The 115,343-nt window shown below is 36.7% G+C and carries 98 protein-coding genes, 3 pseudogenes and 2 riboswitches; of the genes and pseudogenes, 43 read left to right on the forward strand and 58 right to left on the reverse strand.

What is annotated here, in order from left to right; genetic code table 11:
* Positions 1–102: 102 nt before the first annotated feature.
* From ACFSCX_RS10185 to ACFSCX_RS10200, 4 genes and pseudogenes are all read right to left on the reverse strand, one after another.
* Positions 103–288: pseudogene (locus ACFSCX_RS10185) on the reverse strand (IS21-like element ISCbo2 family helper ATPase IstB); the annotation flags it as partial.
* Positions 281–1,572 (reverse strand): annotated as a pseudogene (istA, locus tag ACFSCX_RS10190) (IS21 family transposase). The pseudogenes istA and ACFSCX_RS10185, both read right to left, overlap by 8 nt.
* A gap of 811 nt (positions 1,573–2,383) precedes the next feature.
* Positions 2,384–4,951, reverse strand: a complete 2,568-nt coding sequence (locus tag ACFSCX_RS10195; protein WP_377928121.1) for a ThiF family adenylyltransferase — start codon at positions 4,949–4,951, stop codon at positions 2,384–2,386.
* Positions 4,952–5,446: 495 nt separating this feature from the next.
* The gene (locus tag ACFSCX_RS10200) at positions 5,447–6,730 is read right to left on the reverse strand and encodes an MFS transporter (protein WP_377928122.1); all 1,284 of its coding nucleotides are present in this window, start codon (positions 6,728–6,730) and stop codon (positions 5,447–5,449) included.
* Positions 6,731–6,850: 120 nt separating this feature from the next.
* On the opposite strand from ACFSCX_RS10200, the gene ACFSCX_RS10205 reads away from it, so the two are divergent.
* From ACFSCX_RS10205 to ACFSCX_RS10215, 3 genes are read left to right on the forward strand one after another with little or no spacing between them, the layout of a single operon-like run.
* Positions 6,851–7,384, forward strand: a complete 534-nt coding sequence (locus tag ACFSCX_RS10205; protein WP_377928123.1) for a winged helix-turn-helix domain-containing protein — start codon at positions 6,851–6,853, stop codon at positions 7,382–7,384.
* 38 nt (positions 7,385–7,422) lie between these two features.
* Positions 7,423–8,685, forward strand: a complete 1,263-nt coding sequence (locus ACFSCX_RS10210) for a helix-turn-helix domain-containing protein (RefSeq protein WP_377928124.1) — start codon at positions 7,423–7,425, stop codon at positions 8,683–8,685.
* A 12-nt stretch (positions 8,686–8,697) separates the two neighbouring features.
* Positions 8,698–8,856 carry a hypothetical protein gene (locus tag ACFSCX_RS10215; RefSeq protein WP_377928125.1) on the forward strand — a complete coding sequence of 53 codons (159 nt, stop codon included), beginning with the start codon at positions 8,698–8,700 and terminating at the stop codon, positions 8,854–8,856.
* A gap of 625 nt (positions 8,857–9,481) precedes the next feature.
* On the opposite strand, the gene ACFSCX_RS10220 is transcribed toward ACFSCX_RS10215, so the two are convergent.
* Positions 9,482–9,997, reverse strand: a complete 516-nt coding sequence (locus ACFSCX_RS10220) for a hypothetical protein (RefSeq protein WP_377928126.1) — start codon at positions 9,995–9,997, stop codon at positions 9,482–9,484.
* A 184-nt stretch (positions 9,998–10,181) separates the two neighbouring features.
* Here ACFSCX_RS10220 and ACFSCX_RS10225 point away from each other — a divergent pair, with 184 nt between their 5' ends.
* Positions 10,182–10,592, forward strand: coding sequence for a hypothetical protein (locus tag ACFSCX_RS10225; RefSeq protein ID WP_377928127.1), 411 nt, complete (start codon positions 10,182–10,184; stop codon positions 10,590–10,592).
* A 679-nt stretch (positions 10,593–11,271) separates the two neighbouring features.
* On the opposite strand, the gene ACFSCX_RS10230 is transcribed toward ACFSCX_RS10225, so the two are convergent.
* The 5 genes from ACFSCX_RS10230 to ACFSCX_RS10250 all read right to left on the reverse strand — a co-directional run bounded on the left by ACFSCX_RS10230 (position 11,272) and on the right by ACFSCX_RS10250 (position 15,752).
* Positions 11,272–11,706, reverse strand: a complete 435-nt coding sequence (locus tag ACFSCX_RS10230; protein ID WP_377928128.1) for a hypothetical protein — start codon at positions 11,704–11,706, stop codon at positions 11,272–11,274.
* A gap of 156 nt (positions 11,707–11,862) precedes the next feature.
* The gene (locus ACFSCX_RS10235) at positions 11,863–12,108 is read right to left on the reverse strand and encodes a hypothetical protein (protein ID WP_377928129.1); all 246 of its coding nucleotides are present in this window, start codon (positions 12,106–12,108) and stop codon (positions 11,863–11,865) included.
* Between the two features lie 167 nt (positions 12,109–12,275).
* Positions 12,276–13,619 carry a hypothetical protein gene (locus ACFSCX_RS10240; RefSeq protein WP_377928130.1) on the reverse strand — a complete coding sequence of 448 codons (1,344 nt, stop codon included), beginning with the start codon at positions 13,617–13,619 and terminating at the stop codon, positions 12,276–12,278.
* Between the two features lie 32 nt (positions 13,620–13,651).
* The gene (locus ACFSCX_RS10245; RefSeq protein WP_377928132.1) at positions 13,652–14,995 is read right to left on the reverse strand and encodes a hypothetical protein; all 1,344 of its coding nucleotides are present in this window, start codon (positions 14,993–14,995) and stop codon (positions 13,652–13,654) included.
* 148 nt (positions 14,996–15,143) lie between these two features.
* Positions 15,144–15,752 (reverse strand): hypothetical protein, encoded by a 609-nt coding sequence (locus ACFSCX_RS10250; RefSeq protein ID WP_377928133.1) that lies wholly within the window; start codon positions 15,750–15,752, stop codon positions 15,144–15,146.
* 128 nt (positions 15,753–15,880) lie between these two features.
* Between ACFSCX_RS10250 and ACFSCX_RS10255 the strand changes: the two genes are divergently transcribed.
* The gene (locus tag ACFSCX_RS10255; protein ID WP_377928134.1) at positions 15,881–16,027 is read left to right on the forward strand and encodes a hypothetical protein; all 147 of its coding nucleotides are present in this window, start codon (positions 15,881–15,883) and stop codon (positions 16,025–16,027) included.
* A 51-nt stretch (positions 16,028–16,078) separates the two neighbouring features.
* Here ACFSCX_RS10255 and ACFSCX_RS10260 read toward each other — a convergent pair whose 3' ends face one another.
* The 3 genes from ACFSCX_RS10260 to ACFSCX_RS10270 all read right to left on the reverse strand — a co-directional run bounded on the left by ACFSCX_RS10260 (position 16,079) and on the right by ACFSCX_RS10270 (position 24,125).
* Complete coding sequence (locus ACFSCX_RS10260; protein WP_377928135.1) at positions 16,079–17,353, reverse strand: recombinase family protein; 1,275 nt, start codon at positions 17,351–17,353, stop codon at positions 16,079–16,081.
* A complete protein-coding gene (locus tag ACFSCX_RS10265) occupies positions 17,331–18,794 on the reverse strand; it encodes a recombinase family protein (protein ID WP_377928136.1) in 1,464 nt (487 codons plus the stop codon). The genes ACFSCX_RS10260 and ACFSCX_RS10265 overlap by 23 nt, the downstream gene beginning before the upstream one ends.
* A 783-nt stretch (positions 18,795–19,577) precedes the next feature.
* A complete protein-coding gene (locus ACFSCX_RS10270) occupies positions 19,578–24,125 on the reverse strand; it encodes an S-layer homology domain-containing protein (RefSeq protein ID WP_377928137.1) in 4,548 nt (1,515 codons plus the stop codon).
* Positions 24,126–24,568: 443 nt separating this feature from the next.
* On the opposite strand from ACFSCX_RS10270, the gene ACFSCX_RS10275 reads away from it, so the two are divergent.
* Positions 24,569–25,570 carry a C40 family peptidase gene (locus ACFSCX_RS10275; protein WP_377928138.1) on the forward strand — a complete coding sequence of 334 codons (1,002 nt, stop codon included), beginning with the start codon at positions 24,569–24,571 and terminating at the stop codon, positions 25,568–25,570.
* A gap of 157 nt (positions 25,571–25,727) precedes the next feature.
* Here the strand turns inward: ACFSCX_RS10275 and ACFSCX_RS10280 are convergent, their stop codons facing one another.
* Both ACFSCX_RS10280 and ACFSCX_RS10285 read right to left on the reverse strand, forming a co-directional pair.
* On the reverse strand, positions 25,728–28,190 hold the full coding sequence (locus ACFSCX_RS10280) for an S-layer homology domain-containing protein (RefSeq protein ID WP_377928139.1): 2,463 nt from the start codon (positions 28,188–28,190) through the stop codon (positions 25,728–25,730).
* A gap of 133 nt (positions 28,191–28,323) precedes the next feature.
* Positions 28,324–31,848 carry a S8 family serine peptidase gene (locus ACFSCX_RS10285; protein ID WP_377928140.1) on the reverse strand — a complete coding sequence of 1,175 codons (3,525 nt, stop codon included), beginning with the start codon at positions 31,846–31,848 and terminating at the stop codon, positions 28,324–28,326.
* A gap of 335 nt (positions 31,849–32,183) precedes the next feature.
* On the opposite strand from ACFSCX_RS10285, the gene secA2 reads away from it, so the two are divergent.
* The 5 genes from secA2 (at position 32,184) to ACFSCX_RS10310 (ending at position 38,263) form a co-directional block, all read left to right on the forward strand.
* A complete protein-coding gene (gene secA2, locus ACFSCX_RS10290) occupies positions 32,184–34,526 on the forward strand; it encodes an accessory Sec system translocase SecA2 (RefSeq protein WP_377928141.1) in 2,343 nt (780 codons plus the stop codon).
* A 73-nt stretch (positions 34,527–34,599) separates the two neighbouring features.
* Entirely contained in the window at positions 34,600–35,496 is an 897-nt protein-coding gene (locus tag ACFSCX_RS10295; protein ID WP_377928142.1) for an accessory Sec system S-layer assembly protein, read from the forward strand.
* 756 nt (positions 35,497–36,252) lie between these two features.
* Complete coding sequence (locus ACFSCX_RS10300) at positions 36,253–37,239, forward strand: Ig-like domain-containing domain (RefSeq protein ID WP_377928144.1); 987 nt, start codon at positions 36,253–36,255, stop codon at positions 37,237–37,239.
* A gap of 2 nt (positions 37,240–37,241) precedes the next feature.
* Complete coding sequence (locus tag ACFSCX_RS10305; RefSeq protein ID WP_377928145.1) at positions 37,242–37,955, forward strand: Ig-like domain-containing protein; 714 nt, start codon at positions 37,242–37,244, stop codon at positions 37,953–37,955.
* 29 nt (positions 37,956–37,984) lie between these two features.
* Positions 37,985–38,263: a hypothetical protein gene (locus ACFSCX_RS10310; RefSeq protein ID WP_377928146.1), complete on the forward strand. Its 279-nt coding sequence runs from the start codon at positions 37,985–37,987 to the stop codon at positions 38,261–38,263.
* A 362-nt stretch (positions 38,264–38,625) separates the two neighbouring features.
* Here the strand turns inward: ACFSCX_RS10310 and ACFSCX_RS10315 are convergent, their stop codons facing one another.
* Together ACFSCX_RS10315 and galU are read right to left on the reverse strand one after the other, a co-directional pair.
* Complete coding sequence (locus ACFSCX_RS10315) at positions 38,626–39,936, reverse strand: UDP-glucose dehydrogenase family protein (RefSeq protein ID WP_377928147.1); 1,311 nt, start codon at positions 39,934–39,936, stop codon at positions 38,626–38,628.
* A 13-nt stretch (positions 39,937–39,949) separates the two neighbouring features.
* Positions 39,950–40,828 carry a UTP--glucose-1-phosphate uridylyltransferase GalU gene (gene galU, locus ACFSCX_RS10320; protein ID WP_377928148.1) on the reverse strand — a complete coding sequence of 293 codons (879 nt, stop codon included), beginning with the start codon at positions 40,826–40,828 and terminating at the stop codon, positions 39,950–39,952.
* A 260-nt stretch (positions 40,829–41,088) separates the two neighbouring features.
* Here galU and ACFSCX_RS10325 point away from each other — a divergent pair, with 260 nt between their 5' ends.
* Positions 41,089–42,735, forward strand: a complete 1,647-nt coding sequence (locus tag ACFSCX_RS10325; RefSeq protein WP_377928149.1) for an SWIM zinc finger family protein — start codon at positions 41,089–41,091, stop codon at positions 42,733–42,735.
* Positions 42,728–45,502 (forward strand): DEAD/DEAH box helicase, encoded by a 2,775-nt coding sequence (locus ACFSCX_RS10330; protein ID WP_377928150.1) that lies wholly within the window; start codon positions 42,728–42,730, stop codon positions 45,500–45,502. Before ACFSCX_RS10325 ends, ACFSCX_RS10330 begins: the two co-directional genes overlap by 8 nt.
* A gap of 135 nt (positions 45,503–45,637) precedes the next feature.
* Here ACFSCX_RS10330 and ACFSCX_RS10335 read toward each other — a convergent pair whose 3' ends face one another.
* The 4 genes from ACFSCX_RS10335 to ACFSCX_RS10350 form a co-directional block, all read right to left on the reverse strand.
* Positions 45,638–46,168, reverse strand: coding sequence for a VanZ family protein (locus ACFSCX_RS10335; protein ID WP_377928151.1), 531 nt, complete (start codon positions 46,166–46,168; stop codon positions 45,638–45,640).
* A gap of 573 nt (positions 46,169–46,741) precedes the next feature.
* Entirely contained in the window at positions 46,742–47,083 is a 342-nt protein-coding gene (gene ssb, locus ACFSCX_RS10340; protein WP_377928152.1) for a single-stranded DNA-binding protein, read from the reverse strand.
* Positions 47,084–47,239: 156 nt separating this feature from the next.
* A complete protein-coding gene (locus ACFSCX_RS10345; protein WP_377928153.1) occupies positions 47,240–47,512 on the reverse strand; it encodes a hypothetical protein in 273 nt (90 codons plus the stop codon).
* 233 nt (positions 47,513–47,745) lie between these two features.
* Entirely contained in the window at positions 47,746–47,874 is a 129-nt protein-coding gene (locus ACFSCX_RS10350; protein ID WP_377928154.1) for a hypothetical protein, read from the reverse strand.
* A gap of 169 nt (positions 47,875–48,043) precedes the next feature.
* Between ACFSCX_RS10350 and ACFSCX_RS10355 the strand changes: the two genes are divergently transcribed.
* The gene (locus ACFSCX_RS10355) at positions 48,044–48,952 is read left to right on the forward strand and encodes a helix-turn-helix domain-containing protein (protein ID WP_377928155.1); all 909 of its coding nucleotides are present in this window, start codon (positions 48,044–48,046) and stop codon (positions 48,950–48,952) included.
* A gap of 9 nt (positions 48,953–48,961) precedes the next feature.
* Here the strand turns inward: ACFSCX_RS10355 and mug are convergent, their stop codons facing one another.
* The 3 genes from mug to ACFSCX_RS10370 all read right to left on the reverse strand — a co-directional run bounded on the left by mug (position 48,962) and on the right by ACFSCX_RS10370 (position 52,152).
* Complete coding sequence (gene mug / locus ACFSCX_RS10360) at positions 48,962–49,462, reverse strand: G/U mismatch-specific DNA glycosylase (protein WP_377928156.1); 501 nt, start codon at positions 49,460–49,462, stop codon at positions 48,962–48,964.
* Between the two features lie 337 nt (positions 49,463–49,799).
* A complete protein-coding gene (locus tag ACFSCX_RS10365; RefSeq protein WP_377928157.1) occupies positions 49,800–49,967 on the reverse strand; it encodes a hypothetical protein in 168 nt (55 codons plus the stop codon).
* A gap of 433 nt (positions 49,968–50,400) precedes the next feature.
* A complete protein-coding gene (locus ACFSCX_RS10370; protein WP_377928158.1) occupies positions 50,401–52,152 on the reverse strand; it encodes an S-layer homology domain-containing protein in 1,752 nt (583 codons plus the stop codon).
* An 89-nt stretch (positions 52,153–52,241) separates the two neighbouring features.
* A riboswitch (cyclic di-GMP riboswitch) is annotated at positions 52,242–52,324 on the reverse strand.
* Between the two features lie 170 nt (positions 52,325–52,494).
* On the opposite strand from ACFSCX_RS10370, the gene ACFSCX_RS10375 reads away from it, so the two are divergent.
* On the forward strand, positions 52,495–52,932 hold the full coding sequence (locus ACFSCX_RS10375; RefSeq protein WP_377928159.1) for a YwpF-like family protein: 438 nt from the start codon (positions 52,495–52,497) through the stop codon (positions 52,930–52,932).
* 295 nt (positions 52,933–53,227) lie between these two features.
* On the opposite strand, the gene ACFSCX_RS10380 is transcribed toward ACFSCX_RS10375, so the two are convergent.
* The 4 genes from ACFSCX_RS10380 to ACFSCX_RS10395 form a co-directional block, all read right to left on the reverse strand.
* Positions 53,228–53,575, reverse strand: coding sequence for an SHOCT domain-containing protein (locus tag ACFSCX_RS10380; protein WP_377928160.1), 348 nt, complete (start codon positions 53,573–53,575; stop codon positions 53,228–53,230).
* A 140-nt stretch (positions 53,576–53,715) separates the two neighbouring features.
* On the reverse strand, positions 53,716–54,444 hold the full coding sequence (locus ACFSCX_RS10385; protein ID WP_377928161.1) for an amino acid ABC transporter ATP-binding protein: 729 nt from the start codon (positions 54,442–54,444) through the stop codon (positions 53,716–53,718).
* Positions 54,441–55,892 carry an amino acid ABC transporter substrate-binding protein/permease gene (locus ACFSCX_RS10390; protein ID WP_377928162.1) on the reverse strand — a complete coding sequence of 484 codons (1,452 nt, stop codon included), beginning with the start codon at positions 55,890–55,892 and terminating at the stop codon, positions 54,441–54,443. Before ACFSCX_RS10390 ends, ACFSCX_RS10385 begins: the two co-directional genes overlap by 4 nt.
* Before the next feature lie 409 nt (positions 55,893–56,301).
* Entirely contained in the window at positions 56,302–57,282 is a 981-nt protein-coding gene (locus ACFSCX_RS10395; protein WP_377928163.1) for a 2-hydroxyacid dehydrogenase, read from the reverse strand.
* Between the two features lie 143 nt (positions 57,283–57,425).
* Here ACFSCX_RS10395 and ACFSCX_RS10400 point away from each other — a divergent pair, with 143 nt between their 5' ends.
* The 3 genes from ACFSCX_RS10400 to ACFSCX_RS10410 all read left to right on the forward strand — a co-directional run bounded on the left by ACFSCX_RS10400 (position 57,426) and on the right by ACFSCX_RS10410 (position 61,371).
* A complete protein-coding gene (locus tag ACFSCX_RS10400) occupies positions 57,426–57,764 on the forward strand; it encodes a DsrE family protein (protein ID WP_377928164.1) in 339 nt (112 codons plus the stop codon).
* Between the two features lie 251 nt (positions 57,765–58,015).
* Positions 58,016–58,588, forward strand: coding sequence for a DUF5317 domain-containing protein (locus ACFSCX_RS10405; RefSeq protein ID WP_377928165.1), 573 nt, complete (start codon positions 58,016–58,018; stop codon positions 58,586–58,588).
* A 935-nt stretch (positions 58,589–59,523) separates the two neighbouring features.
* Entirely contained in the window at positions 59,524–61,371 is a 1,848-nt protein-coding gene (locus ACFSCX_RS10410; RefSeq protein WP_377928166.1) for a bifunctional diguanylate cyclase/phosphohydrolase, read from the forward strand.
* Between the two features lie 736 nt (positions 61,372–62,107).
* On the opposite strand, the gene ACFSCX_RS10415 is transcribed toward ACFSCX_RS10410, so the two are convergent.
* From ACFSCX_RS10415 to ACFSCX_RS10435, 5 genes are all read right to left on the reverse strand, one after another.
* Positions 62,108–62,635 (reverse strand): chromate transporter, encoded by a 528-nt coding sequence (locus tag ACFSCX_RS10415; RefSeq protein WP_377928167.1) that lies wholly within the window; start codon positions 62,633–62,635, stop codon positions 62,108–62,110.
* Entirely contained in the window at positions 62,632–63,207 is a 576-nt protein-coding gene (locus ACFSCX_RS10420) for a chromate transporter (RefSeq protein WP_377928168.1), read from the reverse strand. Before ACFSCX_RS10420 ends, ACFSCX_RS10415 begins: the two co-directional genes overlap by 4 nt.
* A 52-nt stretch (positions 63,208–63,259) precedes the next feature.
* Complete coding sequence (ggt, locus tag ACFSCX_RS10425; protein WP_377928169.1) at positions 63,260–64,870, reverse strand: gamma-glutamyltransferase; 1,611 nt, start codon at positions 64,868–64,870, stop codon at positions 63,260–63,262.
* A gap of 189 nt (positions 64,871–65,059) precedes the next feature.
* Positions 65,060–66,658, reverse strand: coding sequence for a glutathione ABC transporter substrate-binding protein (locus ACFSCX_RS10430; protein ID WP_377928170.1), 1,599 nt, complete (start codon positions 66,656–66,658; stop codon positions 65,060–65,062).
* Between the two features lie 35 nt (positions 66,659–66,693).
* Complete coding sequence (locus tag ACFSCX_RS10435; protein ID WP_377928171.1) at positions 66,694–67,770, reverse strand: M24 family metallopeptidase; 1,077 nt, start codon at positions 67,768–67,770, stop codon at positions 66,694–66,696.
* Between the two features lie 189 nt (positions 67,771–67,959).
* Between ACFSCX_RS10435 and nikC the strand changes: the two genes are divergently transcribed.
* The 7 genes from nikC to ACFSCX_RS10470 all read left to right on the forward strand — a co-directional run bounded on the left by nikC (position 67,960) and on the right by ACFSCX_RS10470 (position 74,958).
* Complete coding sequence (nikC, locus tag ACFSCX_RS10440) at positions 67,960–68,862, forward strand: nickel transporter permease (protein WP_377928172.1); 903 nt, start codon at positions 67,960–67,962, stop codon at positions 68,860–68,862.
* Between the two features lie 172 nt (positions 68,863–69,034).
* Positions 69,035–69,955 carry an ABC transporter permease gene (locus ACFSCX_RS10445; protein WP_377928173.1) on the forward strand — a complete coding sequence of 307 codons (921 nt, stop codon included), beginning with the start codon at positions 69,035–69,037 and terminating at the stop codon, positions 69,953–69,955.
* A gap of 15 nt (positions 69,956–69,970) precedes the next feature.
* A complete protein-coding gene (locus ACFSCX_RS10450; protein WP_377928174.1) occupies positions 69,971–71,008 on the forward strand; it encodes an ABC transporter ATP-binding protein in 1,038 nt (345 codons plus the stop codon).
* Entirely contained in the window at positions 70,995–71,981 is a 987-nt protein-coding gene (locus tag ACFSCX_RS10455) for an ABC transporter ATP-binding protein (protein ID WP_377928175.1), read from the forward strand. Before ACFSCX_RS10450 ends, ACFSCX_RS10455 begins: the two co-directional genes overlap by 14 nt.
* A 205-nt stretch (positions 71,982–72,186) precedes the next feature.
* Positions 72,187–72,933 carry a sensor histidine kinase gene (locus ACFSCX_RS10460; RefSeq protein ID WP_377928176.1) on the forward strand — a complete coding sequence of 249 codons (747 nt, stop codon included), beginning with the start codon at positions 72,187–72,189 and terminating at the stop codon, positions 72,931–72,933.
* 71 nt (positions 72,934–73,004) lie between these two features.
* On the forward strand, positions 73,005–73,700 hold the full coding sequence (locus ACFSCX_RS10465) for a response regulator transcription factor (protein WP_377928177.1): 696 nt from the start codon (positions 73,005–73,007) through the stop codon (positions 73,698–73,700).
* 4 nt (positions 73,701–73,704) lie between these two features.
* Positions 73,705–74,958: an SLC5/6 family protein gene (locus ACFSCX_RS10470; protein WP_377928178.1), complete on the forward strand. Its 1,254-nt coding sequence runs from the start codon at positions 73,705–73,707 to the stop codon at positions 74,956–74,958.
* A 42-nt stretch (positions 74,959–75,000) separates the two neighbouring features.
* Here ACFSCX_RS10470 and ACFSCX_RS10475 read toward each other — a convergent pair whose 3' ends face one another.
* Positions 75,001–76,233: an aminopeptidase gene (locus ACFSCX_RS10475; RefSeq protein WP_377928179.1), complete on the reverse strand. Its 1,233-nt coding sequence runs from the start codon at positions 76,231–76,233 to the stop codon at positions 75,001–75,003.
* Between the two features lie 250 nt (positions 76,234–76,483).
* Between ACFSCX_RS10475 and ACFSCX_RS10480 the strand changes: the two genes are divergently transcribed.
* On the forward strand, positions 76,484–77,254 hold the full coding sequence (locus ACFSCX_RS10480) for an SDR family oxidoreductase (RefSeq protein WP_377928180.1): 771 nt from the start codon (positions 76,484–76,486) through the stop codon (positions 77,252–77,254).
* Between the two features lie 120 nt (positions 77,255–77,374).
* Positions 77,375–78,754 (forward strand): Glu/Leu/Phe/Val family dehydrogenase, encoded by a 1,380-nt coding sequence (locus tag ACFSCX_RS10485; protein ID WP_377928181.1) that lies wholly within the window; start codon positions 77,375–77,377, stop codon positions 78,752–78,754.
* A gap of 129 nt (positions 78,755–78,883) precedes the next feature.
* Here the strand turns inward: ACFSCX_RS10485 and ACFSCX_RS10490 are convergent, their stop codons facing one another.
* Positions 78,884–79,081: a hypothetical protein gene (locus ACFSCX_RS10490; protein WP_377928182.1), complete on the reverse strand. Its 198-nt coding sequence runs from the start codon at positions 79,079–79,081 to the stop codon at positions 78,884–78,886.
* 333 nt (positions 79,082–79,414) lie between these two features.
* Here ACFSCX_RS10490 and ACFSCX_RS10495 point away from each other — a divergent pair, with 333 nt between their 5' ends.
* From ACFSCX_RS10495 to ACFSCX_RS10525, 7 genes and pseudogenes are all read left to right on the forward strand, one after another.
* Positions 79,415–80,347, forward strand: coding sequence for a DMT family transporter (locus tag ACFSCX_RS10495; RefSeq protein WP_377928183.1), 933 nt, complete (start codon positions 79,415–79,417; stop codon positions 80,345–80,347).
* A 185-nt stretch (positions 80,348–80,532) separates the two neighbouring features.
* Positions 80,533–80,733: a hypothetical protein gene (locus ACFSCX_RS10500; RefSeq protein WP_377928184.1), complete on the forward strand. Its 201-nt coding sequence runs from the start codon at positions 80,533–80,535 to the stop codon at positions 80,731–80,733.
* Between the two features lie 33 nt (positions 80,734–80,766).
* Positions 80,767–80,964, forward strand: a pseudogene (locus tag ACFSCX_RS10505) (GAF domain-containing protein); the annotation flags it as partial.
* A complete protein-coding gene (locus ACFSCX_RS10510) occupies positions 80,950–82,056 on the forward strand; it encodes an ATP-binding protein (RefSeq protein WP_377928228.1) in 1,107 nt (368 codons plus the stop codon). The pseudogene ACFSCX_RS10505 and the gene ACFSCX_RS10510, both read left to right, overlap by 15 nt.
* A gap of 268 nt (positions 82,057–82,324) precedes the next feature.
* On the forward strand, positions 82,325–83,419 hold the full coding sequence (locus ACFSCX_RS10515; protein WP_377928185.1) for an AimR family lysis-lysogeny pheromone receptor: 1,095 nt from the start codon (positions 82,325–82,327) through the stop codon (positions 83,417–83,419).
* A 50-nt stretch (positions 83,420–83,469) separates the two neighbouring features.
* Positions 83,470–83,622 (forward strand): hypothetical protein, encoded by a 153-nt coding sequence (locus ACFSCX_RS10520; protein WP_377928186.1) that lies wholly within the window; start codon positions 83,470–83,472, stop codon positions 83,620–83,622.
* 435 nt (positions 83,623–84,057) lie between these two features.
* Positions 84,058–84,375 carry a hypothetical protein gene (locus tag ACFSCX_RS10525; RefSeq protein ID WP_377928188.1) on the forward strand — a complete coding sequence of 106 codons (318 nt, stop codon included), beginning with the start codon at positions 84,058–84,060 and terminating at the stop codon, positions 84,373–84,375.
* Between the two features lie 264 nt (positions 84,376–84,639).
* Here the strand turns inward: ACFSCX_RS10525 and ACFSCX_RS10530 are convergent, their stop codons facing one another.
* From ACFSCX_RS10530 to ACFSCX_RS10545, 4 genes are read right to left on the reverse strand one after another with little or no spacing between them, the layout of a single operon-like run.
* On the reverse strand, positions 84,640–84,954 hold the full coding sequence (locus tag ACFSCX_RS10530; RefSeq protein WP_377928189.1) for a ferredoxin family protein: 315 nt from the start codon (positions 84,952–84,954) through the stop codon (positions 84,640–84,642).
* Complete coding sequence (locus tag ACFSCX_RS10535; RefSeq protein WP_377928190.1) at positions 84,936–86,231, reverse strand: FAD-dependent oxidoreductase; 1,296 nt, start codon at positions 86,229–86,231, stop codon at positions 84,936–84,938. The genes ACFSCX_RS10530 and ACFSCX_RS10535 overlap by 19 nt, the downstream gene beginning before the upstream one ends.
* Complete coding sequence (locus ACFSCX_RS10540) at positions 86,215–87,249, reverse strand: electron transfer flavoprotein subunit alpha/FixB family protein (protein ID WP_377928191.1); 1,035 nt, start codon at positions 87,247–87,249, stop codon at positions 86,215–86,217. The genes ACFSCX_RS10535 and ACFSCX_RS10540 overlap by 17 nt, the downstream gene beginning before the upstream one ends.
* Before the next feature lie 12 nt (positions 87,250–87,261).
* On the reverse strand, positions 87,262–88,077 hold the full coding sequence (locus ACFSCX_RS10545) for an electron transfer flavoprotein subunit beta/FixA family protein (RefSeq protein ID WP_377928192.1): 816 nt from the start codon (positions 88,075–88,077) through the stop codon (positions 87,262–87,264).
* Positions 88,078–88,189: 112 nt separating this feature from the next.
* Here ACFSCX_RS10545 and ACFSCX_RS10550 point away from each other — a divergent pair, with 112 nt between their 5' ends.
* A complete protein-coding gene (locus tag ACFSCX_RS10550; protein ID WP_377928193.1) occupies positions 88,190–88,336 on the forward strand; it encodes a hypothetical protein in 147 nt (48 codons plus the stop codon).
* 415 nt (positions 88,337–88,751) lie between these two features.
* Here ACFSCX_RS10550 and ACFSCX_RS10555 read toward each other — a convergent pair whose 3' ends face one another.
* The 3 genes from ACFSCX_RS10555 to ACFSCX_RS10565 form a co-directional block, all read right to left on the reverse strand.
* Positions 88,752–88,898 (reverse strand): hypothetical protein, encoded by a 147-nt coding sequence (locus ACFSCX_RS10555; protein ID WP_377928194.1) that lies wholly within the window; start codon positions 88,896–88,898, stop codon positions 88,752–88,754.
* Positions 88,899–89,032: 134 nt separating this feature from the next.
* The gene (locus ACFSCX_RS10560) at positions 89,033–89,467 is read right to left on the reverse strand and encodes an SRPBCC family protein (protein WP_377928195.1); all 435 of its coding nucleotides are present in this window, start codon (positions 89,465–89,467) and stop codon (positions 89,033–89,035) included.
* 30 nt (positions 89,468–89,497) lie between these two features.
* A complete protein-coding gene (locus ACFSCX_RS10565) occupies positions 89,498–89,908 on the reverse strand; it encodes a VOC family protein (protein WP_377928196.1) in 411 nt (136 codons plus the stop codon).
* Positions 89,909–90,096: 188 nt separating this feature from the next.
* Between ACFSCX_RS10565 and ACFSCX_RS10570 the strand changes: the two genes are divergently transcribed.
* The 5 genes from ACFSCX_RS10570 (at position 90,097) to ACFSCX_RS10590 (ending at position 93,320) form a co-directional block, all read left to right on the forward strand.
* Positions 90,097–90,531, forward strand: coding sequence for a GNAT family N-acetyltransferase (locus tag ACFSCX_RS10570; protein WP_377928198.1), 435 nt, complete (start codon positions 90,097–90,099; stop codon positions 90,529–90,531).
* Positions 90,532–90,576: 45 nt separating this feature from the next.
* Positions 90,577–90,945: a YunG family protein gene (locus tag ACFSCX_RS10575; RefSeq protein WP_377928230.1), complete on the forward strand. Its 369-nt coding sequence runs from the start codon at positions 90,577–90,579 to the stop codon at positions 90,943–90,945.
* Positions 90,926–91,471: a 5' nucleotidase, NT5C type gene (locus ACFSCX_RS10580; RefSeq protein WP_377928199.1), complete on the forward strand. Its 546-nt coding sequence runs from the start codon at positions 90,926–90,928 to the stop codon at positions 91,469–91,471. The genes ACFSCX_RS10575 and ACFSCX_RS10580 overlap by 20 nt, the downstream gene beginning before the upstream one ends.
* Positions 91,472–91,476: 5 nt before the next feature.
* Positions 91,477–92,067: a hypothetical protein gene (locus ACFSCX_RS10585; RefSeq protein ID WP_377928200.1), complete on the forward strand. Its 591-nt coding sequence runs from the start codon at positions 91,477–91,479 to the stop codon at positions 92,065–92,067.
* A gap of 272 nt (positions 92,068–92,339) precedes the next feature.
* Positions 92,340–93,320, forward strand: coding sequence for a hypothetical protein (locus ACFSCX_RS10590; RefSeq protein WP_377928201.1), 981 nt, complete (start codon positions 92,340–92,342; stop codon positions 93,318–93,320).
* A gap of 224 nt (positions 93,321–93,544) precedes the next feature.
* Here the strand turns inward: ACFSCX_RS10590 and ACFSCX_RS10595 are convergent, their stop codons facing one another.
* Both ACFSCX_RS10595 and ACFSCX_RS10600 read right to left on the reverse strand, forming a co-directional pair.
* The gene (locus ACFSCX_RS10595; protein WP_377928202.1) at positions 93,545–94,771 is read right to left on the reverse strand and encodes an MFS transporter; all 1,227 of its coding nucleotides are present in this window, start codon (positions 94,769–94,771) and stop codon (positions 93,545–93,547) included.
* A 188-nt stretch (positions 94,772–94,959) separates the two neighbouring features.
* Entirely contained in the window at positions 94,960–95,940 is a 981-nt protein-coding gene (locus tag ACFSCX_RS10600) for a S41 family peptidase (RefSeq protein ID WP_377928203.1), read from the reverse strand.
* 257 nt (positions 95,941–96,197) lie between these two features.
* Positions 96,198–96,281, forward strand: a riboswitch (cyclic di-GMP riboswitch).
* 53 nt (positions 96,282–96,334) lie between these two features.
* Between ACFSCX_RS10600 and ACFSCX_RS10605 the strand changes: the two genes are divergently transcribed.
* Entirely contained in the window at positions 96,335–96,694 is a 360-nt protein-coding gene (locus ACFSCX_RS10605; protein ID WP_377928204.1) for a hypothetical protein, read from the forward strand.
* An 81-nt stretch (positions 96,695–96,775) separates the two neighbouring features.
* Here the strand turns inward: ACFSCX_RS10605 and ACFSCX_RS10610 are convergent, their stop codons facing one another.
* A complete protein-coding gene (locus tag ACFSCX_RS10610) occupies positions 96,776–97,822 on the reverse strand; it encodes an oxidoreductase (protein ID WP_377928205.1) in 1,047 nt (348 codons plus the stop codon).
* Positions 97,823–98,221: 399 nt separating this feature from the next.
* Here ACFSCX_RS10610 and ACFSCX_RS10615 point away from each other — a divergent pair, with 399 nt between their 5' ends.
* Positions 98,222–99,289: an aromatic acid exporter family protein gene (locus tag ACFSCX_RS10615; protein WP_377928206.1), complete on the forward strand. Its 1,068-nt coding sequence runs from the start codon at positions 98,222–98,224 to the stop codon at positions 99,287–99,289.
* A 287-nt stretch (positions 99,290–99,576) separates the two neighbouring features.
* On the opposite strand, the gene ACFSCX_RS10620 is transcribed toward ACFSCX_RS10615, so the two are convergent.
* The 9 genes from ACFSCX_RS10620 to spoIIID all read right to left on the reverse strand — a co-directional run bounded on the left by ACFSCX_RS10620 (position 99,577) and on the right by spoIIID (position 110,751).
* A complete protein-coding gene (locus ACFSCX_RS10620) occupies positions 99,577–99,969 on the reverse strand; it encodes a hypothetical protein (RefSeq protein ID WP_377928208.1) in 393 nt (130 codons plus the stop codon).
* 265 nt (positions 99,970–100,234) lie between these two features.
* Positions 100,235–105,514 carry a DUF6359 domain-containing protein gene (locus ACFSCX_RS10625; RefSeq protein WP_377928209.1) on the reverse strand — a complete coding sequence of 1,760 codons (5,280 nt, stop codon included), beginning with the start codon at positions 105,512–105,514 and terminating at the stop codon, positions 100,235–100,237.
* A 525-nt stretch (positions 105,515–106,039) separates the two neighbouring features.
* Positions 106,040–106,378 (reverse strand): hypothetical protein, encoded by a 339-nt coding sequence (locus tag ACFSCX_RS10630; RefSeq protein ID WP_377928210.1) that lies wholly within the window; start codon positions 106,376–106,378, stop codon positions 106,040–106,042.
* A 156-nt stretch (positions 106,379–106,534) separates the two neighbouring features.
* A complete protein-coding gene (gene fabZ / locus ACFSCX_RS10635) occupies positions 106,535–106,966 on the reverse strand; it encodes a 3-hydroxyacyl-ACP dehydratase FabZ (protein ID WP_377928212.1) in 432 nt (143 codons plus the stop codon).
* Positions 106,967–107,270: 304 nt separating this feature from the next.
* The gene (locus ACFSCX_RS10640; RefSeq protein WP_377928213.1) at positions 107,271–107,567 is read right to left on the reverse strand and encodes a DNA-directed RNA polymerase subunit beta; all 297 of its coding nucleotides are present in this window, start codon (positions 107,565–107,567) and stop codon (positions 107,271–107,273) included.
* An 18-nt stretch (positions 107,568–107,585) separates the two neighbouring features.
* On the reverse strand, positions 107,586–108,413 hold the full coding sequence (locus ACFSCX_RS10645; protein WP_377928214.1) for a flagellar hook-basal body protein: 828 nt from the start codon (positions 108,411–108,413) through the stop codon (positions 107,586–107,588).
* A gap of 21 nt (positions 108,414–108,434) precedes the next feature.
* A complete protein-coding gene (locus ACFSCX_RS10650) occupies positions 108,435–109,265 on the reverse strand; it encodes a flagellar hook-basal body protein (protein WP_377928216.1) in 831 nt (276 codons plus the stop codon).
* 74 nt (positions 109,266–109,339) lie between these two features.
* The gene (gene mreB / locus ACFSCX_RS10655; protein WP_377928217.1) at positions 109,340–110,341 is read right to left on the reverse strand and encodes a rod shape-determining protein; all 1,002 of its coding nucleotides are present in this window, start codon (positions 110,339–110,341) and stop codon (positions 109,340–109,342) included.
* 143 nt (positions 110,342–110,484) lie between these two features.
* Positions 110,485–110,751 carry a sporulation transcriptional regulator SpoIIID gene (spoIIID, locus tag ACFSCX_RS10660; RefSeq protein WP_377928218.1) on the reverse strand — a complete coding sequence of 89 codons (267 nt, stop codon included), beginning with the start codon at positions 110,749–110,751 and terminating at the stop codon, positions 110,485–110,487.
* Between the two features lie 340 nt (positions 110,752–111,091).
* On the opposite strand from spoIIID, the gene ACFSCX_RS10665 reads away from it, so the two are divergent.
* Positions 111,092–112,048 (forward strand): BsuPI-related putative proteinase inhibitor, encoded by a 957-nt coding sequence (locus ACFSCX_RS10665; protein ID WP_377928219.1) that lies wholly within the window; start codon positions 111,092–111,094, stop codon positions 112,046–112,048.
* A 428-nt stretch (positions 112,049–112,476) separates the two neighbouring features.
* On the opposite strand, the gene ACFSCX_RS10670 is transcribed toward ACFSCX_RS10665, so the two are convergent.
* From ACFSCX_RS10670 to ACFSCX_RS10685, 4 genes are all read right to left on the reverse strand, one after another.
* Positions 112,477–112,617, reverse strand: a complete 141-nt coding sequence (locus ACFSCX_RS10670) for a hypothetical protein (protein WP_377928220.1) — start codon at positions 112,615–112,617, stop codon at positions 112,477–112,479.
* 272 nt (positions 112,618–112,889) lie between these two features.
* The gene (locus ACFSCX_RS10675) at positions 112,890–113,684 is read right to left on the reverse strand and encodes a thermonuclease family protein (protein WP_377928222.1); all 795 of its coding nucleotides are present in this window, start codon (positions 113,682–113,684) and stop codon (positions 112,890–112,892) included.
* Positions 113,685–113,797: 113 nt separating this feature from the next.
* Entirely contained in the window at positions 113,798–114,640 is an 843-nt protein-coding gene (locus ACFSCX_RS10680) for a DUF1028 domain-containing protein (protein ID WP_377928223.1), read from the reverse strand.
* Between the two features lie 13 nt (positions 114,641–114,653).
* Entirely contained in the window at positions 114,654–115,256 is a 603-nt protein-coding gene (locus ACFSCX_RS10685) for a pyroglutamyl-peptidase I (RefSeq protein WP_377928224.1), read from the reverse strand.
* Between the last annotated feature and the right edge of the window lie 87 nt (positions 115,257–115,343).

Here is a 115,343-nt window from a genome sequence, read left to right on the forward strand (position 1 = left end):
TAAATGAAGATAGTTGGAGAATGAAACATAGATCAACGATATTTGAGCAGCAAAGTGTTTCAAATTAATGAGCAGAAATTGTGTCATTCTACTTGACGGTCACACCATAGAGTTAATCATGTTTTTTTCTCTCATATCAATTTCATAATTGGTTAGTTTTATTAGAGTATCAACGAAAGATAGTTGATTACTCATACTGACATCAATAGTCTCGCTTAGATGGTGGACCATTTGTTTTAATTTTAGATACTCAAGGTTCTGTACTAACTGTTGGTATGTATTATTCATTTTTATACACCTCATGAATCGCTCTCAGATTATTTTTAGCTAGTTCATCGATATCTGGATAATGAGGAAGGCCTCTAGATAGCGCTTCCGAGTAATGCTCTTCCTTATAATTAAGCTTTAGTGAACTTATCCGGTGTTTAGCGATTAACAGTGTGTGTTATAATAAATATAGATTTGTTGGTCGTATACTTGTAAACCGACGGTTTTCCCTTTGTATTCAGCTGGAACTGAATACTGATTTGATTTATATGTAATCATGTTAGATGGATTATCCTTTACAAGTGTGTGATTAATCTTATAAGAGTCTCTTATTTGTTTCCGTGGTAGGGGCAATAAGAGACTTTTTTCTTGTCCGAATGCAAGAATGGGAATTTTTCCAGTACCTTGATGAAAACTATGATTAATACGTTCACAAAGCGATTGGACAAACTCACTTAGTTCTTCATAGTCAAATTTCCCTTGATATGCATGGATCTCATCAAGTAATTTCATGGGTGTCTCAACTTTTCCTTTTGTATACGGTCTACCAGCTATACAAGGTCTAATTTCAAATCCTAAATCTTTCGCAAATTGACTAAACCTCTCGTTGACAATTCCTTTAGAATACTCAGTACGAGGCTCGTCCATAATTGTTTTCATATTATCAGTCAATATTGTTTTTGGAACACCGCCCACCGCTTCAAAACTTTCCATTAAAAAAGAAATCATTACCGCCTGTGATTTTGAAACAGTTAAATGAAAGGTCCGAAATCTCGAATATGATAATAAGAAGACACCTACATTTACACTTAGAATTTCCCCATCCTTTGTGACATACCTGATACTTTCCTTCCAATCAAATTGAGCTTGTTCACCAGGATGTGTTTCAAAACGAAGTACAGACTGAACTGATTTTGTTCGTTTACCATCAGTAAAGTATGCTTGGAACTCTGGTTTACGTGAAATGTAAGCTCTAAAAGAAGACTGCGAACAATTCAATCCATGATTATCTTTTAGGTACTGCCATAAAATTCGCTTATAGTAAAAAACTTGCTTAGACTCTTCTGACAGTAATAATGTAATTACTCCGTAATAGTCATCAATTAGGGAACGACGATCTCGTGTTTTTTGAGGAATGTAACCACTTAAGTACTTATCAATTGTTCTTCGATCTACACCTAATTCCCGTGCTAGTTTACTCTTATTTATTTTCATTTTTAGATTCTCCATAAGAATTTTTAGTTTTGGCAAGTCTGAAAGACTTGAGATCTTGATTTCTGTTGATACATCTAACTTCACATGCATACTATTCATCTCAAGAACAGTATGAAAGATGAAATCAAAACTGTACATTCTTATTCAATCAATTTTGTACATTATTAAACTAGCATTTATACACAATCCATTTATTTAAAAGAATTAAATAAAAGTAATATTTATTTTATAGAACTTCCAAGAGTACAATATGTTTTCAACTCTTTTAAAGGAAAACAAGAGGATGTATCACAGTTTTTGAAAGATTTATAATTACTTTTAACATTCATAAATCAGTACCTACGAAAAATTTCGTTACCTTTCGTTGGTTTAACTATCTTTAGCGAAGTTGAACTATGAGGAAAATAGCTAAGCTTAAAACAACATATTCTTTCATTTAGTCCCACCAATGGAAACTAAATTATACAAATACATTGAGATGTGCCTGATGTCATGAACAAAAAATGAACAAGAGGTTTAAAATAACTATCGCCTAAAAAACATGAATTTTTCAAACCCTGGATTTTATAATATTTTTTTATAGGTATTTTGATTGAAGAAGCTCAAAAAGTAGATTGATGTTTGATTTGCTTTATATGCAAGGCATTATACTACAATCAATTTATTGGTAATATTCAATAAAATTCCCGAAGGCTAGGGCTGGCTACAAAAAAACAGATTTTAAATGCAAGAATTCCGAAGAATAGAATGGGCAGTAAGAGAGTAGTTGTTATTTACCGTAAATCACCGACAAATCAAAAAGAAAAAACAATAAAAGAATATAAGTTAGTTTTAACCATGGATATAATATACAACCTCAGTCTGACTGAGGTTGTATATTATAGTCTTTAGTTTATATGGATCACTTATTTAGGACTAATTCTGTACTAGTTAATTTAATATCATTTAATTTATTTATTAATAATCTGAAGTTATCAAGCATCTCATTAATGAACTCTTCAGAAAGTTCCCTATTTAATATCTCCCTACAAAAACTAGTCATGTCAATTTCCGTAGAATTTACTAGAAAGCTTTTCAGTTTATATTCCATCAACATAGGATTTGATTGATACTTTTTGTATAGATATGAAGCAATTAAAAGGGCAATGGGATCTACAATGTAATCTTTAAAATTAAAAATAAAGTAAGGATACAGTAAAATGTTTAAATAATTATTCTTTGCATTTTTTAAAGGTATATCTTCAAAAAGCACATTATCTACTTGTTCCTGCATATTTAAAAAATCTTGAAGAGTTAATTTAAATTCGTTATTATTAAGAATTTGCTCGATTACCTTACTTTCTAAATAATTTATAGCAAAATTAGAAAGTAAGAGTTTACTTATTCGTTCGATATACTCCCCAATCATTAACTCTTTACTATAAGTTGACCTAATACTTTGGTTGTCGAGTATTCCAAAAATGGTTTTAATCTCAAAAAATAGTGCTAATACTTCATTAATAGTTCGATTACTTTTATTAAAGTAATCAGATCCATAGTACTGGTTATAGTAAGAGTGCCCAAATTCATGAATATATGTAAATAAGGAATTATAGGTGTTGTCATAGGTTAGAACTATACGATTTTGTTTCTTTAGAGGAAAAAATACAGTTTTATTTACATTCTTTTGTATTGCAGGGTCTACTACTTTTATATAATTCTTAGAGTGAATTTCATTTAAATAAGATTCTAGATGGTGTTTGTCATAACTTCCATCAAATGAATGTTGTAAAATTTCCATTGCATCATTAATATCACCAAAAATAATATCTTCTTCGTCTATGTGTGCCAAAAAGTCAAATGAACCATCTTTTTCTTGAGGATAGAATAATTTATAGAAATTAAGAAATAGATCGGCATAGTTTTCTAGTAGTGTTTTTTCAAATATAGATATATCACTCTTATTTAATCCTAAAACCTCTTTTAGATTTACCTCATTATAAATATTAATCTGGCTAGTTTTAGCTGATTTTAATAAATTTAATAGAGTTCCACTTTTTCTACTGATGGCATCAAAGATTCGTTTTTGACTATTAACTCGGATCTGATAGTTATCATACGTTCTTAGTTTACTAGTTAAAGTATATAAATTTACTTCCTCTGCATTCTCTATTTGATCAATGGTTTCATGATAAACTTTATACAAATTTTCTTCATTGTTGTCAGAAGTTTCATCTATTTCATTTAAAAAGCTCATGAAAGAAGAGTAAGTTTCTTCAAGGTTGAGATCTTTAAGCGAGTCTAATTCAAGCAAAATTTCGAAGAAATTAAATAGAGATACTATTTCTGCTTCAGCTAAAGTATGATCCTCTTCTGCAACATTGCATTGTTCAATTATCTGTTTTAGATTTCTTATTTCTTTTGTTAATTCAGTATTTTCTATTGGATATAATTCCTTAAGTGAAGTGATAAAATGATCATTATTAGATTTATCATTAAGAGGTTCTTCTTTATCAATTGTAAAAGAGTTAAGGTCAAACTGAAGATAATTTGCCTTATCAACATTTTCATTGTTAAGAAGAGTAGATATGAAAAGCTTTATTCCCATTAATGTACCTGCGATACATTGAAAAACCGTACCTCTATTTACACTTATAACTAATTCTTCATTAAATTCTTTAAAACTTTCCTCTATTAATTTATTTCCATTTTTTAATCCTAATTGATAAGCAATAATTGAATCGTAATGGTAGCCCATAAGAATATAGTTAATATTTAATTTGCTTGTAAATGCAACGATGTCTTTGTGTAGAGTTTCAGTTGCGGTGTCAAAGCAGTTGAATAAAAAATCTATTTTATGAATGTTATGTATAATGCTTAAATCTTCAACTGTTTTAATTTCAATCTCTAAAGTTTCAACCTGATGTTCCGGGAAGGTAGTTATGATTCTGTTTTTAATAACATCTACCTTTTTTTGTCCTACATCATTTTTAGTAAATATTAATTGTGCAGGTATATTTTTCAACTCCACAATATCAGGATCTATCAGTATTATTTTTTTAACTCCTAAATTAGCAAGAGCTACTGCAAGAGTTGCACCTATGGTACCGATCCCAACTATCATAATTGTTGAAGAGGAGATTTTGTCTAAAATATTATGTGCACTTTCTGATTTATCAAATGCGCTAAAATAATTAAAGTTTCTTGTGTGCAAATCATCCGAAAATTTATCATTTGGTTTATAAAGCAATCCATTGTAATTTAGAAATTGTATTATTTTTCTAAGTTCTTTATTTCCATATCCATATTTATTTTTCCAATTTCTAATTTCATGACTGTTCTCTGAATACTCTTTTATACTTAAAATTTTTAATAAGTCCCAAAATCCATCTAAATCATCAACATATAGTTCCTTTTCTTCTCCATCGTGAAAAGATACAGTAGATTTTTCCGGATGTGCTCTAAAATTTAGACTTGATTTCAGCTTCACTCTTATCACCTCAAAGTTTTAAAAGAAATACCCTGAATTGTAAACAATCCAGGGACAGGAAATACTATTAGCATTTAGTGATACAAATACTAATTTTAAGGTTTTGAGCAGCTTTCTTTGCTTTTAAAGAGATTTTCATCCTATTCACCTCCGAGGAAACTATTAACGTTAAAAAATGCACTTTTTACAATAATTAGTATATTACTAATCTATCTATCAAATCAAACTTTTCTGATAACTTGTACCCAGTCCTTTCATCCTACCCTATAATTAAAATGTAAGTTTTTTATTAGATTTTCTGTTACAGAGGAAAATTTAAACAAAATAATACGTTTAGTCCTATTTTTAAAATAAAATTTCCCAATACGTAATTTAAATATAATCTCAATAATTTAGATCAAATTCACTAATATTGGAGTTGATTAAGTATAAAAAAAGAGTAGATAGCTAATTTGCTCTCTACTCTTTCTTTATTTCTATGATTAACTAAATCACCTAAGCTTGTAAGTCTTTTCCAGTATGGAAGCCATACTCCTTTGGATTTATTTTTGTCGGTGAAGGTATTCTTCTTAAAAGAGGATAAAACATCCAGTATAAAGAGATAATTAATAATCCTAAACCACCAAGACCATATATGTTTGCTACCTCAGTCATGCTTGAAGCAACCCCTCCAACAAATGAACCTAATGGTACGAATAGAGCGGCAATACTAGAATACCATGCAAAAACTCTTCCAAGTAAATTTTCTGGGATAATTCCCTGTAATGTTGAGACTATTAGTACGTTTATTAAACTTATAGGAATAAAAGCTAAACCGAATAACATTAATGACAATACAGGAGTTTTTATTAAAAATGAACCAAACCAAAAAACTGAGGCTAAAAAGAAAGATGAAATTGTCATAATTCCTAGTGGTTTCTCAGAAAAAAGGTTTGCTAGTAACGTACCAAGAAGCATGGCAACAGACATTATTGCTAAAAAATATCCATAATACAATTCTCCACCAACATTAAAAGAATGCTCCGGCATTATTGCAGTTATCATTCCGAAAATAAAATTGACCACAGTAATCGGAATAAGAATTTTGGGAATAATTGAATTTATTACATAGTTTTTTCCTTCGTTTAATTCAGAAAGATAAGACTTAAAGCTATTCTTTATAATTTTCTCTGTTCCTAGTTCAGTATTATCTCTTTCATCTTGAGTATTAGTTTGAAACTTAATAAGTCTGAATATAATAGTGGCTGCTAAAAATGTAAAAACATCGATTATGTATACATTTATAACCCCAATTAAACTAATAATTAATCCTGAAAGACCAATAAATACAAGATCAGTACCTTGATAAGCAAATGTCATTAAAGAATTTCCGGCTACAAGTTCCTCTTTATCCAAAATTTTTGGTAATGCTGCATTTTGTGCCGGATAAACAAATTGTTCGATGCAAGTTACTAGAAACATGACTACTATTACTAACCATACATTTAAAAAATCTAAAAAATATCCAATTGGTATGATTGATATTAACAATGCTTGGGATATTTGGGTATTAACTAAGATTGATTTTAATTTCCACCGATCCACTAAAGGCCCTACTAAAAATTCGAAAATGGACGGTAGTAAAATTAATGCTCCTGCAATTCCTGTATAAAAAGAGCTCTTGGTTAGTTCATATACTAACCACATTGCAGCTACACTATAAATACTATCACCTAGGTTAGTAATAAATCTTCCACTGAATAGACAAAGAAAATCTCTGTTTTTAAATAATTTAAACATTTAAAACTCCTCCTATCATTAAAATTTTTTTTAATGTTAGTAAAGATTTTAAGCATTTGATTTTTTTTTGTCAATAAGTTAATATTTAATATAAATCCTTTTAGTTATGGAGGAATTAAAGTGGGTTACGATACAGCTGATTTTGCAAAGATTATTTTTGATAAAAAGGTAATAAAAATTCTTGGTATTTTAAGCGATAGATCATTATCTATAAAAGAAATTGCGCATGAAATAAATGAACAGCCAGTTAAGCTTTATTACCATATTGGAAAATTATTAGAGTTAGGATTAATAAGAGTAACTAAAGAAGAAAAGATAAAAAACTTCTCTGAAAAATACTATACAAGTACTCGTCTAGTACAGGATAATCTTATTTCACTAGAAGGTGATTTCATAAAGTCTCATTATGAAACACTTGTTAAAGCAGTAATGTTGGAGGTTAATAGATCTCTTCTTCAACTTAAAATTGACTTAGAGCAATCAGAAAAAAATATAAAGCAAGAATCAACTTCAGAATTTAGTATTCTTGAAAAGAAAATTAGTTATGATGATTGGAAGAAATGTAATCAGATGATTAGGGAATATCTAGATCAGGTAGATGAGGACCAAAATGAAGGAAGTTATAAGTTCTTGATTGCTAGTTATAAGGATTAATTTATAGTCCAACTATTCCTCTTAAAATGGTGATTTTAATGAAATACGGTAGTAAGATAAAGTTTTTAAGAAAGAACCTTAACTTATCTCAAAAACAACTAGCAAATGGGATATGTTCTGTCTCATATTTAAGTAAAATCGAAAAAGATACTACTATTCCTAGTACAGAAATTATTGAATTATTATGCAAACGTTTAAATATTCCTAATGACCAGCTAAAGAGTCGAGACAGTTTACTCATGAATCTTTATTTAGATTTAGATGAATTAGGGGGATTGATAAATACAGGTGATGCAGTAAAGTCAATAAACAAGTACAATCTAATTGTTAATAAATATCTTAACGATACAGATCCTGAAGTCCTGCTTATAATAAACCTCTTTGGGCTACGGACTGCAATTTTACAAGGTTATAAAGAGAAAGCAAAAGAATATTATTTTATTGTTTTAAACTTAAAAGAATATTTAAGTACTCCAATTAGAACTTACTACTTTAAATTCTGTGGTTTATATAATTACTTATACGGCTGTCTTAGTGAGGCTCTAAAGAATTATAAAAAAGCTGAAAATCTAATTTGTAAAAAGAACACACTTGAAGATGTATATTATCAATTATCGTTGATTTATCACAAAATAAATCAACCTTTTATGTCCATAGATTATATTAAAAAAGCTGAAGAACTATATGTAAAAAAAATGGATTATAAGTCATGTATAGACTGCAATTTATTACTTGCAATCAATTATAGAAAATTAGGGGAATATGGAATGTCTCGGAAAATATACGAAAGTATCTTAGAGACAAATTTAGAAGATGATAATAAGAAATTATTCGCCTCAATTTATCATAATATAGGTTTAACTTTCTCCAGTGAAACTCAGTCTAGTAAAGCAATAGACTATTTTTTAAAAAGTGTGGATATTAAACTTAGCGAGGGATACGAAGTAATAAATACAATTTATCTCCTTACTAAGGAATATTGGTTAAATAGTAATAAGAATAATGCTCTCAATTGGCTTACAAGAGGAATTGATATTTATAATAAAAAACCTCATGATGAATCCTATTATATTAAGCTATGTTTTTTAGAATATATTATCAATAATAAAGACGAAACAGATCAATATTATAATTATTTAACAAAGACAGTTATTCCTTATTTTGATTCACGAAATGATTTGGTTTCTTTAATTGAATTTTTACATTACCTAGCAAAATACTTTAAGAAGAAAAAAATGTATAAGAGTGCTTATCAAACATTAGAAAGAATAATTTCTCTACAAGAATTCAAAATACATTAGGAGTGTTTTTACATGAAAAGAATGAAGAAAATACTAATTTTAATAATAATGATAGGGTTAATTGGTGTAGGTAAATCAAATATAGTAAAAGCTGATGATGAACTACCAGGACCAAAAGGTATTCTTCCAATTGATTTAACTGTAGAAGTTGATGTACAACTGCTGCCTTAGAACGAATAGTCACCACACAAAACAGCAAATAAAAGAAAGATAAATATAATACTGTTAAAAGCCAAGCAAAAAAAGTCACCTGGAGGTGGCTTTTTTTATAAAGTAATGTTGTTTACATTAAGGTCAGGGCTAAACTTTAAGGTCATGCAAGACAATAAATCTACCTGCATTTCTGTATACCTGTATTTCTGTATTCGCAGTATTACAGGAAATGTAAACTCTTTGAAGTTAATATTTCAACTACTCAGTTTTAATCTCTGGAAAAGCCCATTCTTATACTATAACCCAATTCCCCTTGCGGCGTTATCATCAAACAGATCTACCTTCTTTATATATCGCTGAAGGGAATCTGATCGTTTATGTCTCATTTGTTTCATTATTTGATGTTCAGCCTTTCCAGCTTCGCAGCCGAACTACACAATCCACTTCTCAAGCTATGTGCCCCGTAATTATCCGGATCTAATCCCACTTTTTCACAACTGTTCTTCACAATCAAGCGTATGGACTGAGGTGTTAATCCTCTAAGAATGTTACCATGACATTCTTTCTTAAAAGAATAAACTTCCGATTCACTACGACAAAAAAACGGTTGGATTTTCAACCGTTTTTTTATTCTATTCCATTTCTATAAAGAAGAAATTAAAATTTCCTTGATTTTTAAAATGGCTAGTCTTTTTCTTTCTTTGGTTTCAACGTCTGGTGCCATTTTCTCCATCAAAATTAAGGTTTCAAATGCCTTGATTGCTTTTTCATCGGTAAAGTTTTTTAATTTATCACTATCCAAGTTATTTGTTGTAAAGTCTATTGCTCCAGATCCAATCCTTAACGGCTCTCCTATTAGACGAAACAGTTTATTATTATCAGATGAAAACTTCCAATCCTTCTCGTTATATAAGTACTGGCTAAAGTTCAATAAATCTCTCCCTGTAACTTTTTCCTTATCTACAAAAAGACGAAGTTTGACTGTTAATCGATTATATCCCTTTTTTAAAATCTCTAATTCCTTTTTCCCAGCCATATTATTATTAAAATATACGACTGCATCATCTAAGTCTTTTGAATTTTTATCACTTGAAAAATCCAAATCAATATTGTCTTTAGGATTAGCAATTCCCAAAACCATTTCATAATTAGAACTCATTCTACAAACCTCCGATCACAAACATAATAAACACAAGATAATTTTATCTTAATTATAACAAAAACAAAATAAAATTAAAAATTTTTTATTTTGTTTAAAACTTGTTGACTCTTGTTTATACTCTGTGATAATATTTATTTAACAAGATGGTTTTGTTAAATAAAATAACTGGAGGAATGAAACGATGAAACGATTAAATGATACTTACGAATTTATTGGTATTAAACAGAAAATCGCTATTGAGGACCTTATAAGAGCAGGTTACAATCCAGACACAATCATTCGAGACAAAACAGCATCTAAACATCAAGAATGTATGGAGTTTATTAATCAATCTCAAAATAAGTTTGAAATTATTGAATTAGATTATGAAATTGATGAGAAATTGAGAGAAAACATAACTTTAAAATTTAACATCATTGCCGATATTACTCCGTTAGGTGTAAAAAAGGAATTTGGTAAATACTATAAAGAATTCAATAAACTCCCCTTACCTAGTAGCAAATGGTTAAGATTTGAAGAATGCACTTCTGATCCAAAACAAATAATTACGACATTAAATGAAAATGGAATTGATAGTTTTCTTGAATTCTAAAATCCAAAAACAACGAATAATGTCCTGTATTAAAACAAATAAAGCTACCTAATTACTAGGTAGCTTTAAATTTCTATATCTCATAATATTTTTATGAAACCAAAACCCAATTTTCAGAGGGGGTAGTGAGAATTTTAACCGAAATCCATAATAAATCTTATTTTACAAAGGCAGAGGTTGAAAGACTACTCTTAATTAAAAATGCCCCTAATAAAGCAAGGAATGTATATGTGAAAGACAAAAGACATAACCAAAAATTTATGGATAAATACCTAATTATTATATAGTTATTATCGCTTTGGTTAATCACTATCTTCTTAATAAGGCCTTACGTATAACATTACCTGTATTTCTGTAAATACAGGTAATGGGTATTATAGACTAAGAACATTTAACGTATTGCTAGTAAGTCAATTGAATTGCTTGCTGTAAGTGAAGAGGAAAGGATTCCTGTAAACCTGTATTTATGTAAATACAGGTTTACATGTTATACCGCAAACGATTTCTGTATAGAAATTCCTTTTTGTACTGAGAAACATAGGCAAACCGATATGATTTTTTAACATTAGGCTTTTGTAGTTTTTATCAATTTATTCCTCATAAAGAGATAATATGAAATTCTAACTGTTTGTTCCTGTAAATACAGAAATACAGGGGCTATTAAGAACATTATCCAGAGTTAATTGAATTGGTCTATTTTTTTTTGAATTTCTGAAATCAACAAATTAATTTTTTCAGCTACTTCTAAATCTTTGGGTTTTACATTTAGAATATTGATACTATTAGCTTCAGTATAAAGATTATCTATGGTTCTTTGTAATATAATTATTACTTTTTCATTCAATGTAGGTTCTATCTCGACATATTCGTTATCGATGTAAATAGAATCTTTTTCTCTAATGTAAATACCACGGCTGATATTACTATAACCTGTTTCCTTTGCTAATAGATCTCTGAGTGCACCTGAGTAGGTTCCGTCTGTAAATTCTTTACCGGTTTGTTCTTGTACATACTTCTTAATTTCTTGAATGCTATGTTCTTGATAATCAGATAATAGCTTTTTAGTATAGTATCTAATTTCTTCGGCATTAGATCTAAATTTATTTTTATCCATTAAAACTTCCTCCATACTAATGCATACTTGTAAATTGCAATTGTAAAGCATAGAAACACCTTACAACCTCGTTGGAAAGATTGTATCTTCTGATTTAACACAAGTAAATTCTTAAAAATTGAAATAATTCGGACAAATTTACCACTAATTCATTTCTCAATATTCTGTAATCGATATGGAATTTGGTCTATTTTTAAAAATAGTGAGCCGTAATCGACTTGAATCCATCACATTAACATGTGTAATTAATTGTTGTGCAAACTCTAAAATTTGTTCTCTACTCATTTTAATTACGTATGTCGCGTTAGTATCACAGAACTCTTGTAGAGCTACTGTTGTCTTCATACCATTACCGCTATAAATTCTGTCCTTCATAGCTGTATTAATCGTTTTACATCCCATCTTTAACCACCTCTAATTTAATTTGTTTGTTTGTTTGTTTGTTTGTTTGTTTGTTTGTTCGTTATATATTATATTATATAGTATATATTTTTAAAAGCAAGGATTTTTTTGAAAATCTAAAGAACAATAAAAGAAGATGCCCCTAAGAGCACCTTCATTTCATTTATTTAATTATTATCCCTGGTAACAGTTCCATCCTTGTTAATGCTATCACCATTTGTTGGACTAATCTTCACATAACCATTCGCCATGCTTGCTTTGAAATTTGCTTTTTCAAACGTTGAACCAGATAATCGGAACCAAGAACCACTAACTTCAACAAAAACAGTAGCATGATTATTACCTGCAATTATAGCTGTGTTGTACCCCATCGCATCAAATACTGCAGAATAGATGTTAGCATCGGTATCACAATCAGCTTGCTTCCTAAACAATGCATCGTAGGCTGAATCTGGTAAACCATCTCCAGGATCTTGTGCTCCTGTATTAGCAAGTACACTATGAGCAATTAAAGCTGTTCTATAAGCTCTTTCCATTTCATCACTTAGAACACCAGCATCAGATAAAGCACCTAATCTCGCACCTGCTGATGCTAAACCTCGATCTTGTGGTTCAATTGCGTCTCTTATGTTACCAGCATATCTTTCACCATTAAAATATTCTGCAAAATACTCATGATAATCGGAATGAAGTTCAACTTCATAAATATTTTTAATTGCTTCATTTACGATACTGATTACCGCATCAAATTCCTGTTGATTTAAACTTCCATAAGTATGCCTACCATAATCAACGGCAATCCCAATCACAACTTCCTTTTTAGGAGTCAAATTCTTGCCAGTAGCTAAGAAATCATGATACTTCTTAATAAACGTAACAATCTGAGCACGATTTAACACTTTTTCGGGACTGTATGAATGAAAGGTTTTTGGATAGTTACCCGTACTATCGGCATATCCATTCGATAAGCCTGCGTCATACATAAATTGTACAGCTTGATGTATCGTGACAGGTCTTTCAAAATATAAGGTTGCTAGTATTCTAGCCATTGTCCCTCTGGTCGTTTCTGCTGAAGCTGGAGCTGTGTTTTCCAAAGATCCAATGGTTGGTAGACTATACCTCTTCGCAATTTGGTAAGGAACAGAAGCCCAAAAGTTGGGGTTTGTAGCTTCCGTCGTTTCCAATTCCTCTTTCTTCGCATAACGGAATAACATCGTAAGTAACTGTGCTTCGGTTAAAGAACCATAAGGATTTAACCAGTTTCCTAGTTGACCAGTAGTTGGGTGCTTTGCGTTAATATAGCCACTTATAATCCCTTTATCGATGGCCCAAAGCATATCCTCCGACCAATATTGTCCTGTTTGGTAATCGTCGTAAACTATGGTTTGCTCGCTAGATGAAGTAAATTCATGCTTCATCGTATTTGCATAGATACTGCTTGTTCCACTAATTAGAAAACATACTAATATGGGGATAACTAGTAAACTCTTTTTATTTAGCGTTCCTTTCATCCGTTCAACCTCCCCATTCCAGTTTAAAGTTCTTAATCATTGTTTCTAGTGATTGTTCCATCTTTATTAATGGTATCACCGTTTGTTGGTTTAATGTATACATAACCATTTGACATACTAGCTTTGAAATTAGCTTTTTCAAAAACTGTACCACTCAAGCGGAACCAATTCCCTTCAACTTCCACAAAAAAATCAGCGTGATTATTTCCGGCAAGAATCGCTGTATTATAACCCATTGCATCAAATACTGCAGAATAAATATTCGCATCAGTATCACAATCCATTAATTCTCGAAATAATGCATCGTATGCTGAATCAGGAGAACCATCCTTTGGATCACGTGCGCCAGTATTAACCTTCACATCCTGTGCAATTAAAGCTGTTCTATAAGCTCTTTCCATTTCATCACTTAGAACACCAGCGTCAGATAAAGCACCTAATCTCGCACCTGCCGATGCTAAACCTCGATCTCTCGGTTCAATTGCGTCTCTTATGTTACCAGTATATCTTTCACTATTAAAGTATTCTGCAAAATACTCAGGGTAATCGGAATGAAGTTCAACTTCATAAATATTTTTAATTGCTTCATTTACTATCCCCATTACCGCATCATATTCCTGTTGATTTAAACTTCCATAAGTATGCCTACCATAATCAACGGTAATCCCATTCACAACCTCTTTTTTAGGTGTCAAATTCTTGCCAGTAGCTAAGAAATCATGATACTTCTTGATGAACGTCACAATTTGGGCTCGGTTCAACACCTTTTCAGGACTGTATGAATGAAAGGTTTTTGGATAATTGCCTTTAGAATCGGCATATCCATTGGACAAGCCTGCGTCATACATAAACTGTACAGATTGATGTATCGTGACAGGTCTTTCAAAATATAAGGTTGCTAGTATTCTAGCCATTGTACCTCTTGTCGTTTCTGCTGAAGCTGGAGCTGTGTTTTCTAATGACCCAATGCTTGGTAGACTATACCTCTTGGCAATTTGGTAAGGAACTGAAGCCCAAAAGTTAGGGTTTGTAGCTTTAGTCGTTTCCAATTCTTCTTTCTTGGCATAACGGAATAACATCGTAAGTAACTGTGCTTCAGTTAAAGAACCATATGGATTAAGCCAGTTTCCTTGTTTACTAGTAGTCGGGTGTTTCGCATTGATATACCCGCTAATAATACCTTTATCGATGGCCCAAAGCATATCTTCCGACCAATATTGTCCTGTTTGATAGTCGTCATAAACTATGGTTTGCTCACTAGATGCAATAAATTCATGGTTTATTGTACTTGCATAAGCGCTGCTTGTTCCACCAATTAGAGAACAAAGTAATATTGGGATAACTTGTAATCTCATTTTAGTTTGTGTTCTTTTCATCCTTTAAACCTCCATTCGATTCTGGATTATTTCTCCATTCCATCTGTTTTCTCTCTTCTCCTAATAATATTTAGACTACATTCACCAAAATACAGATCAATTTGCTATTTGGACATATTTTAAATTATAGAAATTTCAGTTATGGTTGTTAAAACTGCTTCAGTGCTAAATCATGTGCATGTTTTTGTCGAAGATCCAAACATAATTTATAAGCTTCTTGATTTTGTTTAGATTCATATATTTTCATACCTATTTTAATGAAACTGTAGGTAGCTCTTAGTGCAATTAAAATCCCTGTTGGATCTGGAATGAATGCATCTGCGACAAGACCGCCTAGTGTATCGAGTCCGATGTCTAAACCTATACCAATGACACTGAAGGCAACGAGTTCAGCTGTTGCTGTTACAATCGTATCTTTATATTTTCTTTTTGCTTCATCCATTGTCCCGCCATTTTTTCGATTCTTAATGAATTGAATAGTAGCAAATACAATAGTCATGACAAAGATGGTTCCATTGATTGCACACATTTCTATTAACATATCTGATGCACCAACAAGTGATAAATTAGATAAGCAAGCTGTTAAAGTCTCAGTAGTTACATAACTAACTGCACCTAAGCCAAGACCCATTATGGTGTTCACCTTTGCGGAGAGAATTGCATCAGATCTTTTTTGTGCCCCTGGACGAGGATCTTTTTTGAGACGATATAAATCGATGACTTCATTTATTGCTAAATACACGATTGCTGAAGACACGATTGATGCCGCTCCTGCTTCCCAGAAATTCAGCGTAATTAAGTCTTCGTTATACCAAACTCCCCATTTTTTTATGCATTTTTTTAAAAATATTGTTCAAAATAACCATATACAGGAGGTGGTGGTATATGGAGGAAATTCCAATTGAAAAATGGAAGGTAAAATTCTTGAATCTGCCTTGTGATGAACAAATATATTTTGCACATAAAACTGCACTCGATGAATCATTACATAATGAATATGTTGAATGGTTAAAAGAACAACAAGATAGTTAACTGCAGTAACAAAAAGGTGTGATGTAGCAACCATCACACCTTTTAACTAAACTATTCAATCATTGTAAAATCAAATGTTTTTTTATCAAGTTTGTTTACACCGATTTTCAATCCGCGATTTTCCATCGCTTCCTTTAGTTCTGTTAATTGATTATTCTTAATCAATTCTTTATAGTTTCCAAGCTTAAATGCCTCTTTCATATATATCTCATAGGCCATATGCATTTGTTCATCCAGTAGAAAAAGCCGCTCATTTAAACGGTCCAAGGAAATCTTTGAAATCGCAAAGTCCTCCTCTTGTTTTTTCTGTTGCTTCTGAATTGCACTAATTTTTCTTTTATACTTTTCCTTTATCTTCGTTTCATCTTCACCAATGGTTAAGAGATAGTTTAGTAAACTAGGCTCAATTTGTTTTTTTAGTATGTTGGTTTTACAATCTTTGTTTCTACACACATACTTATCGACACTTCCACTCAACTGATCACCACAATTCATGCACACCAGAATACCAGAGAACAGATGAAAGTAATTCTTAGCCTTTTGTCTCTTCATAGTTCCTAACAGGGTTTGTACTCTCTCAAATGTCTCTTCTTCAACGATAGCCTCATGTGAATTCGGTGAATAGAGTGTTTGAACCATTTCACCTGATTCATTTTTTTCATTCATGTATAAGTTACCCAGGTATACTTTATTCGATAATATATTCCAAATATTACTATTTGAAATACTTTGGTTGTTCCACTGATCGTTATCCTTAAGATGTTTAACGACATCTGATACATTTTTAAATTTCAAAAACAAATCGAAAACCAACCGAATAAACTCAGCGTCTTGATTTGGTATTAGTTTTCGTTCCTCATTCTTGTCATAACCTAAAGGAACTCTACTATGAGTATATTCTCCTTTCTTTAGAGAGCTTTTCTGCGATGCTTTTAAACGACTGGTTCTATTTCTGTTCTCCTCATCGGCATAGATGGATTCTTGAACAATATCTCGTTCACTCATTTGGGATAATTTCTTATCCTGTCCGACACTAATGCATTCAATCCCTTTTTGCTTCAATTTCATCAAAAACATAGACATTTGAATACTGTTTCTTCCTAATCGATCAAAATAGGCAACAATAATGACATCTACTAGATTTTCTTCTACTAGTTGCAATAATTTTTGAAATCCTGGTCTATTTTGATTCGTCCCGGTTTTCATCTCGTCTACTACATAGTCTGTGATTTCTATCCCATGTCGTTTAGCATATCTTTCAACCATTCGTTTCTGGGCAGGAATGCTGTCAACCGGATTTAGTCTATTTGATGTTCTCCCATACATGATTCTCCTTAGTAAGTATTTGTAATGAGAAAGGGTCATTGTTCTTCACCTCTTCAAATATTGACTCATGGTACTTCACATAAAGTGTGGCCTCCTGGAAATCAACCAACACACAATAGGGCATTACAATGACTGGTTCAGTAGGGGATAAATCCTTAATACTCATAGACGCATAGGGACCGAATAATGACTGATAAAATGCTACACCGAGTTTTAAGTCCTTTTGTACTTCCTTCTGTTGTATAAGATTTAATTCTAATAGTCTATCTTGCTTCTCCTTAGAATCCCGGAATTCTACTAACACTTCTTCTTCTCGATCTTTAAGTGTTTGTAACTTCTCTTGTAACCTATAAAGTTGAATACTCATTTGTTTTTGTTTTTCATTTAGAAGTTGCCGATAGTTACGCTTTAATTGTTGCCCATTTAATAAATGGGTGAATTCTTGTCTAATAAGTTCAATATAGGTATCGATGCTAATGCTTGCCTGACATTCAACACATTGAAATTGGTTATTCATATAATCTAAAGGCTTAAAACATTTTAGGCATAAAGAAATTTCCGGAAACATATTACTCCTCTTAGGTTTATTACCTGGTTTTTCTGCTTCTAACTTTAATTGAATATAGTGATAAAGAGGCAAGCTAATAAGAGGTTCAATGGACTTTACTGGACCAATAAGACCCTCCTCATCAAAAATACCTGATAGCATTCCTGCATATACCGGATTTTTTAAGATTTCTCTTACAGCAGTGTGATCCCAATGCTTTCCTCTCTTTGTTAAACCGAAATATTCATTCAGTTTACTTGCTATTTGTCTAAGGTTCATTCTTGATAAGTAAGATAGAAAGATGTATTGAATGATGGTAAAGTCATTATTCAACTTCAAATCAGTTGAATTAGTTGAAGTAGCCAAAACAAGATCATGTTTTTTCTTTTGCAGATAACCAAGTGGTTTATAAGTGGAGCGATACAAGTTACTCTCCGTAACCTTAACATTTCGTCCCCATTGTAATCTGGCTTTTAAAAGTCTTCTTTCCTCTGCGTATTGTGCTGCTTTTACCAAAAACGACTCAATAAATTTAATACCAGTTTTACGCTCGTTTTCAACAGCAAAAATAATCTCATCTACATAATCCATAATCTCTAACATGAGCTCAATACTTGTACTTAAATCACGAACTAATCTATCTTGACTGTATAAAATAAGAGCCTTAACTTTCTCTTCATTATTTTTTATGAGAGAGAGCATTCGGTTTAACTCCGGTCTACTTTTTAAAACACCACTATATCCAATGTCACTAAAAAATTCTATTAACTCAAATTCGTTTTCCTCTGCATATTCTTGTATCCGGGTTAACTGGTACTGTACACCTTCACGTTCACTCTCATATCCTCTTACATAGATAGATTTTCTTGCATATCCAATTACTTTTTCCTTCATAGTTAACCAAACCCTTGTAAATTTTTAGTTTACTTAAGTATGAAATGAACTCAAAAGTTAACTAGTTTAGAATGTAACTATTTTCGATGATTGATTGGGTAAAGGGTAAATAGTTACATAAATATTTTGTTAAACACCTCCTGATTAACTAGAAAAGTAAACTAGAAAACTTAACTAGTATATAGTTAATTGAATTTTACATAAATATTGGATTAAAACTTAAAAGCATACCCATTCCTAAAAATTCGCATGGATATGCTTAGAGTATTTTTGGTAATCAGAATATTTATACTGGTAATATTGACCACAAATTTCTAATATATGTTTGGAGAAAATATTAAGTTTTATTACGGCTATAAATATATTTATTATCGGTAAGAGAAACAATTTTAAATTAAATGTGAAATCTATCCTCCTCTGCATTGCTGTAAACCTATAAGAGGGGAATGGGGAACTTGTATTTTATCCTTCTGTATCAATTCACTATGAACAGTTATTGATCAAGCACAAAAACTGTGCTTGTTCTTCTTTCATACATACACAATAAAAGAAACCAAGTTGAGATTTCTCTCGACTTGGTTTCTTTTATTTGCCACCCTACGAGGCAGACAAGGAACCTGTCCCCTTGTCTTCAATTTTAACTTGTCGCATAAGACACGATGCCTGTCCCCCTGTCTTTTATGAAAAAAGCATTGAGGAGATTTTCTCCTCAATGCTTTTTGAAAATGTCTGGGTAAAGATTGAAATATGATATCAGTTTCAATCCCCATTTATTTCTAAATCTTAGTTATCAGTAGTTGCCCAGCTTCCAGTAGTAACAGATTTGTTACCAGTTGAAGAAACAACAGTTACTGAACCATTATCAACAGCTGTTAAAGCAGCATCAAATGCAGCAGCAGTTCCAGTAGTACCACTATAAGCAACACCAGTAGTAGTTGTACCTACAGTAATTGTAATATTAGTAGACCCTTTAAGCTTAGCCATATCTCCAGATTGTAGAGTATATGTTAAAGTTTCAGTTCCAAAAGTGATAACAATCTTGTCACCATCTTGTAACTTAGAATCTGCCCACTTAGTATTAGATGCAGTTGTATCAGATGTTAATACAATAGTATCTCCAGTAGCTGCATCTGAAGTAGCAGTGTTATCTGAAATAACAATGTTACCTGCAACCACGTTGTCAACTAATTGACCATCAGCAACCCAAGCAGATACGTTGTTAGCTTGATCTACATAACGGTAGTAAACAGTATCTCCAGCGTCTGAAGTATCAGTTACAGCAGTTAATGCAGCACCAGTAGCAGCAGTTAATGCAGCACCAGTTAAATCATAAGTGTACTCAGCAACAGTTGCAGCAGTAGGTGCAGTTGTACCTACATATACTTCTAATGTCTTGAATGCATTTTGAGCTACACCAGTAGTACTTGTAACTTCCTCAGTTGCAAGATTGCTGAATGCGAAATCAGATACATCAGGAGTAGTTGCAGCAGTAGCAATACCACCAAATGTTACGAATACATCAGTTGTTGCAGACTTCTTAATTGCGTCTACTCCAAACTTATCAGTAATAGTTAAGCCATTTGGCATCTTCACTTTATATGTTGTACCAGCTAGGAACTTACCTCCAGATAACTCAACAGTGTACACTCTCTTTGCACCATTGCTTACATCTGTAAATGCTCCTAATTGTCCGTGAGCGATTTGAGTCGTACCATTATAGAATTCAATTGCAGTTCCAGCTGTTGCATCAGTAGTAGGGTCAACTGATAATGACTCACTGAAAGTTATTTGAACTACTGTATCGGATAAAGGAATTACAGAAAGTAATTCTGGTCCTTTGTTTTCAGCAGCATTGTAACCAAATACAGCTTTAGCATCGTTTGTTACTGAAGCATCAAGTCCAACACCGTCTAGAGTAGTGAATAATGCATCACCAGCAGCATTGTCAGTGATTACAACATCATACAGGCTACCTTCAGAGAAGTTTGAACCAGGAGTGAAGTAAACACGTACTTTGTTAGATGCAGTCTTCTCAGCATACTTAAGGTCATAGCCAACTACTTTAGCTCCACCATTAACCTTTAATTGTAAGAAGTTGTCATCTGTACCAGCACCAGGGTTAGTTAGTGCAGCACCACTGTTGAATAGGATATCTTGGTTGAACTCAAGTTCAATAGTTTGCTCATCAATTGCTACTGCAGATGATAACTTTAATCCAGTTGCAGCATAATCAACTGTCCCGAAGCTTACTTCATAGTTTGTTGCACCAGATGGAGCAACCATTGAGAAGTTTCCAGTTACATCATTAACATCATCAAATCCATCTGCATGGAATACTAACTTAGCAACTTGGTTTCCTTCAATTGCATCAGCAAATAGAAAGCGAACTTTGTGAGCATCCGTGCTATCAACTGTATATGAAGATGTTGTAGCTAGGTTACGAGTTACAGTTGTACCATCAGACTTAGTATAAGTCACATATACCTCACCAACAGCACCAAAAGTAGTAACATTTACCTTGTCTTCAAATGTAACTTCTAATGTCTTTTGTGAAACTTGAGTTACAGTTGATACTTTAGGTGTAGCTGGGTTAGAGTCAACTCCACCAAATGAAACTACTGATTTAGCAGTATCAGTTGTAGATAATGCTGTACCACCAAGGTCCTTAATTTCACTATCTACTTGTAGTGTGTAAATATCAGTTGTTAATGCATTAGCAGTAGGTAGAGTAATAATGTAAGTTTTTCCATCAACTCTATCTAGATCTGCTCCTACCATTGTGTTGATATCAACATAAGCATCAGAACCCTTCTTTAAGTTGAAGTCTGATTTAGCTACAGTTCCATTATCAACATCTTTGTTGAATGTAACTTGGATTTGACGCTTGTTTAGAGCAACAACGCTTTCAAGCTTTAGAGCATCTAGAGAAGATCCTACACCAGCAAATGAAACTTTAGTGTCAGCTGTAATAGCGTTTCCTGCTTCATCAACGATGTTGTTGATCTTAACTTCATATACCTTACCGTTTGATTGGTTAGCAGTAGTTAAAGTTACTGTTCTAGTGCTAGCGCTGTATACAGCTGAAGTTGGGTAACCAAGGTCACCATTGATTACATAGTTTGTTAACGTTTCAGCTGACGCTTCAGTTACATCTTCAGTAAATTTGATTTCTACTTTGTTTCCAGCTTTACCAATGGTGCTTTCAACACCAGGCTTAACTGTATCTGCACCTTTACCAGCAAACTTGAACTTGTAAGTTTGGCTAGTTGTGATTGCATTTCCTAGCTCATCCTTTACATTTGAAACAACTACTTCGTAAACTTTACCAGCAGTTTGTGCTGAAGTTGTTAAAGTTACCTTTCTTAGGTAAGTTCCACTTGTAGTGCTTTCATCAAAAGATGCACCAGTAATTTCTAATCCGTCAATGCTGTAATTTGCAATTGCAATAGCATCTTCTTTAGTAAGTTCTTCGTGGAATACTACTTCTACTTTAGTGTTTGACTTAGCAGTTGCACTTGTAACATTAGGACCTGTTGTATCTAGTGCTGTTCCAGCAAAGTTAACTGTTAGATCAGTTGAAGGTACGTTTCCATATACATCAGCAAGGTTGTCAACTGTTAACTTATAAACCTTACCTGCAGTTTGTGTAGATGTAGTTAATTTTACAGTTTTTGTATTGTTCTCGATAGAGTTGCTGATAACTTCTACCTTTTCAACAGTTAGTTCATTGTTGATAGAGTAGTTTGCAACGTTAGATAATGCAGCAGCATCTAATTGGCTTGCATCAGAGAAAGTTACAGTAACAAACTTACCACTTCTCGCAGTTGCAGTTGATACTGTTGGAGCAGTCTTATCTTCTGCTTTACCAGCAAACTGTAATTTAGTTTCAGTAATAACGTTACCTGAGTAATCTTCTACACCATTAACAGTTAAAGTGTAAACCTTACCTGCTGATTGTGGAGAAGTAGTTAGGTATAATTCATTTGTTTTTGAGCTGCTTACGAATGCTACTGACTCAACAGTTACATCGTTGTTGATTACGTAGTTAGCAGGGTCAAGGATTGACTCATCAGTTGCATCTGTAGAATCAAATACAACTTTAACTAGTGTGTTAGAAATAGCAGTAACCGTAGAAGCAACTGGCTTTGTTGAGTCAGCAGGCTTAGCAACTACAGTGTGTGCTACGTCTGAGTTTTGTACATTAGCCACTTTTAAAGTGAAAGCTAATCCAGGAGTCATTTCGTTCTTAGCAGTTAAAATAACAGTCTTACCGTCATTTTGTAATACTGCACTTTCTAATTCGATAGCTTTGCCATCTTTATCTGTAATAGTAAAGCCGTCAACACTTAATTCAGTAGACGCTGCATTGAATCCAGCTGCAACGAAAGAATCAGAGAAAACAACTTTAATACGTTTATTGTCAATCGCACTTACAGAATCAACTGATACAGAAGATACTGTGTAGTCGAAATCAACGTCTAAACCGTTAACTGTTAATGTACCAGCAGTACCAGCTAGGTCAGCGTGAGTTAATGTGTAAACAGATCCGTCTTCGTTAGCTTCAACTGTTACTTCAACAGCTTCGCCATCAACTTCTACTACGAAGTCTTCAGCAGTTAACTCAAGGTTAGCTTCAGCTAAAGTTACTTCTAAAGTAGTTGAGTTTACAGAAACAGCGTCAGTAAGTTCTACTCCAACTACTGCTTCACCAGCTAAACGGTAAAGTACTAGAGCGAAACCAGAACGGTTCATTTGTCCGTAAGGGTTGAATTTGTCAGCATCTTTGAATAGTCCGTTTTGAGCAGCGATAGCTACTTTTTCACGATCTTCTGCACTTGTAATTAGGTCAAGGTCAGTGTAAGATACTTCATCTTCAGTAGCAGTTAATCCGAAAGCGTTAACTAGGATTTTTGCTAATCCTGCACGGTTGATTGGGTTGTTAACACCGAAAGAACCGTCAGCATATCCATTTAGGTATCCAGCTTCTTGTAGTGCTTCTGCATATGCAGCAAACTCATGAGTTGCTGGAAGGTCAGAGAAAGTTCCTTGTGCTTCTGAAACTTCAAGACCTAAGAACTTAACTAACATTTTAGCAACTTGACCACGTGTTACATTGTTGTATGGTCCGAAGTTACCATCAGCGTAACCATTGATTACACCTAGGTCAGCTAAAGCATAGATTGCAGCTTTTGTTTCAGCATCCTGGATGTTTTCTACATCTGGGAATGTCTTTACTTCTGCTGCTACTGCTGGAGTCACGATTGAAGCTACTAGAGCTGCAGATACTGATCCAGCTAAAAACTTACGATAAGATTTTGGTTGGTAAGCCATTCTGTTATTTCCTCCCTTAATATGTTTACTATTAAAATTGAACCAAATCTAAGAGAATCATTGCTTATGTATTTCTGCTACTCTCTTAAACTTAGTTGTAAACAATTTCTAGTATAGAAGTTTACGAGAAAGTTGTCAACGAATTCGGAGAAAATGGAATTTCCAATTTTTCCATATCATCTAAACCTCTTTTCCCTTCTCTACTATTACTATTTTTACAGGAAACGTCAACAAATGCAATACTTTTTTGTCAATTCTTGTTGATTTGACTGATTTTTACTAGTTTTGTTTACAACACCATCTATATATATGCTACGTTTTTTACAATATTCCAATTACATTGTTACAAAAATGTAAAATTACAAAAACTTTCCTTATGGTACACTAGTAAACAAGAATTCTGTCAAAATATCTGCAAATTTTTTATTGAGGTGATTTCCTACATGATTAGACGTTTCATCTTTCCATTAGTTTCACTTTTTTTAATTTTTTTCTTCAATAATATCTCTGTACAGGCTGAAGAGAAGAAAGTGAACTATGATAAGCTATTACCGACAGCTAAACAATACATCGGTGTTCCTTATAAATATGGAGGAACTACAGATAAAGGATTTGATTGCTCTGGCTTCTTGCAAGCCGTATACGAGCAATTAAGTATCACACTTCCACGTACAGCAGCTGATCAATATCAAAAGGGTGAAAAGATTTCTAAAGACGATCTTAGACCTGGAGACCTTGTATTTTTCGAAACATACAAGCCAGGAGCTTCACATGCGGGTATTTATATAGGAAATGATCAGTTTATCCACTCTTCTTCTTCAAAAGGAGTATCCATCAGTTCCATAAATGATCCTTATTATTGGAGTAAGCGTTATTTAGGAGCTAGACGATACCTTTCCTTTGAATTGGATCTTGGAAAATTCAATGACATTGAAAGTGATCATTTTGCTAAGGAAGCGATTGAAGAACTAAGTAAGGATCATTTACTTATTGGATATAATGACAGCTATTTTTACCCAGACGATTCAATTAGTCGTGAACAAATTGCCATGATTTTATCTGTAGCACTTGAATTAGATTTAACAGATCGTAAAAATTCATATAATGATATTAATGACGATTATTGGGGACTTGGTGCCGTTAATGCTGTATCAAAGGCTGACGTTTTAAAAGCTGATAATGAAGGAAAATGGAATCCATCTTCCACCTTAACAAGAGAAAAACTAGCTGCAGTATTAGTAAAGGCATTTGAATTAGGGAAAGCAAATAACCCAGCTCAGTTTTCCGATGTACCTACCTCACACCCAAATTATGATGCCATACAGCGTTTAGCAGCATCAGGAATTACAACTGGATTTTCAGATGGTACATTTAGACCAAATGATGAAGTAACACGCGCACAATTTGTAGTATTTTTATATCGTGCACTAGAATTAAAAAAATAATACATATCGAAACCCCATCCAATGTGGATGGGGTTTTCTATCAATTATATAGTACAGAGACTTGTAAGAGCCAGTTACTGTTTAAAGAGAAAACATGTATATATCCTTTTTCATTTCTTCTCTAACACTAAGATACACTTCTTGGTGTACCAGGCACCTAATTACTCTTCTTTAGATCAAGAGTTCTCTTTAAAAATAGTGCAAACTGTCCTCGTGTTGTAGGATCACTCGGTTTAAACGATTCCACAATGGTAATGTTATTGTAAGCTAGTGTATTAATATCATCGTAATTCCAAAAGCTTGTTGGGACATCATTAAATACTTTCTGTGTAGTTGGTGATTGGTAGATGCCTTCGTATGAGCGGACAAGGATAGCCGCCATTTGTGCTCTTGTTAAATATTCATTTGGGCGAAGCTTTCCGTCCTGCCCCATCATCCCGTGTGCCTCTGCAATCATCATTTCTTCATAGCCCAAATCAGTTGGTTTTATATCACTTGCTTTTAATTGATAATTTTCCGGTAGCTTTAACTCTAGTTCTTTCACTAGAATACTTGCCGCATGACGACGTAAAAGCCTATCGTTGGGTCTAAATGTTCCATCTTGATATCCATTAATGATTTTGTTTAGATTCAAATAGCCAACAGCCGTTACCATTTCAGGATCAACAATATCTGTAAACAGAGTCATATTACCTTGTTGTATATCGGAAGATGCAATATAGCCATCAATCCCAATCCCTTTTACTTGATAAAACACATAATGATTTTCTGGATTTTTTTCCGTTTCATAAGGTCCAGAGATTACTTCTAAAGGTGTGTAATTGAGGATTCTTTTTATAATCCCACCATCTATTCCATTTCTTATATGAGCGTATCCAACTTCACTCGTAATATAAACTGTATCCCCATTCAATAAGGATTGCGTTGATTTCGTATGAAGTGCTGGCCAGTTATATTGAAGCTGATCTTGAGGGAAGCTCATACTATCTGGATGCAATGGATCCTTATATTCCACTATAAATACTGGAATCTCACTGATATTGATAAAACTACGATTTCTAATAATATCAAATATTCTGTCTTGGTAAGGCTTTTTTTCTTGTACAATGTTTGGATCGTTTCTTTTTGAAAGACCATTATATGCCATCATCGCAAAATACCAATGTTCGATTATTTGTGGGTTATGGTCATTTATACGTGGTATAAAGTCGTCATTCCATTTTTCTTTTAGTATTTGTGCGCCCACTTCTATATTGTACCGAGTATCTGTCTTTAATTTAAATGAATCTATGCCTTTTTTCTTCATTTCCTCTTCCGTCAATGTAACCTGCATAATTCCAATCCCGCCATCAGCGGTAACAATTGTTGTACCATTTTTATCAAATTGTTTCATTCCCGTCTCGACATAGGCAATAGCCTTTAATAACTCTGGTGGAATGTTGTACTTAAGTGCAACCTCATGAAGTAGCTTTTTTGTTTCAAAGATCGATAGGGCCTTAGACAAATTCATTTCCTGTTGTGTGGTTTTGATGTCATTAATTGACTTGTAGTTTACCCTAAGTGTCTTGGAACCTAAATTAAAGCCTTTATCCGTATATTGAATGGCATGAAAATGTACGTTTGGATTTGTATAACTATCAAGAAGCCAAGCTTGCTCAGGTGTAATGGAAAAGGGATTAAGCCATTCTTCAAATGACGTTACACCTGCTTTTGTACTTACATTGATTGGCGCATAAAATCCCCTAGCTACCTGTCCAATAATATGGGTAGGTTTGTTGCTGAGGTTATAACTAAAAATTTTCAATTGATACAAGGACGGATCTTGTGTACTTCTTTTGTAATCTGTTAGAAAAAATGGTAAAGGTTCTGTAACTCTATAATCTGGTAATTCAAGAGTATTTGACCAGTACGTTTGTGCATGTTCATTGTCGAATGGTGTATTAATATGATAATTCATATGAGCATGTTCTTTAATTGCTAGATCTGATCCAAATAATTGGACATAGTCTTCTGCAAATATCTCTGGAAAATACCATATATACTCCCCGCTCCCATCAGTATGGGAATTATCATTTTTATCTATTCCTCTAACCATAGCGTAAGCTGAAGATTTCCATTTAGTAGGGGCTAATCCTTCCTTTTCTATTAAATAATGAAAGGTAAAATGATGACCATATTCATGAGAGAGAGTCGCTGCAATCTCCTCTATGGATGTAAACTGATCCCCGCCATATAAATGAATGACCCTCCCAGGTAATAAATCCCCCTTACCATTTGAAAATCGGTAGTTTGCAAAATATTGCCCAAGCACCTCTTTTCCCGCGGGATAATCTGGAAAGATGATTATTTCCGCTAACTCCTTCAATTCTTCACCATGTTTATTTTTTAAAAGCTCACTTTCAATACTTTGTAATCTTGCATCTTGCTTCCACTTCGTGGAATAGCTCTTTACCACAATACCACTTTGGCCATTATAGCTACCTTGGAGTGTATAGTAACCCTCATAATCAAACTGTGCTTGCTTCGTTACCGTTTCGTCGAATACGTGTGCCGATGCTTTCTGTAACGGTAAGGTCAGTATACCTACTAATAAAAATACACCTAAAACGAACTTCTTCATTATATATGGTCCCTCCACATACTAAAAACTAATTATCTAATAGTTTATCATATACCTCCCTTTCTTCCGATTGGAAAATATCCCAGAAAAAAGAGACTATAAGGATAGTATCCTTATAGTCTCTTTCACTCTCTTAGTTACTCCACTGAACGTTTAACGTATATGGGTTGCTACTTGAACGGTTCTCGAAATCACGTACCTCGATAATGTACGTACCCTTTTCAAGGGATAGAATACCGATTTCATCGTCACCATTTAAATAGTATTGATTAAATGTCTTAATTAGTTTTCCATTACTATCGTAAACAGAAATAACACCGTTTAATTCATCAGATAGATCAAGTGTGATTTGTACATCACCTTTGGCTGCTACATCTAGCTTGTAGTAGTCTTGATCACCATAATCAAGTCCAGCATTTAAATAGCCCGTTGCATTCCACTGATTCTCGCCTTCTGCTTTAAGTGATAATGGTTTTGTCGGTACACCATTTTTCAATACAGAATCAGCATCCTCATCTTTGCGGTCTAGCTTATTAATTACTAAATCATAATCTGCAATTGGCACTCCGCCCCAGAAATAGTTATCAAGGACAATAAAGTAACCTACATCCTTCTTCGCTTTAAACGATCCTGCTTCTGGTTCATTATCCCAGCCGCGATCCATGTAAATATTTTTTACCGTTTCCTCAGGGTCAATCGCCATGTTTCCGTTTGTATCCTCAACAAGAATGACAATTGGATCTATTGGAGTTTGTAGTGATTTAGGAAGCGTCTTCTTTTGCTCATCCGTCAGCTCATGTGGCTTTACGTTGTATCCGAATAACGCATCTTCCTCACGATGTTTATAGTAGTAAATGTCAATATCGTTTGGTAAAGCATAGTTACCAGTCTTTGCTGCTCCTGGTGTTAAGATTGTTGCTTTAATTTCTGTATTATTGTCTTCATTCACATCTTTAGGAGCATCCATCAACTTGTCGAACTTAAGTGTATACTGATCAAATGAAGTTCCCCACCAGTTAACAAGATTGAAGTAGTACTGCTTACCTTCTTCTAGAATTGTAGAAGTCTTTGTGTCCTCATTCATATTCATTGGATCGTAGATAATATATCCACCACCATTTACTGAATATAGTTGATTATCCTTTTCATCGTATTCAAAGATTTCAACCATTGGACGCATTGTTTCAGTATTATTCACTGTAAATTCATATGCAGCTGTTGCATCTGCTGTAAATGAGAACCAATCCTCATCATAGCCTCTTTGGAAGTATCCTTGTTGAGACTCCCCTGCATTTAATGGACGAGCTGAGTTAAGAATCTGATCAACCATTTCTTTTTCAAAATAGCTATATCGCTGTTGTTCAAACATACTGCTATTAACGTTATAGATGTTTTTATACTCTTTATAAGACATACCATCAGAAATTACTTCTTCTACCATTTTCTCACCATACATAGGGTAATCCATCATCGGATAGTTATCCTCATCAGCTGGTATCTCTTTTGTTTCCATTGTTAATTGATAAGGTAAGTTTGAAGCCTCAACCACTTTTTCTTCTGTTGTTACTGGCATGATTGGTCCGTAATAGTAATAATAGTCATTTGTTCTAGCATTACCAGAAACCTCTAGAATCATATCCATACCTGGCATTACTTCGAATGTTAATGTTTCGCCCTCACCATAACCATTTGCGTTTGCTTCATACATCGGCCATGGCCAGAATTCTCTCTCATACTCACTTACCCAATCAGGAATTGGCTCATTGAACATATAAGAGTCATAGATTTTAAGAGATGTATTTAAGCCTGGCAATGCTGATAAATCGATTTGAACCATTGTTGGCTCTTCGAACGAAAGCGTGAAATAGTCTTTATCTGTTTCTTTCTCATTAGCAAGATAGAAGGGACCTTCTTCTAACTCATTACTGTCAAATGGAAGTGTTGTAATCTCAACCATATTTTTCTTTGTAAGTGTATCTTCCATTAATGAATCAAAACGTTGTAATGATAGTTCATAAGTAGATTTTCCATCAAGGCTGTAGTTCTTGTTATCATCTTTCACACCAACGACTAACGTACCTTTTGATTCAGCCTTATATAGATAACCCTCTTGAGAGCCTTGCTGTACTTTATTAACGATAATTGGTTTTTCAGAAGTAGTTTTCCCTTCTGGGTAGAAACGAAGCTCTAAAGCATAGTCAAATAATTCAGAACCTGTTAAAGCTGTTTGAATATATTCTCCTTCTTCTACTTCAAACTTCACATAATCAACTTCTCCACTCGTAATAAGACTACCAGAACGCGTGCTCATATCAGATCCAACTGAATAAGGTACAGCGTCCGTTAAGATGTTCTCATCGGTTGGTTTTTCAAAGCTTGGTAGTTTACTAATATCAAAGTTTAAAGCCGCAACTGGATCAACTATTCCATAGCCAAACGTAAGGTCAAAGCCTTTATCACCAAGATCCTTTGCTGTTTGTTCTAAAATATATTCTACTTGGTACGTATTTAAATCAGGGTGCTTTGTTTTAATTAATGATGCTACTGCAGCTGCTATAGGACCTGACATTGAAGTACCACTTAAGTAATCGTAAGTAGACCCAACTGAATAATCAGTTAATGTAGCGTATACATCCTCACCAGGAGCTACCACGTCAATTTGTGGCCCAATTGTTGAGAATTCTGCGATTTCGTTTTTATCATTTGTAGCACCAACGGTAATGACACCATCGTATTGTGCCGGATAATTGTATTGAATTCTTCCATCGTTACCAGCAGAAGCGATAATTACAACACCTTTATCAGCCGCTACCTTTAACGCTTCTTCTACTAGAGGCATTTTGAATGGTGCCCCAACACTCATGTTAATAACATCTGCTCCATTATTAGCTGCATATAAGATTCCTTCAGCTAGAGCGTAGTCAAAGGATGCTCCACCATCAAAAATGTTAACCGGAAGAATTTTCGCGTTCGGATTTACCCCGTAACCACCAGAACCATTTCCTTTTTCAGCTGCAATGATACCTGCAACGTGAGTACCGTGATATTGTCCAACACCAGGATCAGCTGGGTTTGCTACTGTGTATGGAGGCAATACATTGTTCTTTAAATCATCATGTTTTGTATCAACACCCATATCGATAACCGCAACCGTAACCTCATGTTCTCCAGCTAGTTTTAATGCCTCTTCTACCTTTAAAAGCTCAAGGTGATACATTTGAGAAGCCTTTGGATCTGAAAAGCCACCGTAGTGGTTGACTACAACACTTGGCTGTACGTGCTGAACAGCGTTCATTTTAGAGTAGGCATTCATAACGTCTTCTAGCTTCTTACCTTTTTGAATACGAACGACATCATAGCCTAACTCAGGATATGTACGAACTACATAAGCTCCTGCTGCTCGATGATTTTTAGTTGAGAGCTTTTGGTTATACTTTACAACAAGAGTATTATCACTAAATATCTCCTGTTTCTTTTCTCGCTCTTTAAATGCGAGTTCACTTTTTTCTTTAGCTGTTAGGTTTAGACGGTCTAGTACATTATAAGGCTGTTTTTCTTTGCTATAAGGGCTATCGAGCGTGGTAGCCGAAGCAAAGCTAGGTACTAGTAGAGACGCAGACATACCTAAAGCTAATGACATTTTATGCCATTTCTTCATTCCTTGTTTCCCCCTTTTATTTTGGATAGAAAAACCTTCCTCTTAATTGGACGAATGAAACAGGAAAAAGTTTCATTAATTTCCAAAAAACTTGGAAAAGATATTAAAACATTTTGTTTTTCGGAAAATTAACCCAATTAACTATAACTGTACCACGAATTCTATTATTTGGAAAACAGGAGGTTTGACCTAAAATACTAGTAGTGACAAAAGATGAATCAGTACGAAAGGATGATAACCATTTTTTCCTAATAGATGAAATGAAAAAACTACAGTGATATACTATAATTTAGAATTAAATGAAAAGAAATCTATCCTTATAAGGAGCGAACTACATGATAGGTTTAATTAAAAAGCTAACTGACGAACAACAACGTCGCATAAAAAAATATCAAAAACTCGTCACTGAAATAAATGCGCTAGAGGCCGCATTAGAGAAATTATCTGATCAAGAACTAAAGGATAAAACGGCACAGTTTAAACAACAGCTTCAAAATGGACAATCCGTACATGATATTAAAGTAGAAGCATTTGCCGTTGTTCGTGAGGCAGCAAAACGTGTATTAGGTATGAGACCTTTTGATGTTCAGCTTATTGGTGGACTCGTATTAATGGAAGGGAATATCGCAGAAATGCCAACCGGAGAAGGAAAAACACTCGTTGCTTCATTGCCGAGTTATCTTCGTGCTTTAGAAGGAAAAGGTGTCCATGTTATCACGGTTAATGAGTATTTAGCACGACGTGATCGTGAACAAATTGGACAAATTCATGAATTTCTCGGATTAACAGTTGGGCTAAATTTACCACAAATGATGCCAGAACAAAAAATGGTAGCCTACAAATCAGATATTACATATGGGGTTGGAAACGAGTTTGGATTTGATCACTTGCGTGACAACATGGTGTACCACGTAAATCAACGTGTGCAACGACCATACCATTACGCGATTATTGATGAAGTGGACAGCGTCCTAATCGATGAGGCGAAAACACCATTAATCATTGCTGGGAAAACGGTTGTAAGTGCGGAGCTTCATTATTTATGTGCGAAAATCGTTCAGACGTTTATTCGTGACGAAGATTACATTTACGATGAAGAAACAAAAACAACGAACTTAACTGAAGAAGGAATCACCAAGATTGAAAAAGGCTTTGGTGTTGAAAACATGTACGAGCTCGAACACCAAACTCTATATCACTATGTAATCCAAGCACTTCGTGCAAGAGTCATGTTTACAAGAGATGTGGACTATATCGTAAAAGAAGGAAAGATCCTGTTAGTTGATATGTTTACAGGGCGTACAATGGAAGGTCGTTCTCTAAGTAACGGTTTACACCAAGCTATTGAAGCAAAGGAAGGTTTAGAAATTACCGAGGAAAACAAAATTCAAGCCTCCATTACGATACAAAACTACTTCCGTCAATACCCTATCCTATCTGGTATGACAGGTACAGCAAAAACGGAAGAGAAAGAATTCCAAGAACTATACGGGATGGATGTTATTCAAATCCCAACAAATAAACCAATTATTCGCCAAGACCTTCAAGATCAAGTGTATCTAACTATCGAACAAAAATATGAAGCAATGGTGAAGAAGGTTCAGGATATTCATTCAACGGGGCAACCAATCTTAATTGGAACAACGTCTATTTTACAATCTGAGAAAGTTGCAGATTATTTGCGAAATGCTGGGCTAACGTTTGAATTACTAAACGCCAAAAGTGTGGAGCAAGAAGTTCGCCTAATCTCTCTAGCTGGACAAAAAAATAACATCACAATTGCAACGAATATGGCAGGTCGAGGGACGGACATTTCGCTTGGCGATGGGGTAAAAGAGCTAGGCGGTTTATTTGTTCTAGGAACAGAACGTCACGAAAGCCGCAGAATTGATAATCAATTAAAGGGGAGGTCAGGTCGTCAAGGTGATCCTGGAACTTCTCAATTCTATATCTCGATTGAGGATGAAATGTTTAGACGTTTTGCAAAGGAAGAAGTGGAAAAGCTGTCTAAAGCGATTACCGCTGATGAATCAGGACTACTCACACATAAGAAGGTTCATGAGTTTGTAGAACGTACCCAGCGTATTGTAGAAGGAAGTAACTATGCAATCCGTGAGTATAATTTAAAATTAGATAACATTATTAATGAACAGCGAAATATCGTGTACCAGCTTCGTAATAATGTGCTTGAGACCGATAATGCCATAACACCAGTTCTTCCAATGCTTACATCTTATGCTCATAAAGAGATAGAAGAGGTTTGTATTGAAGAGCTACTTGCAGAGGAATGGGATTTCAGCAGATTAAATGTGAATTTGAAAGCTGTTCTTCCAACAGTGCAAGAGGATTTTACACCAGAGATGGATTCAGCTGCGGCGATTATGAAGCTTGTTGATGAAAAAATTGAGGAGTACCGTGAGCAGTTAGCTCCACTTGGGGATAACCCAGAGTTCCAGGCCACAGCAAAACAGCTTGTCGTCCGATCCATTGATCATCATTGGCTCAATCACATTGAAAGCATGGAGCGGCTAAAAGAAGGTGTTGGACTTAGACACTATAGTCAAGAAGATCCAATACGCCAATACCAAAATGAAGCATTGGAGCTATTTTCGATTATGTTCCATAAACTCGAAAGAGAAGCTTGCTTTCAACTTAAGCAAATTGTACCAAAACAATAGGATGAGATAATCATTTCCAAGTGCCCAATGCCCGGGTACTTGGATGTGCTTTTATAGAAGGAGTGAAAATAGGATGTTATCATTTTTTAAAAAGAAGGATAAAAAAATCGAACGTTCTGGTGAAGATAGTACAGTTAGCTCAAATGAGTTACTTGAAAATGGTGCAGATGCATCAAGTTCAAAAGAGGTAGACACAAAACTATCCTACCATCCAAGCTGGAATTTAAAAGAGGAAGAAAAGTATGTGTATCAGTTTTTACACAATCAGCTTCCAAAACTAGTGGAAAACCAAATCTCTATATCTGGAATTGAAATTAAAGTAGTAGATAATAAGTTAATGGTATCTGCTTTTGTACGAAACACATTGAGTCGACCTGTAAAGTTTCAAGAGATGCCATTGCTCTTATTAGGTGCAAACGGTGAACTGATCGGAAGAAAGATATTCGATTTATCAGTATTAGGAGAATTACCACCGACATCAAGCCGTCCATGGCATTTCTTCTTTGAGAAGAATGAAGTGACGACATTGGACATTCCAGCGTCTGGTTGGAAACTAGCATTTGAGTTAAAAAAGAAGCATTCATTAGACTTAGCAGAAAGCTGGGAAAATTCCCTGTCTGATACAGATAAAGAAAAGCTGCAGCAGCTTATAAATACGGTTGAGCCTCCAAAGCCAGGTGAAGTAAACTTCATGGGCTTACAAGCTAAGCAGTCTGAGGATGGAAACCTACATGTCACAATGCTAATCCGTAACGGAAGTACAAAAAATATTAATCTACAGCAGATTCCATTAGTGATTGAAGATGCATCAGGTGACATTGTCGCAAAAGGCGGGTTCCAATTAACAGATTTCGAGGTAAAGGCTAATACGAGCAAGCCATGGACCTTTATTTTCCCGAAAGAGTTGATTGTAAAAGAAGATATAGATTTGAGTAAGTGGAAGGCTTATCCGCCCCAGGAGCAGAAATAACATACTTCTTAGTTGTTGATTAATGCATGGAAGTTGACGATAAAAGGTTGAAACTTGCTGATAATTCATTGGAAGTCGATGACAAAGCGAAGTGTTGCTGGTAAATGGCGATACTCTCTTGCTGAAAACTTTTATACTTTCTAAATAATTTAAACAAAAAAGGTATAGGTCTGAGGTGACCTATACCTTTTATCTATGCAAATAAACACTATTGATCATCAGTAACTGTTCTCCTATTTAAGGTAATAAAAGAAAATAATGGAAAACAAATATGAGATGAAAAAACACCTATCGTTTGACAGGCGTTCTTTCATCTGGGCTACCAACCGAGAATATTTAAAGCAGAAGGAAATAAGAAATCTTTCTTAACTATATATTACCATTGACGAACGTTAATCACAAATAGTTTTTTTGAAAACACATGTAATTTTTGAAATCTTTTCACCTATTGGAATATGTTTCTATTATATGGAGATTATTCATAAATTTATTGAATTAGTGTGCATCATTTTCTCTAGAACTTAATTAAATTGTACAGTCTTCTGATAGCCAAACACTGACTGCCAAAGGACAAAGTTTATTGAATTAGTCTCTGTTCTTCAGTTAGCATTCTTCTACAAGTCATTTATTTTTCAAGAGTATATTACCGATTATCTGCCACTTAAACCAAATATATGGATGTTTTTATGGAACATTCTTACTTACAGGTGTAAAATAGAAGATAGAGATATTCGTGAAAGTTTAGGAGGAATTACTATGTTTAAACGGGGATTACATATAGCGTTATCTATAACACTACTTTTTGTATCTCTTTTTAGTTTAATGTCAACCAATGAAGTTATTGCTGCAACAAATCCGAAGCTTGAAGAGTTAAATCCTGCTAGGAACGCAAAGCATGTACCAGTTGTAACAGATATCACCTTTCGATTTAATGAGAAGGTAAAAAGACAACCACATGCTGAGAAATTCAAATTCTATAAAAAACATACAAACGGTGCCTACTACTCTGAACCTATTAAAGAAATCAAGTTTTCAGAGGATGTTGTAACGGTTATACCTGAAAACCGTTTAGAATTTAATCGTGAGTATAAAATCGAAGTAGGAACGTATGCTATTGAGTTGGAAAATGGTTATTATCCATCAGCTATTACAAATATTTTTGAAACAAATTTCATGGAATTTTATGAGCTTATGGTTTTAGATGAAGCTAAGTTGCAAGGGTTACTACAGGATTATACACCAAGAGAAATTGTCATTTCAGCTCCAAAACGTTATATAGAAAATGTCGAGGTTGTTCATAAAAATAAAGGTAAAGTTGCGAATGATGCTAGTCAGGCAGTCACTGAATCACTTACGAACATTGACGTGAAAATATTTGAGAATGAAAAGGTAAGTCAAGTAAAGGTTGAAATCATCCAAAACGGTAAGGTCATTAGAAGTACGGTTGCTGAAAAAGCTTCAAAAGCATCTGATAAACAGGAAATCTACACAAAAGGGTTCGGAAACCTTCCTGTAAACTTTGATGTAAGGATTACCGTTTATGACTCTACTTTCCGTTCTATAGATCAGAAGGTAGCAAAGTTAATATCAGCTGACGCGATGTTCTCAAATGTTAACGAAAAGTATCAATATAAAACAGCTAATAAATCATTCACCCTTTATGACCTGTTGAAAAAGCCTGAAGACTTTAACACGCTTTTACTTGAAAATGACATGAAAAAACTCATGGTTCAGGTTAAGTAACTATGAAAGCCAAATGGATTCTTTTCTTTGTAATCACCCTTGTAATAGGCAGCTTAGGTACGACACCAATTAAAGCAAACGATGATTCTGAAATATGGTCAACGAAAACGACTAATTCAGCAAAAAAAACGTGGACGATTAGCTTTAATCAGCCAGTTCATACAAAAAGTGCAACGAGTAAAACCATATTTGTTGTGAATGAACACAATCAGGTACATGCGACAACCTTGTCCATCTCAGAGGATGGACTGCAAGTTACTGTTTCACCAAATGCAACCTATCAGCTGAATCATGAGTATCGATTGATTATTGACAGAACGGTTCGTTCAACATCTAGTAAGGATTTAAAGAAAAATTTAATTATGCCGTTTAAGGTTGTTCCTAAATCATCTTCATCCACTGCTGGTTCAGATTCGACCTCTCCATCCGGTTCAGCAACGAATCCTTCTGGAGACGGGCAATCTAGTTCGAATCATGATGATACAGAATCACTTTTACAAATCACCGTTTCACGAAATGACTATGTTGCGGATGTGACAGTAAAAGGCGATGATACCATCACTCAAGTCCTTATTGGGCGAAATAAAATGCATTACGCCGGGAATAACTCCTTTAACCTGGGAGTTGCGGGAGTAGAAAGTGGCGATACGCTTGTTATCAAAGCTTACAACCATGAACAGAAACTCGTTGCTCAAGAGCGATATAAAGTCGAATAAGGCACATCTTTGAAAGGTTTGGTAACTGCATGGTTAAAAAGTCTTTATTGAGTACATTTATCTTTACATTAGTCGTTGTGAATTTATTACTATGGCCGTATTTATATAAACAAGCTACTTCATCTGGAGATTCATCACCTCGTTCTGAAGAAGTGAGTCAGGAAGTTGAAACACCCATTGATTCATCTGAAATGGATGACCCAGAAACAAGCGTCGAGGATCAAGCTGGATCAGAAACAAGTGAGGATTTAGAGGAAGAAGAAGCAAACGAGACTTCAAACGAGTTTAAGGTTATTGATATTAAGTAAGGTTGTACACCAAATCCGGTTAGGGTTTGGTGTATTTTTATCCTTCTTGGAAGTTATTGTCAAAAAGTTGAAATAAACAGGTTTTTGGTTGAAATCCTTATGAAAAAGGTTGAAATAACGACTTTTCGAGGTGAAATCATCAGTAAAAAAGATGAAATAATCACATTTTCAGTTGAAATCATTAGTATAGAATATAAAATAAACAATTTTTCAGTTGAATTCATTAGTAGGAATGGTGAAATAACATTTTCCAGTAAAAAATCATCATGATTTTCGGCGTAACCATCAAAATGTATGCCGTATTCCCACCAATAGGTATGAAAAAACCGCATAGACAAAAGTCTATGCGGTTTCGCAAACAATTATTGTGTAATTACACTTGGACGCCCCATCGAAACGTATGTAACGCCTTGTTGCTCTGCTTCTTCAACAGAGTAACAATTACGTCCATCTAAAATTACTGGCGTTTTCATTAACTCTTTAAAGATGGAGAACGAAATTTCCTTTACCTCTTTCCACTCTGTCACGATAAAGACAATGTCTGCACCGTTTAGTGCATCTTGAATGGATTCTGTATACTCAATTTCATCACCTAAAATGTGCTTTGTGTTGCTCACTGCAATCGGGTCATAGCCAATGACAGATGCACCCTCTTCAGTAAGCTTCTTCGCGATAACAAGGGATGCTGCTTCGCGAACATCATCTGTGTTTGGCTTAAAGGCTAATCCTAGTATGGCAGCACGCTTTCCTTGTAATGAACCCACTATTTCTTTTGCTTTAGCTACTAAAAGCGCTTGCTGATTGTTGTTCACTTTAATGACCGATTCAAGTAGCTCGAACTTATGCTCAACATCCCCAGCAATTTGTACGAGTGCTTTCGTATCTTTAGGGAAGCAAGATCCACCATATCCGATACCCGCCTGTAAAAACTGGCTCCCGATTCGTTTATCCAAACCAATTCCAGTCGCCACATCATCGATATTGGCTCCAAGCTTTTCGCAAATATTGGAGATTTCGTTAATAAAGCTGATCTTCGTCGCTAAAAATGCATTCGATGCATACTTTATCATTTCTGCACTATGAATATCCGTTTTCATAATCGGAATTCCGTATGGGCGGTTTAGCTCTTCGATAACTGCTGCTGCTTGTTCACTTTCAGCACCGATCACAATCCGGTCACCATTGAATGTATCATGTATCGCTGAGCCTTCACGTAAAAACTCTGGATTTGAGACGATATCCACTTTCACGTTCGCTACTTTATTAGATTCCACTATATTTTTAATACGATCATTTGTCCCAACTGGAACGGTACTTTTCGTCACAACGATAACATTTTTCCGAATGGTTTTTCCAATCGCCTCTGCCACCCTATCAATATACGTTAAGTTGGCTGAACCGTCTTTGTTTTCTGGGGTCCCTACTGCGATATAAATAATATCCGCGTCAGCATATGCTTCTTCTACACTTGTTGTAAAATGAAGTCGACCTCGTTCAATGTTTTGCTTCATAAGCTCGTCTAATCCAGGCTCATAAATCGGTGAAATTCCGGCCTTCATCTTTTCTACCTTTGCCTCATCAATATCAAAGCAAAGTACATTGTGACCAATTTCTGATAAACAAACACCTGTCACGAGACCTACATAACCTGTTCCGGCTACTGAAATCTTCAAATCTAACACCTCTCTATTGTTCGTTCTTAATCACTTTTTCGAGATAAGCAAACACATCATCTCGCAGGTCTTCTCTCTTTAACGCAAAATCAATTGTCGCTTTAACAAATCCGAACTTATCACCAACGTCATAGCGAATTCCATCGAAGTTATACGCTAATACCGCTTGATATTCATTTAATTTCTTGATCGCATCGGTTAATTGAATTTCCCCGCCAGCTCCTGGTGGTAGATCTCCTAAAATATCAAAAATCTCATGACGCAACACATAGCGTCCCATAATGGCAAAATTCGATGGTGCATCCTGTAATGCTGGCTTTTCAACAAGCGTTTCAACGTTTAATACTTGATGTCCTAGCTCTTGTCCTTTATGACCAATGATTCCATACTTGGAAACGTCCTCATCGGCCACCTCTTGAACACCGACTACACTTGTTTGGAAACGATTGAATACATCGATTAATTGACCAAGACATGGGTTTTCTGACTGTACAATGTCGTCTCCGAGCATAACCGCAAACGGTTCATTTCCGATGAAACGACGTGCACAATAAATCGCATGTCCAAGTCCTTTTGGTTCCTTTTGACGGATATAATGAATATTTGCTAAGTCTGAAATACTTTGAACTTCTTCAAGTTTATCCCATTTTTCTTTTTTCGCTAATGTCTCTTCAAGTTCATAAGATTTATCGAAATGATCCTCAATAGCACGCTTTCCGCGGCCACTTACAATAATAATATCCTCAATGCCAGAGGCTACAGCTTCTTCTACAATATATTGAATCGTTGGCTTATCAACAATTGGTAACATTTCTTTTGGCTGTGCTTTCGTTGCAGGTAAAAACCGTGTTCCTAAACCTGCTGCTGGAATGATGGCTTTCCGAACTTTCATTCTCTTACCCCCATTTCTCTATCGTTTGATAGAGTCCTTAAAAATTTCCTTCTCATTATATTATAACAGCATCCATCTGTAAATTTTGTGTCAATGCACGTAAGAAATCACAAATATTTTGTAAAGGGTACTTTGATATGTGCTAGATTTACCGGCTTACGATATAATAAGGAGATAGACATTTTTTGGGTATATTAACTTGCAAGCACTTATAACCTTGAAGCCGAATTCGGCTTAACTAGAAAAAAGTGGTGAATGAAATGTTACAACGCGAAATGACAAAGGAACAGCTCCAATATTGTGCGGATGAAATTAAACGCGAGCTCAGTCCTGATATTGACTATGACAGAGAGAAAATGAAAAAAGGGTTGAATTTATTTAGGCAAGGCAGTGTATTTAATGCGAGCTTAGAGGATCGTTATATCGAAGCAAAGGTTCAAGATGGTTCCCCGTTTCAGGTTATGCTTGACTTAGATGTTTTCGTGCTAAGCACTTGCACCTGCTCGACTGGTGGAATTTGTCGTCACAAGCTTGCCGTCTTCTTTTATGCGTATGCAATGGTTGATCGAGTTGGCGTCTTTTTTCAAGAATGGAAAGATAAGAAGAAGCCACCTTCTCTTCCCCTATCCTTAAAACAGATGAAAAAAGAAGATAGAACAGTGGAAACATTGGAAACTGTTCGTGATTGGTATACGCTTTTTAAAAGACAGCACCATTTATTTAAACAAAAACAAGAAAACAACCGTCTCTCGTTTAATCAGCTTTTTAGCTTCGAATCGTTATATAAAACTTACTTTCACAGCTTAAAAGCACATGCTCCGCAAACTCCTTTTACAAAAGAGTTGTTTATGATTCACGCTGCTGTTTTTACGATGGAAAAGCTAGTTGAGCAATCTGAAAGCTCTCGACTGTCATTAAGTAGTAAGGATTCTTATGTGTATCCTTATGTAAATGAACTATTAACGGTTATTCACGACCGTCTAAATGATATAAAAAGTATGGCCTTCCCTTTAGGAGCAGATCCTTTATTAATTGAAACGAAAGAAGAGCTAACCAATCTATTAGTTGTAGGGAATGAATATCAGTACGAACGGTTAATGGCGTACTTTATAATTTGGAAAACTCTATTAAACCGCCCTGCGTGGATTAAAGAAGAAATTGATCTTTTAAAGGTTAAACAGCAAGACTTTTTGAGAGCGAAGAAATCTTATGCTGTTGATTGTCAATTTGCCTTAGCTCATCATGCATGGCTTGAAAAATGCGACGATACAGCCATAGATTTACTAGAGAAAATTCAAGGAAATATTTTAAACTATTGTTATTATTGGACAGGGAATCTTCAGCTTTCAAAGGAGTGGGATCGTGAGGAAAAATGGCTCACCTTCTCCCTTACCCTTTTAAAGGATTACAACCAAAGCCTTATCGACTATCATAGTAAAAGAAACATAACACGACAGTTTATGAAGTTGTATGAACACTTTTCACAATTATCAGGTACTCAAAATTCCTTATTACAATCCGCTTTAAAAGAACTCTTACCATATAGCTATGTTGAATTTAATGATTATTTACTAGAGCAAGAGAATTATCACACTTGGATCGAACTTCAAATGGCAGTAGGATTTGATATTAGTGAGCTTGAGAAGGAAACGTTAAAGCAAATTGAACAGTTTGATCGATCACTACTCCTTCCTCTGTACCATAAAGCCATTAACGATGCGATTCGTCAAAGATCTAGACCTGCTTATAAGCTAGCCGTTCGGTATTTAAAAAAGCTACGTACTCAATACCGTCAGCTGAAACAACTGCACATATGGTCAGACTATATCGAAAGGTTGGCAAGTGAACATAAACGCTTGAGAGCTTTTCAAGAGGAATTAGAAAGAGGGAAACTAATTCATGATTGAGATCAAAACCATGATTGGAAAAACTGAATGGATACCATCTAAGGGGATGTTCCTTTGGGTAGAAAATGAATCAGGTCGCCTTCTAAGTGTGGAAGAATGGAAGGACACCGCTTTTGCTTGGCACAAAGCCTCCTTTTATGGAACATTTTTAAAGAAATCAGAATGGAAACGTCATGAAGGTATTCTTCTTTCTCCTTGGACGGCACTGGATTTTTTTGCATCGTCTCCTTCTAATTCTCTATCAAGACTGACATGGGAAGGTTCTGCCAATCAATTTCGTTCAATTGCCAAGTCGCTAAAGGATAGCTTAGAACACGGTGACTTTATGCCTGATTTCGAAGCATGGCAAAACGGAAAAACAGGTTGGAAGCATGTTTCTCTTGTGTTAATGGATACTGAAAAAGAATGGTTTTCATTAGCTGTGCAAGAGTTAGTAGAGGCAAATGAAGAACTTCAACAAATGTGGAAACAAATTCAATCACGCTATCCGCTTCTCAAAAAATCTAGTATTGTCGCAGATGAAGAAGATTGGCTACAAAAGATTGGCTGGAAAGAGGATCAATCACCGTTTCGAGTTGGCCTACAGCTTGAAGAACCGTTAGAAGATGGTTTAGATTGGGAGCTTTCGATTTTTCTAAGAGAAAAAGAAAACCCTGATGACGTCATCCCAGTTCATAACCTTCATAATATGAGTGAGGAAAACGCCAGCTTTGTATACCGAGAAATCGATAAGTGGACCACTCTTGTTCCTTGGTTGAAGCAGGAGGACAAAATCAAGCAATCCATAAATGAATTGGAAGCCTTTGAGTTTTTAACAGAGGCTAGCTCTACACTGACAGGTGCTGGAGTTGAAATATTATTGCCTTCCTGGTGGCAAGCCCTAAGGGATACTCAGCCTGCACTAAAAGCAAAGGTGAAAAATTCACCTACGTCTTCAAGACAATCCTTCGTTGGGATGAATGCCATTATTCAATATGATTGGCGTTTATCGACAAATGGAATTGATATTTCTGAAGAGGATTTCCTTCGCATGGTCGATGAGAAAAGAAGGCTTATTAACATCCGTGGCAGGTGGATTAGGCTAGATCCAGGCTTTATCAAACAAGTACAAACAATCATGCAAAAGGCTAATAAGGAAGGTTTACGGTTCTGGGACGTGCTTGAACATGAGCTGAATGAAGGAAAGCGTGATACAGCCCTTACCGATCTCGATACTTCTCAGCTTTTCCGGCAGATCCAAATCGAAATCAATGATCAGCTTTCAGATATGATTCGAAAATTAACAGAGGCTAAAGAGCTTCCAAAGGTGAAGATACCCAAATCTTTTCAAGGCTCGCTTAGACCGTATCAAACACACGGTGTACAATGGCTCGCATTCCTTCGCAGCTTTGGATTTGGCGCTTGTCTTGCTGATGATATGGGTCTTGGTAAAACGGTCCAGATGATTACGTATTTTCTGCATGTAAAAGAAAAAGAGAAGCCTGCAACCCCAGCTCTTATCATTGCCCCAACATCTGTACTTGGGAACTGGCAGAAGGAATTGGAGAAATTTTCACCGTCATTACGTGTTTATTTGCATTACGGTTCCAATCGAAAAAAAGATGAAGATTTTATATCGGCTATAAAGAACGCAGACATCGTTTTAACCTCCTATGGACTTGCCCATTTGGATTTAGAAGAGTTAGAAAACGTGAAATGGAGCACCATCTGTATCGATGAGGCGCAAAACATTAAAAATGCGGACACGAAACAGTCTCGCTCTGTTCGGAGTTTAACCGGTCACCATCATATCGCCCTAACAGGAACTCCTATGGAAAATCGATTATCCGAACTATGGGCGATCTATGACTTTATCAATCACGGTTATTTAGGAAGTCTTCATCAATTTCATAAACGGTTTGTTATTCCTATTGAACGTGATCAAGACACAGCAAAAATCCGTCAATTACAAAAGATGATCCGTCCATTCTTGCTCCGTCGTACGAAAAAGGATGAAGAAGTAGCACTGAACTTACCAGATAAGCAGGAGCAAAAGGAGTATTGTTCTCTTTCTGTTGAGCAAGCTTCTCTGTATGAACAGCTAGTACAGGATACCTTCTCACAGATTGAGAAGCTTACAGGCTTCCAGCGTAAAGGACTAGTGTTAAAGATGTTAAGTAAACTCAAGCAAGTGTGTAATCATCCTAGTCTATATTTAAAAGAGGAAAAGCCAAGGGACCTCGTCAATCGCTCGAACAAAATGAAAAAGCTAGCTGAAATTGCCGGACAAATCCAAGAGCAAGGTGAAAGCTGTATTATTTTCACTCAGTACATTGAGATGGGGAATATGATTCGTTCTTATTTGGAAGCAGAATATAAAGAAACAGTACGTTTTCTTCATGGCGGTACCTCGAAGGTTGAACGGGACCGAATCATCGAAGATTTTCAAGCAGAAAAGCAAAAGTTCCTGATTCTCTCATTGAAAGCAGGGGGAACTGGTTTAAATTTAACCGCCGCCAACCATGTTATCCATTATGATCGTTGGTGGAACCCCGCTGTTGAAAATCAGGCGACCGACCGTGCTTATCGAATCGGACAAACTAAATTTGTTCATGTTCATAAGCTCATCACTTCTGGAACCCTTGAAGAAAAAATCGATGAGATGCTCGAAAAGAAACAACAATTGAACGAAGAAATCATCCAAAGTGAAGGCTGGGTTACAGAGCTATCCACTAGGGATTTACACGAGCTATTTGCACTACGCTCAAATTGGAGTGAGGAATCATGAAAAATGAGAACAACAATGTCCAGACTGTAGATAAAAAACATGAGGCTAAAGCGAAGGAATGGCAGGATTTTTATAAAGCCATTTCTGAAAAGGTTAAAAATTCATAATAAATTCCATTCAAATCTAAAGCCTATATCATTTTCGATATAGGCTTTTTTCTATCTGCAAAGAATTACTTCTTTTAATAAGACGGTACAATGAAAACGCCGTAATTCCAAGCATACCTCCAACAGAATCTAACATAACATCATTTATCAGTGGGGTTCGATCACCTGTGAAATGCTGGTGAATTTCATCCATAGTGGCATATAAAATGATAAATAGAGCCGTAGTCACTAGGCTAGGAACAATCTTTTTTCTAGAAAACGTAAAATACATGGCCCGGCATGTAAAGAAACCTAATATGAAGAACACCCCAACATGCGCTCCCTTTCGGATAAAAAACTCGACAAATGTCATCGGAGTCAAGTTTCGGACACTAATTTCTCTCCCGGCGTAGGTGAATTCAACCCATGAGAATTTTTGAACAATCCACTCCTTACTTACATATTCCCCAAGTAGTGGTCGTACGTCTTGATGTTGATAAGGCTGTGATGAAAACCAAAATATCGTTCCCGCAATGATCAACATCGGCAGCCAATACAAACTCATTCGAAGTAATTTCATTTTTCCAGCACCTTTTTCTTTTTGTCTTCCTCCATTGTAGCGAAATTAAACCAAAAATGTACGGCACTTTTTTCCAATGAGTATATTTAACCATTTTCACGGCAAATTCTAAAAGTACTTCCCACTCTTGCGCCAACTGATAATTGTGGGAAAATAGTCATTTATTCTAAAACAGAAGGGGCATGCGCCCCGTTTAGCCTAAGGCAGAGAAAATGTTTCTGTCATGGAAAAAGGGTGGTTTTTCCCTTATACTCATGACAGGTTATTTGACCGAGGAAAAAGTGATTTTTCTTTTTCCCTCGAGTAGGATGAAATGGCAAAAATCGCCGCCATTTCATCTTGGCTATGCGCTTGAGCTGGATTTAGCCGTAACATTGTATAAACTAAACACAAAAACTTTCTTAACTTATTAAAAAAACTAGCCGATCGGCTAGTAAAGTGAGGAGCTATCAAAAGATAGCAAGAGAGGTGTTCCATTGATTCTTTATACGAGGTGTCAGAGGATATCTTCTATGGATGTGGGCTATTTACGATGGTTTTATTGACTTACACTTTCTTCTGTTAGTAGATTTTTTATACAGCTGCTACTTCTTTTTTCTGTGTACTTAAAAATTTTACACCTTCTGCCACAACCTCTGTGACATATACTCTTGTTCCCTCCTTGTTTTCATAGGATCTAGATTGAATTCTCCCTGTTACGCCAATGACTGAACCCTTTCTACAATAGTTAGCGGTGTTTTCAGCATTTTTCTTCCAAAGAGTACAATTTAAAAAATCAGTTTCATACTCCCCTTGAGAATTTTTAAAATTACGATTGACTGCTAGATTAATGGTCGCAACTGCATTTCCATCCTCTAAATACTTCAAATCTGGATCTCTAGTTAATCTCCCAACTAAAATGACTTTATTTATCATTTATTTTCCCTCCTTTGTGCTATCTTACTTTAACCTTTTTTCTGCGTAAAATGAGCAAATGAGTATTTTAGTATAGAGAAGATGTGTAAAAACATACTTTCTTTTAAGTAATTTTTTATTTTTTCGAATGCTTCCTCCTAGAAAATTCAATTTTCATTAAACTTTTGATTTTTTTTCGACATTTGAGATCGTAAAAAATGAGTAACGATTTTGGTAGCCAATGCAAAGACGTTTTAAAATATCAGGCAAGGCTAGTTCCTTATTAGCAGGTGGTGTTTCACTTGATGATTTTTCATAACAAATGACAGATGGACCAGACTGATGAAATAAAATAGTCATTCCTACCCCGTGGGAATCGTCCTTGGAAAGATAGAGTAAGTCAATAGAAGGAGGTGTTGCTTGAGGATAATGCGCTGCCTTCTCTCTCACAAATGGAGCCTCCTGCCTTGCAAGGACTCGAGCGGATTGAAAAACAGCATCTGCAAACCGGTGTCGCATTTCATTTTCTTGATCTAACGGAAAATGAAGATGAATAGGATGAAACCGATCACACCTTGAACGGGCTAAACCCTGAATTCGTATGTCAGACAAATAAAAATCTGAAATCGTTGTTCCCTCCTTAGGGGGACTGGGGTCCCAGTCCCTAGGTTATTTTTTTGGTGTTAGTGTTCTGAAGGTAACTCGTTTGTATCAACTAGAGTAAATGCTGTGTTGTCAACGGAGTAGTTTTGGAATCCACATAAAAGAAGTACTGCTGTAAGAATACATAAACCTGCGAACCATTTTTTCATCGATAATGTCCCTCCTTTCTGTAAATTAATGTTAAAATATTTCAAAAATTCTTTCAGAAGCGATTTAAACAGTTTACAATATGATTATCTACAATTTTCTCATGTTTTCTCGTTATTACTTCTCTGACAATAACAGTAGGAATATATCAAATTAATTGGAGGATACCTTATGTTGGAATGGGATGTTAAGAGAGTTGGAAGAGAGATTAAGAGACTTAGACTTCAAGCAGGCTTATCACAAAAAGAACTAAGCAATGGAACAGTTACACAAGCAAGAATAAGTAAGATAGAAGCTGGTAAAGACAATATTTCTCCACTAGCTGTTACACTATTCGAGATCTCTGAAATATTAGGAGTAAGTATCGACCATTTTTATAGAGTCGGGGCTCACACTGAGATTGATCATGCTGATACAGTTAAGAAACAAATAAGAAAATTTATCAGGCAAGAAAATTATGATATTGCATATGGAATAATCAAAAAAGAAAAGAGAAATCCAGTATTTTTTAAAAACAAAAGAAACTGGCAATTTTTATTGTGGCAAGAAGGCATCGTCATTTTCTATCTAAATAAATCCTTACATGATTCATTACATAAATTAGAAGAAGCATTAGACTATATGAACCGTTCCCCAAAGATATTTTCCGAAAGAGAAATTGAGATACTTAATAGCATTGGAATAATCTATTTTGATAGTAATAACCAAGATAGAGCTATTACTACATATAATCATGCATTAAATAAACTTTCCAAAATCCCTTCAATTCAGGATCCAACTATTGAAGCTAGACTTACATATAACCTCTCAATGTCACTGACTAGAAAAAAGAATTTCCATAAATCCATTGAGCTTTGCAAAAATGGTATAAAAAAGATGATAGTAAACCACAAGTTATCCCTACTAGGAAAACTACATTATCAAATAGGTTATAATTATAGGCTTTTGAAAGATTATAGCCAGTCAAAAATGTACTATTTAAAAGCAAAATTTATTTTTGAGTTAGAAGGTGATACAGGTAGCTTAGCAAAGGTAAATGAAAAGATTACAGAAATTGATTTTTTAGAGAGGCAAAAATAAGCAGATGCATCAAAGTATCTGCTTCATCCCCTTATAAATCGCCACTATCTCTTCTATTCTCATTCGCACAAGTCCACTTGAGGAAGGAGCCACAAAGTCGTGTACGCCAGCAACGACTGATTCGGGTTGAAAGCCCCAAGCGACTTTTCGTTTTGTTGAAAATTGTTGATAGACTCCCTTGCCTACATAACAAGCAATTCGTGGTTTATACTTACTTAATTTCGCTTTGAGAATTTCACGACCTTCTTCATATTCTTCCTTTGTGATGTCAGCCGCTTCTTTCGTAGGACGTTCAACGATGTTAGTTAAGCCATAGCCAATATCAAGTAGGTCCTTGTCTTCTTCAGTTGTGTATAGTCTTGGTGTTAGACCCGCCTCGTGGAGGATTTTCCAAAAGCGGTTATTTGGATTTGCAAAATGATGGCCAGTTTCACCAGATCGAATACTAGGATTGAAGCCAATAAAGACAATATCAAGATTTTGTTTTAAATGGTCAGGAATTGGATTCATGATTTCTCCTTTCTATGAATGATTCCAAATCTCTTAAAACTTTAAGATTATATACTCGGTCTTTGTACATTCCTAATATAGGGTAGGTTTAGTGAGGTTAGCGTTTTTTTATAATTGAAGAGGATTGGATTTGTAGAAAATCCCTTGCCTGCTTATTAGATATGAACTGGGAAAATAAGTAAGGAATAGTCACTTAGCGAGTAGACTGGTGCATCTTTTGACTGATGTGAGCATTCTTTGCATATTCCTACTCCCCTAGCTATAGTCATAGGAATACAATTACATCTTGGACATCTAACTCCTTTCATAAGTTCAGTATTGTCAACTTTTAATTGTTTTAAGACATCAGATTCTTGCGGAGTATGATTTTTCCACGATAACCAGCAGTCAACTTAGCTATTTCCTCTTCTACTTTAGGTAATACTGGATGTTTGTTCGATAATCTAGTGTCCAATACTTCCAATGGCCTAAGTAATAATGGCTTTTTTCTCTCTTTTTTATTCAAACTATCACTCCTTTATCTTAATTGTTGTACTTATTCTTCAAAAATAGCTAGAATTCTGTTCACTTAAAGTGTGATCGGATAAAGTGAAACTTCAATCAGTGGGGGTTTTCCTCATCCCCCACTGATTGTTAGCCCCGGCCCACACTGTGGGTCACACAGACGTTACCAGAGGTGGCGACTATAGTCTGTGTTCCTATACAGGGTTCTTACTGGCGCTTATCCCCCACTTAAACTTCTCGATTCATCTAAAGTTTTGAAGTGAGGGACTTAGCGCAAGTTGGTACGGGATAAATTACCGGCCGAAAACAGGAGTTTACCGGCTTAAAAGAATATATGTAAAATACGGCCAACCACAGACTGCCCCACCTAGATAACCACCACAATCACTAACAACAAAAAGCCTACCACATCAGTGATAGACTCTTCAAAATAATTAATTTCTGTTTCCCTTACCTTTACCTCTTTCGCTTTCTTCTTCCTCACCAAGCTCGTACTCGATTTCCGAACCACCTGAGAATTCAACAATGGCTTTTAATTCTTCAAGCTCTGCTTCATCAAGGTTAAACACTGTGTAAATTGCTGAAATAAAGTCTTGCTCAGTAAAACCGTCTGTAAGAGCTAAAGCATCCAGATATTCCTCGATGGAAGCTTGTGCTTCTTCACCTTCTAAATCATCTTCTCCGATTGTTAGCACAGCTTCTACCTTACCATCTTCGTGCTTGTAAGATACTTTTTGTTCTTCTCCGTCAACTAGCTTGAATGTTAGAGTAAATACTTTTACCCCATTATAGCTAGACTCCTCATCCGATTCCTCTTCGTTCTTTCCTTTTTTCCCTTTTTCTTCTCGATCTGCTTTTTCTTTACTCTCTATGGTTAGCTTTGTACCATCCGCGAATTTAATTTTCACTTCTAACTCTTTGATTGTTCCTTCTGAAGCGAAGGTAGATTCAATTAGGGCTAACACGTCTTCTTCTGTCATCGTGGAAGACAAGTTCCATTCTGCTAGCAGTTCTTCAATCGCCACTAATGCTTCTTCACCTTTTAGTTCTAGTTCCTCTGCTTCAATTTTTGCTTCTACTTTACCTTTTGAATTCTTATATTTAACTTCTACTTCCCCATCATTTTCGAATTCGATTTCAACCTTTAGCTCTTGAATACCAAGCGGAGCATTTAATGCTGTTTCTACTTGCTCCTTTGTTAAAATAGACGCTTCTAGTACTTTTCCATCCTCGACATAAAACTGGATGGGATCACCCACAACTAATTGATCTGCTGAAAGGAATTTCCCTTCATATGAAACAAGAAGCTTAGCATCTACCGAGTATGATAATGTTTCACCTGTTGAAATCTCAACCGTAAGTTCCAAGGCTGCTTCCGCTTCTGTTATTTCCGTTACTACTCCTTGAATCGTAGTAGCACCATTTTCTTCTAGTAAACTAGTAGATGTGCGGTCTAAGACAGCAGCCATTTGGGCACGTGTAATGTTCTTATTCGGTTGGAATAATCCCGCCTCTGTCCCTGTAAAAATACCGTACTCCACCGCTACATTAACATAACCAATCGAAGCAGCTGGAATTTCTTTCACATCTTTAAAATTTGGGATATCTGTCATAGACTGAAGTGCTTGCTCTTCTAATCCCAATGCACGTACTAAAATAGTAGATATCCATACACGTGAAGCAGGTTTATTTGGGTCTACCTTATCCTCTGAAGCATCAAATAACCCGTTTTCTAACGCAACAATGATGTAGCCTTTTGCTTCAGGATTTTTTTCAAAATAGACCGCGTCTTTAAACGCTAATATTGTTTCAGATGATGCTGCCGCTACCGCTTCTTCCTCAAGACCAAGTAAGCGCACAGCTGTAATAATGGACTGCATTCTCGTTACAGGCTTATTCGGCTGGAATGTACCATCACCATATCCGTTAAAAATCCCTTTAACCTTCATACGACCAATCGATTCTTTTACCCATTCCAGGCTTTTCGTATCCTCAAATTCTACTTCTACCGTTTCTCTTTCTTCTGCTTCAGTAGTTTCTTCCGATGTACTAGATTCTTCTGATTCTACTGGCTCTTCTGGAGAAACTGGTTCTTGTGGTGTTGTGCTCTCTTCAGCTAATGCAGGTGTTACTGTTCCGAACGTTAATAGCATTGCTAAGCATAAAAAAGGTAATTTCTTCATCATAACGTAACCTCCTATAAAGTTTTGTTAATTTCCATCTGAACATAAAAAACCACCTGGTTAAGGGTGGCTGGTATCCGATCCACACCTTCTTCGGCAACCCGGCGACCATGGCAAATGCTGTAGGCCCGTGGCTTTGCGTCCTCAGCTTTCACTGAGTTTGCGATTAACGGAAGATGAAAATTAACTTATACCCATTCTATCAGATGGAATACATCGTTAACATATGTAAAAATAACTAATTTTTTGTCGAAATTTAGGGGATTTTAAGAACCTGAGTCAACAATTACAGCAGATGGAAAAACATGCTATAATGGTAAAAATGACCTGAGAGAAGGAGGAGCTATGAAAACTTTTAAATTAGTTTCCTTAAAAATTTCACACCCTACCGATGAAGTGAAAGCTCAAGAAATTCATTTACTAGATGGACTTGTTATAAATAAAGAAGACGAAGAAAGACGCTGGTTAATAGAGATCTACGTAGATAAAAGTTACGAGGAACTCTTCTCTACCCTTCAAAGTGCAGATCAAGAAGTAAAGATAGAGGCAACGATTTCACGTAAAGATAACGACCCTGCGACCTTTATCACGACCGTTCGATCAATTAATATGATGGAAGAAAACATGAGTATCCTTTTAAACGCTGTTTTAGTTGGGAAGGCAGATATTTCAGAAGGTGTCCTAACCGATTTAATTGAAGAAGGCTTCCATGGGAATGACCTGTTACAGGAGTTCAAAAAACGCGTTTCTGATAAGAAAACCATTGGTGTACAAACTAAGTAAGGAGTGGGCTATCCACTCCTTTTTATTTTTTTTAGAAAGTAAAAAAGTTTTCAGCAAGAGAATGGACTAGTGACTTGGAATCCAGCTCCAGCACCCAGCCACTTGAGATCAAATAACCCTTAATGAGTAAGAGGGAAAAGCACCCTTTTTCTCATTTAGGAACATTTGCTCTGCCTTAGGCTAAACGGAGCACTTGCACCTTTTGTTTTATCCCTTTAGAATACACCGTTACCAAAGAATGGATAAACTTATTCATCCATTTACTTAAACGCTATTCATTAAGGGACTAATGTATTTACCATTTATTTAATAACTCTTCTTTCTTTCGAGTGTATTCTTCCTCACTAATTATGTTATCTTCCATTAAACGATGTAGTTTGCGAATATCTGCTTCAATATCTTCGGATGTTGTTTTCGTGTTGTTATGTGCTCCAACGTCTACCTGGTAGGATGATACACCTTCTTTAGAAAAAACGTTAACTGCATGATAAATAGTAATAGTAGCTGCCACTAAAGTCCATATTATTCCAAAAATTCCAACTGAAATAAATTGAAAAACCCCGATACATACAAAAATAATACCAATAACCATTCCTAGAACTGAAGAGCTTTTGCTTGGTTTAACACGGTATTGTGGAAACATCCATTGTTAGCCTCCCTCATACTTATAGTAATCTCTAACTGTTTTATTGTATTACTTTTACGTTCAAATCAAAAATTAGTTTCAATTTAAAAGACTTTAAGAGCAAACAAAGAAAGAGCAAGGAATTCCCTTACTCTTTTTTACAATACTTTACTTAAAAACACTTTTGTTCGATTGTTCTGAGGGTTTCCGAATAGTTCTTCTGGTATATTCTGCTCGACAATATAGCCGCCATCCATGAATAGGACTCTGTCCCCTACCTCTTTCGCAAAACCCATCTCATGGGTAACCACGACCATCGTCATACCTTCTTTAGCGAGCTGCTTCATTACCTCTAAAACTTCCCCAACTACCTCTGGGTCAAGGGATGAAGTAGGTTCATCAAATAACATTATTTTTGGATTCATGGCTAATGCTCTTGCAATGGCAACTCTCTGTTTTTGACCACCTGATAGCTCTCCTGGGTAGGAATTTGCTTTTTCTCGTAAGCCTACTTTATCGAGTAAAGCATAAGCGTGTTTCTGTGCCTCCTCATTTGTTTGGTTCAATACTTTCATAGGAGATAGAATGATATTTTCTATCACTGTTTTATGTGGAAATAAATTAAATTGCTGAAACACCATACCAACATTTTGTCTAACGAGGTTTATGTTTACTTTCGTATCTGTAATATCAAACTCATTAACAATCACTTGACCACCTGTAATGTTCTCTAATCTATTCAAACATCGTAAAAACGTACTTTTCCCAGAGCCAGATGGTCCTATTACACAAACAACCTCTCGCTCTTCTACCTCAACGGAGATGTCCTTTAACACTTCCAGATCTCCAAATGATTTCTTGAGATTTTTCACTTGAATGATACTCATCGTACTTGATACCTCTTTTCCACATAATTCGAAAGCAAGGTCAGTCCATAAATTAAGACGAAATACATGACTCCTGCTAACAGCCATAATGTAAAGACGTCATACGTTTTTGCAATGACGACCTCTGTTTTTTGAGTTAGTTCAGCTATCCCGATAACGGAAAGAAGTGAAGTATCCTTTAAACTAATGATTCCTTGGTTTGCAAACGCTGGGAGCATTCTCCTTAGAGCTTGTGGAAGTATGACATACCTCATCGTTTGTCCACCTGTTAATCCGAGAGAGCGCGCTGCCTCGGTTTGTCCTTTATCAATGGATTGTATACCAGCTCGAATAATTTCAGCGATGTACGCTCCGGCATTCACACTAACTGCAATGACACCAGCTGTAATCGGCTCCATCGAAATCCAGGAAAAAGATGTGAGTCCAAAGTAAATAAAGTAGAGTTGAACGAGTATTGGGGTTCCCCGTATGGCATTAATAAAAATGGTACCGATCCATTGTAGTAATTTAATAGAAGATAAGCGGAATAAGGCAATGATTAATCCAATAAAGAAACCGATTGTTAAGGCGAGAACTGTTATGATAATGGTTATTTTTAAGCCTTCTAAGAGAAACGGAAAGGCATAGGCGATATTTTCCATCAAATTCACATCCTTTAAAGAAGAAGCGCGCTCAATTAGGCGCGCTTCTTCTTTAAAGGATAAATATGTGTTTAGTATCTCATCGTACTTTCCACTATCACGAAGGTTTTGTAATCCATCATTTATTTTCTCAAGTAGATCTTGATTTTCTCCTTTTTTAACAGCAATTCCGTATTGGTCACCATTTAAACGCTCACCTACAATTTTTAAGCCAAGACTTTCATTTTGACCAATCGCATAGGCGACAACTGGATAATCTTCAATGAGCACGTCGGCATTTCCATTTGCGACTTCTTGGAACATCGACGGACTATCATCAAATAAGCGAACCTCAGCATTGTACTCAGCCGCTAATTCATCTGCTTTGTCAGCACCTGTCGTTCCTTTCTTTACAGCAATCAATTTCCCTGATAAATCCTCAGGACTTGTAATATCACTGTTATCAGCTGCTACTACAAGGGTTAAGCCCGCATCAAAATATGGATTAGAAAAGTCTACCTTTTCTTTTCGGTCCTCTGTAATACTCATTCCTGCAATAGCAACATCAAGATTATCTGATAGCAAGGCTGGAATAATTCCCTTGAAATCCATTGGCTTGATTTCAATTTCGAGTCCTTGATCTTCAGCAATTGCATGGATTAAATCAATATCAATTCCTTTGTACTCTCCATCTTCCTCAAATTCAAAGGGTGGGTAAGTAGTGTCAACCCCAACTATGTACGTCTTGTCAGAGTTTCCCGAACTGCCGCAGGCGGATAAGAGTAGCGACAAAATGGCGATAATACTAAGCAAATACCATTTTTTCATATGATCTTTCCCCTTTCGTAGTTTCGTTATTTTATGGTGTTTATGGTTGTCACAATAATATTGATATTACGATACACGAAGCAATATGAGTGTTTTTATTGACTGACACTCTTAATGGCTATGAAAGGCGAGAGAAAATTATGAGGAATTTTTTATGAAGAACAAAAGGTGCAAGCGCCCATTTAGACTAAGGCAGAGCAAAGGTTCTGTCATGAAAAAAGGTGGTCTTCCCTTTAATTCATGACAGGTTATTTGACCTAGAGTGGCTGGGTGCTGGAGCTGGATTTAGCAGTAACTTTTTATAAACTAAACACCAGAAACGTATACTTTCTTAACATATGAGAAAAGAAGGGCTTGTCCCCCACCTTGTAGAGGACAAGCCCTTCTTTTCATATTTGTATAATTTTTTTTAGTTTTCAACCAATTCACGGTTCACGAGACAAGCTGGAATTTGCCCATTTAATCCTTGAATGAGGTTAGTTGCTGCTACTTCTGCCATTTTTATTCTTGTTGAAATACTCGCGGATCCGATATGAGGGAGTACTATGACATTTGGTAATGTAAGTAATGGATGATTTAATGGTACCGGTTCATGCTCAAATACATCTAGCCCTGCCCCCCATATTTGACGATTATGTAATGCATCATATAAGTCTTGCTCGTTTACCATTCCGCCTCTTGCAACATTAATTAAAATCGCAGATGATTTCATTAAGTCTAACTCACGTCTTGCAATTAAATTTCTGGTTTGTTCTGTAAAAGGAGCTAGCAGAACAACATAGTCTGATTGAGCCAATAATGTATCCAGATCAACGTATGAAGCACCTAGCGTTTCTTCGGCTTCAATTTTTCTAGTTCGATTATGATAGAGAATATTCATATTGAACCCCATTGCACGTCTAGCTACTGCTTCTCCAATCCGACCCATTCCGATAATTCCAATTGTGGCTCCATATACATCCTGACCTGTTAACAGCATAGGAGACCAAGACTTCCACTCTCCGGTACGAACGAATTCTGAAGCCTCTGGAATTCGTCTTGCTGTAGCCATTAATAACGAAAAGGTTAAATCAGCGGTTGCCTCTGTTAATACACCTGGAGTATTGGTAACCATAATACCTTTTTCAGTCGCTGCTTTGATATCAATATTATTAAAACCTACTGCTAAATTACTGATAACCTTTAACTTGTTACCTTTTTCGATTAGGCTTTCGTCAATGCTATCTGTCAGCATACTGAAAAGACCATCGACCGTTGCTATTTTTTCCTCCAGCACCTCTTTTGGTACTGGAATGTCTTCTTCGTCCCACATCGTGACATTACATTCATTCTTTAATAGTTGAAGTGCGTTGTCAGGTATTTTTCTGGTGATATATATACTAGGTTTCATTTTATAACTTCCTCTCAATTAATTTCCTACTCTATTGTAAAACAATCTGGGTCTGAAACAAAAACTTTCTATTTTACTTTTTTCATTAATCCTATTTAATCTATATAGTAGAGAAAATACATTCAAGAAAGAAGGAGTATGATATGAACAACAAAGTAATTCTAGTTAGTTCTGATCAACTTGGCAAAGGAGATTCGCAGTTAGGAGAAGGAGTACTTGAGACGTTCTTTACTCTGCTCAAGCAACGTGCAGATAAACCAGCTGCCATTTTCCTCATGAACAGCGGCGTGTTCACTTGTACAGAGCATTCATTAGTTTCAGTTCATTTAGTAGAGCTTGAAAAAGCTGGGATTCCGGTTCTTGCTTGTAAAACATGTGTTGACTATTACGAGCTTAGTGACAAGCTTGTAGCAGGAGAAATTAGTAGTATGACCCATTTTATCGAATTAGCCAGTCAATTTGAAGTATTGACAATCTCATAGCATTACCTAGACCCGCATCCCAAAAGGTGCGGTCTTTTTTATAGATTCCAAGTACTATTCAAGAAAAAGTGCGTAATACTTTAGAACTATTATTCTCTATTGAATTGTAGGAAAATTTAATCAATTTTGCGAAATCCCTAGATATACACTAAATGATTTACATTTTATGGCGATAAATGATTTGTATTCGTTTACATTTTGGTAGAAATATTTAATAAAAACATACCTAACATATACTGGAGGACAACCAAGTGGTCTATGACGGAATTATTTTATCAATTATTATTGCACTGTTTCGTGGTGGGAATTTCAAAGGAATTGCAGAGTTAAAGTTTAAAATGGGGTGGGTTTTTCCTGCACTACTCGGATTCCAACTCATCATCTTCTACTTTCAAAACAAAATTGAGTGGGTCGGTATCGTGAGTAACTATGCCTTTATGGCCGTTTACGTAATAGGACTATATTTTTTATGGCTCAATCGCCATCATTCTAGCTTCATGGTCATTTTTATTGGTGTGCTTCTTAATTTTATCGTAATGGCAGTCAACGGAGGAAGAATGCCTGTTTCAGTAGAGGCAGCTTCATTTATAGATCCATATTATTTAGAAGCCATGAAAGAGGGCTTATATGCAAAGCATGCCATGATTACAGATTCAACTATCCTTTCATTCTTAGGTGATATCATTCCTCTTACGGCACCTTATCCTCGTGAGCAGGTTATCAGTATTGGCGATGTCATTATGAATGTCGGGATCTTCATCTTTATACAAAAGCTAATGGTCAACAAGAAGATGAAAGAAAACAATGTGGCTACAAGTCACTAGAACAGGAGGTGAAAAATCGTGAAGGCTAGTAAGAAAAATATCCTACTTAATCTATTAGTGATTGGCTCTGCTATCGTTGCGTTAACTTCTGGTTGGAAATTTGGTGGGTGATTCTAAAAAAAATCGTTTAAAAGGAGGGATTCTCATGAAAGCTTCTACGAAAAATATTCTACTTAATCTGTTAGTGATTGGCTCTGCTATCGTTGCGTTAACTTCTGGTTGGAAATTTGGTGGGTGATTTTAAAAAAATCGTTTGAAAGGAGGGATTCTCATGAAAGCTTCTACGAAAAATATCCTACTTAATCTGTTAGTGATTGGCTCTGCTATCGTTGCGTTAACTTCTGGCTGGAAATTTGGTGGGTGATTCTAAAAAAATCGTTTAAAAGGAGGGATTCTCATGAAAGCTTCTACGAAAAATATCCTACTTAATCTGTTAGTTATTGGATCAGCTATCGTTGCGTTAACTTCTGGTTGGAAATTTGGCGGGTGATACTAAAAAAATCGTTTGAAAGGAGGGATTCTCATGAAAGCTTCTACGAAAAATATCCTACTTAATCTGTTAGTGATTGGATCAGCTATCGTTGCGTTAACTTCTGGCTGGAAATTTGGTGGGTGATTTTAAAAAAAACGTTTAAAAGGAGGGTTCTCATGAAAGCTTCTACGAAAAATATAATACTTAATCTGTTAGTGATTGGCTCTGCTATCGTTGCGTTAACTTCTGGTTGGAAATTTGGTGGGTGATGGTAAAAATTTACTCATATAAAATGGAGGAAAATGTAATGAAGAGTACTATAAAAAATGCTATTATAAATCTATTAGTAATTGGCTCTGTTATTGTTTCCCTAACATCTGGATGGAAGTTCGGAGGGTAACGATAGCAATAAACGAAGAGAGGACCATTCCTCTCTTATTTCATTTTAGCGAGCGTGATCAGAATGTCTATCAAGAATCAAGTAAATCATATTTATGCTGGAAGCGTTTGTATAACCGGAATCATATTATTTTTTCTCCATACTCAATTACAGGTTGAGGAGCTTTCAAGCTGGGTTCTTATTTATGTTTTAACTGGCGCTGTCCTACTGTTAAATCATTTTAATATTATTCTTCCATTTTCTGGGGATTTCATCTCAATGGATTCGGCCATTTATTTAGCTTGTATTTTTACATTTGGGTTTGAGTTTCCCTTGCTCGTTTTATTTTTCAGTAGCATTGCCTATGCCTTTATCAATATTCGAATTGCATGGTGGAAGCATATTTTCAACTTTGCCAATTACTCCATAATGATCATAGCTACCTATTATGTGTTTACATTCTCAGGTGGACAACCTGGGGCGATTGAATTTACTAGTATTGTCCCTTATATTCTTTCTCTTACCGTGTATTTTTTCTTAAACATATTTATTATGTGGTTCTATTTCTATCTATCCGGAAGTCAGTCCGTTCTGGATATGGTGAAAGAAGCGATACGCAAGGAAATATTAAAAGAATTTTTTACAGGGTATTTAAGTACACTTGTTCTTTCACTAGTTTTAACTATTTTAATCAATACAGCACCGATTTTTGGTCTCTTTCTATTTATCGTTTTATCCATCATCCTATCCTTCGCTTTCAGAAAGTTTTTCTCTCTTTACAAGGATGAAGAGGAAAAGGCTAACAAAGATTTCTTAACCGGCCTTTACAATCATGGATACTTTAAATTAAAGCTGGATGATATGCTTTCGAAAAATGAGGAGGGTTCAACCTTTACAGTTGCTCTTCTTGATATAGATGATTTTAAAAAATACAATGATCAAAACGGCCATTTACAGGGGGATGAGCTCCTTAAGTTCTTCGGCCATTATTTAGAAGATAAAATGAAAAGTACTGCATACCTCGCAGCAAGATATGGAGGCGAGGAATTTGGTGTTATTTTTCCAAAATCCACAAAAAGTGATGCTTATATGTTTTTAAATACAATTCGTAAAGAACTTAACGATACGGTCTTCAAGGGAGTTGATGACCTACCACTTGGGTGTATTTCATTTTCAGCAGGCGTTATTGAATATGAAAAAGGCACTTACGGCTCATCGGAACTGTTGTCAAAAGCGGATAAGGCTCTTTATTTTGCAAAAGCACAAGGGAAAAACAATGTTCAAGTATATTTAGAAGGAAATAATCTATACGACGATGAGATGTTAATCTTTAAAGAAGTTGATGCCTTAGAGCAACAGCTTCAAATCTTTTTATCAAAAGATATTTATACGTATCAACATAGTAAGCGTGTTTTTAAATATGCAGCAGACTTTAGTGAGAAATTAGCTTTAAGTAATGTCGAAAAAAGAATCTTAATTCTTGGTGCCCTCATCCATGATATTGGAAAGCTTGAAATTCCGCGAGATGTAATAAATAAAAAAGGAAAGCTAGAGCTGCATGAGTGGGAAATGATGAAGCGCCATGTTACGTATGGCAAAGAAATAATCTCATCTATAAAAAAATATGATGAATTACTTCCACTAATTGAATTACACCATGAGCGCTATGATGGTATGGGGTATCCATATGGATTAAAAGGAAACAATATCCCAAAGCTTGCCCGAATTCTTTGTATAATTGATTCGTTTGATGCTATGACTACTGAGCGGCCCTATCAAAAAATTAAGACGTTCTCTCAAGGAATTGTGGAATTAAGAAAATGCGCAGGGCAACAATTCGATTCTGCATACATTGAACCATTTATCGAAATGATTCAGGAAAACTATAAAGATCGTATTGCTAGTGAACAACAAATGATTGGTACGACGTAAGGAGAAGCGAACAACAGCTTCTCCTTTTTTGTTTGTCATACATTAGATAGCAGTGAGTACGCAAAACGAAAAATGAGGGAAGTAAAACTCACAATGGGGTAAGTAAAAGGCGGACGGGGTAAGTAAATTAGAAAATGGAGTAAGTAATACGCCGATCGGGGTAAGTAAACGAATGTAAAGGTAAGTAAACAGGCAATCGAGGTAAGTAAATTAGAAAATGGGGTAAGTAATATGCCGATCGGGGTAAGTAAACGAATGTAAAGGTAAGTAAACAGGCATTCGAGGTAAGTAAATTAGAAATTGGGGTAAGTAATATGCCGATCGGGGTAAGTAAACGATTGCAAAGGTAAGTAAACAGGCAATCGAGGTAAGTAAATTAGAAAATGGGGTAAGTAATACGCCGATCGGGATAAGTAAACGAATGCAAGGGTAAGTAAACAGGCAATCGAGGTAAGTAAATTAGAAGAATAGAGGGATGGATACGATGATTATCCCCTCACCAATGTGGAAAAGATAAAAATACAGTTATACGGTAGAGCAAGGACCTAGCTATGTCTATCCAAACATTATTTAAACCATTATAAAAGACACGATTACACCTCTTTTTTTAAAATTGTAGATTAAAAAAACACGTTTATAGAGAAGTTAATAAACATGTAGGTTCGCTGTGCGTGGAAATGTAACGATCACCATTAAAAAATAACGGGAAGATGAGTATGTTCATCTTCCCGTTATTTTATAGAAATAGTGCTCCATACCCTAACGCACCAACAATTACAAAAGCTGGATGGACTTTGAACCGTTCAAGTAATAGAAAGCTAACTACAATAAGAATCAAGGTTTGCCATATTCCAGTGTCGATATAGGCGGTTGAAAAGAAACTAAATGTCATCACACCTAATAATACGGCGATCGTAGGTCTGACGTAATTTGATAGCCTCTTAACCTTTGGGGAGTCCTTAAACTTATAGAGAAGTCCTAAAAGGGCAATCATCAAAATGAGGGATGGAGCGACAGTAGCGAAAATTCCAACGGCTGCACCAAGTATGCCTCCCTGTTGAAAACCAATATATCCAGCCATTTTGGTGGCGATTGGTCCTGGTAATGCATTACCTAATGCTAGCACTTCACTAAATTCAGAAACAGTTAACCAACCATAGCGATCCACGACTTCATTTTCAACAAGTGGGATCGATGCCGGTCCCCCGCCGTAGCCAAGAATACCTGGTATGAAAAAGGCGAGGAAGATTTGCCAGTAAATCACATTCCAACACCTCTCTCCACGTTTTGCTCTTGGCTAGCTTTTTCGTCTCTTTTCACAAGGGCGAAAACAAGAATTCCACCAATTAATAGAGCTGGGTGTAAGCCAACGAATTGTAAAAGAATTATACTTCCAATGATGACAGCCATAGCCGTTTTTAACCCAAGCGTATCTTTTGATTTCTTAAAGAAATCCCATGTTAACGTAGCAAGCATTACACCTACAACCGGTACAACCGCTTTAGTCATACCCATTACCCACGGCTGATTCTTAATAGATGAGAGAAATGTTAAAAGAACAATCATTAAAATGATGGTCGGGATGATCGTTGCAAGTACTGCATTAATCATCCCAACCGTGCCACCAACTCGGTAACCGATGTAGCCTGCCATTTTCGTTGCAATGGGACCTGGTAACGTATTACCTAATGCAAGCACATCCGAAAATTCATCTTCATTCATCCATTTATACTTATCAACGACTTCCTTATGGACAAGTGGGATTGAGGCTGGTCCTCCTCCGTACCCGAGCATTCCGACCCGAAAAAATGCTAAAAATAAATCAAGTTGTTTCATTCTGTTCATTCCCTTTTGAAGGTGTTTTTTCTCGGTTCTTCACATCAATCTATTAATAGGAAGCAATCGAACCATCCGTACGAGATTCCGTCCCACCAAATAATACACCTGTTATTGGATCTCGCCAAATGATCTGGCCTCGACCAAAGCCTCCAGTATCTAGCGCTACATCAATTTGGTGACCCCTACGTGCTAATGCCTGTGCAATATGGTTTGGGAAATTTGGTTCTACCGAAACCTTCTTCCCTTCCATCCACTGCCATCTAGGGGCATCAAGAGCTGCTTGTGGATTTAAATGGAAATCTACCGTGTTCATTACAACCTGTGCGTGGCCCTGTGGCTGCATATATCCACCCATCACGCCAAATGGTCCAACCGCTTCATGATCCTTTGTTAAGAATCCAGGGATAATAGTATGATATGTTTTCTTTCCTGGTTGTAGTGCGTTATCATGCTCTGGATCAAGTGAGAAATCAGCTCCACGGTTTTGCAGGGCGATACCCGTTCCAGGTACAACAATACCCGATCCAAATCCCATATAGTTACTCTGAATAAAGGACACCATGTTTCCTTCACCATCAGCTGTTGCTAAGTAAACCGTGCCACCCGAAGGAGGTGTTCCTGGTTCAGGAGTTAATGCTTCATCTCCGATTAAGCTTCTTCTTTCAGCAGCAAACTCTTCTGATAGTAACTGAGCAGAAGTAACAGACATTTTCTCCGGATCAGTTACATACTTCTTACCGTCTGCAAAGGCTAATTTCATTGCTTCAATTTGTTTGTGGTATGTATCCACGGATTCCTTCTCAGATAAATCGAAGCCTTTCATCATATTCAAAGCCATTAATGCAACAATCCCTTGACCATTCGGTGGAATTTCCCATACATCATAGCCGCGGTAATTCACCTTAATCGGCTGTACCCACTCCGGTTTATAGGCAGCTAAATCCTCTGCAGTAAGGAAGCCACCGTGCTCTTTTGAAAATGAGCCTATTTTCTCCGCAAGCTCTCCTCGATAAAAGCTTTCTGCCTCTGTGTCTGCAATAGAGCGAAGTGTGCTCGCATGACCTTCTGATCGCCACATCTCTCCTACGCTTGGAGCCTTCCCTTCAGGAGCAAATGTGTCAAACCAGCCCTTGTACTCATCACCTTTAAATAGCTCCTTATATTTTTTATACGCTCCAGTCCAATATTTTGCCAAAATGGGTGAAAGCGGATAGCCTTTTTCTGCATATTCGATTGCAGGCTTAAGAACCTCTGTTAGTGGTAGCTTTCCAAATCTCTTTGACAACGCTGCCCATGCTGCTGGCGCCCCCGGAACCGTTACTGGGGTCAGACCAAATGTCGGCATTTTATCATGTCCTTTTTCTTTTACTGCATCAATTGAAATACTCTTTGGTGCAGGACCACTTGCATTAAGCCCGTGCAATTCCCCCTTCGTCCAAACAAGGGCAAAAGCATCTCCTCCAATACCATTGGAAGTAGGCTCTACTACAGTTAGACAAGCAGCCGTAGCAATGGCTGCATCTATTGCATTCCCGCCTTTTTTCAAAATATCTAAACCCGCTTGAGCGGCTAATGGCTGTGATGTAGCTACCATCCCGTTTCTAGCAATCGTAGCCATTCTTTGTGAAGCATATGGATAATTCAAATAATCAAAGTTCATATAAGCCTCTCTCCTTCCAAATTTCCCCTTCAAAAAATCGTTGAAGCTAGTCTCTCTACTAATAATAAAAGATACTAACCTATGTTTCTACTATTATCAAAAAATACTGAAAATAGGCATTTAATAAAAGTAAGCCTTTTCTCCCAAAAGGGATGAAGAGGCTTACCTATAACTAAAGGGGATAGTTACCTATTTAATTGTTACATCGTTAATCATGTATGATCCAGCAGGATGCATCCAATAGCCTTCAACATTCTTGCCTAGTGCTACTACATCTTCATCGTTACGCAAGAATACCATTGGCGCTTCTTCCATTTCAATTTCTTGTGCTTCCTTATAATAGGCTAAGCGCTTCTCTGGATCTGACTCTTGTCTTCCAAGATCAATTAGTTCATCTACACGAGGGTTACTGTAGAATGAGCGGTTACCCACTTCACCTTGTGCCTCAGTGTGGAATAAGAAATATTGGTTATAATCGGCATCACCTGTCATGTTAGACCAGCCAAGGATAAACATATCATGCTCACCATTTGAAGTAGCTTCTAAGTAAGCACCCCATTCAACCACTTTAATTTCTACTTCAACACCAATTCCTTTTAGTTGAGACTGTACAACTTCAGCTACGTCCATACGCGCTTTATTGTCATTTGTCCAAATCGTTGTTTTAAAGCCATTTTCAAATCCAGCTTCTTTTAAAAGCTTTTTCGCTTCCTCTATATCATAGCCCCATCCTTCTAAATCTGGATTATGACCCCAAACGCCAGGTCCCATTGGAGCTGTTGCTGGTGTACCTACATTATTATAAACACCTTGTAAAATCATATCTGTATCAATCGCTAAGTTGATTGCTTGACGTACACGAACATCATCAAACGGCTCTTTCTGTAAGTTAAATCCAATGTAATCAATACCTAAGGCAGGATTACGATAAAGCTTCATCGTTGAGCTTGCTTCGATCCGTTCAATCTCTGTAACTGGAACCGGCTCTGCAATATGAGCTTCTCCTGTTTCAACCATCGCAATTCTTGTTGCGTCTTCTGGAACAACCTTAAAGACAACACTATCTACCTTTGGTATGTCGCCCCAGTAATCCTTGTTCGTTACTAATCGGATTTCTGCTCCTGGAGTCCAAGAGTCAAATTTAAATGGACCCGTACCCGCTGGGTTTTGGTTTAAGTCATCACCATTTTCTGCAATGGCTTTTGGACTAATAATTCCGCCAGAATAGTGAGCAAAATTAGCTAGTAATGGAGCAAATGGATATTCTGTTACGAATTGGATCGTAAATTCATCCACTACCTTAATTTCACTAATCATTTTAAATAAGCTAGCACGTGGTGAAGCTAATTCGGGGTCAAGAACACGTTCAATCGACTTTTTAACCGCCTCAGCATTGAATGGCTCTCCATCATGGAATGTAACGCCTTCACGAAGCTTAAACTCCCACGTTAAGTCATCAAGTTTTGTCCATTCTGTTGCAAGTGCTGGCTGAATATCCATGTTCTCATCTTGAACGACGAGATTATCGAAAATCTTACCATAGACATTCGCAGACGGTACATCTGTCCCTTTATGCGGGTCTAGCTGTGTTGCATCAGAAAGAACGGCAATGATTAATTCCCCGCCACCTTCTCCTGAAGAAGAATTATCCTTTGAATCATTTTCACTACTACCTCCAGCACTATTACTAGTTCCATCCGTGGATGGAGCACTTGTACAGCCAGTGAGCGCTGTTCCAATTACGAACAACATTGCCAAAAAGATAAAATAGAATTTTTTATTTTTCATCTCTTCTAATCTCCTTTTCAATTTAATTGAATCGTTTATACAGATAGAACCTGCAAATCCTTCGTAGCCTTTGTTAAGTTACGGTAGCCATCTTCTGTAATAACGACAAAATCCTCAATTCTTACCCCGCCAAACCCCGGAATATAAATGCCGGGTTCAACTGTCATAACCATGCCTGGCTGCAAGATTGTGTGGTCGGTATGACGCATAGCAGGTTTTTCATGTACAGCTAATCCAATGGAATGACCTAGGCTATGTCCAAAGTTATCACCGTATCCAGCGTCTCGAATGATGGATCTTGCTACTTCATCTAATTCTGAACAAACCTTTCCAGGTCCAATCGCATCTAGGGCAGCCAATTGTGCTCGATGAACGATTCCATAGATTTCAAGCTGCTTCATTGAGGGTTCTCCAACTACTACTGTTCTAGTAAAGTCAGAATAATAACCTCTAACCTTTGCACCAATATCCATTTTTACAAAGTCACCAACTTGAATAACTCGATCTGTTGCTTGACCGTGTGGTAAAGAAGACCTTTCACCAGATGCAATAACATGGTTCGCTTTAATTCCCTCTGCTCCGGCCTTTCTCATGAAAAACTCAAGTTCAAGCCCTACTTCTTTTTCTGTCATTCCTGGTTTTATAAATGTAAGGATGTGCTCAAATGCCCCATCACAATATGAAACAGCTTCTTCTAAGTACCTAATTTCTTCGTCATCTTTAATCATTCGAATGTCATAAAAAATGGAGTCTACTGTTTCAAATTGTACATTACCTAATAGATCCCTTAAAGATAGGTAATCTTCTGCAGATATAAACTCATATTCTAGTCCAAGTTTATTTACATGTAAGTTCTCTGCTAATTGTTTCACATGTCCAAACAAATCTCGATTATGGTCTATCACTTCGTATAGGTTAGCATCTTCTTTTGCTTGGTCTACATAGCGAAAGTCTGTTAGCAGCATTGCCTTTTCAGCTGTGATAAATAAATTCCCAGCTGACCCGCGAAAATTTGAAAAGTAATAACGGTTTTCTATGGAAGAAACAAATACAGCATCTAATCCACACTCTTTCATTTTTGTGCGGAGCTTTTCTATTCTACTTTGCTGCATCCTTTCCATCACCCCCTTTTATGAAAAGCCAATATCATGTGAATCACTAACTTGTTCTCATTATAAGAAAATTTAGAATACATTGTTTTCATTATTTTGACTTCGATTTGTAATATTTTTACTTAATTGTAAAACTAATTTAAAAAGTAGCTATTTTCTGATAATTTATTTAAAAAGGGGGCGTATACAATGAATCAATCTGTTGTAAATGTAAATCAAAATAACATCAGTCCCAAAATAACAAATCCACGTTGGGAACGATGGAAAGCTTTCTATAAACAAATGAAGAAAAATAAAATGGCGATGGTCGGAGGCTACATCATTCTCTTCTATATACTAGTAGCACTCTTTGGTCCACTTTTCGCACCCCATGATCCGCTCGAAATTGATTTACTGAATAAGCTTCAGCCTCCATCCATTGAACATTGGATGGGAACGGATGACAAAGGAAGAGATGTTCTTAGCCGGGTCATTTACGGTTCACAGCTATCTTTAACAGTGGGAGTTGTTTCCGTATTAATTGGTGCCTTTTTTGGAATTATGCTTGGGCTCATTTCAGGCTATTACGGAAAATGGATTGATACGGTCATTATGAGAATTATCGACATATTGTTAGCTTTCCCAGGTCTTTTACTTGCATTGGCTATAGTTAGTGCATTAGGACCAAGTCTGATTAACGTAATGCTAGCTGTTGGTATCTTTTCTATCCCTACCTTTGCTCGTATTGTTAGAGGATCTACACTTGCAACCAAAAAGCTTGAATATATTGATGCGATAAGAGCACTCGGTGCAAGCGATGCAAAAATTATTTTTGTTCATATATTACCGAACATTTTATCGCCAATTATTGTACAAGGTACTTTACGTTTAGCTACTGCCATTTTAACTGCAGCAGGACTTTCCTTCTTAGGAATGGGTGCTCAGCCTCCTTCACCTGAATGGGGAGCCATGCTAAGCAGTGGTCGTAACTTCCTTTGGAATGCACCACACATGGCAACCTTCCCTGGTCTTGCGATCGCTATTATCGTTATGGGACTGAACCTATTCGGTGACGGACTACGAGATGCACTTGACCCTAGAATGAAAAAATAAAAGTGGAAGTGGTCTAGGTAGTCTCAGGCAAGCAAATGTTCTTCAATCGAGAAAAGGATGATCTTTCCCTTTTATTCACTTCAGGTAACCCCAGGCGGACTTGCCACTGGAGCTAGATACAAAGCCTATGTAAAAACATACTCAAGACTTTTAATAATAAAGGAGTGATCACATGTTTATCTTCATATTAAGACGGATATTGCAAATGATTCCTGTTCTTCTCGGAGTTATCCTTGTTGTCTTTTTAATTATGCAAATGGTTCCCGGTGATGCTGCCGTTTTATTAGCAGGTGAAAGTGCAACAAAAGAACAGGTTGAAGAGGTCCGTAGACAGCTTGGGCTTGATCAACCGATTTATGTTCAATATTTTACGTATCTTGGTGATGTGCTGAAAGGTGATCTTGGGGAATCCGTTCGTTCAAACCGGCCCGTTCTTGATGAAATAATGGTTCGGCTACCTGTCACATTTGAACTCGCCTTCTGGAGTATTCTTGTAACCATTTTCTTAGGTTTATTAGCAGGAATTATTTCAGCAACCAAGCAATATTCCTTATCAGATATTTCTTTAATGGTTGTAGCCCTTCTTGGGGTATCACTTCCCAATTTTTGGCTTGGATTAATGTTAATTCTTTACTTCGGGGTAAAAATTCAAATCTTCCCGGTAGCCGGATGGGGTACGTTCATGCATGTCATTTTGCCAGCTTTAACACTTGGAACTGGTGGTGCAGCTATTGTAGCCCGTATGACCCGCTCTAGTATGTTAGAGGTCATTCGCCAGGACTATATTCGAACAGCGAAAGCAAAAGGAGTAAAAGATCAAATCATCATTTATAAACATGCGTTAAAAAATGCCATGATCCCAGTCATTACAGTCGTTGGATTACAATTTGGTGCCCTTCTTGGTGGTACGGTGTTAACAGAAACGGTATTTGCGATAAATGGGCTTGGCCGTTTTATCATTGATTCGATTAGAATGAGAGATTTACCGTCTGTTCAAGGCTCGATTTTAGTTGTATCTATTATTTTCGTTGTCGTCAATATGCTCGTCGACATCTCGTACCGGTTATTCAATAAACGTGTGGACTTAAATTAAAGAGAGGTGATCACGATGACACAAAACCGAGACGTTATTTTAGAAGTCAAAAATTTACAAACCCATTTTACAACTGACGACGGTGTCGTGAAAGCCGTTGATGGAGTTGATTTCAAAGTAGAGAGAGGACAAACGTTAGGTATTGTAGGAGAATCAGGCTGTGGGAAAAGTATTACTTCCCTTTCCATTATGAGGCTCATCTCAAGCCCGCCTGGGAAAATTGCTGGTGGTGAGGTGATCTTTAAAGGGGATAATCTGTTGGATTACTCGGAAGAAAAAATGCGGAGTATTCGTGGGAACGAAATCTCGATGATTTTCCAGGAGCCGATGACTTCCCTTAACCCGGTCTACTGCGTTGGAGAACAAATTGCCGAAGCAATCCGTATCCATCAAAAGCTAAATCGTAAAAAGGCTTGGGATAAGGCGGTTGAAATGCTTAAGCTTGTTGGAATCCCTTCTCCAGAAAAGAGAGCGAAACAAGAACCACACGAATTAAGTGGGGGGATGAGACAAAGGGTTATGATTGCAATGGCGCTTGCCTGTAATCCGGCGTTACTAATTGCCGATGAACCGACAACAGCCCTTGATGTAACGATCCAGGCACAAATTTTAGATTTGTTAAAAAAGCTGCAAGACGATTTTGGCTCGGCTGTTATTATGATTACGCATGATCTTGGGGTTGTGGCTGAAACGTGTGATATGGTTGCAGTTATGTATGCTGGAAAAGTTGTAGAATATACGGATGTTGATTCTTTATTCGAACGACCAAAGCACCCTTACACAGAGGGCTTATTAAATTCAATTCCTCGTGTCCATGAAGATTTAGAGGAACTACAAACCATTAAAGGAAGTGTACCTAGCCCAACAAACATGCCGGCTGGCTGCCGCTTTGCCCCTCGTTGTCCTTATGCAACAGAGCTATGTCATAACTCTTTGCCAGAGCTTGTGTCGCTTGATGAAACAGCGCAGGTTCGCTGCTGGATCTATACAGATGAATGGAAAGGTGATAAACCAAATGTCGGAAAGGGGGCTGAATCTAATGTCAGTGCTTAAAACAAAGAAGAAAACACTTTTAGAAGTCAAAGATTTAAAGCAATACTTTCCGATAAAAGGTGGGTTATTTGGCCGGACCGTGAATCATGTAAAAGCGGTTGACGGTGTAAGCTTTGATATATACGAAGGTGAAACGGTAAGCATCGTTGGTGAATCCGGCTGCGGAAAGTCAACAACAGGAAGAGCGATTTTGAGGCTAGATGAACCAACTGGTGGGGAAATTCGGTTTCAAGGTGATGACCTACTAAGTTTGAATAAACGCCAAATGAGGGAGAAGCGAAAGGATCTTCAGGTTATTTTCCAAGATCCATACGCATCTTTAAATCCCCGTCAAACAGTCGGACGAATCATTGAAGAGGCAATGGAGATTTTAAATACAGTTCCTAAAAAGGACCGAACCAATCGTACAATCGAACTGTTGGAGCAGGTTGGCTTACGTGGGGATATGATTAATCGTTATCCACATGAATTTAGTGGCGGGCAACGTCAGCGGATCGGAATAGCCCGTGCTCTTGCGGTAAATCCTAAATTATTAATCTGTGATGAAGCGGTATCTGCACTTGATGTATCTGTCCAAGCACAGGTATTAAATCTCCTAAAGAAGTTGCAGAAGGAATATCAATTAACCTATTTATTTATTTCTCATGACCTTGGTGTTGTTCGCCACATATCAGACCGAGTGATCGTGATGTACTTAGGAAATATCGTTGAAATTGCCAATAAAAAGAGTTTATTCGATAATCCTCAGCATCCCTATACGAGGGCATTGCTATCGGCTATTCCAGAACCAACTAGAAAGAATCGGCGTGAAAGAATGATCCTAACAGGAGATGTCCCTTCACCGATTAATCCGCCGAGTGGATGCCGTTTCCATACACGCTGTCCGATGGCAACCGATGCATGCCGAACAAATGACCAGCAATTGCGTGAAGTGGAGCCGGGACATTTTGTCGCATGTCACTTAATCCAATAATTAAAGAAATGTGTCACTTAATGAGGTGTTAAGTGACACATTTTTATATTGCTGATGCGCATTTTGGTATAATGTTTTTATACTTAACGTTTGATCATTTTATACGGTAATAGGTGCCATACTCACAGTATCGGCAAGAGTGCTATCGATCTTATGAATCCATATTAAAGAAACACATCCTAATGAAAACAAAGGTGAAGAGCAAATGGTAACCTTTAATCTATATACTGCCCTTATAACGATTGCCATGTTGGCACCAATCATCGGTTCAATTACGCTATTCTCCATTCTTGCCTTTGAACGGGAGATCGACTTTTTAACACATGAAAATCAGCGAATTCACTTAGAAAAGGAACTTAAGGAGAGCGAATACCTACAGCTGAATCAGCAAATACACCCACACTTTTTATTTAATACGATTAACCTTGTACTTGGCCTTGCCCGCTTACAAAAAACAGAGCAACTCATTAAAGTGTTAGAGCACTTATCGCTCTTTCTTAAATTCAAGTACCAGCTTAGGGAACAGCTTATTCCTTTTTCACAGGAGCTCGATTACACAAAACATTACTTAACGATTCAACAAATTAGACTTGGTGAACGTTTAACGATAACATACGATGTTGGTACGAAGGATCATGATATTTTAATCCCACCTTATCTTCTTCAAACACTAACAGAAAATGCTTTTAAACATAGTCTTGAGAAAAAGGTGGGTCAAGTGGAGCTAGTGATACGTTTTACTACTGATGAAACAAACGCCTATCTTGAGGTCATCGATAATGGGATTGGTGAAATTCCAGCAAATTTTGATATAGATAGTAGTTCTGGGCATGGCTTAAGAAACATTCAGAGTCGCTTCTCTCTTCTGTTTGGTAAGGATGCTTCAGTTCAACTTGATCAAATTCAAGACGGAGGGGTTAAAGCGATTGTCATTTGGCCGATAAAGAGATGATTATTTTTTGAATATTCATACCATTCAATGTATAATAGGTTAGACTTTATTAAGGACAAGGGGTGATATTGATGAATGTTTTATTAGTGGATGATGAACCGATTGTACTGGAGCAGCTTACATTTTTTATCAAACCAATTTGTCCATTGTGGAAGCTATTTCCTACTATCGATAGTAGTCAAGCACTACATTTATGTAAGAAAGAACAATTTCACCTTGCGTTTTTAGATATTGAAATGCCTGGAAAATCCGGATTAGAATTAGCAGCTGAGTTAAAAGGCATGTTTACCGGTATCCAAATTGTAATGATTACAGCTCATCAGGAATTCGATTATGCAAAACGTGCTATCCAAATTGGAGTCGATGAATTTTTAACAAAACCTATCATTGAAAGTGAACTAAAAGAAGTTATTCAAAAATATGCAAAACAAATAGACTATTTGGATGTTTCTAAAATTGTCTCCGATGCCCTAAAGGTCGTTCATGATAAGTATCAAGAAAAACTGAATCTTTCAGCGGTTGCAAATGAGATTCACGTAAATCCCTCCTATTTAAGTAGGAAATTTAGCGAAGAGGTTGGCCTGTCCTTTTCCGATTATTTAATCGATTACCGTGTAGAGGTAGCAAAAAATCTATTAGTAGCTGAAAAAGCATCCATCTCTGAAATTTCAGAGCGTGTTGGATTTAATAGTCTACATTATTTCAGCTCAATCTTTAAGCGAAAAGTCGGGATAACTCCAAAAATGTACCGAGAAAAGAGGACGTAATACGTTGAGTGTGAAGCATGTAGGAAAATTAGGGATTGGCATTGCCTCCGTATTGTTAATATCTAGATGGATGTCAGCGAACGCAATGTTCACGGCCTCAGAGGCAACAATAAAATATGGAATTCTCGCTAGCCAGCTATTTGCGATTATGGGTGCCTTAGCTTTTGCAGTATTTGGCCTAATCGGGATAAGAGCGCGCCAACAAAAAAAAGATGCTACCTCCATTTTAGAGATTTTTAATCAAAAGTTAGACATGAAAACGAGAAGATACCTCTATCTTTTATTTGGAATTGGCTATGGACTTGACTTTCTTTTACTAGCCCTTGGAGCAAGTATTATCTTTTATGCCACTGTCGGTTTACATCCTTCCATTGGGGTGCTACTTTTTATCGCGTTTGGCTTACCACTATTCTTTTTTAGGACCTATAAAAATTACGGAAAATATATTTTTTATAAAATTGGACTTTTTCAAGCCGTGATTATCGTAATTATTGTGTATCTATTCCTTAGTAGTAATTTAGAAGAAATGTATTTTCGTATGCGGCTGTTTCATCCGTATTTGTTTACGATTCATGAAGAAGAAGTGCTATTATTTACGATCGCAGTGTTTATTATCTTTCTTGGAAAATTAGTCACTGATTTCGGTTCCTGGAATATTTTATTTCAAATAAAGGAACGAAAAATTCGGCAAAGCTTTTTTCTATCAGGATTGTTTTGGGGAACAATTCCATTATGCTTTACAATTATAATTTTCCCAGTGCTTTATAAGGGCGGTTTTCAAAGTATATATACAATCTATTATGATTTATTGTACTCATTTCAGTCAGACATCATGCTCATTCTGACAGCTTCCACCATTCTAATGACATTAGTAACCACCTATTATACAAGACTACATGAATTTTTACGCTTATTTGAGAACATAGCTTTTAAAAAGCGGACAAACTTAGCACCTTTTATAACGGTACTTGCGATTTTATTTTTGTATGGTGTATTTTATGTTTTCCAGCCAGAATTGTTAGAGCTTTTCTTCTTTGCGGGCGTGTTGAATTCATCCCTTCTCGTTCCGATTTTATTTTCCATTTTTACAAAACGCCATGCTTTCGATCGAATGTTATTCATCACCATTTCGAGTAGCCTTTTAGCTGGGTACCTCGCGTATAGTTTTGTATCAGTTGAGATGAGTATTCTAATTCCTTGTGGATTGTCACTAATCATCTTAGGGGCTTCACAGCGATTTAATAAAAAACGATTCTAAAAGCTCCCTGTAATGATGCAAGGAGCTTTTGTCATGACTATTTTATTTACACCATTCACCATTTAAGAATATGGGCTCCACTTCCCCACTTTCCCTTTCACCCTCAATATTTAATTGCCCAGATCCAATCATAAAGTCTACATGGGTGACACTATCGTTTAAACCGATTTCCTTTAGCCTTTGTTTATCCTTGTTCTCTCCTTCAATACAAACTGGTAAAGGAAAACCTAAGGCGAGGTGACATGAGGCATTCTCATCAAATAAAGTGTTATAGAATAATATATTTGACTTTGAAATTGGTGATTGATGCGAGACAAGGGCAACCTCGCCTAAATAAGCAGCGCCTTCATCTGTCTCGATCAACTTCCTTAACGTTTCCTCACCCGTTGCTGCTTTTACATCAATAACCTTTCCTTCTTTAAAGGTTAATGTAAAATCTTCAACTAAAACACCGTTATAGTTTAAAGGCTTCGTACTTGACACCGTACCATTTACTCCATATTTCAACGGAACGGTAAAGACTTCTTCAGTCGGTAGGTTTGGTATAAAGGTGGTTTGCTTTTCGTTTTGAAAGCTCGCACACATCCATTTATGTTCCTTCGGGAGTTCAATCGTTAAATCGGTACCAGGACCTTTATAATGGAGCTTTTTATATTTTCGTTCATTTAAGTCATTCGCTCTTGTCGTTAATTGATTCATATGTTCTTGCCATGCTTGTACAGGGTCCGGAGTATCGGATCTCGTCATTTGGAAGATAAGCTCCCACATTTTCGAAATACGTTTGTCTTCGTGAACATCAGGAAGCACCTTCGCAGCCCATTCGTTAGACGGGATTGAAGCAGTACACCAATTCATTTTTCCACTGCTTACATAATCATTAAACTTTTTCATCGCTGTCCTATTCGTTTTATTGCGAATCGATATTCTTTCAGGGTCGACATCACTTAGTAAATCTGGATTTGGCGCGTAAATTTGTAGAATTGCTAAGTCTCCCGTTTCGGCCATTTCTGCATAGCCGTTCGCCTTCCACATTGGGAATTCTTTTAAGCCCTCCATTGGTTGCATACAATAATGCAATTTTGATAGTTCCTCGTCATGATAATCGACTATGACCATTTTTGCTCCTTCTTCATAGGCTCTTTTCACAATCTTTCTTGTAAAATAAGCAGAAAATATCGGTGCTTCAATAAGAAGTGTTTGCCCTTTTTGCAGATTAATACCAAGCTTGATGATGACATCTGCATATTTCTCTAAATTTGCCTCAAAGTGGTTCATGTGTTGTTCCCCCTTATAAGTTTTTTCTCTTACTTTATCATTCTACTTATAAATAGATAATTCCACCTATCTTAAGAAGGATATTTTGAGAATTCTTAACTTTTGACAGTTAGTTTAGTCTTTGTAGATTTTTGGTGCTTTCTTTCTTTATTTTATTTTCCTTTTCTATTTCGAGCATACTTTCTTATCTACCTATCAATTGTAGGGTATAGTAGTAATATCGAAAGATAATCGTGCTTGGAGGGGTTTGATGAGAAATAAGGTTGCACTTATTACAGGTAGTGCCTCAGGGATTGGGAAACGAATAGCCATTGACCTCGCAAAACGAGGATATAATGTAGTCATAAATTACAATACTAGTCAACAGAATGCGGAAAAACTCGGGAGTTATTTAACCGAGACCTATCATGTTGACACCCTTTGTCTTAAGGGAGATGTTTCGAAGTCAGGCGATTGTGAGAGATTAGTTCATGAATCCTTTGAACGGTTTGGTACCATTGATATTTTAATCAACAATGCAGGTCCATACATTCATGAACGGAAGTCACTCATTGATTATTCAAATGAAGAATGGGAATATCTAGTGAACGGAAACTTAAATAGTGTCTTTTATTTATCTAGTAAGATTATTCCTAGAATGAGAGAACAGAAGTGGGGGCGAATTATTAATTTTGGATTTGACCGTGCTGAGACTACCCCTGGTTGGTTATATCGCTCTGCATTTGCTTCTGCAAAGGTCGGCCTCGTCTCCTTAACCAAGACATTAGCACAGGAGGAAGCTCCTTATGGAATTACGGTCAATATGATTTGTCCAGGTGATATAACCAGTGGCTCAAAAGAAGTAGAAATCGATCAATCAAAAGGAACTTTTGATGTGAATACACCTGTTGGGAGAGCTGGTACAGGTGGAGATATTTCAAGAATTGTTTCATTTTTATGTGAGGATGAATCTGATTTCATAACAGGCAGTATTATTGCAGCAACTGGTGGAAAAGATGTTCTTTCTAAAGTGAAAAGATAACATCAAAATAGATATCAGGCTTAAAACTAACAATCTGAAATTATAGGCATAAAATAAATTCCTTCGGGTATTGGTGAATAAGGGGATTTATTTTACATATAAAAAGAGGAGGAATTAGGATTGGCAAATCAAACAAAATCTATCGTGCAACAGTCCTTAGATGCATTACTGGAGGACCATAGCTTTCTACCATCTTTAAAAGAGAACACTAGGAGACAGGCTTTTACATCATTAGAAGCTATTCTTTCTACCCCAAATCATGTACATAAGTCATTTTTACGAATTCCACTGGAGGACGGAAAGGTTGTGAGAATCCCCGCTTATCGGGTTCAACATAACAATGCACTTGGTCCTTACAAGGGAGGGATCCGTTTTCATGAATCAGTTAATGAGGAAGAAGTGATGAACCTTGCTTCCTTGATGACGTTAAAAAATGCCCTTCATGATGTTCCCTTTGGTGGTGGCAAAGGTGGAGTAGTCATCAATCCACGTCAATTTAGTGTGAAGGAATTACACCAAATTTGCAAAAAATATGTTCAGTATTTTAGCGATGTGTTAGGACCGGACAAAGATATACCCGCTCCTGATGTTGGATCTGGTGAAAGAGAAATGGACTGGATGATGGCCGAATATAAAAGCATACGTCCTGGTGAGCCGTATAGAGGGAGCTTTACAGGGAAAAGTGTTATAAATGGTGGGTCACTTGGTCGAAGAGAAGCAACAGGAAAAGGTGTATATTTTACTTTTCGCTATATGCTACATGATTTCATAAAAGAACAATCAAGCCTCTTAACGACAACTGAGAACATATTCGCAAAAACAGCCTTGGAATTTAAAGAGCGTCCACTTAAACTTGCTGTTCAAGGTTTTGGTAATGTAGGGTCTGTTGCGGCATTAGAAGCTTACCAATGTGTTCATTTACAAAACAAGATAGTTGCTGTTAGTGATCGCAATGTTACCTTATATAATGAAGATGGTTTAGACATTCCCGCGCTTGTACAATTTAGTTCTAAGCATAATGGAGATCTACCGACAACAGATGAAGAGTTAAGTACCATTGATGTAAAAGCAGAAATTAGAGACCGAGAGAATGTCCTCTACCTGGATGTGGATGTGCTGATATTAGCTGCTTTAGAGGATCAAATTCATAAAAACAATATGGATAAAATCAAGGCGCGAATCATTGTCGAAGGTGCAAATGCACCAGTGACGAGCGAGGCAGATCAATCTCTTAGCAAAAAGGGTGTTATCATTATTCCTGACATCCTCGCCAATGCTGGGGGCGTTATCGTTTCCTATTTTGAATGGCTTCAAGGAAGAGAAACACAATTTTATAGCGAGGATCAAGTTTTTAAGCTTCTCGTTGATAAAATGAAAGGTACAATGGATACAATCCTGCCAGAATTTTTTGGGGACCCGTTTCCATTAAGACAAAATTGCTACATTCACTCGGTCATGAAGCTTTCAACCGTACTCTATCATCAAGGTAAACTATATTAATTTGAAGAAAATTATAGCATTCAAATACTTTTTATTTGAAAAGATACCCTTTGTTCGTTTGACAAAGGGTATTTTTTGCTGTGAAACATTGGTTGTGAAACAAGAAAAACCGGGAAGTGACTGTCACTTTTAAAAAGCTTTGTTTGGTTCGTAGGTTGGTTGGTCGTTTTGGACCTGGTATTTTTGACTATTGGCTAGGGTTTGTAGCACATTTTCATCTGCGGCAAATTCTGTATCTAGCTGCTGAAACTGTTCAGCTTGATGTTGAGCCGCAATAACCTTTTGCTGCTTTTCTTGTGCTTCTTTTGAAATTCTTTGATTTGGCATTGTTTCCTCTCCTTTATCACATTTTTATAAAGGTAGATTTACCAAATAAGAACTTATTATTCAATATGAATGGAAAGGAGCATCTAGTAAATTGTAGAAAATGACATAGTGAACAACAGATTCATTCAGAAGCAATATTAAAGCGTATTGGACTTGTAATTCCCCGGCAATCAAACTTTATGTTTCAGGCAAAAATATCAACGTGCATTTTTAAAGACAGATTTATTTTTATTCTCTAAAATATAGGGTAAGAACTATCAGCTTCTGTGTAATCATGACTTAAAGAAAATACGGGTCGTACATGGAGCCTAAGCAGAAAGAAGTGAGTGCATCATGGAAAACGAAAAAAAGTATCCTATTTATATTATGTTGTTTTTAGTTATGGTTGCATGGGGGTTTAATGTCATTGCTACAAAGGTGATTGTGATGGCTTTTCCTCCCATCATGGTTACATCTTTTCGTATTTTGGTAGCTGGCGTTTGTGTATTTATCATTCTCTCATTCCTTCAACAGGTTCGCTTACCCTCCAAACGAGAAGGATTCTTTATTTTCTGGGGAGCTCTATTTAATGTTCTTGGTCATCAATATTTTATTTCCATTGCTCTTACACAGACAACTGCAACGAATGCTGGGCTTATTTTAGGAATGGGACCTCTTTTAACGACAATATTGGCCATCATTTTTTTAGGAAATCGCCTAAATGGGATTCGGTTGATCGGTATTTTGTTAGGTTTGATGGGTGTCTTCTTTATTATTCTTCAAAATGGTAGGATCTCTGGTCTTTCCATTGGCGATGTAAATGCCTTTATTTCCATTCTTTCAATGGCAATAAGCTTTATAATTATAAAAAAAGCGGCTACATCATTAGACCCGCGTTTAATGACCGCCTATATGCTTGTTATCGGTGCCATCTTCTTATTCATTGTCAGTCTATTAACCGAGCCGAATGCCCTTCAACAAATGGGGAATGGGACCTTAAACCTATGGCTTCTTTTTTGGGGATCTGCCATTCTTTCTACTGCATTAGGCCATATGTTTTACAATTATGGAATTGGGAAGGTTGGTGCAGCTGAAGCTGCGATTTTCACCAATTTAAGCCCATTTTTTGCAGTCGTTGGAGCCGTTGTATTTCTTCATGAGGCATTATCCATAAGTCAAATAATTGGGTTTATGTTTATTGTATTAGGTGTTATTCTTGGTTCTGGTGCATACGAAGAGATACAAAAAGGAAGAAAGCGTAAAAGAAACGTTGGTGTACTAGAGTAGTTGTTGACTTCCTCTTTGACTCTCTTATAAATTCTATTTTCTCATTTGCACCCTTAAACACTATGTTAAAATACAGTTAACATTATATGAAAATGATGGTATTATTGGGAAATTTTATTAGTACAATAACGAACTTGTTTTACTAACCATCGCTTTGTTCACTACATAGGAGAGGAGGTACATAAATGGAGACCATATCGTTTGGTTCGAAAGATCTAAAAATTGCCGGCTCGAACATTTTACGTTTAATCAGTAAAGCAATTAATGTGAATACCTTTTGTATCACAAGCATTAATGATTCTAGAAGTTATTTTATGAATGTCCTTAATCGGCATACCGAATTAGCTAAGGAAGGCACGATTATTTCGGTTTATGATGCCTACTGACACCTATTAGTTCAAAGTGGTCGGGAACCACTTCTTATACTTGATGCCGAACAGCATCACGATACATGTAATATGAATATAACAAAGTCATTACATATAAAGAGCTTCCTAGGTGTTCCAATCCTGCTTAAAAATGGAGAAATATACGGAAATCTATGCTGCTTTGATACAGAGCCATACATGTTTTCACAGGATGAAATTGAGTTACTACAAACGATGGCATCCTTCCTCACCTATGTAATTGAATTAGAAGATTCTGAAAAGAGAACAACATTTAATTTCAAACAGCTCCATCATCAAAGTGAACTTATTCTGAGCTCACTAACTGAAGGTGTTTTTGGACTTGATTTAGATGGGAATATCTCTTTTGTAAATCCAGCATCAAGTAGACTAATACGAGTTGATGCAGATCAACTCATTGGGAGAACGCCGTTTGAAACCTTTATTAAACAGCGGAGAGAAGAATCAGAATTAATTCATACATTAACAGATGGGAAAACTAGAACAAATAACGATGGTTATTTCCATAATAGTAATGGCACACGTTTCCCTGTTGAATATACCGTTAAGGCGATGTATGAAGATGGGAATATATCCGGGGCAATCGTAACATTTAAGGATATAACAGAGCGGAAAGAGTCCGAGAAGTATATGTTGCAATCTGAAAAACTATCACTAGCAGGACAATTAGCAGCTGGCATTGCTCATGAGATTCGTAATCCACTTACGTCCATAAAAGGTTTCTTGCAAATGATTAAAGCTGGTTATCAAAAAGATTCCTATATCGACATTATGACAAAGGAGTTAGACCGAATTGAGCTTATCGCTAGTGAATTACTGTTGCTTGCTAAGCCACAAATTAACCAATATAAACCTGTTGAAATTGGACACTTATTAAAAGAAGTAGTTTCAATATTAGATACTGAATCCATCATGAATGATGTTGAAGTGACCTTTTTCTCGGAATACGAAGATTTGATCATTAACGGTGATCCTAACCAAATCAAACAAGTATTTCTTAACTTTATTAAAAATGCGATTGATGCTTCTTCTAAAGGTCAAAATGTACAAATTAAACTCTTAAAAGAAGAGGAACATGCCCTTATTCTAGTAAAGGATTACGGAGTCGGTATTCCAGAAGAAAAGCTAGGACAACTAGGACAACCTTTTTATTCTACAAAAGAAAAAGGAACTGGGCTTGGACTCATGGTTAGCTATAACATTATTGAAAATCATCGAGGGCAAATTTCTGTCAAAAGTAAACTAAATGAAGGCACTACTTTTGAGGTTAGATTCCCTATTGTCGTAAATCTAGATACATAACTTTTAAAAATATCGAAGTCCTCTCCAATGAGGACTTCGATATTTTTTATGCTTACATAATATTGGGTTGTAGCCCGTATAGTTAAACAAAATCTTATAAACATCAAAGAAAATATTTACAAGGGGAAAAGAAGGAACTATCCAAGTTTTGTTGAATAACTATGTTTTGGAAATATATTCTATAGGTTCTTACAAACAAAGCTAAATATTTTTAAACACTAATAAGACATTCATGATTCTACTTAAATATATTAATGGGGGAATTATGGTGAATCAGTATTTTCTTAATGAAGTAAAAGTACTACACGCAGACCCAATGTTTGCAGCTTGCCTCGAAAAATTATTTCACTGTCCTAAGCAGGACCGCTTTTTGAAATTACTAGAAATCCTTAATCAGCCATTCTACGATTTGACGCATTCAGATAAACAGCAAATTATCGAGGTGTTTTTTTCCCAGCCTGAACTCAAAGAAAACCGATATCTTTATATGGAGTATTTAAACGTTCAAGGCAATACTTGTTTATTGAAAGATTTCATAAAAATAGAAATGAACTCTTCTTGTAATAGAGCAAGGTCTTGGGCTTTAGTTTATGAATTAGTCGTAAAGGCGAATAACGGCGAGCTAAGTAAATCCGCTCTATCGAATAAAGTTATTTCCTTTGAACCCAATTCTAAGGATATGCATCTTTTACTGTGTATATTAAACATGTTGTCTGTCTTTCAAATTGGAGAGTATGAAGCTTTCTTCAAAGTGAGTAACGCTATCCTACCCGAAATTAATTACATCGAAGATTCGTTTATTAAGCAATCTTACCACCTCAGGCTCCTTGAACTCTATTCGTATAGTCATTTACTTGCAAACAAAGTTGAACCTTGTCGAGACATCATTCATATGATTCTCCAATTGGGTGATGCAAAGATGTATCCTATTGCATACATCAACTCCTATCACGTTTTAGCACACACTTTCTTATTTACATCCTATGAAACTTGTATAGAGAACTTACAAAAAGCCTATCGTATTACGACACTATTACCTGAAGAAAGACGAGCTCAAAAACAAAAAGAATTACATAACACAGAGCAGTTTGTTCGGAGCTTTTGGAAAAGAGATTTGGAACCTCTTCCTGATGATGATGCAGAGCTAGCCCATCGTTATATTGCAATGGGCGAAATGGAGCAGGCCATCTCTATCCTTGATCAATTGCGTCAGCAGCAAGGCTTCTTTACCCCTTTTCAATGGTACTATTACGGACTCGCAACAAATAATAAAGACCACTTTATCAAAGCTAGAAAAGAATTTGAATCAAATGGTGATAAATTCTTTGTAAAAATTCTCGATTTGGTATATTCTAGTATATAGAGAAGCTTATAAATGAGGGCATCAAAAATATGATATTGGAGGAATGAATAATGAAGAAGTTTTTCCTAAGTCTAGTAGTTTTGTTTTTTGTCCTTGGTAGTGGTACATTAACAGCTTTTGCAGCTGATCCTGGTGTACCTATTGGCAAATCGGTGAAAGAAGAAGAGAGTTCCGTATCAGATCCTGGTGTACCTATCGGGTAATATCATTGCTTTACAAACTAGAAACCATAGAGATAGCCTCTGCTATCTCTTTTATTTTTTATTCTTTTCATCCAAATACTATAATACAAACATTGAAAGTGAAATCCTATTTAACTCAATTAGAGATTTATGGAATTTTTACTATACGGATTTACATTATCTAAAAGCGTTCTTGATCGTCTTGTTGAACCAGGAATAACGCTATGTTTTTCGATAAGTTAGAGTAGTATTGAAGTGAGCCTATCAAACAGCGATGGGGTCACTTCTTTTTTTTTGAAAGAAGCAATCTGGTTTATGTAGTATTTTTTTATTTATTTTTCTGAAAATATAAAATTTTCTACAATCATTGCATATGATAATAATAAACCCTATATACAACCTAAACCCAGCTATATTTCTTGTTTGATAAATAAATCTTAAAAAGGAGCGATGCTAATGTGTGCATTACATTTCGGCGATTTTTACCAACGACCTCTCATTCCTATTGGGGAGCAAGATCGTGTAACCGTACTCAAAAGTGGTAAGGAAATCCATACCCACTGGCTCATTGCAATTGAAGGTAGTGAAACAAACAAAAACTCAGCCTCCTTTCATTGGAAGGTTGTCGTATTCCCTAGTGATTGTAATGGCAGCTTTGATTTTTCAGTCCCTCTTTATGTTTCATCCTTCTTCCCATTTAATGAAGCTGTTGCCTACGCGAAACAGCTAGAAAAAATGGCAAAGGAAGATGAGTTTTATAAACTCGCCAACTAATAGAGAAAACAAAAAACCCCACTTTTGCTTTCCTTTCTTTTTAACCTACTATGTGAAGAAATGAACATATACATACCCACTTTGTCTCTCCAACTCAATCGACAATTTCCTACAAATCTCGGGTAGTGACTGTCACTTGTCGACAGTACAAAAAAGGTCTACCTCCCTCCGAAGATAAACCCATAACATTATTCAATTGACAAATTTCTACATATCTCGGGTAGTGACTGTCACTTGTCGACAAAAACTGGGTGGTTCCTGGTACTAACCGAGTCTGAATATGATGCCGTGGCCACCTTTTGGGTATTCCCATTTGATGTTTTCGTGAGGGCAGCCAATTCGGCAGCTTCCGCACTCGTGACAGCCTTCGTAGCCGACATGCATGCGGATGTCTTCCCATTTGTAAATTTCTGCAGGGCAGAAGATGGTGCAAAGTTTGTCTGGGCATTTCGTTAAACAAACGTCATTGTCCATGACATGAAGATGTGATTTCGTATCGGCATTAAAACGAACAAGGTATTGTTTTTCTTCGATCGTTTGGCATTTCTTTTGTTCGCTCACTATTTCATCACCTTCCATGCTCGGATTGCATCACGAGCTAGTTTTATTTTTTCCTTTGGTGTACCAAGATCCTTCCATATTTTCTTTTGTTTATCCCATTTAGAGGTTCCATCAACGGTAAACATCTGACTTGCAGCACGGTTCATCATCGGAATGTACTGATCGAAATACTGAGGGAATTTTTCAAAGTGATGGGTTGAATCTTTGTATTTTTTCATGTCCTGTCCGACAAAGCTCTTCATAAGCTGCACTCTGTAACGGTCGAGCATCGATTCTGAGAAATCATTCGCTTCTTTTGCTAGAAGAATGGTCTCTGCGGCGATCCTACCTGATGTCATTGCTAAGTTCGATCCTTCTCTGTGTATCGCATTAACAAGCTGTGCTGCATCTCCGACCACAATCACCCCGTCACCAACAACCTTCCCCATTGATTTATATCCACCTTCTGGGATAAGGTGTGCAAGGTATTCCTGTGGTTCACTTCCCTCAATATATGGCCGAACCATTGGATGATTTTTCACATATTCAAGTAGGTCATAAGGTTTAATTTTATGTTCGATGAGTCCTGACAATAAAGTACCTACCCCAATGCTTAACGTATCCTTATTTGTATATAGAAATCCTGTTCCTAAAATTCCTTTTGTTGCATCTCCTAACAGTTCAATTGTACAGCCCTGGTCCTTTTCTAGATTAAAACGGTCCTCAATCACCTTTTTATCTAGCTTCAAAATCTCCATGGTCGCCAACGCCACTTCATTTGGTTTATATTCCTTGTGGAATCCAAGTGATTTAGCTAGTAGTGAGTTTACACCGTCAGCTAGTACAACCACATCCGCATAAACATCACCACCCGGCCTGTCAGTTCGTACCCCAACAACTCGTCCATTCTCTACAATACATTCTAAAACAACCGTCTCATTTACTAACAAAGCACCTTGTTCCACTGCTTTTCCGGCAAACCACTGATCAAATTTTGCTCGTAACACGGTAAAGTTATTGTATGGTGCTTCAGCCCATTCTAACCCCTTATACCCGAACGTAATGGCAGATTGTTTGTCTAGCATCATAAAGCGTTGCTCAACAATCGGACGTTCTAATGGTGCCTCCTTGTAAAATTCTGGGATAATATCCTCCATCATTTTTCTATATAAAACACCGCCCATTACGTTTTTAGAACCCGGATACTCCCCTCTTTCTAACAGAAGGACATTTGCTCCACCTTTTGCTAATTCATAGGCACAAGATATTCCTGCAGGTCCTGCTCCAACAACAATTGCATCAAACTTCTCCGACATGATTAGCCTCCAATCCTGCTAAAGATTTTTTAAACCCTTCAATTAATAACGGAACAATCTCAAATGCGTCCCCTACAATTCCGTAATGACAGGATTGAAAAATCGCTGCATTAGGATCCTTATTGATTGCAATAATAACGTCCGAATTTTTCATACCAACTAAATGCTGTATTGCACCAGATATGCCAATTGCAAAATAAAGCTTTGGTGTAACGGTAACACCTGTTTGACCTACCTGGTGATGATGCTCAATCCAGCCCGCTTCTACGACATCACGGCTCGCTCCAACCGCTGCACCTAATACATCTGCAAGCTGGTGTACGAGCTGAAATCCCTCTTTGTTGCCTAATCCCTTTCCACCGGCAACCACAATATCAGCTTCGTCTATTCGTGCTTTCCTTGATGTTTCCTTAACAATTTCCAAAACCTTCGTACGTACATCCTCTTCTTTTAGATCTATCGATTCCTCCACCACTTTTCCAGTACGACTAGAATCTGGCTGAAGGGCTTTCATGACCTTAGGTCTTACGGTTGCCATTTGCGGACGATACTTTCTACAAAGAATGGTTGCCATGATGTTGCCGCCAAATGCAGGACGGCTTGCCAAAAGCAACCCCGTATCTTCTTCCACGTCCAATTCAGTTGTATCCGCTGTTAACCCAGTTGGAAGATCGGTTGCTACTGCACTCGCAAGATCTTTACCTGTTGATGTTGCACCGTATAAGATGATTTCTGGCTTATACTTCTCACAGCAGTCAAGAAGAGCCTTCATAAATGATTCTGTACGATAGTTCTTAAAAACAGAATCATCATATACATATACAGTATCAGCCCCATACTCAAATACGGTTTTTGAAATGTGTTTCACATTGGAACCGATTACAACTCCAGCAAGCTCTGTCCCGCGTTTATCTGCAAGCTTTCGACCAGCGCCTAGTAGTTCTAGTGAAACCGGTACAATAGAACCTTCTTTCACTTCAATAAATACCCAAACACCTCTGTAATCCTCAAAATTCACTTATCTCACCCCTTACCCCTGAAAAAGTTCTTTCTTTTCTAACACAACAGAAAGCAATTGATTTACTTGTTCTACAGAATTCCCTTCGAACAGAACGCCACCTTCTGGCTTTGGAGGACCCCACACCTTCGCAACAATTGTTGGTGAACCCTTTAGTCCTAGCTGTTTTCGATCAATATCCTCTAAATCTGCTACTGCCCAAATTTGAGGTTCGTATCTTGCCGCTTTTAGCATATTGGGAAACGATGAATATGGAACTTCGTTAATTTCTTTTTCAACTGACAGTAGGCATGGCAGTGAGGATTGAATGACTTCATATCCATCTTCTAACTTTCGGTGAACAATAATATGTCCCTCACCTTTATCCACTTCTACAACTTTCTTCACAGAGGTAAGTGGTGGGATATCTAGTCTTCTTGCTATACCTGGACCAACCTGACCCGTATCACCGTCTATTGTCATTTTCCCGCAGATGATAAGATCAATTGGTTTGTCCTTTCCAATCTTCTCTAATGCTTTTGTGAGAGCATAGCTAGTAGCAAGTGTATCTGCTCCCGCAAAAGCACGATCCGAGATCATATACCCCTCATCTGCACCAATTTCAATACACTTTTTAATCGCTTTTACAGCAGGTGGTGGTCCCATCGTCAACACCGATACCGTACCGCCATAACGATTTTTCAAACGAACTGCTTCTTCAACTGCATGAGCATCGTAGGGGTTTAGGATGGCAGGAGCACTAGATCGGTCCATCGTATTCGTTTTAGGATTCATCTTGATGACCTTTGTATCAGGCACCTGCTTAATACAAGCAACAATATGAAGCATTTTTCACCTCTCCTTTACTAGTTTCCATTAGAAAAACGAAGACTCACCCTTGAAGAAACGGAAACGGTATGCTTCCTTTTTCTATGTGTTTCAGAATGAAGTAGTTTGATAAGTGCAAAAGCCATCTGATTATTACTACTATATTAAGAGAGTAGACATTCAAGACTATATTTTTGCAGGGATATGGTTTTCTACATTAGTGGAAAGTGAAATGTGGTCGGATTTTGAAGACTTTCGGCATTGTCCATTGCATTTATAACGAACAAAAGACGCAAGCGCCCTGTTCGACAAGCAAATGTTTCATGAAAGGTTATTTGACCTCGAATGGCTGTGTGCTGGAGCTGGATTCCAAGTCACTTGCCCATTCTCTTTCTGATAACTTTTATACTTTCAAAATAATTAAAAAAAGAAGCATCGATTCTGCAATACTAGAATCGTTACTTCTCTTTATATAGATCCTACTATCCTAGAATTCTATCCATTGCTTCTAACATGGTACTCGTGGCTAGTTTCGTTTGAGGGACATATTGTTCCCAAACTGGATGCAGTTTATTAGTAAGAGAAAGTTCAAAGCCTGTTTTAATTGGCTTAAATTCAATTACGACTCTGTCAAAATCAGATAAATTCTGCAGGAATATCTCATGTAAACACGAGTGTTTCTGGTGAAGTTATATCTAGCTATTCACCGGTATGGGCATTTCAATACCTTCCCGAAGATCGACAAATGAGAACGTACCTCCTACTTTTGGTTCAATCTCTACTCGAACCATCTCACATTCGGAAACATCCATTTCTCTAAATATTTGGTTGTATCCAAGCATCGTAGATTACTTCAGGAGAAGTACTAAATTGGTATGAAAACTGATGCATTTGTTTCAAGTCGGTTGGTTATGTTTTCAACTCCAAGCTTTATAGTTGTTAGTCGGACCTGATTTTTGCGGAGTCTTGAATCTGCTTACCTCACTATATTAGCTCGTAAATCATTGATACCATGCTCTAGATAAACCTTTAAACAACTTAACATGTAGACCCAACCCTCTTTGTTATCTACCATTTCCCGAAGAAGCTGGTCACCTGTTTCATGGAACCCTTCTTCCATTACTTCCACGATTGAAGTCGTTTGATCAACCTCAATGATTGAAATGGTAACGGTGCGCTCAAGATTTGGTGGCCCCCATTTGAAAACAATTTTCTCACTTTCTTCAACGTCCACCACATGAATTACCACTTCCGCTTCGTATTCTTTATAAAACCATGTAATCGTTTCTCCAGTTTTAAGTCTTCCAGATCCAGATGAAAACCAGTAGTTGGACATTTTCTCAGGGTCTATAAATGCTTCAAATATAACGTCTTTAGGGCTCAATATCTTTAATTTTGTAAGATTCACCATATAAATCGTCTCCTATCATTTAAACCAATCTTATGATTTCGTGTAGTTAAGATCCCATATGACACCTAGAGGATCCTTCACCTTACCATATTTTGCACCCCAAAATGTATCTTGTAATTCCATAAGCACTGTACCTTTTTCAGTCAGCCTATCATATAGATTCTGAATTTCGGCTTCACTTTCCAAATCAAGTGTTAAGGCAATGTTGTTTCCGATATGTACAGGACTTCCTGGAAATGAGTCTGACAGCATTAGTAGAAGCTCACCCTTTTTAAATTTGGCATGAATAATTTTGTCATCAGCCTCTGGTGGAGTTGGAAAATTTGCCTCTCCATAAGTCCGTACTTCAATCACTTCTCCTTGAAACACTTCCGTGTAATAATCTAATGCATCTCTAGCATTACCATCAAACATAAGATAAGGTGTAGCTTGCTTGTTCATCAAACAGCCTCCTAGTTTCTAAACATCTACTATGACATATCATACCAAATGATGGTAAACTACTGAAGTAAATGGTGACCGAGATTATGTTAAAAAGAGGAATTAATAAAGTCAATTGGATCATTCTTTTTTCGGTATATCCGTATTTTCCTTATTATATAAGTCTTTTTTAGAAGGGGGATATGATGATGAAGTTAATCATTCGTAATTCATGTGAGGCTGATCTTGCAGACATAACTTCTCTAATGGAAGAATTAGGATATCCTACAACGGAATCTGAAATGGCAACTAGAATAGCAAAGATTAATGAGAATGATTCCTATCATACACTCGTAGCTGAATATGATGATAGAGTGGTTGGGTTGGCTGGAATCTTGATTGGCTATTCGTATATAACTAGTGATATTATTGCCCGAATCATTGCCTTTGTGGTAGCAAGTGATTGCAGGGGAAAAGGAATTGGTAAACTGTTAATGGAAGAAGCTGAAAAATACGCTAGAAGTAAAAATGCTGTCTCTATTGGGCTTAATAGTGGCAATCGTCCAGAACGAATGGTAGCTCATCAGTTTTACTTACATCAAGGGTTTATTGATAAGGGGATTAGCTTTTTCAAAAACTTGTAATCTATCTTTCTTACGGAGGTAATAGAATTGCACAATGAGCTAGAGATGAAAATTGAGGCATTAAGAACCATCCTATTTAAAGTATGGTCGCTTGAATCAAGTTCAAAATGGACCCCAGATAATCCAGCAAAAGGCCAATGTGGAGTAACAGCATTAGTCGTTCATGACCTTTTATTAGGAGAAATTTTCAAAACAGAAACAGAAGGTAGCTGGCACTTTTATAATGTTATTAATGGTACGATATTTGACTTCACTGCATCACAATTTACTAGTCCCATCACTTATTTGAATATACCCTCTAATCGGGAAGAAGCCTTTCAAGATACGAATTGTGCTCAATATACATACTTAAAAGAACATGTTCTTACTCTATTAAACGAGGAGGAGAGTCCTTTTGAAGAAAATTGCTATTGATATGGATGAAGTCATGGCAGACTTCCTTACAAAGCATTTAGACTTATACAATCAAAGCTTTAACGATAATCTAACTGTCCAAGATTTAAATGGGGTTAGACTTTGGCATTTGCGTTCCGAAAAATATAATGAAATTATCGATCTAGTCAATGAACCATCATTCTTTCGAGATTTAGGGGTAATGGAAGATAGTCAAGAAGTGATACTTGAACTTAGCAAGCACTATGAAATATTTATTGCATCAGCAGCCATGGAACATCCCAACTCTTTTTTGGCAAAATATGAATGGCTTAAAGAGCATTTTCCATTTCTTTCTGACAAAAACTTTGTTTTTTGTGGAGATAAGAGTATTGTAAATGCCGACTATCTTATTGACGATAGTATAAGGCAGCTTACGAATTTTAGGGGTCAAGGCATATTATTTTCAGCACCTCATAACATACATGAAACTAGCTTCACTAGAGTCCATCATTGGAAGGAAGTAAGAGAGGTTTTTCTATCTGATCAAAGACTTAAGGAGGTATAGGTAAAATGAAAAGAGCAGTAATTGCATTCTTACTGGGTATTTTCACGATTTCTGGGTGTAGCACAGGTAGTGAACTAGCAGAAACACCAGAGGTTCCTTCTCCCCCATCTAACCTTCAAGAAACACCGAATGAGAATATAAGTGAGCTTTCATTTGTTGTTAATGGCGAAGCAATCACACAGCCTGGTACTCTCTATCAAAGTGAGCTCCAAAGATTTTCTATGTATCTATTACCAGGGTATGGTGGTCATACTGATTCAGTTGAAAAGCTAGATATGATTTGGAACTCTGATTCTGATCAAGAGAAAATTGTGATTAAAAACCTCGGTAAGGTGGATCAACAGCAAATCGTTGATACGGTGAAAAAAGATTTACTCAGCAAATACGGATTTGTAGAAGAAGATTTATCAAAGCGCAACAATAAGTTTTTCCATAATGCAGTAATTCTACAAGGAAAAAATGCTGCAGAGAAATCGATCGTTATCATTGGCCCGATCATGGGTGAGATATTTGAGATTCAAGTAAACCTATCAACCACATTAATTCATGACGAGCACCTTTTCAGTATGATAGAGACTATTCAATTAGTTAAATAACAGTCAGGGGGTCATGCCCCTTGTCCATTCCAGCTCTTTCTAACAAAAACTGTATTTGTGAAGCTAACAGATTGTAAGTGCAGCTTATTCCATAGATGATAGCATAAGACTGCTTACAAATTTCAATGGCCATAGTATTATATTATAGCTCCTCATAACACATATGAAACCTTCTTCAGAAGAGTTCAAAGAGTACTTCCTGTCTGATAAACGTTTTATGGAGGTTTACTGGTTAAAAATGCAACACCAGAATATTGAAGGATGGTGAGGTTTTGAATAAGCTAACTTATTCTCTTATTCTATTACTTGCTACATTTGGTTGTGAAACAAACGTCATTGAGCCAATTATTAAGGAGCCTGTCAAAGAACAAGAGCCTGAGGTAAAGGAAGAATCGCCGAAGTTAAGGTGTAGTCCATGTTTGGATTCCCCTGAAGAGTGGGGAGGAAAAAGTGATCAAGCCTTTCCAGAAGACGGTCAGTTTTGGGCAACGGATCGACCTGTAAAAAAAGAGAAAATTGCTTATGGGATATTGGGACACAACATTTTGCTCAATACTAACATGACAATTACCAATTACGAATTAGATACAACACTTCCCACTATTCCTCAAGAACTTCCGGTCTATATTCAAGGAAGCTATCCAGCCCATCATAAAGAACTATTGAAAACATTTACTCCCTATGCAGATGTACTAGAGTACCATCCATCCTATTCAGGCATATACTTTGCCGGGCTTAATCCACTAACAGGCCCAATGGAAAAACCAACCGAACAAAAGATTTTACAGAGGGCAAAAGAAATTCTTGGAGAGTTACGCATGCCTGACACGAATACTTCATCTATTATTCAATCTGCGAATGGAGGGTGGACTACTATTTTTTATCGTTCCATTAATGGGTATAAAGTATATGTTGATAAACCACTTATAGTCTGGTTTGACAAAGAAGGCAGTGCACTAGGGCTTGCCGGAAGAAGAAGACCTATTATAGAAGAAAGCCTCTATCCAACACGTTCACCAGAGGAAGCATGGAAAAATCTGAGAGACGGAAAAGGAATACACCCTTATATTAACAACTTTGCACCCGAATGGAATAATAATAACGACCGGTTTACGATCACTGAAGTGGAAGTAGCATATCACGAGCAACAACCAACTGAACCACGACAAGTCCTACAGCCCTACTATGTTTTCAAAAATAAAGAGGGCCAGGCTATATATATCCCAGCCATCGCTGACCCATATGTGGAATAATAAAAGTATGAAAAACCGATGTTTTCCTATTAGCAAACATCGGTTTTTTATAGTTCTGTTAAACAAGAGAAAACGGGCGGTAGGTGGTACAGTGTGAAACAAGAACTACCGGTCGGTTCCTGATACTGTGTGGAACATGCCTATGAAACAAGAACTACCGGTAGTACCTGGTACTGTGTGGAACATTCCTGTGAAACAAGAAAATTCGGGTGGTGACTGTCACCTTATTCCACCTGTTCAACGGCTTTATGGTGATCTTCTTGATAGCGTTTCATGGCAATAAACAATACTATTCCGCTTATGATTAGGAGGGTACTTGTTATAAAGAATACGGCTGAGAAGCCAGAGTATGCAGCAATCATTCCTCCCATAAATGGACCTACAATGTTTCCTAGAAAGCGAAGGCTCGTGTTATATCCAAGAACCTCACCTTGCATCGATATGGGTGCCTCCTGGCGAATATAGGCAATTCGAACAGGAATAATTCCACCAATTGCCATTCCTAATACAAACCTAATCACCGCTAGCTGCCATATATTTGTGACAAATGCCCCTGGTAAATAGACAATTCCTGCCATGATGAGAAGAATGATTAACACCTTTATATAGCCGATGTTATCCCCAAGTTTCCCCCATCTTCTAGCCATCATTAAATTACCAAGTCCTGCTACTGAGAATACAATTCCAGAAAAGAACGCAATGTTTTCTGGTCCATGCAGCTCACTTACATATAACGATAAAATCGGCTGAATACTAAAATGGGCCACTTGAATGATGATGGAGATAAATAGCACGGTCAATAAAATGGGGTTTTGCCCCATATGTGATAGTACTTGCTTCCTTGTATAACGCATATTCGTTTCTTTTTTACTACCAATTTTGTACTCCTTTGTAAGGGTAACTAAAATAACAGAAATAAAAATAAAAATGGACACAAATTTAAAGGTGTTTGCAAAACCAAACGAGTCTGCTAAAACACCGCCAATGATTGGTCCAAACAAAGATCCTGTAATGCTACCTGTTTGTAGTGTTCCCATAACACGCCCCGCAATCTCTTTAGGGGTTTGGGTCGAAATGAACGCTTGAGACAATGAGATAAATCCCGTACAAATCCCCATAAAGAGACGTAAGAAAAAGAGTTCTGCCACATTACTCACAAATCCCATTAAAAAGATGGAGATCCCTAATAGTGCAGACGTGAAAATAAGGATGTTTTTTCGCCCGTATTGATCCCCAATCCTTCCCCAAATCGGTGAAAAAAGAAACGCTGTTACAAACGTAATCCCAAATGTCCATCCAGACCAGTGCTGTACATAGGAGGAAGAGAAATCTCCAAATGATTCAATGTATAAAGATAAAAAAGGTAACACCATGGTCATACTTCCAGCTACAAAGAAATTCGCAAACCACATAATATATAAATTTCTTTTAGCTATTTCCTGGTTTGTCATGCTAGCCACTTCTTTCATTCCATCGTTTATTTCGGTTCTCTAAATATTATGATACCGAAATTTTAGTATGAAAGAAAGGGTCAGTTCTTGATTCAAGCACATAATATAGGCTATATTTATAAATAAAAATAGGCCGAGGAATCTATCCTTCGGCCATCAAATATACCGGTAGCGCGCAGTTTTTGAGACTACTTCGTCAAGCCTTCCTCAATTTCTTCCATTAAAAACTGATACTCTTGCTTGTCTTTGTATTTTTCTTTCACATACTTTAATGCCTCATTATAAGCACGATCAAATGCTAGTTCCTTACTCACCTTAATATCAGGCTCCACTCCCGTACCTTCCCAATTTGTGTTTGTAATGGGATTCACCGCTCTTCCAGTAGGAATAAAGACCCTAAAGTGTTCTGTAATCTGTTGAACTCTACCTGGATGTGCCCCACCACCGGTTACTTCACCTATGACGGTTGCCCTATTTAAGTTTTTAAGATTATAGGTGAATTCTTCAGCTGCTGAAAAGGTATAATGACTCGTTAAGATATAAACTGGCTTATTTAGATAACGTTGGCCAGGGGTGTATGGGAGTGTCCAAGATTGTCTTGTTTGTCCTTCTGGACGATAATAAAAATTATTCAAGTGAGTAACCTCTTCAAATAGGTAGCTCGTAATCAGCGCAATCATGGCTGGACTACCTCCACCATTTTTACGCAAATCAAAAATAAGTGCATCTGTATTGGCGATAAAATTCATAGCATGAACTGCAGTTTCTCCGCCTAACTGTGTATCAACAAAATTCCGTAAATCAATATAGCCGATATTTCCGTTTAGTCTTTCCACCTTGTAAAAACCATAATTGATAGACTTTGTCTTTCTACGATATTCTTCTAGCATCTCCTCTTCAATTTTTTCTTTTTCTATTGATTTAGATTCAGTAGAATACATGACTTTTAAGTGGCGATCTCTCGTGATTTTCTGTAAATCCTCCGTTAATACGTTTGAAAAAACAAACGGATCTTCTACCCCCTCATACTCTCCATTTGAAAGCTTACCTAGGATTAACTCAGCCGTTTCCTTTGCTTTATCCGGAAATATATAATCACTTTGTAAACGCTCTGCTAATTCCTCTACTACCTCTTTCTTAAAATCTTTATTCGTTTCTGTTGTGTTCATGGAATCACTCCTTTCAACAATTTTGATTACACTATTTATATTTAGTCATATGATAGAGGATTCCTGTTTTCATACGAATTCTTTTTGAAAATTACATGATTTCTGTCAATAGTATGATGTCTCTAGTAGGTACATAAAACTACATAAAACTTCAAACTGTCCAACATTTCGCCTATTTTTCATGCTCTATTTCATCGTTTAAAACAAAACTATTGCCTCAGTTCTATACCGAATTATCCTTGTATAATGTAATAAGACATATCCATTGGCAAACTACTTGAAAAAGTAGGACGCAAAACTAAAGGGGCTAATCCTGCGGGGAATGCCAGCCAGTTGCAATCCACTCCCTTTAGTACGTATTTTAACAGATTATTAGGGAGAGGAAAGATCGAGAATGAACTTCAAAGAAGTAATTACAACTATTAATCAATTAGTAGAAAGAGTGGATTTAGTTAAGGCAAGGCAGAATATAGAATTAAATATTAATATAGTTAATGCGAATAAGAGGTTTCTATCTCAAGATGCAAGAGAGTTACTTGATTTTATCAATAATCAGAGGGGTACTAACTCAGATACGATAACAAGAACAGAAATGGTAACTATTAGTGCCATTAATAGCTTTGCTAGTAAATTTGATGTGAAGTCCATTAGAAATACAATAAAAAATAAAGAACAATTACTAATGAAAAAAGGAATATGGACTCTTCTTAATAAAGATGCCAAAGTTATTTTAAAAAGTATTGGTTCAATATAAATCATTTTATTAAAAAAGACAGAGGTCATCATAAGTTTGACATCTGTCTTTTTTATGAATAGGGCACACTTACGACTTTAATTAGTCCATGTATACGACACTTTTTTCAATACTACTTTTTAGGGCAGCATCAATAATCTTAATAACAGTTAGCCCGTCCTCAGCCGTAACAGGCAATTTTACGCCTTGCAAGAGACTACGAGCAATGTCTTTATAATACGTTAAATATGAGCCTTTTAAAGTTGGAACAACGGTGTGTTCTTCTTGTTCCTCCTTGACAATCACAAGCTTACCATAAAATTCAGGGTTATCCGCTCCCCATGTTGAATCAATAGGTTTCAAACCCGCCTTCAATGCATCTTCTTGTCCATCAATTCCGTATTTAATAAAGCTTCCTCTACTTCCATGAACCTGGAACCTTGGACCAGCATTCAAAACGACAGCTCCCGAATGTAAAATGACTCGAAGGTTATCGCGATAGCCTAACACAATATGAAAATAATCATCTGTTTTTGCATGCGTACGTTGACCAAACACATCTGCCCACACAAAATGGGGTTCACCAAATAAGTGTAAAGCCTGATCAATTAAATGAGAGCCTAAATCATACAATGAACCTGAACCTGGACCTTCGTTTTCTTTCCATCGATCACGAACAACTGGTCTATAACGATCGAAATGGGCTTGATATGTATTGATTTCCCCGAGGACCCCTTCATTTATTAAATTCTTGATTGTTACATAATCATTATCCCACCTGCGATTATGATACACGCTTAATAGGAGGTTTCGTTCGTTTGCAATTTTTATTAGTTCTTCACCTTCTGACACCCTCACCACCATTGGCTTTTCCAAAATGACATGTTTTCCAGCGAGCAAGCTTTGCTTAGCCATTTCATAATGAAGACCACTTGGTGTTGTTATCACGATTAAATGAATTTGCGAATCCGCAAGTATATCTTCTAACCTGCTGACCACCTCGATTTCTCCTAAGTCCTGTTTTACTTTATCTATTTTAGAACTTACAACTTTCACAATCTCAAAATCATTTAAAACAGTTAATAAAGGAGCATGAAAAGTCTGTCCTGATAATCCATATCCAACTAAACCAACGTTAATTTTCGCCATATTTGTCCTCCAAAGAACACATTATTTGTGGCTATTATATAATTTGTTCTAGGAAGTTACTATTGATATGTTCATAAAGAGTTTTTCCTCACCCTCCACTTATTGTTAGTTGAGGACTGTACGATGTAGGTCACACAGACGTTGCCACAGGTTATGGCAACGTCTGTGTCCTATTATCGGGTTCTTACTGGTGTTTATCCCCCACTTATACTTCTTCCAACCTTTTAAAGTTTTGAAGTGGAGGTCATAGCGCCAGTTAGAGCTGGACAAATGGCTAGTTTACCCATTTACTTTTTGGCATTAGTACGCTTGAATTAGTGTAATGATAAATATTCCTGTTTAACCAAGTTTATTTAGTTCTATAATAATTATAAAAAAGAAAAAAGGATTTTGTCTATCATGCCAAAAAGGGTAAAATTTGTTGGGGGAAGAATTGTTAAAACCGGGATTGCTGTATTTGTAACGGCTTTTATTTGCCATATACTGAATTGGCCGGTTATGTTTGCGGTCATAACAGCCATTGTGACCATTGAACCTACGGTGGCAGATTCCATAAAAAAAGCGTTTGTTCGTCTTCCTGCTTCAGCAATTGGTGCTGCATTTGCCATACTGTTTACTTTTTTATTCGGGGATAGCCCTTATTCCTATGCTTTCGTCTCCCTTTCAACCATCATCGCTTGCCATAAACTAAAATTACACGATGGAACTTTAGTGGCAACCTTAACTGGTGTCGCCATGATTTCAACAGTTCATGATGAGTACTTTTCCTCATTTTTTATTAGACTTGGGTCTACTAGTACAGGAATCATTATTTCTGCCCTTGTTAACTTTTTCGTCATGCCACCTAACTATTCAAAATCCATTACAAACAAGATTCATGATTTATTGGATAAATCCGGCGACATCTTTGATTCAAGATGTCTTGAGTTACTAAATATACAACCTCTCAGCAAAGACTTAAGGGGAAATTTTCAAGCCCTTGTAAAAGATGTTGATCAAACTGAAACGTTATGTACTTATCAAAAAGATGAATGGAAATACCATCGAATCAGTCGAAAGGAAATACGTGATTTCCATTATAAATGTAAAAAACTCACCACTTTGCGCCAAATCATATATCATCTTGGAAACTTAATCTACCTCCCTTCAGTTCATATAGAATTGAGTGAGGAAAAGAAGAGGATGATTGTAGAATCAGTGAAATCGATAAAAGGTATATTCCATTCTAAAAATTTCCACATTCCCGATTCGCACCATCAACAAATGAATCGATTGAGAGAGTGGTTTTCCAAACAACAGCATACTTTGTATTTAGAAGACGAATATCATCAGCACCTTTCAACTGAAACGCTCATTTTATATGAACTACTTGCCATTCATGATTTAGTAGAGGAGCTGAATAATATACAATCCCTGGAAATACGACATCAATTGTTATTAGAGAAAAATAAGGGACACGGAGTTTAATATTCCTACTTAACCCATGGCCCTTTTTGTATTTGATTTGGAGGTCTTTTTAAATAAAAAAACCATCCTAAAAGGATAGTTTTAATGTACGTAATCATCATTTTCTTCTTCAATGATATCTAAGTCATCGAGCATTTCTGTGTTTCGCCTAATTTCTTTCTTGCATTTATCGATAATAGTCGTGATGTCCTGATTCGTATAATGCTGATCGGGAAGCTCTACATCGAAAGCTTGTACATAGTAAATAGATGCAAGCTTTAACTGCTTCTCAGTTGCTGGCCGTTCTTTTAGCTGTTTTTTTTTACTTGTTTTTGCAGACGTTCTATTAAGTATTTAGCTTCGGCTTTACATGAGTACGTAAATTCCTGACCTAGTTCTTTTTCTAAAAGATCTAGTTCTTCCATTTGCTCCTTAGAAGGCTCCTCTGATAGAACCTTATCTAGAACTTCATTTATTTTCTCAGCTAGCTCCTCATGGAATTGTCCGTCATTTTTTATAACATCCTCGACTTTATCATACCAAGAGGCGTGTTTTTCAATATAGGAACGCCATTCCTGCATAAACACGTTTAAATCGTATTTATCTTCATTCCATTGAATTTTATTCATATATTGTTCAAATGCAGAAGCAATTGACCGGGAGATGCTTATTTTCACCCCGTGTGGTAAATTTTTAAACATGTATGATGGTACCTCCGTCACATTGTTTACTCTAATATAATATCTTAGCACAATAGAGTTAGGTTGAAAATAATTTAATATAATTTAATCATTTTTATTAAAGCTATTGCCTTCATTTTAACTTAATAAACGTTATATAACAAATTTGTTTTCCTATTAATCTTTTTCATACTAAAATGAGAACCCTTTTGATCTATGAAAGGTGTCCTGAGCTTCCTGTAATTCAAAAGGCTTCCCTCTTTAGAGAGAAGCCTTCTTTTTTTATTTATAATGTTTCATTTTCAAGGATATAATCTACAAGCTTTAGAATTTCTTCCTTGTCTTCTTGATCCATATTGTTTTTGTTCATCTTGGAAATGTGTTCACGAACTTTTTCTAAGTTCTCATATGCTTTGCCAACGTTACCTTTCTTTAGTTCATTTTCTACTGAAGCGAGCTTGGCAAAAATAGACGTTTTCATGCCTCTGTTCGCATCTGCATTTGTCACCATTTCTTTAACGTTTTCAATGGTAGCAGCCATCACGTTAACAGTGATTGATTGAGTTGCTTCTACGTTTCCAAGTGTGTCTGTTGCACGGAATGATACTTCTGTTGTTCCATCCGTATCGATACGAATTCCTTCATCTGCATTGTATACAATCCATTCACCATCATTTAGCTTGAATTCGATCTTTGCTACTGATGTTATCTGATCGGAAGCAGAAAGTTCTAGCTTTACTTCATGAATATAAGCACCATTCGAAAGGTCTGATTCTGGTAATGAAGCCTCTGTAGTTGGTGCTTCAGTATCATTAACCTTCATGACACCATAGATAGAGAAGTGTGTCACATAAGCAATAATATAGTTGCCATCTTCAGAGAGCTCTGTTTGCTGGTATTCCCACTCTTCTGATTGCTCATTATAGTAATAAATCGCCAGCTTTTGTTTTTCTTCTAATGAAAGAGTTTCATTAATAGGAGCCTTGATTGAAACAAACCCTGTAAATGCTGTAGGTATATCTACATCAATGATCATTCCTGCTACTTCTAGTGCTTCATTTCCAATCACGACATCTTCTTTAGATAGAGAGGTTACTGTTACCGGAACAGGTTGATTATTTTCAAATACAACTTGACTAAAATCAATGGAGATTGTACCAGGCAACGTCACGATTTTGTTTTCTTCTGATAATATTGTTTTTCTTTCAACCCATTCAAAATCCTCAGCACTACGAGGCTTTAATTGAATTGTTCCATTGAATTCTCCAGAGATACCCGTTACATCGACCACATCCCCGTTTTGGAAAGGGAAATCGCTGAATTTTAATCCTGTACGGTTATCTACTCGGACAAGTACTGTTTCACCATTCTTTGTAGCTGTAAATTCAAATGTTCCATAAGTGTTTACACTCTTTAAATTGGAGATAGTAGCCCCTTTAACGATGACTAATTGACCTTCCGTTGCCTCTGTTAGTTCAGCAGGATTGAATTCTGTTGCTACTTTAGCTACATCCGTCCCTATTTTTTCGAGAGTAGTAAGGTCAGCTAGCTGGAATTCTCCGTTATAGGTAGCTGTTTTCCCGCTAATTCGCACTTTATCACCGATTGTTAATCCTTTATCAGTAGATGTAAAAACATAGGATCCAGCAGTTTCATCTTGGATATAGAAGCCTTTGCTTCCCCATGCACCTGGAGTTGATGTAACAATTGCTTCTACTGTTACTTCTGTTCCTAATTCAGCTGTACGAGCCTTTGCAATCGTAACAAGACCTAGGTTATCATCTTGCCCTACTACTTCAGAAATACGGCCTTCAGCTACGTAAGTGATTGGTTCGTTATTAAAGCTTTTTACAAAATCAACGGTTGCATCTAAGTCGATTGGTCCCTGCATTGGGTTTTCGCCTAGCGCACGTAGCTTATACTTATCACTACCGTGCTCGTACATATAGTTGTTTACTGTTAAGGTATAAGTAGCTGTTTTGTTAATTTTCGATCCATCTGGAAGGAAAATATCAATGACTTTGTTAGTAGCACCATCCCATGTGTACTTGAAGCCACCAACTGAAACGTCTGGTCCGTATAAAGCTGAAATTTGAGCATTAATAATTTGTTCTAAATCTGCTCCTGTGATTTCAACTTTTACTAATGTGTTACCGAATGGTTGAACGTTGAAAAGCTCTGACCAAGTGATTTCACCTGCATTGATGTTGTCACGAATTCCTCCGCCATTCACTAAAGCAAAATCAGAATTCATAGCCCATGCCATACCGTCCGCAATTAGGTTTCCTAGGGCATTATCACCAATTTCACCTTTCGTACCATATCCACCTTTTAGTTCAACCGCTGCCACTCCAATTACTTGGTTCATAATATCTGCCGTTTGAGCTGCATACTTGGCAAGAATACCTTCTACAGCTGGATCTGGTGTTACGCCATTTTGATTGACATATACGATTTCTGCTTGCTTTTTCACAATATCCTTCGTTGTTGGATCTAGTTCAATATCAACATCAGCAAACGCTTTACCATAATCTAAAGCTTGAACAATTATCTTGTTATCTACTACTGCATTAACTAACTCATGGTTATGTGCAGCATAAATGACGTCAACTGCATCATGTACCGAGTTTGCTAAGTCAGCTGCATCACCTGTTGCACCAGTTCCATTTTGGGAAGCAGGCATATGAGACAGAACTATAATGGCTTCAATCCCTTGTGCTTGTAACTCTGCAACAGCTTTATTAACAGCGGTTGTTTCATTAGAGAAGTAAATATCTTCAATGCCTGAAGGAATAACCATGTTTGCTGTTGCTACCGTGTTAACCCCGATAAATCCTACTTGAATTCCTTCCACTTCATAAATGGCATATGGAGGTAAAATCGGCTCGTTTGTTTCTTTTGATAGGCAGTTTGCACAAAGGTTCGGGAAATTCATTCCATCATAACCAGCTGTACCTTTACCTTCTGGATGTTCTCCACCGTTTACCATCCGTAACAATTCTTGAGTACCCTCATCAAATTCATGGTTTCCAACAGTACCAAAGTCAAATCCGATGGATTCTAAAATTTCTACAGTTGGTTCATCTTGTAATAGGGCTGAAATGGGTGAGCTTCCACCAATCATATCTCCCGCATGAACAATTAGTGTGTTTGGGTTTGTGGCTTCACGATCTCTTAAATACGCTGCTACATAATCCATACGGCCAAGCACTTCAAGTGTGCCATCACCATCTGTATCCAGTTCATATTGTTGATCAATTTTCCCGTGTAAATCATTTAAGCTTAATAATTGCATCTGGATGTTATCGTCAGAACCATTAGGATCTTCCCCAACTGGTGCTTCATTTCCTCCGTCAACTGCCGTGTAACCGTTTGTTTCCGCTTCTTCTGGACTTGCAAAGAAAACCCTCTTTTCGACTGGAACCGCTTCAAAATTCTCTGGGCTTACATAAAGCTTTGTATCTGAGTTTCCTACATATCTTAATAGACCTTTCCCTTGTTCTCTTGCACGGAATTCAAAAGGAAGTTCTAATAAAGGGTTTGCTGGGTTCCAAATCCCTAGTTCCGCATCGAATGCATCCTTTACAGCAGATTGAAACATGTTGTAATCTGCTTCATCACCAACTGGCCATATGAAATAAGTTACAGCATAACCTGCGTTCACCATTTCAAGGTTCGTATTTAAACCATCAGATTTACGAATGACTTGACCTAGAAGACGTCCATATGCATCTGTTGCCTCTTCGCCAACTTTAATCAATACTTCGTCTCCAGCCTTCAATAGCGTATTCATGTAGGCTTTCGCTGCATTACCATGGTCTAGTTGATTTTGGTCTAAATCATTTTTGGGTGAATGGTATGTTTCTGGTGTGTCAATGTTCACATAACGCACTGTTGTTGCACCTAATACAGGTGTTTGTAATTTAATGGTATCTCCATCTGTTACAGATAGAACGACTGATTCATATGTTCCAGCTGCTGAAGGAGCTTCTGGCTGTTCTGGTGCTAGTTGAATATCCTCTGCTTTACGAGGAAGAATCTGATAAGAGTCGAATTGACTTACAATTGCTGTTACCTCATACCATTTTCCTTCATGTATGGAACCAATGGCATTCGTACCTTCCATTACACGTAAGGTTGTACTGTTAAACTCACTATCAATGAAAGATACATTATAGCCGCCACCTGCTGGTGAGCTTGGCACAGATTGTACAAATCCATTGAGCTTTACAAGCTGACCTTCAAGTGGCTCTGCTGTTGCCATTGATTGTAAGTCTGCAAGAGTGATAGATTTTGCTTCTGGTAAATTTTCGTTTTGCCCTAACACTTCAATAGCAGATGGCATTATTTCTTTTAAGCCTTTGTACTCAGCAAGGGTACCCGTTACCTTAACACGGTCTCCTTCTTTGAGGTCTTGAGATGTGTTGCTGTAAAGATTAATTCCTGCTGTTGTATCTTGAATATACGTAGAAAGCTTACCGCCACCGATTGCTGCGTTGTCAGCTGTTACGATTCCTTCTACTGTTACTTCAGTGCCGTTTGCATATTGACGTGCTTGTTCAATTGTAATTGTCTCTGTTGGATCTGGCTGCGGGTCTACAGGTGAACCCGGTTGAAGAATTGTATAAGCTGAAGGGCTCTTTAATCCAGGAAGTGTATAGTATGCTTCTAAGCTACCTGTAATTTCAATTTTTGCTCCAAGGTTAGATGGATTATCTACTAGGTTGAGTCCTGTTCTAATTTCACCTGTTGGTAGCTGTACGGGGATCATTTTTGTAATATCAGTTTCTGTAGGTGAATCTGCTAGAGCAATATTAGTAGCTAACGTAAATGGTGCTTCTAGGTCAAAGCTTGTTGATCCAGATACTGTTCCAACAATATACCCTTGAACCTTTGCAATTCCGCTGTTATTGGCGATTGCTTCTGCTACTGTTACATAATCCTTAACTGGATCTGGTTCTTGATTATTATTTACTGTATGAGTTCCTAAAAATGAGAAAGTATCCTTAGCGTTTACATCCCATTCGATAGAAGGATCAAATGAATCAGTTGGATTCGCATCGCCTGTTACGATATCTGCTTTACGTACTAGGGTCTTGTCAACAGTAATTCCGCCCCAAGACGAACCAGGATCTACGCCCACTTGTCCAAATGAATCAATGACTGTACCGTTATTTTTTAATACTAGAGCATCATCGCCATTGAAATTAATTACTGAACCATTTTGAACATCAGCAATAGCTAAAATAGCTGGATCTGAACTAGGATGTGCAAGAACATAAGTTTCACTGTTTGCTAGTGTTCCTGAAAGAGAGAGAGTATTACTCGCTTCACTTGCACCATTGCTATAAATCTCTAAAGTATAGCTAGATAAATTGATCTCTGATCCTGTTCCATTGTAAAGCTCAATAGCCTTGTTATAGCTTCCTCCCTCGATGTACTCTGAAATAAATAGATCAGAGGCCGGGGAAGCCTTTACACTTGGAAGTGCTGGCACAAAAAAGCCAACAACAAATGTAAATATAACGAGTAAACTAATTAATCGTTTGAACTGATTATGAATCATTACAAATCTCCTTCCGTTTTTTGTTTTAGTAGATAGGTTTAAACATTAAGTTCCTATTACCTACCAACTTACATTTTAGTAGATAATTATTAAGTTATCATTAATATTTTGTTAAATAGGCATTGTTAACTATAAATCTTAACGTATTAAGGTAATATGTATACCATAAGTCCTCCCTACAGGGAACAAGACAGGTTCATTTTTTTCAATACAGTCTGTAAATTTATAGAATATATTACCAATATCAAAATTCATTTTATCAATATCGTCTCAAGTGAATCAATATTCCAGACCTTCACTACCATATTTATCCTCCTATTTTCAAATTCTAGATTCAAACATCTCACCATTTTTTTCAGTTAATGAATATATACTCTCTATCTATGCAATTAATACTTCAATCTATTCACGAGTGAAGGCTTTTTTAGACAAAAAATGCTCCCCTTTTAGTAGACAGATTTTCTTGATAATCTGTCTACCTTAAGGGGAGCATATCACATATTCAGATGGGTTATCGCTAGATCATTATTTATTTTCCTCGTCGTCTCCATTGCCAGTGCCTGCTCCAGCATCAGTTCCGTCAGTATCAGCTGCGTCCATTCCGTCTGGTGATGCAGTGTCTTCTGTCGTACCTTCGTCACCTTCTCCTGGTGTTCCTTCTTGTTCCTCCGTGTCACCAGGTGTTGTATCATCAGCAGGCGTTGTCTCGTCAGTACCTTCATCCATCGGTTCTTCTAATGGCTCCTCTGTATCTGTTCCAGTATCACCTGGAGGTGCTGGGTCTTGATCATCAGCTGCACAACCAGTAATTAGGAATGCAGCAAGAAGAGTACCAGTTAATTTTAATAACCACTTTTTATTCATTCGAATCCGTCCTTTCCTTTGTTTTCATTATGAACCTTTACGGTCTTTGATTAGCTTACCCATTTTATAAAAAAACTTGCATTATATCATATAATTTTTTCCATCCTTTAAAGTGCATAAAAAAGCCCTACCATCATATAGTGGCAGGGCATATCTTTATTTCTTTTCGCCTAATGCAAACATAATTTCAGTTTCACATACAAGTTCACCATTCACCGTAGCAATTCCTTTACCTTTTCCAATTGTACCTCTTGCACGAGTTATTTCTACTTCGAGCCGCAATTGATCTCCAGGTACAACTTGTCTTTTGAAGCGACAATTATCAATTCCGGTAAAGAAAGCTAACCGTCCACGATTTTCTTCTTTCTTAAGCATCGCAACGGCTCCTACCTGAGCTAAAGCTTCTACAATTAACACCCCTGGCATTACAGGGTATTCAGGAAAATGTCCTGCAAAAAATGGTTCATTTGCTGTTACATTCTTAATCCCGACAGAACGTTTTCCTTCTTCTATTTCTATAATACGATCTACTAGCAAAAACGGATAGCGATGCGGAATAATATCCTTTATTTGGTTAATATCAAGCATGAGAAATTCCTCCTACTTCATTTTATAGATATGTTAGAAATAGCAACTTCTAATAGCAAGCGCTCCGTTTAGCGAGCAATGTTCTGACATGAAAAAAGGGGTGGTTTTCCCTTTTATTCATGTCATGTTTTTGACCAAGGGAAAAGTGATTTTTCTTTTCCCTCGAGAAGGATGAAATGGCAAAGATCGTCGCCATTTCATCTTGGCTGGCCGCTGGAGCTGGATGTAGCAGTAACATTGTATAAACTAAACACCAGTAACTTTTACTTTCTTAACTTACGAAAAAGGAAGGGGATACCTTCCTTTAGTCCGCTTCTATTAAATCTACTATGTGTGTCCATGTAGATTTCTTTAACGCATCATTTATTTCACCGTTCCCAAGGATTCCATAACCAACAACCAGACCTGCTAAGAGGCTTGCACTTATCAAAATAACAACGATAATTAGCCTGAGCCAAATCGGAATTAATCTAATGCTCATTTTCACCTTTTTTGGTTCAGTTTCCTCATTATTTTCTTCACTTTTTCGATACATCGCCCGCCTCGCTTTACGGCGTTCATCTCTTGACTTTGTATCCATTTTGTCTAGGTTTGTTGCCATACTAATCCCCTCTGTTACTTAACGAATTCCATTTACTAGACCCATCATTTGGTCTGCAATTGAAATGGACTTCCCATTAAATTGATAAGATCGCTGCATATTAATGAGTTCGGTCATTTCTTTTTCAAGACTTACGTTGGATTGTTCTAATGCACCTTGAACGATACTGATATCGCCACGCTCTACTATCCCAAAAACATCTGCCTGATTGACATTGAGCTCGTCAAGATTTGGAAGACTATACTTATTGTTACCTGCTGATTGAAGTAGCTGTGGACGATTGATTTGTGCAATGGAAAGATTGAAATTTTCAGAAGTACCATCCTGATACTTAACAGTAAGCTCTCCGTTATCACTAAACTGTAATTCCGAAATCGTATCAGCTAAAATAATCGGACCTTCTTCTGACATGACAGGGAATCCTTCACTTGTCACAATTTGAACATAGTCAGTTCCATCTGCTAATGGTGATAAATGAAAGGATCCATCCCGTGTATAATGAACCGTACCTTCTCCATCTACTTGTACCTCAAAGAACTGATTATATTTTGTTAAGGCTAAATCCAGCGCACGATCCGTAGATTGAATACTTCCTTGGGTAAGTAGAAGACTTGTATGGGAGAGTTTTGCCCCTACACCTTGACGAATCCCATTTGGAGTAAGTCTCCCTATCTCTTTTCCATTAATCGGTTGATTATTAAACTGTTGAAATAACAACTCTTGGAAGTTCGTTTCACGACGCTTATAGCCAGTTGTATTGATATTGGCCATGTTATGGCTAATGGTATCTAGTTGCTTTTGCAGCTGTGTCATTGTATTCGTTGCAGTTATCATTGAGCGTAACATACGATATCACCTTTTACTATTTTATAGACGTCCAATTTCATTAACTGTTTTCTCCAAGCTTTTATCATAGGCTTGTAGAACCTTTTGATTCGCCTCGAATGCACGGAACGCAGTAAGCATCTGTGTCATCGTTTGGGAAACATCGACATTGGATCGCTCAATGAATCCCTGTTGAACTGTGTATGCCACATTGGCATTTCCTAGTGCCGTAGGAAGAGGTTCACCGTTTTCTGTCCGGTATAGGCCTGTCCCCTCTTTTAGTAAGCCATTCGGATTCTCGGCAAGTGCAATCGAGATTTGACCGACAACTTGGCCATTTTCTAGTACACTACCATCTTGATTCACAACAAATTCTCCGCTTTCAATAACAATCGGCACACCTGTTTCATCCAAAACGTAAAATCCTTCATTTGTTGTAAGATTCCCTTGTCCATCTATTGTAAAATTACCGTTTCTCGTATAACGAACTTCACCATCTGCATTCTGTACCGCATAAAACAGCGCAGCTTTCTGACCTTCTTCATTCATTGGAACATTTTGTTCAACAAGTGCTAAATCTGTGGATCGACCTGTTTCATAGATGTCACCTTGTATAAAGTTTGGAATGGCTTCTTGCATATAAGCACCGGTATTAATGCCTCCGATTGTTTTTCCAGAAGGTAAATGTCTACTAGGGTTGGGTATGCTTTGGGAATTAAATTGCTGCAATAATAACTCAGGAAATGCACGTAAGCTTGCTTGGTCTGCTTTATAGCCTGGCGTATTAGCATTCGCCATATTATTCGTTAATAACTCCTGCATTCTTTGCTGAGCAATCATACCTGATGCTGCTGTATAAAATCCTTTTAACATATGTATCCCCTTTCACACACTTTTCACTTAACTCCATTATAGCGGAGTTTTCAGAAAAGGACATCATCCAATTTTTACACTAAATTTCTTCTAGGAAGCTTATCAATACTTTCTAGCATAATTCCTGTACCAATTGCTACACAATTTAGAGGATCCTCTGCAATTAGGACAGGGACATGCAGCTCTTCAGCAAGAAGAGTATCAATGCCGTGCAATAAAGCCCCTCCACCTGTTAGAATGACACCTCGATCAATAATATCGGCTGACAGTTCAGGTGGTGTTCTCTCTAATACGCTTTTTGAAGCTTGTACAATCACATCTACTGACTCACGTAACGCTTTTTCAATTTCGTCAGAATATACAGTAATTGTACGAGGAAGACCCGAAACCATATCACGACCACGAATATCAATTTCTTCCTTTCGTGCACCAGGGAATACAGTTGCGACCTTGATTTTAATATCTTCAGCTGTTCTTTCTCCAATTAACAGCTTGTACTCTCGTTTAATATATTGAAGGATTTCGTTATCAAACTTATCCCCAGCCATTTTGATAGACGAGGCGGTGACGATATCACCCATAGAAAGTACTGCGATATCCGTTGTTCCACCGCCTATATCGACTACCATGTTTCCACTTGGTTGAAAGATATCCATCCCGGCCCCGATTGCAGCCACTTTTGGCTCTTCTTCTAAGTACACTTTTTTACCGCCGCTTTTTTCTGCAGCTTCTTTAATTGCTTTTTGTTCTACTTTTGTTATGTTTGTTGGACAACAAATAAGAATGCGGGGCTTAGATAGGAAACCTTTTACATTAAGTTTGTTAATAAAGTACTTTAGCATAGCTTCTGTTACATCAAAATCTGCAATAACGCCATCCTTCAATGGTCGGATAGCAACTATATTCCCTGGTGTACGTCCTACCATTCGTCTTGCTTCCTCACCAACAGCTAATACTCTACCTGTATTACGATCTAGCGCAACAACAGACGGTTCATTCAACACAATTCCTTTTCCTTTAACATGAATTAACACGTTTGCTGTACCTAAATCAATCCCAATATCTCTTGCAAACATCCTTCAAGTCCTCCTTGCAATATGGCGATAATATCCTAATGATATATTTTATCACAATTTGCAGGAGAATATAGGAAATAGTATAAAAATCAAGAGAAATTTGCAAAAAAATGTCGAGATAGCATCCAGTCCACTAAATTTACTTATTTCACAACCTCTTGCTCTTCTTTTTTGTACTTCATCTTTGTTGCTTCACCACCACGCAAATGACGAATTGATTTATGGTAGTCAAGAATGTCTTTTACTTCATTCGCTAGCTCAGGATTAATTTCAGGTAATCTTTCCGTCAAGTCCTTGTGAACAGTACTTTTGGAAACTCCAAACTCTTTCGCTATTACGCGAACAGTCTTCTTTGTCTCCACGATATACTTGCCAATCTTGATAGTACGCTCTCTGATGTAATCGTGCACACCACTCGCCTCCCTAAGTTGGATGTGAGAAGTGTGAAATGAGACCCGTTTATGACACCTACGAAGAACTTGTTATGCTCGTTCATCTGAAGAAGAATATATTTTTATCGACCTTCGAAGACAATCGACGCTCTCACCTCAAACACTCTCTTTGTTAAGGTTTGTAACATTGTATTAGCTTGGTTGTGGATATATGCTAAAAACTCAAGAGGGACAAGGGTTTTCTCAGATTTTTTTGAATTTATTGCCCCTGTTATAGGATTTATGAGTCAAAATTTTCTTTTAGTACATGTAACTTTCCAATTTTTTCTCCGTCTACTTGTTTGGAGGCGATTACAAAATGAAAAAATTGGGAATTGGGTTATTAAGTATTATGTTATTAGGATCTGTTACAGCTCCAGCTTCAGCATCTGTTGATGGGAATTGTGACAAAGGAGAAGAGCTTACTTGTCTTGAAGTAAAGATGACAGTTGAAGAGAAGTTTGAATTTTTAAAGGAACTTGGAATATTCCAAGGTAAAGCTGATGGTAAGTCTTATTTAGAGGAAAACATGACAAGAGCCCAGCTCGCGGTCGTATTAGATCGAATGTTTCAATTAACCGATTTATATCAAGGGGTATCGTTCGAGGACACAAATAACCACTGGGCTGAAAATGAAATTGGAGCAGCAGTGGAAGCTGGGTTTATTAAGGTCAGTGAGGATGGGAATTTTAATCCGAACGATACCGTTTCGATTGAAGAACTTGCATTTGCACTTGTTAGTGCATTAGAAATCAACTTTATTTATATTTATAGACCACTAGAAAATAGCTCTCTCGAGTATGCACAATTTGTCGTCACTGCTTTAGGTGAAGGGCTTCTAGAAGAGGCTGAAGACTATCGTGAGGCTGCACTACGATCTGATTTTGTTCAAGTTATGTATCAGGCGTATAACTACAAAAAAGAGGCGGATTCCGGAATCGTGGCAGGTTCAATTGAACCTAGTGTAAATGTAACGAAGCTTGATAGTGGTGGTTATGAATTTGAATTTACTTTTACAAACCAAACTGAAACAGAACAATCACTAATCTTCCATGGTGGACAGCGTTTTGAATATGAGATCTTTAAAGATGGAGAGAAAATCTATCATTATTCAGCCGATAAGAGCTTTACGATGGAGATTGCAGAGATTATAGTAAAACAGGGTGAGTCTTTAACCTACACAGATACTCTATTAGACCTTGAAGATGGAACCTACACGATGAACTACTGGTTAACAGCCGATCAAGAATCTCGTGGAACTGTTACATTTGAATAAAAATAAAAAGATTCCTCTAGCTAAAGGGGAATCTTTTTGCATTAAGTTACGTGTAGATCGAAAGTAAAGAAACCTTTTCAGTGTCCTCAGAGTCGAGAATCTTTTCACCATGATTCTCTATTACACATCAAAAACTCTCGGATCGTAATACCTGCCTTTATAAAAATGATCTCATCGACAGCTAACTCAATGCATTTTCTATTCTATAGATTCGATTTGAAGTCATTGCATCGAAGAATCGGCCACTGCTATATTTTTAGCAATTAGTGGTATTTCGTCACCTTTTAGACCTTTCGGATAGCCACTTCAGTGCTCCAAACACTCTGTTTTTATCAAATATATTAATATTCTTATCAATTTCATAACCGATTGAAAAGAATGAGTTTTAATCATAGTAATTGGTTTATTTAATATACTCTCTAGTATTCCTATCCTGCAATATCATGTAGCTTTTCTCCAAGTGTAACCTCATCTAATACTTTAGCAATCAGCTTAGAGAATCTTGAAACATTAGAAGAATGATAGGCAGTATATTTATCTTTACTACCCATGTATTTTGCTAAAGCCATGGTAGTTCTTATAAGATTCTCTTTTTGTTCGATGTACTTCTTAACCAATGCGGATACGGCAAACCTATAGCGAAATAACTCATCCATTGAAAAAGTACATTTTCTAAATCGATTTGAAAACCACAGGAGTTAATAAAGTATCAGCAACGAGTTACCAGTAAACGATTTAAAATAGCTGTCCATATCTTAGAGTAGATGAATTCTAATGCAAATTGGTAGAGTGTAGGAAATAATTCATATAAAGAATGAGCTTCTAGTAGCGAGCTCAATTCTTAACGTTTGATTAATCTAGTGACAACGAAGCTGATGAGACCGGCTAGGACGATAAGCAACAGCATGTCCTTCCGCTTTTCTTCGTGTTGTTGAAATAAACCCACTTTATCAGCTCTTGCCTCTTCCATGGCATTACGGATACGATTTTCATACTTATATGTCCCATAATCATAAAAGTCTTCTACTAATCCTTCCTTTGTAATTTCTTCCTGTAGTAATTTGTCATCAACGAACACCCATGCCAAAAGACGGTCATACTTATCAAATAGGTCTTCCCCATCTGTTTCAAGTAGGATGTTTCCTTGTGTAAGCAAGTCACACGTAAAATTTGTTGCTTCCTCACCAAAGTCTTCTTTATTAGCCGTGTTTTCGGGTGTATCAATAAATAGAAATCTAGTTTTATAAGGTTTCCCATTTATTGAGAAAACAGCTGTATCTCCATCTGTGCAGCTTAACAAGGTGGCTTTATAGGTTTTTCCAAGATTCACTTCCGGTTCTAGTGAGTTTGAATTTGTTGATACATTTCCTGAATAAGAAAGCTGATTTAGTTCGATTTTCAGAGCAGTTACATCCTTTGTGCATTTGTTACGGTTATATTTTTTGATTAGGTTGATAAGTTCATCCATATTCTTAGCGTCCATTGCAAGAGGGGTTGGCTCATGGAGAAGATAGACACAGTCTTTGTTTCTAAAATGACCTCCTAGTTCGTCCAAGCTGCCAGGATGTGCAGAAACGGCGTGGGGAATTAGTAAATAGCTCAGGAGAAAAATCAAAGCTAAATAGTAGATTTTCATCGGTTATTCTCCTTTTTTCCATTCATTATAATATAAGTTTTTAAACATTGAAAAAGAGCTTGATTCTTCAAGCTCTTTTTTCCAGCCTATCACAAAACCTCTTGATACAACGTTTATTTTTTCATATATTGTAAGACTTCTAAATCGATCTTTCCTTTTGCTTGTTCGCGACCTTCAAAGTTTTCAGTATGAAGGTACGCAGTTAATGATTGATACAACGTTTCTTCTTGAACCACTGATGATTGATCAAGATAACCGTGCCTATGAAGTTCTCGAATCAGCTCTTCTCTGACTTCCCCTTTTATTTCTACTATATTTTCTTCCTTTGTTGGAGCAAAATATAGCTGTTGAAGCTCATAAATACGGATGAGTTCTTTTATTGGATCTGGATGGTCATCTACACGAAGGTCAATGTAACGGTCATTAAAACCTGCATATCCGCCCTTTTCTTTTACAACAAGAAGCGAGGCTGACTGCATACCACGGCTATCACCACCTGCATCTTGCCCTGCATCTAACGCATTTAATAGACGTTCTGCCAAACTCCCCTCCGTTTCCAGGAAGACCTTCGCCATTGCTTGTACTGTTTCTTCACTTACCAATATATTTCCTTGTGCAGCAAAGTTTAGTCCCGTTACTCCACCAGCCCAATCATAGCACTTGTCCCCTGTAAAGGTAGCAGCGTTCCCCTTACCATCGACGATACCAACTTGACGGTATGCCGACTCTGTATCTTCACCTGTTAAAATGTCAATCGCTTCTTGCGCTGACTTCCCCGCTTCCATGAGCTCTAGCCCTTTTGGACCGTATGTCGTATTGGCATAAGATTGTGTCGCAACTGCCCCAACACCTGCTTTTGCCCAAGGTACAACAGCACCTACACCTAAAAATTTGGATTGTACAGCAATTCCAAGCTCTTTCGTATTCGGATCAAATCCAACAATTGAAAATGTCATTTCATTCTTCCCCCTAATCTAGTGATTCTATTATGGTTATAATTGCTTCTTCTAAATCATGCTTTGACCAGCTTGGCAAGGCCTGCTGCTGGATCGCTATTTCATGTGATGCTGGGATGTGGACAAACCCCGCTTTAACCTTGTCCTGCCTTATTTGAATATGATGTAGCATTTTGTATTTTACAAAGTTACATAAATATGCACCAGCTGTATTTGAAATCTGAGCAGGGTATCCTTTTTCCTGTAGAACATTTACAATGTGACGAATCGGTAATGTACTGAAGTATCCGGCAGGACCTTTTTCCTCAATAGTGGCATCCTGAAAAGTCACACCAGTATTATCAGGAGCACCGTCCGAACAGTTAATCGCAATTCGCTCAGGAGTAATCTTAGACCTTCCACCCGCCAAACCTAGCATAATGACAGCATCAGGCTTTACCTCTTCATAATAACCAATAGCTTGATTAGCTGTTTCTTTAAATTCAACAGGCAAAATTTTTCCTACAATCTTATAATTTCCGATTACTTTACCGTCAAGTGCTCTAGCAATCTCTTCTGTCGGATTCACTTTAAAATCTAAAAAGGGAACAAATCCTGTTAACAAACACTTCTTCATTTTATCACCACTTTATTGTATTAGGCCTGAACCCCACTTTAGTAAAGTGTTAAAGTTATTGTATCAGAAAATATAGAAAATTTCATA

This window comes from Bacillus salitolerans (genome assembly GCF_042680805.1).
In the GTDB taxonomy this organism is placed as follows: Bacteria; Bacillota; Bacilli; order Bacillales; family SA4; genus Bacillus_CJ; species Bacillus_CJ salitolerans.

What these genes read in the sequence shown, in the direction of transcription:
- ACFSCX_RS10200 (WP_377928122.1), bottom strand. Translation starts at nt 6,730, where the DNA reads ATGTTTAAATTATTTAAAAACAGAGATTTTCTTTGTCTATTCAGTGGA.
- ACFSCX_RS10210 (WP_377928124.1), top strand. Translation starts at nt 7,423, where the DNA reads ATGAAATACGGTAGTAAGATAAAGTTTTTAAGAAAGAACCTTAACTTA.
- ACFSCX_RS10215 (WP_377928125.1), top strand. Translation starts at nt 8,698, where the DNA reads ATGAAAAGAATGAAGAAAATACTAATTTTAATAATAATGATAGGGTTA.
- ACFSCX_RS10220 (WP_377928126.1), bottom strand. Translation starts at nt 9,997, where the DNA reads ATGAGTTCTAATTATGAAATGGTTTTGGGAATTGCTAATCCTAAAGAC.
- ACFSCX_RS10225 (WP_377928127.1), top strand. Translation starts at nt 10,182, where the DNA reads ATGAAACGATTAAATGATACTTACGAATTTATTGGTATTAAACAGAAA.
- ACFSCX_RS10230 (WP_377928128.1), bottom strand. Translation starts at nt 11,706, where the DNA reads ATGGATAAAAATAAATTTAGATCTAATGCCGAAGAAATTAGATACTAT.
- ACFSCX_RS10235 (WP_377928129.1), bottom strand. Translation starts at nt 12,108, where the DNA reads ATGGGATGTAAAACGATTAATACAGCTATGAAGGACAGAATTTATAGC.
- ACFSCX_RS10240 (WP_377928130.1), bottom strand. Translation starts at nt 13,619, where the DNA reads ATGAAAGGAACGCTAAATAAAAAGAGTTTACTAGTTATCCCCATATTA.
- ACFSCX_RS10245 (WP_377928132.1), bottom strand. Translation starts at nt 14,995, where the DNA reads ATGAAAAGAACACAAACTAAAATGAGATTACAAGTTATCCCAATATTA.
- ACFSCX_RS10255 (WP_377928134.1), top strand. Translation starts at nt 15,881, where the DNA reads ATGGAGGAAATTCCAATTGAAAAATGGAAGGTAAAATTCTTGAATCTG.
- ACFSCX_RS10260 (WP_377928135.1), bottom strand. Translation starts at nt 17,353, where the DNA reads ATGTATGGGAGAACATCAAATAGACTAAATCCGGTTGACAGCATTCCT.
- ACFSCX_RS10265 (WP_377928136.1), bottom strand. Translation starts at nt 18,794, where the DNA reads ATGAAGGAAAAAGTAATTGGATATGCAAGAAAATCTATCTATGTAAGA.
- ACFSCX_RS10270 (WP_377928137.1), bottom strand. Translation starts at nt 24,125, where the DNA reads ATGGCTTACCAACCAAAATCTTATCGTAAGTTTTTAGCTGGATCAGTA.
- ACFSCX_RS10275 (WP_377928138.1), top strand. Translation starts at nt 24,569, where the DNA reads ATGATTAGACGTTTCATCTTTCCATTAGTTTCACTTTTTTTAATTTTT.
- ACFSCX_RS10280 (WP_377928139.1), bottom strand. Translation starts at nt 28,190, where the DNA reads ATGAAGAAGTTCGTTTTAGGTGTATTTTTATTAGTAGGTATACTGACC.
- ACFSCX_RS10285 (WP_377928140.1), bottom strand. Translation starts at nt 31,848, where the DNA reads ATGAAGAAATGGCATAAAATGTCATTAGCTTTAGGTATGTCTGCGTCT.
- secA2 (WP_377928141.1), top strand. Translation starts at nt 32,184, where the DNA reads ATGATAGGTTTAATTAAAAAGCTAACTGACGAACAACAACGTCGCATA.
- ACFSCX_RS10295 (WP_377928142.1), top strand. Translation starts at nt 34,600, where the DNA reads ATGTTATCATTTTTTAAAAAGAAGGATAAAAAAATCGAACGTTCTGGT.
- ACFSCX_RS10300 (WP_377928144.1), top strand. Translation starts at nt 36,253, where the DNA reads ATGTTTAAACGGGGATTACATATAGCGTTATCTATAACACTACTTTTT.
- ACFSCX_RS10305 (WP_377928145.1), top strand. Translation starts at nt 37,242, where the DNA reads ATGAAAGCCAAATGGATTCTTTTCTTTGTAATCACCCTTGTAATAGGC.
- ACFSCX_RS10310 (WP_377928146.1), top strand. Translation starts at nt 37,985, where the DNA reads ATGGTTAAAAAGTCTTTATTGAGTACATTTATCTTTACATTAGTCGTT.
- galU (WP_377928148.1), bottom strand. Translation starts at nt 40,828, where the DNA reads ATGAAAGTTCGGAAAGCCATCATTCCAGCAGCAGGTTTAGGAACACGG.
- ACFSCX_RS10325 (WP_377928149.1), top strand. Translation starts at nt 41,089, where the DNA reads ATGTTACAACGCGAAATGACAAAGGAACAGCTCCAATATTGTGCGGAT.
- ACFSCX_RS10330 (WP_377928150.1), top strand. Translation starts at nt 42,728, where the DNA reads ATGATTGAGATCAAAACCATGATTGGAAAAACTGAATGGATACCATCT.
- ACFSCX_RS10335 (WP_377928151.1), bottom strand. Translation starts at nt 46,168, where the DNA reads ATGAAATTACTTCGAATGAGTTTGTATTGGCTGCCGATGTTGATCATT.
- ssb (WP_377928152.1), bottom strand. Translation starts at nt 47,083, where the DNA reads ATGATAAATAAAGTCATTTTAGTTGGGAGATTAACTAGAGATCCAGAT.
- ACFSCX_RS10350 (WP_377928154.1), bottom strand. Translation starts at nt 47,874, where the DNA reads ATGAAAAAATGGTTCGCAGGTTTATGTATTCTTACAGCAGTACTTCTT.
- ACFSCX_RS10355 (WP_377928155.1), top strand. Translation starts at nt 48,044, where the DNA reads ATGTTGGAATGGGATGTTAAGAGAGTTGGAAGAGAGATTAAGAGACTT.
- mug (WP_377928156.1), bottom strand. Translation starts at nt 49,462, where the DNA reads ATGAATCCAATTCCTGACCATTTAAAACAAAATCTTGATATTGTCTTT.
- ACFSCX_RS10370 (WP_377928158.1), bottom strand. Translation starts at nt 52,152, where the DNA reads ATGATGAAGAAATTACCTTTTTTATGCTTAGCAATGCTATTAACGTTC.
- ACFSCX_RS10375 (WP_377928159.1), top strand. Translation starts at nt 52,495, where the DNA reads ATGAAAACTTTTAAATTAGTTTCCTTAAAAATTTCACACCCTACCGAT.
- ACFSCX_RS10380 (WP_377928160.1), bottom strand. Translation starts at nt 53,575, where the DNA reads ATGTTTCCACAATACCGTGTTAAACCAAGCAAAAGCTCTTCAGTTCTA.
- ACFSCX_RS10385 (WP_377928161.1), bottom strand. Translation starts at nt 54,444, where the DNA reads ATGAGTATCATTCAAGTGAAAAATCTCAAGAAATCATTTGGAGATCTG.
- ACFSCX_RS10390 (WP_377928162.1), bottom strand. Translation starts at nt 55,892, where the DNA reads ATGAAAAAATGGTATTTGCTTAGTATTATCGCCATTTTGTCGCTACTC.
- ACFSCX_RS10395 (WP_377928163.1), bottom strand. Translation starts at nt 57,282, where the DNA reads ATGAAACCTAGTATATATATCACCAGAAAAATACCTGACAACGCACTT.
- ACFSCX_RS10400 (WP_377928164.1), top strand. Translation starts at nt 57,426, where the DNA reads ATGAACAACAAAGTAATTCTAGTTAGTTCTGATCAACTTGGCAAAGGA.
- ACFSCX_RS10410 (WP_377928166.1), top strand. Translation starts at nt 59,524, where the DNA reads ATGTCTATCAAGAATCAAGTAAATCATATTTATGCTGGAAGCGTTTGT.
- ACFSCX_RS10420 (WP_377928168.1), bottom strand. Translation starts at nt 63,207, where the DNA reads ATGAAACAACTTGATTTATTTTTAGCATTTTTTCGGGTCGGAATGCTC.
- ggt (WP_377928169.1), bottom strand. Translation starts at nt 64,870, where the DNA reads ATGAACTTTGATTATTTGAATTATCCATATGCTTCACAAAGAATGGCT.
- ACFSCX_RS10430 (WP_377928170.1), bottom strand. Translation starts at nt 66,658, where the DNA reads ATGAAAAATAAAAAATTCTATTTTATCTTTTTGGCAATGTTGTTCGTA.
- ACFSCX_RS10435 (WP_377928171.1), bottom strand. Translation starts at nt 67,770, where the DNA reads ATGCAGCAAAGTAGAATAGAAAAGCTCCGCACAAAAATGAAAGAGTGT.
- nikC (WP_377928172.1), top strand. Translation starts at nt 67,960, where the DNA reads ATGAATCAATCTGTTGTAAATGTAAATCAAAATAACATCAGTCCCAAA.
- ACFSCX_RS10445 (WP_377928173.1), top strand. Translation starts at nt 69,035, where the DNA reads ATGTTTATCTTCATATTAAGACGGATATTGCAAATGATTCCTGTTCTT.
- ACFSCX_RS10450 (WP_377928174.1), top strand. Translation starts at nt 69,971, where the DNA reads ATGACACAAAACCGAGACGTTATTTTAGAAGTCAAAAATTTACAAACC.
- ACFSCX_RS10455 (WP_377928175.1), top strand. Translation starts at nt 70,995, where the DNA reads ATGTCAGTGCTTAAAACAAAGAAGAAAACACTTTTAGAAGTCAAAGAT.
- ACFSCX_RS10460 (WP_377928176.1), top strand. Translation starts at nt 72,187, where the DNA reads ATGGTAACCTTTAATCTATATACTGCCCTTATAACGATTGCCATGTTG.
- ACFSCX_RS10465 (WP_377928177.1), top strand. Translation starts at nt 73,005, where the DNA reads ATGAATGTTTTATTAGTGGATGATGAACCGATTGTACTGGAGCAGCTT.
- ACFSCX_RS10475 (WP_377928179.1), bottom strand. Translation starts at nt 76,233, where the DNA reads ATGAACCACTTTGAGGCAAATTTAGAGAAATATGCAGATGTCATCATC.
- ACFSCX_RS10480 (WP_377928180.1), top strand. Translation starts at nt 76,484, where the DNA reads ATGAGAAATAAGGTTGCACTTATTACAGGTAGTGCCTCAGGGATTGGG.
- ACFSCX_RS10490 (WP_377928182.1), bottom strand. Translation starts at nt 79,081, where the DNA reads ATGCCAAATCAAAGAATTTCAAAAGAAGCACAAGAAAAGCAGCAAAAG.
- ACFSCX_RS10495 (WP_377928183.1), top strand. Translation starts at nt 79,415, where the DNA reads ATGGAAAACGAAAAAAAGTATCCTATTTATATTATGTTGTTTTTAGTT.
- ACFSCX_RS10500 (WP_377928184.1), top strand. Translation starts at nt 80,533, where the DNA reads ATGGAGACCATATCGTTTGGTTCGAAAGATCTAAAAATTGCCGGCTCG.
- ACFSCX_RS10510 (WP_377928228.1), top strand. Translation starts at nt 80,950, where the DNA reads ATGGCATCCTTCCTCACCTATGTAATTGAATTAGAAGATTCTGAAAAG.
- ACFSCX_RS10520 (WP_377928186.1), top strand. Translation starts at nt 83,470, where the DNA reads ATGAAGAAGTTTTTCCTAAGTCTAGTAGTTTTGTTTTTTGTCCTTGGT.
- ACFSCX_RS10525 (WP_377928188.1), top strand. Translation starts at nt 84,058, where the DNA reads ATGTGTGCATTACATTTCGGCGATTTTTACCAACGACCTCTCATTCCT.
- ACFSCX_RS10530 (WP_377928189.1), bottom strand. Translation starts at nt 84,954, where the DNA reads ATGGAAGGTGATGAAATAGTGAGCGAACAAAAGAAATGCCAAACGATC.
- ACFSCX_RS10535 (WP_377928190.1), bottom strand. Translation starts at nt 86,231, where the DNA reads ATGTCGGAGAAGTTTGATGCAATTGTTGTTGGAGCAGGACCTGCAGGA.
- ACFSCX_RS10545 (WP_377928192.1), bottom strand. Translation starts at nt 88,077, where the DNA reads ATGCTTCATATTGTTGCTTGTATTAAGCAGGTGCCTGATACAAAGGTC.
- ACFSCX_RS10555 (WP_377928194.1), bottom strand. Translation starts at nt 88,898, where the DNA reads ATGCTTGGATACAACCAAATATTTAGAGAAATGGATGTTTCCGAATGT.
- ACFSCX_RS10560 (WP_377928195.1), bottom strand. Translation starts at nt 89,467, where the DNA reads ATGGTGAATCTTACAAAATTAAAGATATTGAGCCCTAAAGACGTTATA.
- ACFSCX_RS10565 (WP_377928196.1), bottom strand. Translation starts at nt 89,908, where the DNA reads ATGAACAAGCAAGCTACACCTTATCTTATGTTTGATGGTAATGCTAGA.
- ACFSCX_RS10570 (WP_377928198.1), top strand. Translation starts at nt 90,097, where the DNA reads ATGAAGTTAATCATTCGTAATTCATGTGAGGCTGATCTTGCAGACATA.
- ACFSCX_RS10575 (WP_377928230.1), top strand. Translation starts at nt 90,577, where the DNA reads ATGAAAATTGAGGCATTAAGAACCATCCTATTTAAAGTATGGTCGCTT.
- ACFSCX_RS10585 (WP_377928200.1), top strand. Translation starts at nt 91,477, where the DNA reads ATGAAAAGAGCAGTAATTGCATTCTTACTGGGTATTTTCACGATTTCT.
- ACFSCX_RS10595 (WP_377928202.1), bottom strand. Translation starts at nt 94,771, where the DNA reads ATGACAAACCAGGAAATAGCTAAAAGAAATTTATATATTATGTGGTTT.
- ACFSCX_RS10600 (WP_377928203.1), bottom strand. Translation starts at nt 95,940, where the DNA reads ATGAACACAACAGAAACGAATAAAGATTTTAAGAAAGAGGTAGTAGAG.
- ACFSCX_RS10605 (WP_377928204.1), top strand. Translation starts at nt 96,335, where the DNA reads ATGAACTTCAAAGAAGTAATTACAACTATTAATCAATTAGTAGAAAGA.
- ACFSCX_RS10610 (WP_377928205.1), bottom strand. Translation starts at nt 97,822, where the DNA reads ATGGCGAAAATTAACGTTGGTTTAGTTGGATATGGATTATCAGGACAG.
- ACFSCX_RS10615 (WP_377928206.1), top strand. Translation starts at nt 98,222, where the DNA reads ATGCCAAAAAGGGTAAAATTTGTTGGGGGAAGAATTGTTAAAACCGGG.
- ACFSCX_RS10620 (WP_377928208.1), bottom strand. Translation starts at nt 99,969, where the DNA reads ATGTTTAAAAATTTACCACACGGGGTGAAAATAAGCATCTCCCGGTCA.
- ACFSCX_RS10625 (WP_377928209.1), bottom strand. Translation starts at nt 105,514, where the DNA reads ATGATTCATAATCAGTTCAAACGATTAATTAGTTTACTCGTTATATTT.
- ACFSCX_RS10630 (WP_377928210.1), bottom strand. Translation starts at nt 106,378, where the DNA reads ATGAATAAAAAGTGGTTATTAAAATTAACTGGTACTCTTCTTGCTGCA.
- fabZ (WP_377928212.1), bottom strand. Translation starts at nt 106,966, where the DNA reads ATGCTTGATATTAACCAAATAAAGGATATTATTCCGCATCGCTATCCG.
- ACFSCX_RS10640 (WP_377928213.1), bottom strand. Translation starts at nt 107,567, where the DNA reads ATGGCAACAAACCTAGACAAAATGGATACAAAGTCAAGAGATGAACGC.
- ACFSCX_RS10645 (WP_377928214.1), bottom strand. Translation starts at nt 108,413, where the DNA reads ATGTTACGCTCAATGATAACTGCAACGAATACAATGACACAGCTGCAA.
- ACFSCX_RS10650 (WP_377928216.1), bottom strand. Translation starts at nt 109,265, where the DNA reads ATGTTAAAAGGATTTTATACAGCAGCATCAGGTATGATTGCTCAGCAA.
- mreB (WP_377928217.1), bottom strand. Translation starts at nt 110,341, where the DNA reads ATGTTTGCAAGAGATATTGGGATTGATTTAGGTACAGCAAACGTGTTA.
- ACFSCX_RS10665 (WP_377928219.1), top strand. Translation starts at nt 111,092, where the DNA reads ATGAAAAAATTGGGAATTGGGTTATTAAGTATTATGTTATTAGGATCT.
- ACFSCX_RS10670 (WP_377928220.1), bottom strand. Translation starts at nt 112,617, where the DNA reads ATGGCTTTAGCAAAATACATGGGTAGTAAAGATAAATATACTGCCTAT.
- ACFSCX_RS10675 (WP_377928222.1), bottom strand. Translation starts at nt 113,684, where the DNA reads ATGAAAATCTACTATTTAGCTTTGATTTTTCTCCTGAGCTATTTACTA.
- ACFSCX_RS10680 (WP_377928223.1), bottom strand. Translation starts at nt 114,640, where the DNA reads ATGACATTTTCAATTGTTGGATTTGATCCGAATACGAAAGAGCTTGGA.
- ACFSCX_RS10685 (WP_377928224.1), bottom strand. Translation starts at nt 115,256, where the DNA reads ATGAAGAAGTGTTTGTTAACAGGATTTGTTCCCTTTTTAGATTTTAAA.